103 protein-coding genes and 2 pseudogenes (2 of these 105 only partly in view) are annotated in these 114,294 nt (G+C 72.9%); 50 read left to right on the top strand and 55 right to left on the bottom strand.

Translation table 11 applies throughout. The features are described from left to right. The 3 genes from pknB to OIE51_RS21995 all read left to right on the top strand — a co-directional run. Nucleotides 1-1,740, top strand: the 3' portion of a protein-coding gene (pknB, locus tag OIE51_RS22005) for a Stk1 family PASTA domain-containing Ser/Thr kinase (RefSeq protein WP_326599477.1). It extends 189 nt beyond the left edge of the window; only the last 1,740 of its 1,929 coding nucleotides appear in the window; the start codon falls outside the window, past its left edge; its stop codon occupies nt 1,738-1,740. Nucleotides 1,741-2,018: 278 nt separating this feature from the next. Further along, nucleotides 2,019-2,882, top strand: a complete 864-nt coding sequence (locus OIE51_RS22000) for a transglycosylase SLT domain-containing protein (RefSeq protein WP_326599476.1) — start codon at nt 2,019-2,021, stop codon at nt 2,880-2,882. A 50-nt stretch (nt 2,883-2,932) separates the two neighbouring features. Next, complete coding sequence (locus tag OIE51_RS21995) at nt 2,933-3,820, top strand: deoxyribonuclease IV (RefSeq protein WP_326599475.1); 888 nt, start codon at nt 2,933-2,935, stop codon at nt 3,818-3,820. Between the two features lie 21 nt (nt 3,821-3,841). Here the strand turns inward: OIE51_RS21995 and OIE51_RS21990 are convergent, their stop codons facing one another. After that, the gene (locus tag OIE51_RS21990) at nt 3,842-4,483 is read right to left on the bottom strand and encodes a sulfite oxidase-like oxidoreductase (protein ID WP_326599474.1); all 642 of its coding nucleotides are present in this window, start codon (nt 4,481-4,483) and stop codon (nt 3,842-3,844) included. A 191-nt stretch (nt 4,484-4,674) separates the two neighbouring features. Between OIE51_RS21990 and bfr the strand changes: the two genes are divergently transcribed. Continuing rightward, nucleotides 4,675-5,181 carry a bacterioferritin gene (gene bfr, locus OIE51_RS21985; RefSeq protein WP_326599472.1) on the top strand — a complete coding sequence of 169 codons (507 nt, stop codon included), beginning with the start codon at nt 4,675-4,677 and terminating at the stop codon, nt 5,179-5,181. On the opposite strand, the gene OIE51_RS21980 is transcribed toward bfr, so the two are convergent. Continuing rightward, entirely contained in the window at nt 5,158-5,379 is a 222-nt protein-coding gene (locus tag OIE51_RS21980; RefSeq protein ID WP_326599470.1) for a (2Fe-2S)-binding protein, read from the bottom strand. The two genes, bfr and OIE51_RS21980, sit on opposite strands and share 24 nt — an antisense overlap. 127 nt (nt 5,380-5,506) lie before the next feature. Continuing rightward, nucleotides 5,507-6,856, bottom strand: coding sequence for a class II 3-deoxy-7-phosphoheptulonate synthase (locus OIE51_RS21975; protein ID WP_326599469.1), 1,350 nt, complete (start codon nt 6,854-6,856; stop codon nt 5,507-5,509). Between OIE51_RS21975 and OIE51_RS27030 the strand changes: the two genes are divergently transcribed. Both OIE51_RS27030 and OIE51_RS21970 read left to right on the top strand, forming a co-directional pair. Next, nucleotides 6,829-7,002 (top strand): trp operon leader peptide, encoded by a 174-nt coding sequence (locus OIE51_RS27030; protein WP_442811989.1) that lies wholly within the window; start codon nt 6,829-6,831, stop codon nt 7,000-7,002. The two genes, OIE51_RS21975 and OIE51_RS27030, sit on opposite strands and share 28 nt — an antisense overlap. Nucleotides 7,003-7,105: 103 nt before the next feature. After that, nucleotides 7,106-9,028: an anthranilate synthase family protein gene (locus tag OIE51_RS21970; protein WP_326599468.1), complete on the top strand. Its 1,923-nt coding sequence runs from the start codon at nt 7,106-7,108 to the stop codon at nt 9,026-9,028. A gap of 82 nt (nt 9,029-9,110) precedes the next feature. Here OIE51_RS21970 and OIE51_RS21965 read toward each other — a convergent pair whose 3' ends face one another. Next, complete coding sequence (locus tag OIE51_RS21965; protein WP_326599467.1) at nt 9,111-9,821, bottom strand: lysophospholipid acyltransferase family protein; 711 nt, start codon at nt 9,819-9,821, stop codon at nt 9,111-9,113. A gap of 112 nt (nt 9,822-9,933) precedes the next feature. Between OIE51_RS21965 and OIE51_RS21960 the strand changes: the two genes are divergently transcribed. Both OIE51_RS21960 and OIE51_RS21955 read left to right on the top strand, forming a co-directional pair. Continuing rightward, nucleotides 9,934-10,707: an alpha/beta hydrolase gene (locus OIE51_RS21960; protein WP_326599465.1), complete on the top strand. Its 774-nt coding sequence runs from the start codon at nt 9,934-9,936 to the stop codon at nt 10,705-10,707. Next, nucleotides 10,688-11,161 carry a hypothetical protein gene (locus tag OIE51_RS21955; protein ID WP_442812072.1) on the top strand — a complete coding sequence of 158 codons (474 nt, stop codon included), beginning with the start codon at nt 10,688-10,690 and terminating at the stop codon, nt 11,159-11,161. Before OIE51_RS21960 ends, OIE51_RS21955 begins: the two co-directional genes overlap by 20 nt. 498 nt (nt 11,162-11,659) lie before the next feature. Here the strand turns inward: OIE51_RS21955 and OIE51_RS21950 are convergent, their stop codons facing one another. The 5 genes from OIE51_RS21950 to OIE51_RS21930 form a co-directional block, all read right to left on the bottom strand. Further along, nucleotides 11,660-12,403, bottom strand: a complete 744-nt coding sequence (locus OIE51_RS21950; RefSeq protein ID WP_326599463.1) for an endonuclease/exonuclease/phosphatase family protein — start codon at nt 12,401-12,403, stop codon at nt 11,660-11,662. Next, nucleotides 12,403-13,344: an ROK family glucokinase gene (locus OIE51_RS21945; protein ID WP_326599462.1), complete on the bottom strand. Its 942-nt coding sequence runs from the start codon at nt 13,342-13,344 to the stop codon at nt 12,403-12,405. The genes OIE51_RS21950 and OIE51_RS21945 overlap by 1 nt, the downstream gene beginning before the upstream one ends. A gap of 75 nt (nt 13,345-13,419) precedes the next feature. After that, the gene (locus OIE51_RS21940; protein WP_326599461.1) at nt 13,420-13,884 is read right to left on the bottom strand and encodes a DUF5304 domain-containing protein; all 465 of its coding nucleotides are present in this window, start codon (nt 13,882-13,884) and stop codon (nt 13,420-13,422) included. Nucleotides 13,885-13,918: 34 nt separating this feature from the next. Beyond that, on the bottom strand, nt 13,919-15,160 hold the full coding sequence (locus tag OIE51_RS21935; protein WP_326599460.1) for an ArsA family ATPase: 1,242 nt from the start codon (nt 15,158-15,160) through the stop codon (nt 13,919-13,921). Next, nucleotides 15,157-15,609 (bottom strand): SRPBCC family protein, encoded by a 453-nt coding sequence (locus OIE51_RS21930; RefSeq protein WP_326599459.1) that lies wholly within the window; start codon nt 15,607-15,609, stop codon nt 15,157-15,159. Before OIE51_RS21930 ends, OIE51_RS21935 begins: the two co-directional genes overlap by 4 nt. Before the next feature lie 136 nt (nt 15,610-15,745). On the opposite strand from OIE51_RS21930, the gene OIE51_RS21925 reads away from it, so the two are divergent. Further along, nucleotides 15,746-17,551, top strand: a complete 1,806-nt coding sequence (locus OIE51_RS21925) for an AMP-dependent synthetase/ligase (protein ID WP_326599458.1) — start codon at nt 15,746-15,748, stop codon at nt 17,549-17,551. Nucleotides 17,552-17,859: 308 nt separating this feature from the next. On the opposite strand, the gene OIE51_RS21920 is transcribed toward OIE51_RS21925, so the two are convergent. The 3 genes from OIE51_RS21920 to OIE51_RS21910 all read right to left on the bottom strand — a co-directional run bounded on the left by OIE51_RS21920 (nt 17,860) and on the right by OIE51_RS21910 (nt 21,767). Beyond that, nucleotides 17,860-19,014 (bottom strand): glycosyltransferase family 4 protein, encoded by a 1,155-nt coding sequence (locus OIE51_RS21920; RefSeq protein ID WP_326599457.1) that lies wholly within the window; start codon nt 19,012-19,014, stop codon nt 17,860-17,862. Nucleotides 19,015-19,066: 52 nt separating this feature from the next. After that, nucleotides 19,067-20,119 (bottom strand): C40 family peptidase, encoded by a 1,053-nt coding sequence (locus OIE51_RS21915; protein ID WP_326599456.1) that lies wholly within the window; start codon nt 20,117-20,119, stop codon nt 19,067-19,069. A gap of 277 nt (nt 20,120-20,396) precedes the next feature. Continuing rightward, a complete protein-coding gene (locus tag OIE51_RS21910; protein ID WP_442812071.1) occupies nt 20,397-21,767 on the bottom strand; it encodes an NYN domain-containing protein in 1,371 nt (456 codons plus the stop codon). 132 nt (nt 21,768-21,899) lie between these two features. Between OIE51_RS21910 and OIE51_RS21905 the strand changes: the two genes are divergently transcribed. Then, nucleotides 21,900-22,181: an Lrp/AsnC family transcriptional regulator gene (locus tag OIE51_RS21905; protein ID WP_326599455.1), complete on the top strand. Its 282-nt coding sequence runs from the start codon at nt 21,900-21,902 to the stop codon at nt 22,179-22,181. Between the two features lie 105 nt (nt 22,182-22,286). Here OIE51_RS21905 and trpD read toward each other — a convergent pair whose 3' ends face one another. From trpD to ctaE, 5 genes are all read right to left on the bottom strand, one after another. Continuing rightward, on the bottom strand, nt 22,287-23,351 hold the full coding sequence (trpD, locus tag OIE51_RS21900) for an anthranilate phosphoribosyltransferase (RefSeq protein ID WP_326599454.1): 1,065 nt from the start codon (nt 23,349-23,351) through the stop codon (nt 22,287-22,289). Nucleotides 23,352-23,499: 148 nt separating this feature from the next. After that, nucleotides 23,500-25,137 carry a cytochrome bc1 complex cytochrome b subunit gene (qcrB, locus tag OIE51_RS21895; protein WP_326599453.1) on the bottom strand — a complete coding sequence of 546 codons (1,638 nt, stop codon included), beginning with the start codon at nt 25,135-25,137 and terminating at the stop codon, nt 23,500-23,502. Then, a complete protein-coding gene (gene qcrA, locus OIE51_RS21890; RefSeq protein WP_326599452.1) occupies nt 25,134-26,204 on the bottom strand; it encodes a cytochrome bc1 complex Rieske iron-sulfur subunit in 1,071 nt (356 codons plus the stop codon). Before qcrA ends, qcrB begins: the two co-directional genes overlap by 4 nt. After that, a complete protein-coding gene (gene qcrC, locus OIE51_RS21885) occupies nt 26,201-27,010 on the bottom strand; it encodes a cytochrome bc1 complex diheme cytochrome c subunit (RefSeq protein ID WP_326599451.1) in 810 nt (269 codons plus the stop codon). Before qcrC ends, qcrA begins: the two co-directional genes overlap by 4 nt. Nucleotides 27,011-27,078: 68 nt before the next feature. Continuing rightward, nucleotides 27,079-27,690 carry an aa3-type cytochrome oxidase subunit III gene (gene ctaE / locus OIE51_RS21880; RefSeq protein WP_326599450.1) on the bottom strand — a complete coding sequence of 204 codons (612 nt, stop codon included), beginning with the start codon at nt 27,688-27,690 and terminating at the stop codon, nt 27,079-27,081. A 154-nt stretch (nt 27,691-27,844) separates the two neighbouring features. Here ctaE and OIE51_RS21875 point away from each other — a divergent pair, with 154 nt between their 5' ends. Then, a complete protein-coding gene (locus OIE51_RS21875) occupies nt 27,845-28,246 on the top strand; it encodes a hypothetical protein (protein ID WP_326599449.1) in 402 nt (133 codons plus the stop codon). A gap of 16 nt (nt 28,247-28,262) precedes the next feature. Here the strand turns inward: OIE51_RS21875 and OIE51_RS21870 are convergent, their stop codons facing one another. From OIE51_RS21870 to ctaC, 4 genes and pseudogenes are all read right to left on the bottom strand, one after another. Next, nucleotides 28,263-29,513 (bottom strand): L,D-transpeptidase, encoded by a 1,251-nt coding sequence (locus OIE51_RS21870; RefSeq protein ID WP_326599448.1) that lies wholly within the window; start codon nt 29,511-29,513, stop codon nt 28,263-28,265. 125 nt (nt 29,514-29,638) lie between these two features. Beyond that, nucleotides 29,639-30,037 carry a cytochrome c oxidase subunit 4 gene (locus OIE51_RS21865; protein WP_326599447.1) on the bottom strand — a complete coding sequence of 133 codons (399 nt, stop codon included), beginning with the start codon at nt 30,035-30,037 and terminating at the stop codon, nt 29,639-29,641. Beyond that, nucleotides 30,034-31,701 (bottom strand): annotated as a pseudogene (gene ctaD / locus OIE51_RS21860) (aa3-type cytochrome oxidase subunit I); the annotation flags it as partial. The pseudogene ctaD and the gene OIE51_RS21865, both read right to left, overlap by 4 nt. A gap of 53 nt (nt 31,702-31,754) precedes the next feature. Further along, nucleotides 31,755-32,720, bottom strand: a complete 966-nt coding sequence (gene ctaC, locus OIE51_RS21855; protein ID WP_326599446.1) for an aa3-type cytochrome oxidase subunit II — start codon at nt 32,718-32,720, stop codon at nt 31,755-31,757. A 188-nt stretch (nt 32,721-32,908) separates the two neighbouring features. On the opposite strand from ctaC, the gene OIE51_RS21850 reads away from it, so the two are divergent. After that, nucleotides 32,909-34,306, top strand: coding sequence for a cysteine desulfurase/sulfurtransferase TusA family protein (locus OIE51_RS21850; RefSeq protein ID WP_326600737.1), 1,398 nt, complete (start codon nt 32,909-32,911; stop codon nt 34,304-34,306). 256 nt (nt 34,307-34,562) lie between these two features. On the opposite strand, the gene OIE51_RS21845 is transcribed toward OIE51_RS21850, so the two are convergent. Next, nucleotides 34,563-35,537 (bottom strand): carbohydrate kinase family protein, encoded by a 975-nt coding sequence (locus OIE51_RS21845; protein WP_326599445.1) that lies wholly within the window; start codon nt 35,535-35,537, stop codon nt 34,563-34,565. 144 nt (nt 35,538-35,681) lie between these two features. Between OIE51_RS21845 and OIE51_RS21840 the strand changes: the two genes are divergently transcribed. Beyond that, a complete protein-coding gene (locus OIE51_RS21840) occupies nt 35,682-37,265 on the top strand; it encodes a hypothetical protein (protein ID WP_326599444.1) in 1,584 nt (527 codons plus the stop codon). Between the two features lie 70 nt (nt 37,266-37,335). Here OIE51_RS21840 and OIE51_RS21835 read toward each other — a convergent pair whose 3' ends face one another. Continuing rightward, nucleotides 37,336-37,689: a HesB/IscA family protein gene (locus OIE51_RS21835; protein ID WP_326599443.1), complete on the bottom strand. Its 354-nt coding sequence runs from the start codon at nt 37,687-37,689 to the stop codon at nt 37,336-37,338. A 247-nt stretch (nt 37,690-37,936) separates the two neighbouring features. On the opposite strand from OIE51_RS21835, the gene nadA reads away from it, so the two are divergent. Together nadA and OIE51_RS21825 are read left to right on the top strand one after the other, a co-directional pair. Next, a complete protein-coding gene (nadA, locus tag OIE51_RS21830) occupies nt 37,937-39,154 on the top strand; it encodes a quinolinate synthase NadA (protein WP_326599442.1) in 1,218 nt (405 codons plus the stop codon). 34 nt (nt 39,155-39,188) lie between these two features. Further along, nucleotides 39,189-40,040 carry a GNAT family N-acetyltransferase gene (locus OIE51_RS21825; RefSeq protein ID WP_326599441.1) on the top strand — a complete coding sequence of 284 codons (852 nt, stop codon included), beginning with the start codon at nt 39,189-39,191 and terminating at the stop codon, nt 40,038-40,040. A gap of 398 nt (nt 40,041-40,438) precedes the next feature. On the opposite strand, the gene OIE51_RS21820 is transcribed toward OIE51_RS21825, so the two are convergent. Genes OIE51_RS21820 through OIE51_RS21805 form a run of 4 tightly spaced genes read right to left on the bottom strand, consistent with a single transcriptional unit; the run spans nt 40,439 to nt 43,616 of the window. Further along, entirely contained in the window at nt 40,439-41,116 is a 678-nt protein-coding gene (locus OIE51_RS21820; RefSeq protein ID WP_326599440.1) for a response regulator transcription factor, read from the bottom strand. After that, on the bottom strand, nt 41,107-42,468 hold the full coding sequence (locus OIE51_RS21815) for a sensor histidine kinase (protein WP_326599439.1): 1,362 nt from the start codon (nt 42,466-42,468) through the stop codon (nt 41,107-41,109). Before OIE51_RS21815 ends, OIE51_RS21820 begins: the two co-directional genes overlap by 10 nt. Before the next feature lie 10 nt (nt 42,469-42,478). Continuing rightward, complete coding sequence (pspAA, locus tag OIE51_RS21810; RefSeq protein ID WP_326599438.1) at nt 42,479-42,757, bottom strand: PspA-associated protein PspAA; 279 nt, start codon at nt 42,755-42,757, stop codon at nt 42,479-42,481. Between the two features lie 52 nt (nt 42,758-42,809). Beyond that, complete coding sequence (locus tag OIE51_RS21805) at nt 42,810-43,616, bottom strand: PspA/IM30 family protein (RefSeq protein WP_326599437.1); 807 nt, start codon at nt 43,614-43,616, stop codon at nt 42,810-42,812. Between the two features lie 251 nt (nt 43,617-43,867). Between OIE51_RS21805 and OIE51_RS21800 the strand changes: the two genes are divergently transcribed. Beyond that, complete coding sequence (locus tag OIE51_RS21800) at nt 43,868-44,464, top strand: DUF3043 domain-containing protein (RefSeq protein ID WP_326599436.1); 597 nt, start codon at nt 43,868-43,870, stop codon at nt 44,462-44,464. Between the two features lie 97 nt (nt 44,465-44,561). Beyond that, the gene (locus tag OIE51_RS21795) at nt 44,562-45,596 is read left to right on the top strand and encodes a S1C family serine protease (protein WP_326599435.1); all 1,035 of its coding nucleotides are present in this window, start codon (nt 44,562-44,564) and stop codon (nt 45,594-45,596) included. Between the two features lie 18 nt (nt 45,597-45,614). Here OIE51_RS21795 and OIE51_RS21790 read toward each other — a convergent pair whose 3' ends face one another. Beyond that, nucleotides 45,615-45,824 carry a hypothetical protein gene (locus OIE51_RS21790; protein WP_326599434.1) on the bottom strand — a complete coding sequence of 70 codons (210 nt, stop codon included), beginning with the start codon at nt 45,822-45,824 and terminating at the stop codon, nt 45,615-45,617. 109 nt (nt 45,825-45,933) lie between these two features. Between OIE51_RS21790 and OIE51_RS21785 the strand changes: the two genes are divergently transcribed. Further along, complete coding sequence (locus OIE51_RS21785; protein ID WP_326599433.1) at nt 45,934-47,133, top strand: bifunctional adenosylcobinamide kinase/adenosylcobinamide-phosphate guanylyltransferase; 1,200 nt, start codon at nt 45,934-45,936, stop codon at nt 47,131-47,133. A 21-nt stretch (nt 47,134-47,154) separates the two neighbouring features. Continuing rightward, nucleotides 47,155-48,276: a nicotinate-nucleotide--dimethylbenzimidazole phosphoribosyltransferase gene (locus OIE51_RS21780; RefSeq protein ID WP_326599432.1), complete on the top strand. Its 1,122-nt coding sequence runs from the start codon at nt 47,155-47,157 to the stop codon at nt 48,274-48,276. Between the two features lie 285 nt (nt 48,277-48,561). On the opposite strand, the gene OIE51_RS21775 is transcribed toward OIE51_RS21780, so the two are convergent. Next, nucleotides 48,562-49,326, bottom strand: a complete 765-nt coding sequence (locus tag OIE51_RS21775) for a hypothetical protein (protein WP_326599431.1) — start codon at nt 49,324-49,326, stop codon at nt 48,562-48,564. Nucleotides 49,327-49,360: 34 nt separating this feature from the next. On the opposite strand from OIE51_RS21775, the gene OIE51_RS21770 reads away from it, so the two are divergent. The 6 genes from OIE51_RS21770 (at nt 49,361) to OIE51_RS21745 (ending at nt 57,184) form a co-directional block, all read left to right on the top strand. Continuing rightward, nucleotides 49,361-50,191 carry an adenosylcobinamide-GDP ribazoletransferase gene (locus OIE51_RS21770; RefSeq protein ID WP_326599430.1) on the top strand — a complete coding sequence of 277 codons (831 nt, stop codon included), beginning with the start codon at nt 49,361-49,363 and terminating at the stop codon, nt 50,189-50,191. An 85-nt stretch (nt 50,192-50,276) separates the two neighbouring features. Next, nucleotides 50,277-51,809 carry a leucyl aminopeptidase gene (locus OIE51_RS21765; protein WP_326599429.1) on the top strand — a complete coding sequence of 511 codons (1,533 nt, stop codon included), beginning with the start codon at nt 50,277-50,279 and terminating at the stop codon, nt 51,807-51,809. A gap of 183 nt (nt 51,810-51,992) precedes the next feature. Then, nucleotides 51,993-53,381 (top strand): dihydrolipoyl dehydrogenase, encoded by a 1,389-nt coding sequence (lpdA, locus tag OIE51_RS21760; protein ID WP_326599428.1) that lies wholly within the window; start codon nt 51,993-51,995, stop codon nt 53,379-53,381. Nucleotides 53,382-53,443: 62 nt separating this feature from the next. Next, nucleotides 53,444-55,228 (top strand): 2-oxoglutarate dehydrogenase, E2 component, dihydrolipoamide succinyltransferase, encoded by a 1,785-nt coding sequence (gene sucB, locus OIE51_RS21755; protein ID WP_326599427.1) that lies wholly within the window; start codon nt 53,444-53,446, stop codon nt 55,226-55,228. A 114-nt stretch (nt 55,229-55,342) separates the two neighbouring features. Next, the gene (locus tag OIE51_RS21750; RefSeq protein WP_326599426.1) at nt 55,343-55,966 is read left to right on the top strand and encodes a GntR family transcriptional regulator; all 624 of its coding nucleotides are present in this window, start codon (nt 55,343-55,345) and stop codon (nt 55,964-55,966) included. 249 nt (nt 55,967-56,215) lie between these two features. Continuing rightward, on the top strand, nt 56,216-57,184 hold the full coding sequence (locus tag OIE51_RS21745; protein WP_326599425.1) for a helix-turn-helix transcriptional regulator: 969 nt from the start codon (nt 56,216-56,218) through the stop codon (nt 57,182-57,184). A 158-nt stretch (nt 57,185-57,342) separates the two neighbouring features. Here the strand turns inward: OIE51_RS21745 and OIE51_RS21740 are convergent, their stop codons facing one another. Then, complete coding sequence (locus tag OIE51_RS21740) at nt 57,343-58,293, bottom strand: SDR family oxidoreductase (protein ID WP_442811987.1); 951 nt, start codon at nt 58,291-58,293, stop codon at nt 57,343-57,345. A 94-nt stretch (nt 58,294-58,387) separates the two neighbouring features. Between OIE51_RS21740 and OIE51_RS21735 the strand changes: the two genes are divergently transcribed. The 3 genes from OIE51_RS21735 (at nt 58,388) to OIE51_RS21725 (ending at nt 61,449) form a co-directional block, all read left to right on the top strand. Further along, a complete protein-coding gene (locus OIE51_RS21735) occupies nt 58,388-58,939 on the top strand; it encodes a DUF4240 domain-containing protein (protein WP_326600736.1) in 552 nt (183 codons plus the stop codon). A 17-nt stretch (nt 58,940-58,956) separates the two neighbouring features. Further along, nucleotides 58,957-59,877, top strand: a complete 921-nt coding sequence (locus tag OIE51_RS21730; RefSeq protein ID WP_326599423.1) for a TIGR01777 family oxidoreductase — start codon at nt 58,957-58,959, stop codon at nt 59,875-59,877. A gap of 198 nt (nt 59,878-60,075) precedes the next feature. Further along, the gene (locus OIE51_RS21725; RefSeq protein WP_326599422.1) at nt 60,076-61,449 is read left to right on the top strand and encodes an FAD-dependent oxidoreductase; all 1,374 of its coding nucleotides are present in this window, start codon (nt 60,076-60,078) and stop codon (nt 61,447-61,449) included. 36 nt (nt 61,450-61,485) lie between these two features. Here the strand turns inward: OIE51_RS21725 and OIE51_RS21720 are convergent, their stop codons facing one another. After that, on the bottom strand, nt 61,486-63,144 hold the full coding sequence (locus OIE51_RS21720; RefSeq protein ID WP_326599421.1) for a regulator: 1,659 nt from the start codon (nt 63,142-63,144) through the stop codon (nt 61,486-61,488). A gap of 199 nt (nt 63,145-63,343) precedes the next feature. Here OIE51_RS21720 and lipB point away from each other — a divergent pair, with 199 nt between their 5' ends. From lipB to OIE51_RS21700, 4 genes are all read left to right on the top strand, one after another. After that, the gene (gene lipB, locus OIE51_RS21715; RefSeq protein WP_326599420.1) at nt 63,344-64,141 is read left to right on the top strand and encodes a lipoyl(octanoyl) transferase LipB; all 798 of its coding nucleotides are present in this window, start codon (nt 63,344-63,346) and stop codon (nt 64,139-64,141) included. A gap of 77 nt (nt 64,142-64,218) precedes the next feature. Continuing rightward, the gene (gene lipA, locus OIE51_RS21710; protein ID WP_326599419.1) at nt 64,219-65,166 is read left to right on the top strand and encodes a lipoyl synthase; all 948 of its coding nucleotides are present in this window, start codon (nt 64,219-64,221) and stop codon (nt 65,164-65,166) included. 169 nt (nt 65,167-65,335) lie between these two features. After that, on the top strand, nt 65,336-65,536 hold the full coding sequence (locus tag OIE51_RS21705; protein ID WP_442811986.1) for a hypothetical protein: 201 nt from the start codon (nt 65,336-65,338) through the stop codon (nt 65,534-65,536). Nucleotides 65,537-65,586: 50 nt separating this feature from the next. After that, nucleotides 65,587-66,288 (top strand): DUF4191 domain-containing protein, encoded by a 702-nt coding sequence (locus OIE51_RS21700; protein WP_326599417.1) that lies wholly within the window; start codon nt 65,587-65,589, stop codon nt 66,286-66,288. A 266-nt stretch (nt 66,289-66,554) separates the two neighbouring features. On the opposite strand, the gene OIE51_RS21695 is transcribed toward OIE51_RS21700, so the two are convergent. Further along, nucleotides 66,555-67,022: an RDD family protein gene (locus OIE51_RS21695; protein ID WP_326599416.1), complete on the bottom strand. Its 468-nt coding sequence runs from the start codon at nt 67,020-67,022 to the stop codon at nt 66,555-66,557. A 197-nt stretch (nt 67,023-67,219) separates the two neighbouring features. Between OIE51_RS21695 and glnA (OIE51_RS21690) the strand changes: the two genes are divergently transcribed. After that, entirely contained in the window at nt 67,220-68,635 is a 1,416-nt protein-coding gene (gene glnA, locus OIE51_RS21690) for a type I glutamate--ammonia ligase (protein ID WP_326599415.1), read from the top strand. Between the two features lie 623 nt (nt 68,636-69,258). On the opposite strand, the gene OIE51_RS21685 is transcribed toward glnA (OIE51_RS21690), so the two are convergent. Beyond that, nucleotides 69,259-70,041 (bottom strand): alpha/beta fold hydrolase, encoded by a 783-nt coding sequence (locus OIE51_RS21685; protein ID WP_326599414.1) that lies wholly within the window; start codon nt 70,039-70,041, stop codon nt 69,259-69,261. Between the two features lie 244 nt (nt 70,042-70,285). Beyond that, complete coding sequence (locus OIE51_RS21680) at nt 70,286-70,717, bottom strand: hypothetical protein (RefSeq protein WP_326599413.1); 432 nt, start codon at nt 70,715-70,717, stop codon at nt 70,286-70,288. Nucleotides 70,718-70,948: 231 nt separating this feature from the next. Between OIE51_RS21680 and OIE51_RS21675 the strand changes: the two genes are divergently transcribed. Further along, the gene (locus OIE51_RS21675; protein ID WP_326599412.1) at nt 70,949-71,440 is read left to right on the top strand and encodes a tetratricopeptide repeat protein; all 492 of its coding nucleotides are present in this window, start codon (nt 70,949-70,951) and stop codon (nt 71,438-71,440) included. Nucleotides 71,441-71,468: 28 nt separating this feature from the next. On the opposite strand, the gene OIE51_RS21670 is transcribed toward OIE51_RS21675, so the two are convergent. Continuing rightward, nucleotides 71,469-72,941, bottom strand: coding sequence for a carboxylesterase/lipase family protein (locus OIE51_RS21670; RefSeq protein ID WP_326599411.1), 1,473 nt, complete (start codon nt 72,939-72,941; stop codon nt 71,469-71,471). A gap of 400 nt (nt 72,942-73,341) precedes the next feature. On the opposite strand from OIE51_RS21670, the gene OIE51_RS21665 reads away from it, so the two are divergent. Next, nucleotides 73,342-74,247 carry a trypsin-like serine protease gene (locus OIE51_RS21665; RefSeq protein ID WP_326599410.1) on the top strand — a complete coding sequence of 302 codons (906 nt, stop codon included), beginning with the start codon at nt 73,342-73,344 and terminating at the stop codon, nt 74,245-74,247. Here OIE51_RS21665 and OIE51_RS27025 read toward each other — a convergent pair. Further along, nucleotides 74,150-74,608: a helix-turn-helix domain-containing protein gene (locus tag OIE51_RS27025; protein WP_442812070.1), complete on the bottom strand. Its 459-nt coding sequence runs from the start codon at nt 74,606-74,608 to the stop codon at nt 74,150-74,152. The two genes, OIE51_RS21665 and OIE51_RS27025, sit on opposite strands and share 98 nt — an antisense overlap. Nucleotides 74,609-74,881: 273 nt before the next feature. On the opposite strand from OIE51_RS27025, the gene rsgA reads away from it, so the two are divergent. Next, on the top strand, nt 74,882-75,958 hold the full coding sequence (rsgA, locus tag OIE51_RS21655) for a ribosome small subunit-dependent GTPase A (protein WP_326599409.1): 1,077 nt from the start codon (nt 74,882-74,884) through the stop codon (nt 75,956-75,958). Between the two features lie 78 nt (nt 75,959-76,036). Here the strand turns inward: rsgA and OIE51_RS21650 are convergent, their stop codons facing one another. Next, nucleotides 76,037-76,501: an SPW repeat protein gene (locus OIE51_RS21650; RefSeq protein WP_326599407.1), complete on the bottom strand. Its 465-nt coding sequence runs from the start codon at nt 76,499-76,501 to the stop codon at nt 76,037-76,039. A 110-nt stretch (nt 76,502-76,611) separates the two neighbouring features. On the opposite strand from OIE51_RS21650, the gene OIE51_RS21645 reads away from it, so the two are divergent. The 3 genes from OIE51_RS21645 (at nt 76,612) to OIE51_RS21635 (ending at nt 78,701) form a co-directional block, all read left to right on the top strand. Then, the gene (locus tag OIE51_RS21645) at nt 76,612-77,145 is read left to right on the top strand and encodes a hypothetical protein (RefSeq protein WP_326599405.1); all 534 of its coding nucleotides are present in this window, start codon (nt 76,612-76,614) and stop codon (nt 77,143-77,145) included. Nucleotides 77,146-77,164: 19 nt separating this feature from the next. Then, the gene (locus tag OIE51_RS21640) at nt 77,165-77,938 is read left to right on the top strand and encodes a group II truncated hemoglobin (protein WP_326599403.1); all 774 of its coding nucleotides are present in this window, start codon (nt 77,165-77,167) and stop codon (nt 77,936-77,938) included. Nucleotides 77,939-78,302: 364 nt separating this feature from the next. After that, nucleotides 78,303-78,701: a DUF2795 domain-containing protein gene (locus tag OIE51_RS21635; RefSeq protein ID WP_326599401.1), complete on the top strand. Its 399-nt coding sequence runs from the start codon at nt 78,303-78,305 to the stop codon at nt 78,699-78,701. A 379-nt stretch (nt 78,702-79,080) separates the two neighbouring features. On the opposite strand, the gene OIE51_RS21630 is transcribed toward OIE51_RS21635, so the two are convergent. Then, nucleotides 79,081-79,968: a Gfo/Idh/MocA family protein gene (locus OIE51_RS21630; protein ID WP_326599400.1), complete on the bottom strand. Its 888-nt coding sequence runs from the start codon at nt 79,966-79,968 to the stop codon at nt 79,081-79,083. Between the two features lie 194 nt (nt 79,969-80,162). Between OIE51_RS21630 and glnII the strand changes: the two genes are divergently transcribed. The 7 genes from glnII (at nt 80,163) to OIE51_RS21595 (ending at nt 87,264) form a co-directional block, all read left to right on the top strand. Continuing rightward, nucleotides 80,163-81,188: a glutamine synthetase gene (gene glnII / locus OIE51_RS21625; RefSeq protein ID WP_326599399.1), complete on the top strand. Its 1,026-nt coding sequence runs from the start codon at nt 80,163-80,165 to the stop codon at nt 81,186-81,188. A 263-nt stretch (nt 81,189-81,451) separates the two neighbouring features. Further along, entirely contained in the window at nt 81,452-82,747 is a 1,296-nt protein-coding gene (locus OIE51_RS21620) for a sensor histidine kinase (RefSeq protein ID WP_326599398.1), read from the top strand. Nucleotides 82,748-83,125: 378 nt separating this feature from the next. Continuing rightward, nucleotides 83,126-83,788, top strand: coding sequence for a response regulator transcription factor (locus OIE51_RS21615; RefSeq protein ID WP_326599397.1), 663 nt, complete (start codon nt 83,126-83,128; stop codon nt 83,786-83,788). Nucleotides 83,789-83,903: 115 nt separating this feature from the next. Then, on the top strand, nt 83,904-85,835 hold the full coding sequence (locus OIE51_RS21610) for a hypothetical protein (protein WP_326599396.1): 1,932 nt from the start codon (nt 83,904-83,906) through the stop codon (nt 85,833-85,835). A 206-nt stretch (nt 85,836-86,041) separates the two neighbouring features. Then, nucleotides 86,042-86,272, top strand: a complete 231-nt coding sequence (locus tag OIE51_RS21605; protein WP_326599395.1) for a hypothetical protein — start codon at nt 86,042-86,044, stop codon at nt 86,270-86,272. Further along, nucleotides 86,272-87,015 carry a peptidoglycan recognition protein family protein gene (locus OIE51_RS21600; RefSeq protein WP_326599394.1) on the top strand — a complete coding sequence of 248 codons (744 nt, stop codon included), beginning with the start codon at nt 86,272-86,274 and terminating at the stop codon, nt 87,013-87,015. The genes OIE51_RS21605 and OIE51_RS21600 overlap by 1 nt, the downstream gene beginning before the upstream one ends. Nucleotides 87,016-87,066: 51 nt before the next feature. After that, complete coding sequence (locus OIE51_RS21595) at nt 87,067-87,264, top strand: hypothetical protein (RefSeq protein WP_326599393.1); 198 nt, start codon at nt 87,067-87,069, stop codon at nt 87,262-87,264. On the opposite strand, the gene OIE51_RS21590 is transcribed toward OIE51_RS21595, so the two are convergent. From OIE51_RS21590 to OIE51_RS21570, 5 genes are all read right to left on the bottom strand, one after another. Beyond that, complete coding sequence (locus tag OIE51_RS21590; RefSeq protein ID WP_442811984.1) at nt 87,244-88,272, bottom strand: LacI family DNA-binding transcriptional regulator; 1,029 nt, start codon at nt 88,270-88,272, stop codon at nt 87,244-87,246. The two genes, OIE51_RS21595 and OIE51_RS21590, sit on opposite strands and share 21 nt — an antisense overlap. Then, a complete protein-coding gene (locus OIE51_RS21585) occupies nt 88,260-89,939 on the bottom strand; it encodes a glycoside hydrolase family 13 protein (RefSeq protein WP_326599391.1) in 1,680 nt (559 codons plus the stop codon). Before OIE51_RS21585 ends, OIE51_RS21590 begins: the two co-directional genes overlap by 13 nt. Before the next feature lie 49 nt (nt 89,940-89,988). Further along, a complete protein-coding gene (locus tag OIE51_RS21580; protein WP_326600735.1) occupies nt 89,989-90,852 on the bottom strand; it encodes a sugar ABC transporter permease in 864 nt (287 codons plus the stop codon). Nucleotides 90,853-90,935: 83 nt separating this feature from the next. Further along, entirely contained in the window at nt 90,936-91,982 is a 1,047-nt protein-coding gene (locus OIE51_RS21575) for a carbohydrate ABC transporter permease (protein WP_442811983.1), read from the bottom strand. A 34-nt stretch (nt 91,983-92,016) separates the two neighbouring features. Continuing rightward, the gene (locus OIE51_RS21570) at nt 92,017-93,276 is read right to left on the bottom strand and encodes an extracellular solute-binding protein (RefSeq protein ID WP_326599390.1); all 1,260 of its coding nucleotides are present in this window, start codon (nt 93,274-93,276) and stop codon (nt 92,017-92,019) included. A 282-nt stretch (nt 93,277-93,558) separates the two neighbouring features. On the opposite strand from OIE51_RS21570, the gene OIE51_RS21565 reads away from it, so the two are divergent. Together OIE51_RS21565 and OIE51_RS21560 are read left to right on the top strand one after the other, a co-directional pair. Further along, nucleotides 93,559-94,587, top strand: coding sequence for a LacI family DNA-binding transcriptional regulator (locus OIE51_RS21565; protein WP_326599389.1), 1,029 nt, complete (start codon nt 93,559-93,561; stop codon nt 94,585-94,587). A gap of 231 nt (nt 94,588-94,818) precedes the next feature. Next, entirely contained in the window at nt 94,819-95,703 is an 885-nt protein-coding gene (locus tag OIE51_RS21560) for a phosphatase PAP2 family protein (protein WP_442812069.1), read from the top strand. Here OIE51_RS21560 and OIE51_RS21555 read toward each other — a convergent pair. From OIE51_RS21555 to OIE51_RS21535, 5 genes and pseudogenes are all read right to left on the bottom strand, one after another. After that, complete coding sequence (locus OIE51_RS21555) at nt 95,691-98,750, bottom strand: bifunctional [glutamine synthetase] adenylyltransferase/[glutamine synthetase]-adenylyl-L-tyrosine phosphorylase (RefSeq protein WP_326599388.1); 3,060 nt, start codon at nt 98,748-98,750, stop codon at nt 95,691-95,693. The genes OIE51_RS21560 and OIE51_RS21555 overlap by 13 nt on opposite strands. Nucleotides 98,751-99,136: 386 nt before the next feature. Continuing rightward, a pseudogene (locus OIE51_RS21550) lies at nt 99,137-99,250 on the bottom strand (RidA family protein); the annotation flags it as partial. A 39-nt stretch (nt 99,251-99,289) separates the two neighbouring features. After that, entirely contained in the window at nt 99,290-102,010 is a 2,721-nt protein-coding gene (locus OIE51_RS21545; RefSeq protein ID WP_326599387.1) for an ATP-binding protein, read from the bottom strand. Next, on the bottom strand, nt 102,010-102,453 hold the full coding sequence (locus OIE51_RS21540) for a hypothetical protein (RefSeq protein ID WP_326599386.1): 444 nt from the start codon (nt 102,451-102,453) through the stop codon (nt 102,010-102,012). The genes OIE51_RS21545 and OIE51_RS21540 overlap by 1 nt, the downstream gene beginning before the upstream one ends. 402 nt (nt 102,454-102,855) lie before the next feature. Beyond that, the gene (locus OIE51_RS21535; protein ID WP_326599385.1) at nt 102,856-103,173 is read right to left on the bottom strand and encodes a MazG-like family protein; all 318 of its coding nucleotides are present in this window, start codon (nt 103,171-103,173) and stop codon (nt 102,856-102,858) included. A gap of 909 nt (nt 103,174-104,082) precedes the next feature. On the opposite strand from OIE51_RS21535, the gene OIE51_RS21530 reads away from it, so the two are divergent. Further along, nucleotides 104,083-105,225: a methyltransferase domain-containing protein gene (locus OIE51_RS21530; protein WP_326599384.1), complete on the top strand. Its 1,143-nt coding sequence runs from the start codon at nt 104,083-104,085 to the stop codon at nt 105,223-105,225. A gap of 241 nt (nt 105,226-105,466) precedes the next feature. On the opposite strand, the gene OIE51_RS21525 is transcribed toward OIE51_RS21530, so the two are convergent. From OIE51_RS21525 to OIE51_RS21510, 4 genes are all read right to left on the bottom strand, one after another. Continuing rightward, entirely contained in the window at nt 105,467-106,105 is a 639-nt protein-coding gene (locus OIE51_RS21525; protein WP_326599383.1) for a class I SAM-dependent methyltransferase, read from the bottom strand. A gap of 383 nt (nt 106,106-106,488) precedes the next feature. After that, nucleotides 106,489-107,649, bottom strand: a complete 1,161-nt coding sequence (locus tag OIE51_RS21520) for a metallophosphoesterase family protein (protein ID WP_326599382.1) — start codon at nt 107,647-107,649, stop codon at nt 106,489-106,491. 156 nt (nt 107,650-107,805) lie between these two features. Continuing rightward, nucleotides 107,806-109,167 carry a type I glutamate--ammonia ligase gene (gene glnA / locus OIE51_RS21515; RefSeq protein WP_326599381.1) on the bottom strand — a complete coding sequence of 454 codons (1,362 nt, stop codon included), beginning with the start codon at nt 109,165-109,167 and terminating at the stop codon, nt 107,806-107,808. Between the two features lie 549 nt (nt 109,168-109,716). Further along, nucleotides 109,717-110,778: a terpene synthase family protein gene (locus OIE51_RS21510; protein WP_326599380.1), complete on the bottom strand. Its 1,062-nt coding sequence runs from the start codon at nt 110,776-110,778 to the stop codon at nt 109,717-109,719. A 223-nt stretch (nt 110,779-111,001) separates the two neighbouring features. Here OIE51_RS21510 and OIE51_RS21505 point away from each other — a divergent pair, with 223 nt between their 5' ends. Further along, nucleotides 111,002-112,756 (top strand): NAD+ synthase, encoded by a 1,755-nt coding sequence (locus OIE51_RS21505; RefSeq protein ID WP_326599379.1) that lies wholly within the window; start codon nt 111,002-111,004, stop codon nt 112,754-112,756. Here the strand turns inward: OIE51_RS21505 and pspAB are convergent. The 3 genes in view from pspAB to OIE51_RS21490 are tightly spaced (at most 24 nt apart) and all read right to left on the bottom strand, a layout consistent with a single transcriptional unit that may run on beyond the window. Continuing rightward, a complete protein-coding gene (gene pspAB, locus OIE51_RS21500; protein WP_326600732.1) occupies nt 112,728-113,342 on the bottom strand; it encodes a PspA-associated protein PspAB in 615 nt (204 codons plus the stop codon). The two genes, OIE51_RS21505 and pspAB, sit on opposite strands and share 29 nt — an antisense overlap. An 8-nt stretch (nt 113,343-113,350) precedes the next feature. After that, nucleotides 113,351-114,250: a zinc metalloprotease HtpX gene (gene htpX / locus OIE51_RS21495; protein ID WP_326599378.1), complete on the bottom strand. Its 900-nt coding sequence runs from the start codon at nt 114,248-114,250 to the stop codon at nt 113,351-113,353. 24 nt (nt 114,251-114,274) lie between these two features. Next, nucleotides 114,275-114,294, bottom strand: the 3' portion of a protein-coding gene (locus OIE51_RS21490; RefSeq protein WP_326599377.1) for an endonuclease/exonuclease/phosphatase family protein. The gene runs 1,093 nt beyond the window's last position; the window shows 20 of its 1,113 coding nt (coding positions 1,094-1,113); its start codon lies beyond the right edge, outside the window; the stop codon is at nt 114,275-114,277.

The following is a 114,294-nucleotide window of genomic DNA, read 5'->3' as shown; positions in this document are numbered from 1 at the left end:
ATCCGCGAGGCCAAGTCGGCGGCCCGGCTGGGCCACCCGAACATCGTCGGCGTCCTGGACCAGGGCACCGACGGCCCCTACGTGTACCTCGCCATGGAGTACGTCGCCGGCTGCACCCTGCGGGACGTGCTCCGCGAGCGCGGCGCGCTGTCGCCCCGGGCGGCCCTGGACATCCTGGAGCCGATGCTCGCCGGGCTCGCCGCCGCGCACCTGGCGGGGCTGATCCACCGCGACATCAAGCCGGAGAACGTCCTGATCGGCGACGACGGCCGGGTGAAGGTCGCGGACTTCGGCCTGGTGCGCGGCGTGGACACGCACACCTCGGCCACCACCGGCTCACTGCTCGGCACCGTCTCCTACCTGGCGCCCGAGCAGATCGACGGCCGCGCCGTGGACGCCCGCACCGACGTGTACGCCTGCGGCGTGCTGCTGTACGAGACGCTGACGGGCGCGAAGCCGCACACCGGGGACTCCCCGGCCCGCGTGCTGTACGCGCACGTGAACGAGGACGTGCCACTGCCCTCGCTCGCCGTGCCGGAGCTGGCGGCCGAGCTGGACGGTCTGGTGGCGCGGGCCGCCGCGCGCGAGCCGATGCGCCGCCCGGCCGACGCCGCCGGGCTGTGGTCGCTGACGCGAGCGGTACGCGCCGCGCTGACCGACGGGCAGCTCGACATCGTGCCGCCCGCCCGCGCCGCCGCGACCGCCGGGCAGGCGGCCGTGGGCCCCGAGGACCGCACGAGCGTGGTGCCGCGCCCGCCGGACGTGGCCGCGCACCGCTCCGACGGCGTGAACGTCACCGCCCGCATCGAGCTGCCACCGCTGCCCCCGCCTCCCCTCCCCCCGGCGCCCGCGCGCGGTCGGCGGCTGCCGCGCCCCCGACCGGTACCGCTGATCATCGCGGTGCTGGTACTGCTCCTGGGCGGCGTGGGGATCTGGTACATCAACTCGGGCCAGTTCCTCCGCACCCCCGGCGTGTACGACCTGCCGCGGGCCGAGGCCGAGCGGGCGCTGCGGGACGCCGGGCTGCGCGTGCGGGTCGAGGAGGACTTCTCCGAGACGGTGGAGCCGGGCCACGTGATCTCGACCGACCCCGGGCGCGGCGAGCGGATCAGGAAGAACGCGACCGTCACCATCACGGTCTCCCAGGGCCCCGAGGTGACGGAGGTGCCCAACGTCCGTGGGCTGCCGCTGGAGGACGCCCAGCGGGAGCTGGAGGAGGCCGGGCTGAGCCCCGGCGACGAGAGCTGGCGGTACTCCACGGAGGTGCCGCGCGGCTCGGTGATCGAGACCGATCCGCCCGCGGGCGAGGAACGGCGGCCGAACCAGGCCGTCGACCTGGCCGTCAGCAGGGGCCGGGAGATCACCGTGCCGGACGTCACCGGTTTCGGCGAGGCCGCGGCGACCAGGGCGCTGGAGGCCCTGGGCCTGGAGGTGGAGGTCGAGTCCGAGCGCGTGTACGCCGAGGAGGAGGCGGGCACCGTCGCGGAGCAGTCCCTCCGGGCCGGGGAGAGCACCGGCGAGGGGGACACGATCCGGCTGACGCTCTCCAAGGGGCCGGAGATGATCGTGGTGCCCGACGTCCGCGGCATGGACGAGGGCGAGGCACGCGACGTCCTGGAGGCGGCGGGCTTCGAGGTGGACGTGAACCGGCTGTTCTTCACCGGCGAGGTGTTCAACCAGTCCGTACACAGCGGGGACAGCGCCCCGCGCGGCTCCACGATCACCATCTGGGTCCGCTGACGGCACCGGATCCGACCGCACCGTCGATTCCTTGTTTTCGCCGTCGCGAATCATCGACATTCTGTGAGCCCCGCCACAGGACCAAAGTCACTTACGAGGGCGGATAGTGCCGCCGCCGCTCCCTTTTCCGCCCCACGCGGCGGGGGAAAAGCGGCCTTTCCTTCTTCTCGCTCATCCGCCGGGCACTAGGCGCGGTAGTACCGGAGGTCTTTGCATTCGGTTTCGGAGTGCTGTTACCAAGGCCACCGAACCCCGCGCGAGAACAGAGGTCGCCCCGAATGCCCGCTCTTCGCAGCTTCCCCAAGCCCCGCACGTCCCGCATGCGCAGTACCGCCACCGCCGCGCTCGCCTCGGCGGGTGTGGCGGCCCTGGCCCTCACCGTCGTCCCGGCCGCCGCCGACTCCGGGCAGCCCGCGGCCGGCGCCCGGACCGACCGGGCCGTCTCCTTCGATCTGAAGGCCGCCGACATACCGGGCCAGCGTCCGGCGTCCGACGGCAACGCCCTGCGGACCGCCGAGCGCGCCGCGAACGCCACCGAGGTCGGATCCGTGCTGGCCGGCGCCGCCGAGCGGCAGCACACCGACGCCGCCCGCCGGGCCGGCGCCGACGCGGACGCAGCGCGCGAGGCCGCCGAGGCCGCGCACGAGGCCGAGCGGGCCGCCGACCGCGACGCCGAGCGCGCGGAGTCCTCGGTCACCGAGGTCGCCGAGGTCGCCGAGGTCGCCGAGGCCACCACCGAGCCGCCCGCCGCCGAACCCGCCGCCGAACCAGCCGCCGAACCCGCCGCCGAGCCCGCCGCCGAGCCCGCCGCCCCGGTCTACACCGACGACCTCGACGGCTGGATTCGCGAGGCGCTGGACGTCATGGCGGCGAACGGAATTCCGGGCACCTACGACGGCCTGCACCGGAACATCATGCGGGAATCGAGCGGCGACCCGAAAGCGATCAATCTCTGGGACATCAACGCGATCAACGGCACCCCGTCGATCGGTCTGCTCCAGGTGATCCAGCCCACGTTCGACGCCTATTACGTCGAGGGCACGCCGTACGACATTTACGACCCGGTCGCCAACCTCGTCGCCGCCGCGAATTACGCGGCCGACCGCTACGGCTCGATCGACAACGTCTTCGGCGCGTACTGAGCCGCGCCCGGACGAAGCGAGCCGATCGCGCCGGCTGGCATTCTGGACGGGTGAGCGTTTCCCCACCGCGGCGGCCCCGCCCCCGCGACCGCAATCCCATCGGCGGCCATGTCCCCGTAGCCGGGGGCCTGGCCGCCATCGGCGTTCCCTACGCCCGCGTGATGGGCGCCGAGGCCCTCCAGGTCTTCGTCGCCAATCCGCGCGGCTGGGCCACCCCGGCCGGGGACCCGCGCCAGGACGAGCTCTTCCGCGCCGCGTGCGCCGTCGAGGACCTGCCCGCGTACGTGCACGCGCCGTATCTGATCAACCTGGGGTCGGACAACGAGAACACCGCCCGGCTCTCCGTCGTCTCGCTCCGCCACTCGCTGCGCCGCGCCCGCGCGATCGGAGCGCGCGGCGTCGTCGTCCACACCGGTGCCGCGACCGGCGGCCGGAGCCGGGGAACGGCGCTGGCCCAGGTGCGGGAGCTGCTGCTGCCGCTGCTGGACGAGCTGACCGACGACGACCCTCCGCTGCTGCTGGAGCCCACGGCGGGCCAGGGTGCCTCGCTCTGCTCGCGCGTCGAGGACCTCGGACCGTATCTGGCGGCGCTCGACGGGCACCCAAGCCTGGGGATCTGCCTGGACACCTGCCACGCCTTCGCCGCCGGTCACGACCTCGCGGCGCCCGGCGGCGCCAAGGCGCTGCTGGACGAGCTGGTGGAGGTCGCCGGGCCCGGCCGGCTGCGGCTGATCCACGCCAATGACTCCAAGGACGTGGCGGGCGCCCACAAGGACCGGCACGAGAACGTCGGCGCCGGGCACATCGGCGCGGAGCCGTTCGCGGACCTGCTCCGGCACCCGGCGACGGCGGGCGTTCCGCTGATCATCGAGACCCCCGGCAGGGCGGCGGGACACGCCGCCGACGTGGCGCGGCTCAAGGAGCTGCGCGACGGCTGAGCCCGTCGCCGGCGCCCCGGATCACAGCTCGGGGCCGTCGCCCGGCTCCTCCTGGTAGGAGTACCGCTGCTCGCCCCACGGGTCGCCCACGTTGTGATAGCCGCGCTCCTCCCAGAAGCCGCGGCGGTCGGCCGTCATGTACTCCACGCCGCGCACCCACTTCGGGCCCTTCCAGGCATACAGGTGCGGCACCACCAGGCGCAGCGGGAAGCCGTGCTCGGCCGTCAGCAGCTCGCCCGCCCGGTGGGTGGCGAAGAGGGTGCGCCCGTCGGTGAAGTCCGCGAGCCGCAGATTGGCGCTGTAGCCGTACTCGGCCCACACCATCACATGGGTGACACCGGGCGCGGGCGGGGCCAGCGACATGACCGTGGCCGCGCGCACACCGCCCCATTCGACGTCCAGCATGCTGAACTTGGTCACGCAGTGCAGATCCCCGACAACCGTCTCGTACGGCAGCGCGGCGAACTCCTCGTGGGTCCAGCAGTGCTTGTCGCCATCCGCCGTCGCCCCGAAGACGCGGAACTCCCAGCGCTCGGCGCGGAACTTGGGGACCGGGCCGTAGTGCGTCACCGGCCAGCCACGCTGCGGGCGCTGGCCCGGCGGAAGCCGGTCGTCCCCGCGCCGCTGGGGCGCCTCCCCCGCGCGGCTGTCCGGCTGACCCATGACTCCATGGTGACAGACCCCCCGGACGCGCTCGCACCGCCACCCCGCCACCCCCGGAGCCGCCCCCCGGAAAACCCCGGCAATCTCCCGGAATCAGGGCGATTCGGTAAGCCTTCACTTACTGGACGCGCCGCCTCCGCGATGCCAGGATGCGCGGACAACGCCCCCGCCCAGGGAAGGAGCGCGCCGCCATGCAGGGCGACCCCGAAGTCATCGAGTTCCTGAACGAACAGCTCACGGCCGAACTGACCGCGATCAACCAGTACTTCCTGCACGCGAAGATGCAGGAGAACTTCGGCTGGACGAGACTGGCCAAGTACACCCGCGACGAGTCGTTCGACGAGATGCGGCACGCGGAGGTGCTCACCGACCGGATCCTCTTCCTGGAGGGGCTGCCGAACTACCAGCGGCTCTTCCACGTCCGGGTCGGGCAGACGGTCACCGAGATGTTCCAGGCGGACCGGCAGATCGAGGTCGAGGCCATCGACCGCCTGCGGCGCGGCGTGGAGGTGATGCGGGCCAAGGGCGACGTCACCTCGGCCAAGATCTTCGAGGCGATCCTCGCGGACGAGGAGCACCACATCGACTACCTGGACACCCAGCTGGAGCTCGTCGCGAAGCTGGGCGAGCCGCTCTACATCGCGCAGCAGATCGAGCAGCCCAGCGGGGACGGCTCAGATCACGGCGGAGACGGCTGAGACCGCCGGTACGGCGGCGTCCGCGCGGTCCCGCGCGACGGCGCCACGGCCCAGCAGCCCCTGGATGCGGCGCACGCAGGAACCGCAGTCCGTGCCGGCCTTGCACTCGGAGGCGATCTGCCGCGGGGTGCAAGCCCCGGCCGCGGCGTGGTCACGCACCTGCTGCTCCGTGATCCCGAAGCACGAGCAGACGAACACGCTTCACCCTCCGATGGCTTACTGAGGCATGCCTTACCTTACCCCGCCCCGGAGAGAACGGAACAGTGCCCCGGAATGTGGCTCGGACCACGTTCCGGGGCACCGCACCATCGGGTTCCGCGTCAGCTCAGGACCGGTACATCTCCGCCACCAGGAACGCCAGGTCCAGCGACTGGCTGCGGTTGAGCCGCGGGTCGCAGGCCGTCTCGTACCGCTGGTGCAGGTCGTCGACGAAGATCTCGTCGCCGCCGCCCACGCACTCCGTCACGTCGTCGCCGGTCAGCTCCACGTGGATGCCGCCCGGGTGCGTGCCCAGGCCCTTGTGCACCTCGAAGAAGCCCTTGACCTCGTCCAGCACGTCGTCGAAGCGCCGCGTCTTGTGGCCGGAGGCGGCCTCGAAGGTGTTGCCGTGCATCGGGTCGCAGACCCAGGCCACCTGCGCCCCGGCCGCGGTCACCTTCTCGATCAGGGCGGGCAGCCGGTCACGGACGCGGTCCGCGCCCATCCGCGTGATGAACGTCAGCCGGCCCGGCTCGCGCTCGGGGTCGAGGCGGTCGATCAGCGCGAGCGCCTCCTCCGCCGTGGTCGTCGGGCCGAGCTTGACGCCGATCGGGTTGCGGATCGAGGCGGCGAAGGCGACGTGCGCGCCGTCGAGCTGCCGGGTCCGCTCACCGATCCACACCATGTGGCCCGACACGTCGTACAGCGCGCCGCTGCGCGAGTCGACGCGCGTCAGCGCGCCCTCGTAGTCCAGCAGCAGCGCCTCGTGCGAGGCGTAGAACTCCACCGAGTGGAATTCGGCCGGATCCGCTCCACACGCCTTCATGAAGTTGAGCGCGCTGTCGATCTCCCGGGCCAGCGCCTCGTATCGCTGCCCCGACGCCGAGTTCCGCACGAAGTCCTGGTTCCAGGCGTGCACCTGGCGCAGGTCCGCGTAGCCGCCGGTGGTGAAGCCGCGCACCAGGTTCAGCGTGGAGGCCGAGGTGTGGTACATCCGGCGCAGCCGCTCCGGGTCGGGCCTCCGGGCCGCGGCGGTGAAGTCCGCGCCGTTGACCGAGTCGCCCCGGTAGGACGGCAGGGTGACGCCGTCCCGGGTCTCGATCGGCTTCGAACGGGGCTTGGAGTACTGTCCGGCGATCCGGCCGACCTTCACGACCGGCACCGCCGCCGCGTACGTGAGCACCGCGCTCATCTGCAGCAGCGTCTTCAGCTTGGCCCGGATCTGGTCCGCGCCGACCTGGTCGAACGCCTCGGCGCAGTCCCCGCCCTGCAGCAGGAACGCCTCGCCCCGGGCGACGGCCCCCAGCCGGGCGCGCAGCGCGTCGCACTCGCCGGCGAAGACGAGCGGCGGATAGGTCTCAAGGTCCGCGATCACACCGCGCAGAGCGTCGAGGTCCGGGTAATCGGGCTGCTGCGCCGCGGGGAGGTCTCGCCAGGAGGTGGCGATCGATGTGCTGCTGTCAGCGTTCACGGTCACGCCGACCAGATTACGTGGTACGGCTCGCAGCACTACCCCGCCGATCAGGGAATGAGACACCGCCGGACGGGTGCGATATGGTGCGCCCCATGATCGCGCAGCAGACCAGGAACTGGTGGTGGACCGCTCACTCGGCGGCCCACTGACTGCGCGTTCCACCAAGCGATCGACGCGAAGGCCGCCCGAGGGGCGGCCTTCGGCGCGTCGCGCGGGCTGTCCCTCCCTCCGACCAGGAAGGGACCCCCGCCCATGACACAGCCCCCGAAGACCCCCGAGCCCGCCGGACCGGCGGACGCCGCGATCCGCCGGCTCGTGACGAACGACACGCCGTTCGCCCTCCTCCGCCGTCGCACGCCCGGCCGCGATCACGGCCTGGTCGAGGTGCTGACCGGCCCGGTGGTGGAGCTCGAACGGCTCGCGGACATCCCCGACCACGACGGCGCGCTGGCCCTGGTGCCGTTCCGGCAGATCGCGGAGCGCGGCTTCGCGGCGGCCGACGACGGCACCCCGCTCGCGGTGCTGCTGCCCGACGAGATCCGCGAACTGCCGCTGGCCGACGTGCTCGCCGCGCTCCCCCGGCATCCGGTCGCGGTGCGCGACGGCGCGTTCGACGTGTCCGACGAGGCGTACGAACGGATCGTCGCCGACGTGGTGCGGGACGAGATCGGCGCCGGCCAGGGCGCCAACTTCGTGATCCGGCGCACCTTCACCGGCCGGATCGACGGCTTCGGCCGCGCGGACGCGCTCGCTCTCTTCCGCCGCCTGCTGGCCGCCGAGCGCGGCGCCTACTGGACGTTCGTCGTGCACACCGGGCGGCGGGTGCTGGTCGGCGCGAGCCCCGAGGCGCATGTGCGGATGAGCGGCGGGACGGTCGTGATGAACCCCATCAGCGGCACCTACCGCTATCCCGAGCGGGGCCCGGACGTGGCCGGGCTGCTGGCGTTCCTCGGCGACCGCAAGGAGACCGAGGAGCTGTCCATGGTCGTGGACGAGGAGCTGAAGATGATGTGCGCCGTGGGCGACCAGGGCGGCGTGGTCGTCGGGCCCCGGCTGCGCGAGATGGCGCACCTGGCGCACACCGAGTACGAGCTGCGGGGGCGCGGCACGCTCGATGTGCGGGAGGTGCTGCGCGAGACGATGTTCGCCGCCACGGTGACCGGCAGTCCGGTGGAGAACGCCTGCCGGGTGATCAGCCGCCACGAGCGCGGCGGGCGCGGCTACTACGCGGGCGCGCTGGCGCTGCTGGGCCACGACGCGGGGGGCGCCCGGACGCTGGACTCCCCGATCCTGATCCGCACCGCCGACATCGACGCGGCGGACGGCACGCTGCGCGTCCCGGTCGGGGCGACGCTGGTGCGGGCCTCGGACCCGGCGAGCGAGGTCGCCGAGACCCACGCCAAGGCGGCGGCCGTGCTGGCCGCGCTCGGCGTACGGCCCGGCGTGGCCCCCGCCGCGCGCACCGGCCCCCGGCTCGCGGACGACCCCCGGGTGCGGGCGGCGCTGGCGGAGCGCCGGTCGGGGCTGGCGCCGTTCTGGCTGCGGCTGCGGGAGCCCGTCCGGGCGGGCGGCGGTGCGGGCGAGGTGCTGGTGGTGGACGGCGAGGACACGTTCACCTCGATGCTCGCCCACCTGCTGCGGTCCACCGGCGCCCGGGTGGAGGTGGCGCGGTACGACGTGCCGGGCCTGCGGGAACGCGCTCTGGCCCACCCGGGCCCGGTGGTCATCGGCCCGGGACCGGGCGATCCGGGCGACGCCGCGGATCCGAAGATGCGGCTGCTGCGCGCGCTGACGGCGGATCTACTGGCGGGCCACGCGCACCCGGTGGTCGGCGTCTGCCTCGGCCACGAGCTGATCGCGGCGGAGCTGGGCCTGCCCGTGGTCCGCAAGGCACGGCCGTACCAGGGCGCCCAGGAACGGATCGACTTCCTCGGCCGCCCGGAGACGGTGGGCTTCTACAACTCGTACGCGGCCCGCTGCGACCCGGCGACGGCCGCCGCCCTGTCCGGCCGGGACATCGCGGTGAGCCGCGACCCGGCGACGGACGAAGTCCACGCCCTGCGCGGCCCCGCGTTCACGAGCGTCCAGTTCCACCCCGAATCGGTCCTGACCCTGAACGGCCCGAGGATCGTGAAGGACCTGCTGACCCCCCACGCGGCCCCGTCCCCCCGCTGAACGGCCCCCGCCCGCCCTCACCTTCCGGGGGCGGGCGGGAACAACCGATCGACCGGACGCGCGGCGCGGCCCGTGGGCCGGCTCATTCGGGCCGCGCGCGGTTCTTCGCCTCTTCCGCCAGCCGCCGCTTCGCCGCCGTCGCGTAGATGTCGACGTACTCCTGGCCGGACAGCCGCATGATCGCGTACATCACCTCGTCCGTCAGCGAGCGCAGGATGAAGCGGTCGCCCTCCATCCCCTGGTACCGGCTGAAGTCCAGCGGCTCGCCGATCCTGATGCCGGGGCGCATCAGCTTCGGCACGACCTTGCCCGGCGGCTGGATCTTCTCCGTGTCGATCATCGCCACCGGGATCACCGGCGCCCCCGTGGCCAGGGCCACCCGGGCCAGGCCGCCCGACTTGCCCCGGTACAGCCGGCCGTCCGGGGATCGCGTGCCCTCCGGGTAGATGCCGAACAGCTCGCCGCGCTCCAGCACCGCGATCGCGCTACGGACCGCCGCCTCGCCCGCGCCGCGCGCGCCCGAACGGTCGACCGGCAGCTGCCCGACTCCCTTGAAGAACGCGGCCGTCAGCTTTCCTTTGACGCCGGGCGAGGTGAAGTACTCGGCCTTGGCGATGAACGTGACCTTCCGGTCCAGCACCGCGGGCAGGAAGAAGGAGTCGGAGAACGACAGATGGTTGCTCGCGAGGATCGCGGGTCCCTCGGCCGGCACGTGCTCCAGGCCCTCGACCCACGGCCGGAAAGCGAGCTTCAGCCCGGCCCCCACGGAGACCTTCATCGCGCCGTACAGCACCGCGCCACCTCCCGTGTTCTCCCGCCGACCCTACTGGGCATCCGGGCATGGCGCGCCCACGAGCCACGCGCGTAGGGTGACAAGCGCGCCCACCATCGACGGAGGAGAGCCGATGCGACAGCTTCTTCCCGGGGCCGAGCCCTTCACACACGACGGTTCACCGACAGGCGTTCTCCTCTGTCACGGTTTCACCGGCTCCCCTCAGTCCCTCCGCCCCTGGGCCGAGCACCTCGCCGCCCAGGGCCTCACCGTGTCGCTGCCGCTCCTGCCGGGCCACGGCACGCGCTGGGAGGACCTGCAACGCACCGGCTGGCAGGACTGGTACGCCACCGTCGACCGGGAGGTGCGCGAGCTGTCGCTGCGCTGCGAACGGGTCTTCGTGTGCGGCATGTCCATGGGCGGCGCCCTGGCGCTGCGGCTCGCCGCCCGGCACGGGGCAGCCGTCAGCGGGCTCGGGCTGGTCAATCCGGCGATCACATTTCCACGGCTCCAGGGCTACGCGCTGCCGGTGGTCCGGCATCTGGTGCCCAGCACGCGGGGGCTGATCTCCGACATCGCCAAGGAGGGCGTCCAGGAGTCGGGGTACGAGCGGGTTCCGCTGCACGCCGCGTACTCCGTACGCGCCCTTTTCGCGCTGGTGCGGGGCGAACTGGCCCAGGTGACACAGCCGTTGCTGCTGATGCGCAGCCGGGTGGACCATATCGTGCCGCCCACCGACTCGGCGGCCGTGCTGGCGTCGGTGTCCTCGGCCGATGTGACCGAGCGGGTCCTCGAATCGAGCTATCACGTGGCCACCCTGGACCACGACGCGGAGCGTATCTTTCAGGAGACGGACGCCTTCATCACCCGCCTCGCGACAAGGAAGACTGCCCGTGACGGAACGTGACCAGGAGCGCGGCGACGGCCGCGATCCGATCGACGAGGAAGCCGCCTGGGCCGAGATCGTCGCCGGATACGGCGAGGAGCCCGCCGATCCGCCGGGCGTCTGGCCGCTGGGCGTGCCGTCGACCACCGACGAGCCGCCCGGCCGCCCGGCCGACGAGCCGCCGCCCGAGGGTCCCCGCGACTGGGAGGCGGAGGACGAGGACGAGGGGCACTTCGTCCCGCCGGAGCCGCCGCCGCTGCCGGCGGCGGACCTCGCCGCGAAGCTGGCCTGGATCGCGGTCCTCGGCGGACCGCTGCTGCTGATCGTGACCGTGCTGCTGCAACGGCAGATGACCTGGTGGATCGTCACCCTGGGTGTGGGCGGCTTTCTCGGCGGCTTCGCCACGCTGGTGACGCGGATGCGGGACGGCCGCGACGACGACTGGGCCGATCCGGGCAGCGGCGCCGTCGTCTGAGAGCCGTCCCGCAAACCGCCGGCCCCATTCCTTGACCCCGCCTCAGCGATCAACGCGACCCGACGCGCACAGGTTGTCGGTTGACGGCGGAAGCCGCGCGTGGCGGCAAGACGGGCGTCGGCAGGACGGGCCGAGAGCACGGGACAGCCTTCGAAGCCTGTCGCGCAACCGCCGGACGACGGTCGATCGTCCCTCGGGCGCCCCTGCGGGCAGCTCATAGGCAGCGCCCCATTCAGGGCACAGTCCCTCTGTCGTGACTGTCGATCACGGCCGGAATCGGGCGCTCTACGGCTTCCGCGACACGCTTGAGGGTCCGTCTTCAAAGGGGGCGTCCGGCCGCCCACGGCGTCTGGCGCGGGCGAGCGCGAGACGCCGGATCGTCCTCGGCGCATGGGGGTCCGCCCGGACGGAGTCTGGGGGAGCACGTGGGCGATTCGGCGACGCGCCGAGCATACGTGCCAGACGCCGTGAGCACGGCGGCCTCGTTGACGACGGGCCTTAGGGCCGGGGCGGGTCCGGGAGGCGCAGCCGGGCCAGCAGCGGCAGGTGGTCCGTGGCCCGCCGCACGTCCTCGGGGCCGATGCCGGGCAGTCCCTCCGGGACCCCGCAGCCCAGCACCTCGACGCCGGACGTGCCCAGCACGGCGTCGATCCTGCGGTCCGGCGCGGCGGACGGGAAGGTGAACTCCCCGCCCTCCGGGGCCTGCCGCCAGGCGTCCGTCAGCCGCCCGGCGAGCATCCGGAACGCGCCGCCGTGCGGACGGTCGTTGAGGTCCCCGGCCACCACACCCGGGATGCGGCCCCGGCCCCCGCGCGGCGCCGTCAGCCGGTCCAGCCGTTCGAGCAACAGCTCCGCCTGCCGGTACCGCTCCGCCGCCCGAAGGCTCAGATGGCAGCTCACGACCGCGAGCCGCGCGCCGGTGCCGAAGCGCAGCACCGCCAGGGCCAGGCCGCGCCGGTGCGTGCCGGGGGTGTGGGGCAGGGTGACGGACCCGGCGTACTCGACCACGGGCCCCAGCGCCGACATGATCATCGTGCCGCAGGAGGGCGCGCCGCCGCTGACATACCCCAGGCCCGTCGCCCGGCCCAGCCGGGCGGCCCGCCGGCGCCAGCCGACGAAGCGCGGCGCCTCCTGCACGCAGACGACATCGGGGGCGCCGGCCCGGATCACCCGGGCCAGCGCCCCCGCGTCGTCACGCAGGGATCGGACGTTGTAGCTCAGCAGCCGGATCTCGGCGGGCACTAGCCCTGGCGGGCCAGGTCGGCCGCGCCCACCAGGCCCGCGCGACCGCCCAGTTGAGCCGCCAGGACCTGCGCGTGCGGCCGGTATCTGCTGCCGACCAGCCAGCGCCGGAACGACTTGCGGATCGGGTCGAGCACGAGGTCGCCCTCGTCGGAGACGCCACCGCCGACGATGAAGGCGGACGGGTCGAACAGCGAGGCCAGGTCGGCCAGCCCGGCCCCGGCCCAGCGGGCCAGCTCGCGGAAGGAGTCGACGGCGACCTTGTCGCCCTGCCGGGCGGCGAGGCTCACGTGCTTGCCCTCGATGCCCTCGGGCGTGCCATCGCCCAGGCCCAGCAGGACCGACGCCGCGTCGGGGGTGGCGGTGGCGCGCTGCCGGGCGTAACGGACCAGGGCGCGCCCGGAGGCGTACTGCTCCCAGCAGCCCTGGCTGCCGCAGCCGCACAACAGGCCGTCCGGCACGACCCGGACGTGGCCGAACTCCCCGGCCACGCCGAACCGTCCACGGCGCAGCTTCCCGCCGATGATGATGCCGCCGCCCAGGCCGGTGCCGAGGGTGATGCAGATGACGTCGTCGTGGCCGGCGCCCGCGCCGAAGCGGTACTCGCCCCAGGCGGCGGCGTTCGCGTCGTTCTCCACGACGACGGACAGGCTGACCCGCTGCTCGATCTTGTCCTTCAGGGCCTCGTGGCGCCACAGGATGTTGGGCGCGAACAGGATGGTGGCGCGCTTGTCGTCCACATATCCGGCGGCCCCGATACCCACCGCCTCGGCCGAGACGCCCTTGCCGACGGTCTTGATCGCGTCGGCGATGGCCTCGACGACGCCCTCGGGAGTGGGCGGAGTCGGCACCTGGGAGATGTCGAGAATCGTGCCGTCCTCGTCGACCACCCCGGCCGCGATTTTCGTCCCGCCGATATCGACACCGATGGTCAGTCCCATATGTCCCTCAAGTGAAGTCAGTGAATCCCCGCCTGGCGACCACGGTACCGGAGGGTGACCGGCGCAACCCCCTGATCAGTCGAGGTCGACGCGCTCGGAGCCCGGAGTGTCCCCGGGTTCTCCCCCATCGTCCCGATTGGCCCCCGGGGGCTCGTCGGACGCCGGGCGCGACCAGCGCCGCTCGTGCCCCAGCACGGCGGCCCGGTAGGCGGCGAGCAGCTCCTGTCCGGCGTTGGCGAGGTGCTGGAAGGTGTCGGCGTTCCGCTCGATCACCGGGTCCAGCGCGGATCGCGCCTGGGCGGCCAGCGGCCCGGCCGCCATGCCGATCCCCGGACCGAGGGCCGCGCCGAGCCGGCCGATCTTCTCGGTCACGGCGTCGGCGAGCGCCCGCAGCTCGGCGGCGGCGTCGCCGGGCGGCGCGCCGTACCGCTCGCTCCTGCGGGCGCGCTCGGCGGTGAGGTCCTCCTCGCACGCCGTGGACCAGGCGTCGGGGTCCGGCGGCGGGGTGGGCCGACCGGTGTGTTCGGTGTTGTCGCTCATCGCGGCCTCCTGGGGCTCGACCGTACGGTCGACGTTACCCGAACGGGGGCTGACCGTTGAGGGTGCTCTCCGGCCAGCGGTCGGGATCGGGCGCGAAACGGACGGCGAGGCCGGCATGTCGTCCGAACGACGCGCCTTCGAACGACGCGCCCGCCACCGCGCACCGGCGCAGCGCGGCGGGCAGCGGCAGGACACGGCGGAACGGGCCGGCGTCCACGACCAGTTCGTCGCCCCGGCGGACCAGGCCGAGGTCCGCGCGCACCGCGCCCGGCAGCGACAGGCGCCAGACGAGGACGCCGTCGGCGGCCAGCCGGTCCTCGATCTCCGGCTCGCTCCGCGCCGCCCGGCCCGGCTCCCGGGGCGGCGGCACGAACAGCTCCGCCAGGTCCGCGAGGCCCGGTTCGCGGACCAGACGCGGCACGAGGTGCGGCGCGACCAGGCCGGTGGCGGCGGTGACGCCGTCCAGCGCGGCCCGTTGCCGCTCGGCGAGCGAGGCCAGCCACGGGTCGGGCGAGTGGGCGGGCAGCAGCCGGTTGGCGACCAGGGACTCGATGGCCAGGCCGTGCAGCGCGAGCCCGGCGCGGGCGGCGCGCAGCACTCCGGCGGAACGGTCGCCCGGGTCGAGGACGAGGCGGACGGCCGCGCCGGGCCCCTCGGTCAGCTCCCGCAGGGCCGCCAGAGCCGCGTCCCAGCGGTCCGCCGACTCGTACAGCCCCTCGGCGGGCAGCGGCACCCCGGCGAGCTGGGCGAGCAGCGGGCGCAGCGAGCCGGCGGCCTGGCGTTCGCGCGGCAGCAGGCGGCGCAGATAGCGGCGGAGTTGCGCGGGCAGGGCGAGCAGCCGGACCGCGTCGGCGGCGGGCGGGAGGTCCACCACGATCCACTGCCAGCGGCCGGTGGCGTGGGCCGCGCGCAGGGCCGTCAGCAGCGCGGCGGCGCCGGCCCCGGGCAGGTCGGTCAACTCGTCGTCGTCCAGGGTGACCGCGCCCAGCGCGTCCAGGGTCGGCCGGGCGTACCGCTGCGCGGCGAGCACCCCCGCCCGGAACCGGGCGGCCTGGTCGGTCGCGGCCACGTGCAGCCCGGGGGCGGGCTCATCGGGTTCGGCGGGCCACGCGGGCGGGGCGGCGCCGGTCAGGGCGGCGAGCCCGGCCGGGGACTCCCGGCTCAGCAGCAGCGTGGGGTGCCCGGCACGGGCGGCGGCGAGCGCGGTCGCGGCGGCGACCGTAGTGGTGCCGTCACCGCCGGGGCCGGTGACGAAGAGGACCCGGCCTGCGGTCATGGCCGCGCGGGGAAGCTCTCCACCCGCTTCTTCAGCCCGTCCAGCGCGCGGTCGATGATGACCTTCTCCGCCTTGCGCTTGATGGTGCCCAGCATGGGGATCTTGACGTCGACGGTGAGCTGGTAGGTGACCTCGGTCCGCTTGCCGTCGGAGACCGGCGCCAAGTGGTAGGAGCCGTCCAGGGCGCGCAGCATGCGGGACTTCACCAGCGACCAGCTCACCTCTTCCCCGCTCTGCCAGGTGTACGCGAGGGTGTGCTCGTCCTTGATGGCCCCGGCGTCCAGCAACAGCCGCACCTGCTCGGCCCGGCCCTGGGCGTCGGTCGCGAGCACCTCGGCCTCCTTGACCTCCCCGGTCCACTCCGGGTAGCGGCCGAAGTCGGCGATCACCGCCATGACATCGGCCGGCCTGGCTTCGATGGTGATACTGGACCTGGTGTGTTCCGCCATCGCCGTGGCTCCTCGCGCTTCTCTCCCCGTGTGCCGTCCGGGGGAAGGCTACCGCGAGCGGCCCGCCGGACCGCACGGGAGCGGCGGAGTAGGCTGCCGAAGGGGCCGGGAACACCACAGGCGAGGAGCAGCGGCAGTGCAGGAATTCAGCCTTCCGGCCCGGTACGAGGTGCCGGCCGACGGCAGTCTCGTCGATCTGCTCCGCGCCAACGCGGAGCGGCACCCGGACGTCGCGGTGATCGCGCGCCGGCGCGGTGACGTCTGGGAGGACGTGACGGCGACGGAGTTCCGCGCCGAGGTACGGGCGGTCGCCAAGGGGTTGCTCGCGCAGGGCGTGCGACCGGGCGAGCGGATCGGGCTGTTGTCGCGTACGCGGTACGAGTGGACGCTGCTGGACTTCGCGATCTGGTCGGTCGGCGCGGTCTCCGTCCCGGTGTACGAGACCAGCTCGCCCGAGCAGGTCGGCTGGAACCTGCGGGACTCCGGCGCGGTCGGCGTCGTCGTCGAGACCGAGGCGCACGTGGCGACGGTCGAGTCCGTCCGCGAGACGCTGCCGGAGCTGACCCGCGTGTGGTGTCTGGCGGCCTCCGGCGAGGGGAGCGCGGTCGCGCGGCTCACGGCGGCCGGGGCGGACGTCACCGACGAGGAGCTGGACGCGGCGACCGCGGACCTGACCGCCGACGCCACCGCCACCGTCATCTACACCTCCGGCACCACCGGGCGGCCCAAGGGATGTGTGCTCAGCCACCGGGCGTTCCTCGCCGAGTGCGGCAACATCATCGCGGCGCTCGGTCCGTTGTTCCGCACGGGCGAGAGCTCGGTGCTGCTGTTCCTGCCGCTGGCCCACGTCTTCGGCCGGGTGGTCGGGGTCGCGGCGCTACTCGGCCCGATCAAGCTCGGGCACGCGCCCGATGTCCGCGCGCTCACGGCCGACCTGGCCTCGTTCCGGCCGACGATCGTGCTCGGCGTGCCCCGGGTCTTCGAGAAGGTCTACAACTCGGCGCGGGCGAAGGCGCATGAGGCCGGCAAGGGCAAGATCTTCGACCGGGCCGCCGACACGGCGATCGCCTACAGCCGGGCGCTGGACACGCCGTCCGGCCCGTCGCTGGGCCTGCGGCTGCGGCACCGGGTCTTTGACCGGCTGGTGTTCGCCAAGCTGCGGGCCGCGCTGGGCGGCCGGGCCACGCACGCCATCTCCGGTGGCGCCCCGCTGGGCGAACGGCTCGGCCACTTCTACCGGGGCATCGGCTTCACGGTGCTGGAGGGCTACGGCCTGACGGAGTCGTGCGCGGCGACCACGTTCAACCCGTGGGACGCGCCCCGCATCGGCACGGTCGGCCGCCCGCTGCCGGGCTCCGCGGTGCGGATCGCGGAGAAGGACGGCGAGGTGCTGGTGCGCGGCGACCACCTGTTCACCGGGTACTGGCACGACGAGGAGGCCACCGCCCGCGCGATGGTGGACGGCTGGTACCACACGGGCGACGTCGGCTCCCTCGACGCGGACGGCTATCTGACCATCACCGGGCGGAAGAAGGAGATCCTGGTGACGGCGGGCGGCAAGAACGTGGCACCCGCCGTGATCGAGGACCGCGTCCGGGCGCACGCCCTGATCGCCGAGTGCATGGTCGTCGGCGAGGGGCGCCCGTTCGTGGGCGCGCTGATCACGCTGGACGACGAGTTCCTCCCCCGCTGGGCGGCCGACCACGGCCTGACCGAGCTGCCCCGCGAGGAGCTGCTGACCCACCCACTGCTGCTGGCGGCGGTCCAGGAGGCGATCGACGGCGGCAACGCGGCGGTCTCCCGCGGCGAGGCGGTCCGCGAATTCCGCGTCCTCCCCGGCCACTTCACGGAGGAGTCGGGCCACCTGACGCCGTCGTTGAAGCTGAGGCGGCACGTGGTGGCGAAGGACTTCGCGACAGAGATCGACGAGCTGTACCGCTGACAGGGGTTCTCCCCCGCCCGCCCCTCACCGGGAGGGCGGGCGGGCCGAGCCCGGGACCGCGCCGACATGGGTCCGGAGAACCGCCGGGGTCGCGGAGGGCGCGCGAGCCCCGGGGACTTCCGCCTCAGGAAAACCCCAGGAACCAGGAACTCAGGAACCCAGGAACGGCGAACGATCGCCGGGCCGCTCACCGGAAACAGGGCGGGCGGCCCCACCTCCGCCGCGGGCCCGGGCATCCCCGCGGCCCGAAACAGCCACCGCCCGGCGGTACCGGCCTCCCCACAAGGGGTGGGTGGGCGGAGACCCGGTCAGCCCAGCAGGGTGCGGAGGCGGTCGACCAGGAGGTCCCAGCGCCAGCGTTCTTCCACCCACGCGCGGCCACGTTCACCCATGCGGCGGCGGAGTTCGGTGTCCGACAGGAGGGCCAGGAGGCGGTCCGCCGTCTCCTCGGGGGCCGTTGACCCGGCCGCGCGGACCACCCAGCCCGTCTCGCCGTCCAGGACCGCGTCGGGGGCGCCACCGGAGTCGCCGGCGACGACCGGGAGGCCGGTCGCGGACGCCTCCAGGTAGACCATGCCCAGGCCCTCCACATCCAGGCCGCGCCGCCGCGTGCGGCAGGGCATCGCGAAGACGTCCCCGGCGCCGAAGTGCGCGGGCAGCTCATCCCACGGCACCGGGCCGGTGAACCGCACCGACGCGCTCACGCCCAGCCGGGAAGCCAGCTTCTCCAGGTCCGCCCGGTACGGGCCGCCACCGACGATCAGCAGCACCGTGTCCGGCTCCACCGCCAGCACCCGGGGCAGCGCCCGGATCAGCGTGTCCTGCCCCTTGCGCGGCACCAGCCGTGACACGCACACCACGACCGGCCGGTCGCTCAGGCCCAGCGCCGCCCGGACCGCCGCGCCGCCCGAGTCGGGGTGGAACGCCTTCTCGTCCACGCCCGGCGGCAGTTGAACCATCCGCGCCGCCGCCGTCGGGCTCAGCGCCCGCGCGATGCGGGAGCGGGTGTACTCGCCGAGGTACGTGAGGGTGTCGGTGTGTTCCCCGACCCGCCGCAACAGCCCGCGCGCGCCGGGGAGCTGGGCCCAGGCCGCCTCGTGGCCGTGCGTCGTGGCCACCACGCGCTCGGCGCCCGCCGCCCGCAGCGCGGGCGTCATCAGGCCGAGCGGGGCCGCCGCGCCGAACCACACGGCCGTGCAGCCGTGCTGGCGCAGCAGCCCGGCGGCGCGCCGGGTGGCGGCCGGTGTCGGCAGCAGCATCGTGGTGCGGTCCCGGACGACCGGGAACGGCTGCTCGGCGTCGAACTCGGCGGTGGACCGCAGCCCTTCGGCGTCCCGCTTCCAGGTGGAGGCGTACACCACCACCCGCCGCGGGTCGAGCCGCAGCGCCATGCTGTGCAGGAAAGCCTGGATTCCCCCGGGGCGTGGCGGGAAATCATTGGTCACGATCAACGTCTTACGCATCAGACGAGACGATACCGCCCGGGCGCGCGGTGGAACGGCGGGACCGCCCGCGTCAGCCGACCCGGACGCCGAACTGGAACGGCATGGACGTCACCGAGTCGTACCGGACGACAGAGCCGGACGACGGCGCGTGGATGATCTGGCCGTTGCCCGCGTACATGCCCACGTGGGACAGGCCGCTGTAGTAGAACACCAGGTCGCCGGGGGCGAGTTGGTCCAGGCCGACGCGGGTGCCGGCGCCGGCCTGGGACTGCGAGGTGCGCGGCAGGGAGACGCCGGCCTGGGCGTAGGCCCAGGAGGTCAGGCCCGAGCAGTCGAAGGAGCTGGGGCCGGTGGCGCCCCAGACGTAGGGCGAGCCGAGCTTGGTGGCGGCGGCGGAGAGCGCCGCCGAGCCGCGGGAGGAGCCGGGGACGTCGACGAAGTCGGCGCGTTCGTCGGAACGGTCGGCGCGCGCGGCCTCGGCGGCGCGATCGGCCTCCGCCTGCTCCTGGGCGGCGAGCCTGGCCTGCTCCTCCTCGGTGAGCTGATTGAGGAGCGACTGCGCCTCGTTCAGCTTGTCCTGGATCGTTTCCTTCTGGTCGCTGAGCCGGCCGCGCAGCTCCTCCAGCTCGGCGAGCCTGTCGGTGGCCTCCTGGCGCTGCTGGTCCAGGTTGCGCTGCCGGTCCTCGATCAGCCGCAGCGTCTCGGCCTGCTTGCCGCTCACCTGGTCCAGCGTGGACGCCTGGTCGAGATAGGCGTCGGGGTCGGCGGAGAGGAAGAGGTGCAGCGACGGGTCGATACCACCGTTGCGGTACTGGGCCGACGCCACCGAACCGACGCCCGAACGCAGCTCGTTCAGCTCCTCCTGGCCACGCGCGGTGGAATCCTGCAGATCGTCCACCTCGGCCTGGAGCTCCTCGGCGCGCTCCTTGGCGCCGTTGTACTCCTCGGTGATGACCTCCGCCTCGTGCCGGAGGTCGTCCACCTGCTCGCGGACCTCGTCGACGGTGGGGTCCGGCTCGGCCTGGGCGGTCTGCGAGGTGATCGCGACAGTGGCGGCTGCGGTGGCGCCGAAAAAGGTCACACGGGCCCGGCTCGGCGACTTGGGACGACGATGAGACGCCACTGGAGCGAACTCCCTTTTCCTCAGCCACCGCTCCACGCGAACTGCCGCGGAATCGGCGGGCATTTCGCGGCCACCCGGACTGGATGGGCTCCCGCGCGAAGGTTCGACGCCCGACCCTAGCGAGGGAGGTTTACCAGGTTCAAATCCTCGCGGGTATTTTTTACTCAGCTCACACCAGCCGCGATCGACCCGGCACGCTGTGTAGGGGGCGAGAGCGGCGGAACGGACGGAACGGACAGGCGCCCCGCGCGGCCCGCACGACGCGCGAGGACGGACCCTAGGTCCGGGCGAGCCGCTTCACCAACAGGGCCGAGGCGACCGGCCGGGCGCCCGCGCCGGCCACGCCGTCCGCGACCTCGCGGTCCGAGGAGACCACCACCAGCGGACGCCCACGCGGCTCGGCCCGCACCAGCTGTCGGATGAGCTCGTCCGCCGTCTGGCCCGGTCTGCTGAAGAGCACCCGAACGCCGCGCGGTGGGGTCAGCAGCACGGGCGCGGCCAGCTCGGCGCCGTCGAAGACACACGTCATCTCCGCGCCCGTCTGGGCCGCGAGAACCGCGAGCCCGCCCAGCAGCCGCAGCCGCTGCTTCTCCAACGGCAGCGCGGGATAGCCGGTCTTGGTCACGTTGTAGCCGTCCACGACCAGATGGGCCTGGGGCAGCGCCAGCAGCTGGTCCAGCAGCGCCGGATCGTCCTCCGCGAGCGCGCGCTGCGCCACGTCCTGCGGCGTCATACCGCCCGGCTCCACCGCCTCGATGGTCTGAGCCGGCCTCAACCCGACGGGTGGCAGAGCCAGTTCGCGGCGCAGTCCCTGGGACGCCTCCAATACCGTGTCGAGCAGCAGGCGCAGCCGCATGTCCTCGATGCCGCGCCCCTCACGGACCGCCTTGCGGCTGGTCTCCAGGGCCGCCTCGGCCTGCGCCAGCCGCGCCCGCAGCCGGCGCGCCTCGCCGTCGGCGGCGGCCCTGGCGCCGGCCGCCTCCGCCCGCGCTTCCTCCAGCTCGGCGCGCAGCTTGCGCGTGGCGGCCTCGCCGCGCCGCACGTCGCTGACCGCGCTGCGCAGCTTGCGGTGGACCGCGTCGGACTCCCTGCGGGCCGCGTCCAGCTCGGCGCGCAGCCGCTCGCCGTCGGTGTGGGCGGCCGACCGCACCTGGGCCAGCTCCTCCCGCAGCCGGCCGATCTCCCGCTCGCGCTCCTGTTCGGCGCGCTCCGCCTGGGCGCGCTGGGCCTCCTCGCCCGCGGCGGCGACGAGCTTCGCCCAGCCCGGCGGGCGCAGCACGAAGGCGGCGGCGGCCACCTCCACGGGGTCCGCGGCGGGCGGCGGGGTGCCCTCCTCGACGGCCTCGGCGAGCTCCGGCTCGGCGGCCCGCAGCCGAGCGGCGACGCGCTGCCGGAAAACGGTGTCGTTCTCCAGGGCGGCGGCCATGGCGCTGCCACCGAACTTCACTCGCCGGGAGGGGGTGAATCGGGCATACTGCCGCAGAGTGACGGGGAGCTCCGCGATGGTCATTCCGGCGAAGGAGTCGCCGGCGAGCAGGATGACGCGGTGGCGGACGCGCTCGGGCAGCGGTCGGTCAAGGCTCTCGGCGGGCTCCCCGGACTCGGGCTCGGGCCGCCCTGTCGCCTCGTCACCATCCGTGGGATCCACCACCGCTCACACCGTCCGTCAGCCCTGTCGTTATCCACTGTCACCCTACGCGCTACGCCGACGCCATGGCCCATGCGGCGGGCTAAGGTGAGCCCTAGGTACCGCGTCCGCCGCACAGGGAAGGGCCAAACCGTGATCACTTCGATCGTGCTCATCAAGACCAGCGTGGACCGCGTCCCTGAGGTCGCGGAGCGGATCGCGGCGTTGGAGGGGGTCAGCGAGGTCTACTCGGTGACCGGCCCCCACGACCTTATCGCCATGGTCCGCGTCCGCGGCCACGAGGACCTCGCGGAGGTGATCCCGGGCCGCATCAGCAAAGTACCGGGCGTGGAGTCGACCGAAACCCACATCGCCTTCCGCACGTACTCCCGACACGACCTCGAAGCGGCCTTCGCGATCGGTCTCGACGCCTGACGCGACACCCAAGACGTTCGGGATGTTCGGGATGTTTGGGACGCCCGACGCTCCGGCGGCGGCCCGGCCGCCCCGCTCGGCGTGGCCGGGCCGCCCGCGCGGCGGCTACGTGTGACTGGCGGCGATCCAGCGCTCCAGGGTGGTGCGCGCCGCGCCCGTGTCGATGGATTCGGCGGCCTTCGCCATGCCCGCCGCGAGTTGCTCCGCCAGCGGACCGTCCCCGGGGGTCAGGGCGACCAGGGCCGCCGCCGAGTTCAGCAGGACAGCGTCGCGCACCGGGCCGCGTTCGCCCGCGAGCAGGCGGCGCGCGACCTCCGCGTTGTAGGTGGCGTCCGCGCCGCGCAGGGCCTCGATGGGGACCAGCTCGATCCCCACGTCGCGGGGATCGAACTTCTCCTCCCGCACCTTCCCGTCGCGCACCACCCACACCGTGGAGGTGGAGGTGACGGTCAGCTCGTCCAAGCCGTCGTCGCCCCGGAACACCAGGGCGGAGGTGCCGCGTTCGGCCAGCACGCCCGCCATGATCGGCGCCATCCGCGCGTCGGCGACGCCCGTCGCCTGGGCGCGGACGCGGGCCGGGTTGCTGAGCGGGCCCAGGATGTTGAACGTGGTCGGGACGCCCAACTCCCGCCGGGCGGCGGCCACATGCCGCAGCGCCGGGTGGAAGTGGACCGCGAAGCAGAAGGTGATCCCGGCCTCCACCGCGACCTCGACCACTCGCCGCGGCGTCAGCTCCAGGTTGACGCCGAGCTTCTCCAGCACGTCGGACGCGCCGCTGGCGCTGGACGCCGCGCGGTTGCCGTGCTTGACGACCCGGGCGCCCGCGCCGGCCACCACGATCGCGGACATGGTGGAGATGTTGACCGTCTTGGCGCGGTCGCCGCCGGTGCCGACGATGTCCACGGTCGGCCCCGGCACCTCGATCAGATGCGCGTGCTCGTACATCGCCCGGACCAGGCCGGTGACCTCCTCGACCGTCTCGCCCTTGGCACGCAGGGCGATGGCGAAGCCGGCGATCTGGGCGTCCGTCGCCTCGCCGCTCATCACGCGGTCCATGGCCCAGGCCGTCTCGTCAGCGGTCAGGTCCTGGCCCGCGAGCAGTGACGCGAGCACATCGGGCCAGGTGCGCACGGCCGCTGGGTCGCCTCCGGCGGGGGTCACAACGCTCATGAAGCATCACTCCTGGCGGGAACGGACACCGCGGGACGGGGCCCGTCGTCGGATTCGTCGGAGCAGAGCCTAGGGCCAAACGCCGAGGGCCGTGGCCGCCGCCCGGGAACGGGCGGTGACCACGGCCCTCGGCCGCCTGACCGGTCGGTCAGTGGTGTCCCTCGCCGCTGGTGATGGCGCGGTACTCCTCGGCGGTCGGCTTGCTGATCTGCGCGTGCTCACCGAAGTAGCCGCGGCTGATCCGGGCGCGCAGCCGCTCCAGCGGGCTGACCTTGCGCCGCACGCCGTTCTCGTCGGTCTCCGCACCGATCTCGACCGGCTGCTGCTGGTCGTGCGCGACGAGCGCGTACCGCTGGTGCGGCGACAGCGGCTCGTGCACCTCGATGAACTCGCCGTGCGGCAGCCGCTTGATGATGCCGGTCTCCCGGCCGTGCAGGACCTTCTCCATGTCGCGGCGCTGGAGGCCGATGCAGATCCGCCGGGTCGCGATGAACGTGAGCACCGGCAGGATGAAGAAGGCGCCCCGGCAGAACCAGGTGATGGCGTTGATGGACAGGTTGAAGTTGACCGCCCACACGTCGTTGCCGCCCGCGATGAGGCTGACCACGTACGCGGTCAACCAGGCCACGCCGAACCCGGTCCTGGTCGGGCTGTTGCGCGGGCGCTCCGCGATGTGGTGCTCCCGCCGGTCCTTGGTGACCCAGGATTCGAAGAACGGGTAGAGGCCGATCAGCACCAGCATGCCCGGGAAGACGCCGAGCGGGATCATCAGGCCCAGGTTGAGCGTGTACCCGCCGGGGATCACCCACTCCCAGCCGGGCATCATGCGCACCAAGCCCTCGGAGAAGCCCAGATACCAGTCCGGCTGGGCGTTCGTGGAGACCTGATCGGGCCGGTATGGCCCCAGCACCCACACGGGGTTGATGGTGACGGTCGCCGCGATGGCCGTGATGACGCCGAAGACGAGGAAGAAGAAGCCGCCGGCCTTGGCCATGTAGACGGGCAGGAACGGCATGCCGACGACGTTGGTGTTCGTCTTTCCCGGCCCGGCGTACTGGGTGTGCTTGTGGTAGAAGACCAGGATCAGGTGGGCGGTGACCAGCCCCAGCATGATGCCCGGTAGCAACAGCACGTGGATGACGAAGAATCTCGGGATGATGTCGTGCCCGGGGAATTCCCCGCCGAACAGGAACATCTGTAGATAGGTGCCGATCACCGGTGTCGCCAGGATCGCGCCCTCCATGAACCGGATACCGGTGCCGGAGAGCAGGTCGTCCGGCAGCGAGTAGCCGGTGAGGCCGGTGAAGATGGCGAGGATCAGCAGCGTCCAGCCGAACAGCCAGTTGAGCTCGCGCGGCTTGCGGAAAGCGCCGGTGAAGAACACCCGCATCATGTGGAAGAGCAGGCCGACGACGAAGATCAGCGCGGCCCAGTGGTGGATCTGCCGGACCAGCAGACCGCCGCGGACCTCGAAGCTGATGTCGAGCGTCGAGGCGTACGCCTCGGTCATCATCACGCCCTGCATCGGCACATAGGGACCGTCGTACTCGACCTCGGCCATGCTCGGCACGAAGAAGAGGGTCAGGTAGGTGCCGGTGAGGATCAGGATGGTGAAGCTGTAGAGGCAGATCTCGCCCAGCAGGAACGACCAGTGGTCGGGGAAGATCTTCCGCATGTTGGCCTTGGCCAGGGTGTAGAGCCCCAGCCGGCCGTCGGTCCAGTCGGCGAGGCGCTCGCCCGGGCCGGCCGTGCCCCTCGTCTTCGGGGCGTCAGTTGTCGTACTCATCCGCGCTCCCAGAAGCTCGGGCCGGGCGGCTCCTCGAAGTCGCCGAGCGCTTGGAGATAACCTTCGTCGTTCACCGCGATGCGAAGCTGCGGCAGGGGGTGGCCTGCCGGGCCGAAGAGCACCCGGGCCCCGTCCGCGAGGTCGAACGTCGACTGGTGGCAGGGGCAGAGCGCGTGGTGGGTCTGCTGCTCGTAGAGCGTCGCCGGACAGCCGATGTGGGTGCAGATCTTGGAGTAGCAGAGGATGCCCTCGTGGCCCCACTCGGCCGAACGCTGGTCCTTGATCTCCTCGGGCTCCAGCCGCACCAGCATGACCGCGGCCTTGGCGATCTCCGCGTGGAAGTCCTCGGCGTGCGGGTCGAGTCCCTCGGGCATGGCCTGGGTGAGGGAGCCGACCACGATGTCCTCGGGGCGCAGCGGCTGCATGGTGGACTCGTTGATGATCAGCGAGCCCTCCTTCCACGCCGTGTGCCGCAGTCGGCTGTAGGGCAGCGGGCCCAGGTCGCGCAGCAGCACGACGCCGGTGAGGGGAACGAGGGTCAGCGCGCCGAGCATGGTGTTGCGCACCATCTTGCGGCGGGTCCACTGGGACTCGGCGACGCCCTGCTTCCAGTCGTCGAAGACCTTGGCCTTGACCTCGGGCGTGGCCTCGACGGCGTGCCGCTCGTCGGCGGTCTCCAGATCGGACATCAGCGTGCGGGCCCAGTGGATGGCGCCGGCGCCGGTGGCGAACAGCGCCACGGCCAGCGTCAGTCCGAGCCCGAAGTTCGTGGCGCTGACGTGCCCGAACGGGAAGATGTAAACGATCTTCTCGACGCTGACGGTCGAGTAGACGGCGATGAAGCCGACCGTGGCCAGCATGGCCAGCGTGAACAGCAGCGAGATCGTGCGCTCGGAGCGCTTGGCGGCCCGCTCGTCCACGTCCTGGCGGCGCGGCTCGTGCGGGGGCAGGCCCGGGTCGGCGAACGGGTCGTCCGCGACGGCGACCTGGCCCCTTCCCTCCGGGCTCTGGGGCAGGTGGTCGTCGGACAGCACCTTGTCGTTTCGTTCGTTGTCGTGGCTACTCATGACTTCCTGGCCTTCGCGGTCCTGGCGCCGACCCACACGGAGACGGCGATCAGGGCGCCGATGCCGAAGGTAAAGGCGAAGAGACCCTCGCTGACGGGGCCGAAGCCGCCGAGCGTGAACCCTCCCGGGGTCGCCGACTCGGAGGTGTTGACCTCCTGGAGGAACGCGATGATGTCCTGCTTCTGCTCCTCGGGGAGGGTGGAGTCCGGGAAGGAGGGCATGTTCTGCGGGCCGGTGAGGAGGGCCTCGTAGATGTACCGGGGGTCGACGTCGTCCAGCCCCGGGGCTTCCTTGCCGTGCGTCAGGGCGCCGCCCTGACCGGTGAAGTTGTGGCATCCGGAGCAGTTGGTCCGGAACAGCTCGCCACCCTCGGCCGAGTTGCCCTCGGCGGGGTCGTAGGCGCTGGTGTTCGGCTGGGCGGGACCGGGGCCGAGCGAGGCGATGTACGCGGCGAGCTGATCGATCTCGGCCTGCGTGTACACCGCGGGCTTGTCCGGGGCCTGCGGACCCGGCTGCTGCATCGGCATCCGGCCGGTGCCGACCTGGAAGTCGACAGCGGCGGCGCCCACGCCCACCAGGCTGGGACCGTCACTGCCACCCTGGCCGCCAGCGCCGTGGCAGCTGGAGCAGCCGACGTCGTAGAGCCTTTTGCCCTCCTCGATGGCGAGGGACTGGGCCCCGTCGTCGGCCTTGGCCTCGTCCGCGGGGGCGAACGCGGCGTACAGCCCCCCTGTGGCCGCCAGCGCGAGGAGCAGGACGACGAGGGCCGCCATGGGATGGCGTCGTCGTGCGGAGAGCTTTTTCACGGATTACCCCGGTGTCAGGATCTTCTGCGTCGGTGCTGGATAAGGACGTACAGTGCGTCGACCGGCCGCTACTGGATCAGGTAGATGGTGGCGAAGAGGCCGATCCAGACGACGTCGACGAAGTGCCAGTAGTACGACACGACGATGGCCGTGGTGGCCTGTTCGTGGGTGAAGCGCCGCGCGGCGTAGGTCCGCCCGAGGACGAACAGGAACGCGATCAGCCCGCCCAGCACGTGCATCCCGTGGAAGCCCGTGGTCAGGTAGAACGCCGAACCGTAGGGGCCGGAGGAGAGGGAGATGCCCTCGTGCTCGACCAGTTCGACGTACTCGGTGACCTGTCCGCCGATGAAGACGGCTCCCATGACGAAGGTGACCACGAACCAACCGCGGAGCTTCTTCACATCGCCCCGCTCGGCGGCGAACACACCGAGCTGGCAGGTGAGGGAGGAAAGCACCAGGATCGTCGTATTGGTCGCGGAGAAAGGCAGATTGAGCGCTTCCGCGCTCTCCTGCCAGTAGTCCGCGCCCATCACCGACCGCAGGGTGAAGTACATCGCGAAGAGGGCCGCGAAGAACATCAACTCGGAACTCAGCCAGATGACGGTCCCGACACTGGTGACGTTCGGCCTGTTGACCGAGGGGATCGCGTGCCCGGTATCTACTGCTGTTGCTGTCGCCACGCCGTCATTATGTCGGGCGGTATTCCGGCGCTTGCCCCGGGGGTCCGGTTCGGAGTGTCCGTAGGACCGGATGCCTCGTCGACGGCCTGCCCAGGGGGCCCGGGAGGGAGTAGCATCCGCCGCGACGACACCCGCTCCACCCCGCGGAGGAACGATGCAGAGCACCGCCACGGTGCTGGTCTACAGCGACGACGCCAACACCCGCGAGCAGGTGCGCCTGGCGGCGGGCCGGCGTCCGGCGGCGGACGTCCCGGAGATCGAGTACCTGGAGTGCGCGACGCTGCCCGCCGTGCTGTCCGAGCTGGAGAAGGGCGGCATCGACGTCTGCGTGCTGGACGGCGAGGCCGTGCCGGCCGGGGGCATGGGCGTGTGCCGCCAGATCAAGGACGAGATCTTCGAGTGCCCGCCGGTGCTGCTGCTGATCGGTCGCCCGCAGGACGCCTGGCTGGCCACGTGGAGCCGCGCGGAGGCCGCTGTGGCCCACCCGGTGGACCCGTCGGAACTGGCCTCCTCCCTGGCCTCTCTGCTGCGCCGGCGGCTGCCGACCGCCGCCTGACGGCGGGACCGGCCGGTCAGACGCGCGGTGCCAGCCGGCCTTCCGGCCGGTCCGCCGCCGGCTGGTCCTCGGCGCCCAGCGCGCTGCCCTCCAGCCACGCCTCCCAGGAGAGGTTCCAGTCGCCGAAGCCGTTGCCGAACGGCGCCATGTCCTCGCCGAAACCGTTGACGTGTTCGACGATATCGCCGGGCTTGACCAGCTCGTAGAACCAGCGGGCGTTCTCGGTGCTGAGGCCGGTGCAGCCGTGGCTGACGTTGTCCACGCCCTGGGAGCCGACCGACCAGGGCGCGCCGTGCACGTACTCGCCGCTCCAGGTGAGACGGGCGGCCCATTCGACGTTCAGGTCGTAGGAGTCGGCGCTCCCGGCCGGGATGCCGATGCTCGTGCCCGTCATCCGCACCTGCGCCTCGCGGCCGAGGACGACCTTCTTGCCGCTGCGGGTGCGGAAGCCCTCCTTGCCGGTGGTGATCGGCAGGGTGCGCAGCTCCTCGCCGTTGCGGGAGACGGTCATGGTGTGGGCGCTGATGTCGGCGACGGCCTCGACCCGGTCCCCGGTCTTGAGCTCCAGGGACTTGCCGCTGCCGCCGCGCAGGTCGTCCCGGATGGCCAGGCCCTCCAGGTTGGACACGACGGAGATCCGGGCGTGCGCGGGCCAGTACTCCTCGGGGCGGTAGTGCAGTTCCTTGTCGTCCACCCAGTGCCAGGCGCCTTCCACGGCGGGCTCGGAGCGGACTGTCAGGGCGGCCTCCACGAGGGCCCGTTCGCGCTCGTCCGGGACCGCGCGGCTGAGGGTCGCCGTGATGGGCTGCCCGACGCCGTAGGTGCCCGCCTCCGGGCCGAAGGCGACGTCCAGGCGCTTGGTGTCCGAGGCGCGGGTGGTGAAGCTGTGGATGCCTCGCCCGGGGGTGCCACCGCCGTCCTCGGTGCTGACCCGGACGGTGTACGTGGCGTCGGCGGCCAGTGGTGAGGTGCTGCGCCAGCCCCGGCCGTCGGCGGCCAGCTCGCCCGCCAGGGGGCGGCCGGTGGTGTCGGTGGCGACCACGTCGGTGATGCGGGTGTCCGAGCCCTTGGCGCTGATCTTCAGGGGCGAGTCGGGATCGACGGCGGTGGCCTCCTCGCCCTCCGCGGTGCCGAAGGAAAGCTGCTCCATGGCGTCGTACGGGTCGGCGGCCAGCGGGTGGTCGCTCTCGCCGCAGGCGGTGAGCCCGGCCAGCAACGGAGCGGCCAGCAGCGCGGCGCTGAGCGTTGTCCGAGATATGTGACTCATAGCCACAACGTATGAAGGTTGGCCCGAAAGGGCGCGCTGGCTTGCTGCGAATGGGGTGGCCCCCCGGAGGTCTCGCCTCCGGGGGGCCACGGGTCACGCGGGCGCGTCGCGCCCGGCGTGGGGTGTCACTGGTTCTGGTTCTCGCCGCGGTAGTACTCGAAGACCCACAGCCACAGGCCGACGCCCACCAGGGGCGCGGTGAAGTACAGGAACCACCAGCCGAAGACCGGTCCCATGAACGCCGCCGCGCCGCCCGCGCCGAGGACCAGGGGGGCCCAGCTGTGCGGGCTGTAGAAGCCCAGCTCGCCGGCGTCGTCGGCGACGTCGGCCTCCTTGTTGTCCTGCGCGCCCGTGTCGACCCGCCGGGCGGTGAAGATCAGGTAGAACCCGATCATCGCCGACAGGGCGAACGAGAGGAACAGCGCCGTGGTGCCGACCGGCTCCTTGGACCACAGTCCGTAGACGACGGCCACGGACAGCATGAAGACCGAGATCCAGGCGAACAAGTGCCCTTGGATCCTCACTGGCCGGCCTCCTTTCCGGTGAGCGCCTCGGCCTCGTGGCGGGCGTCGTTCTCAAGCTGGTCGAGTGCCGCGACCTCGGGGTGGTGCAGGTCGAAGGCCGGCGACTCGGAGCGGATCTTGGGCAGGGTGGTGAAGTTGTGCCGCGGCGGTGGGCACGAGGTCGCCCATTCGAGCGAACGGCCGTAGCCCCACGGGTCGTCGGTGTCGACCTTCTCGCCGTACTTCCAGGTCTTCCAGACGTTGTAGAAGAACGGCAGCATCGACAGGCCGAGCAGGAACGACCCGATGGTGGACACGGTGTTCAGCGCGGTGAAGCCGTCCGCCGCCAGGTAGTCCGGGATGCGGCGCGGCATGCCCTCGGCGCCCAGCCAGTGCTGGACGAGGAAGGTGGTGTGGAAGCCGACGAACAGCGTCCAGAAGGTGATCTTGCCCAGCCGCTCGTCCAGCATCTTGCCCGTCCACTTGGGCCACCAGAAGTGGAAGCCGGCGAACATGGCGAAGACGACCGTGCCGAAGACCACGTAGTGGAAGTGGGCCACCACGAAGTAGCTGTCGGAGATGGCGAAGTCCAATGGCGGCGAGGCCAGGATCACACCGGTGAGACCACCGAAGAGGAAGGTGATCAGGAAGCCGACCGACCAGAGCATGGGGGTCTCGAAGCTGAGTGAGCCCTTCCACATGGTGCCGAGCCAGTTGAAGAACTTCACGCCCGTCGGCACCGCGATCAGGAAGGTCATGAAGGAGAAGAACGGCAGCAGCACCGCGCCCGTGACGTACATGTGGTGCGCCCACACCGTCACCGACAGACCCGCGATCATGATCGTCGCGGAGACCAGGCCGATGTAGCCGAAGATCGGCTTGCGGCTGAAGACCGGGATGATCTCGGAGACGATGCCGAAGAACGGCAGCGCGATGATGTACACCTCTGGATGGCCGAAGAACCAGAACAGGTGCTGCCACAGGATCGCGCCGCCGTTGGCCGCGTCGAAGATATGGGCGCCGAAGACCCGGTCCGCCGCGAGGGCGAAGAGGGCGGCGGCGAGCACCGGGAAGGCCAGCAGCACCAGCACACCGGTCAGCAGCACGTTCCAGGTGAAGATCGGCATCCGGAACATCGTCATGCCCGGGGCGCGCATGCAGATGATCGTGGTGATGAAGTTGACCGCGCCGAGGATGGTGCCGAAGCCGCCGAGGGCCAGGCCCATCACCCACATGTCGGAGCCGAGGCCCGGCGAGCGCACGGCGTCGGACAGCGGCGAGTAGGCGAACCAGCCGAAGCCGGCCGCGCCCTGGGGGGTGAGGAAGCCGGCGACGACCAGCAGACCGCCGAAGAGGTACAGCCAGTAGGCCAGCATGTTCAGGCGCGGGAACGCCACGTCGGGGGCGCCGATCTGGAGCGGCATGATCCAGTTGGCGAAGCCGGCGAACAGGGGGGTCGCGAACAGCAGCAGCATCACCGTGCCGTGCATGGTGAAGAGCTGGTTGAACTGCTCGTTGCTCAGGTACTGGTTGCCGGGCCGACCGAGCTCGGCGCGCATCAGCAGCGCGAGGACGCCGCCGACGATGAAGAAGAGGAACGACGTCGCGAGGTACATCGTGCCGATCGTCTTGTGGTCGGTGGTGGTGAGCCACTTGACCACGACGGACCCCGGCTGCGGGCGGCGCGCGGCGCGGATCGCGGGCGCGACGTCCGACTCCTGATTTTTTTCGAGGATACTCACGACTGCCCCTCGTTGGTCTCGGCGTTCCGTGCGGCGTCCGACTGCTCGATGCCGGCCGGGATGTAACCCGTCTGACCCTGGTCCGCGAGCTCCCGCAGGTACGCGTCGTACTCCTCGGGCGACACGACCTTGACGTTGAAGAGCATGCGGGAGTGGTCCACGCCGCAGAGCTCGGCGCACTTGCCGAGGAAGGTGCCCTGACGGCTGGGGGTCACCTCGAAGGTGTTGGTGTGCCCGGGGATGACGTCCTGCTTCATCAGGAACGGCACCACCCAGAAGGAGTGGATGACGTCCCGCGAGGTGAGGACGAACTGCACGGTCTCACCCACGGGCAGCACCAGGGTGGGGCCCGGGTTGCCCGTGTCGGGGTTGCGGTCGGCGGGGGTGCCGACCTCGTAGACGCCATCCGCCCCCGCGGGGAAGCGGTCCTGAACGCGGTCCGGGATGGCCGCCAGCTCGGGCGCCTCCCTGGCGTCGCCGTCGGAGGCGCCCACCGGCTCGATGTAGTTGAAACCCCAGCTCCACTGGAAGCCGACCACGTTGATGATGTGGTCCGGCTCGTCCGAGGTCTCCAGCAGCTCGGTCTGGTCACGGGCCGTGAAGTAGAAGAGGACCGAGACGATGATCAGCGGGACGAGCGTGTACAGGGCCTCGATGGGGAGGTTGTACCGGTTCTGCGGGGGAACCTCGACCTTCGTCCTGGAGCGGCGGTGGAAGAACACGCTCCACAGGATGAGGCCCCAGACCAGCACCCCCGTGACGAGCGCGGTGGCCCACGAGCCCTGCCACAGGGACAGGATGCGGGGCGCCTCCTCCGTCACCGGGGTGGGCATGCCGAGGCGGGGGAAGTCCTCCGATGTGCAACCTGTCGCGGTTGCCAGGACCAGGCCCGCGATGAGCGCCTGCGGCAGGATCCGCCGCATCGGGCGCCGCGACGAGCGGTCGGAGCCGTTGGGACTCACGTAGCGCCTTCCCGAGAGTCTCGCCCATGGTCCGGGCTGCCTTCGCGCGGAGCGGGGCCGGCCCTGACAGGGCAGGGGTTTGGATGTTTATGCGGACCAAACCCTACTGGACGCTACCCGGGCCCACGCGGGGAGGGTGGCCCAACGCGCTGGGGTGGGGGAACGAAGGGATTGTTAGCGTGGCGAACGTGCCCTACTTCGACGCCGCGTCCTCGCTTCCCCTCCATCCCGTGGCCCGGCAGGCGCTGGTCGCCGCCCTGGAAGACGGCTGGGCCGACCCCGCCCGCCCGCACCGGGAGGGACGCCGGGCCCGGATGCTGCTGGACGCCGCGCGGGAGACGGCGGCCGAGGCCGTGGGCTGCCGCCCGGACGAATTGACGTTCACCTCCTCGGGGACGCGCGCGCTGCACACCGGCATCGCGGGCGCGCTCGCCGGGCGGGCCCGGGCCGGGCGGCGGCTGGTGGTGTCGGCCGTCGAGCACTCGGCGGTGCTGCACGCCGCCGAGGCCCACCGGGACGCGGGCGGCGAGGTCACCGAGATCGGCGTGGACCGGGGCGGCCGGGTCGCGCCGGGGGATGTCGCGGCGGCGCTGGACGGCACGGCCGTCGCGCTGGTGTGCGTGCAGTCGGCCAACCACGAGGTGGGGACCCGTCAGCCGGTGGGCGCCGTCGCGGAGGTGTGCCGTTCGGCGGGGGTGCCGCTGCTGGTGGACGCGGCGCAGTCGCTGGCCTGGGGGCCGGTGGAAGGGGACTGGTCGCTGCTGGCGGCGAGCGCGCACAAGTGGGGCGGCCCGCCCGGGGTGGGACTGCTCGCGGTGCGCAAGGGAGTGCGGTTCGCGCCCGCGCGGCCGGTGGACGAACGGGAGTCGGGGCGGGCGGCGGGCTTCGAGAACATCCCGGCCGTGGTCGCGGCGGCGGCCTCGCTGCGGGCGGTGCGGCAGGAGGCGGACGCGGAGGCGACGCGCCTGCGGGAGCTGGTGGACCGGGTACGCGCCCAGGTGCCGCGCCTGGTGCCGGACGTCGAGGTGGTCGGCGACCCGGTGCGCCGACTGCCGCACATCGTGACGTTCTCCTGTCTCTACGCCGACGGGGAGGCGCTGCTGTACGCGCTCGACCGGGAGGGGTTCGGCGTGTCCTCCGGCTCCTCGTGCACCTCCAGCACGCTGACGCCGAGCCACGTGCTGCGGGCGATGGGTGTGTTGTCGGAGGGGAACGTCCGGCTGTCGCTGCCGCCGGGAACGGCGGAGGAGGACGTGGAACGCTTCCTCGCGGCACTGCCCGACGCCGTCGCCTCGGTCCGCGCGGCGCTGGCCCCTCCCCCGGCCGCCGCGCCGGTGGTGGCGGCCGGGGAGGAGGGTCGGCTGACCGTGGACTCGCTGGGCAAGCGGTGCCCGATCCCGGTGATCGAGCTGGCCAGGGCGATCGGCCGGGTGCCGGTGGGCGGAGTGATCACGGTCCTGTCGGACGACGCGGCGGCCCGCCTCGACATCCCGGCCTGGTGCGGGATGCGCGGCCAGGAGTACCTGGGCGAATCCGCCGACGCCCCCGCCTCCGGCACGGCCTACCGTGTCCGCCGTCTGTCCTGACCCCACCGGACCGCCGACCGCGCAGGAGCTGCGAGCCGCGGGGACGCCGGACGAACACCCGGGCCCCGCATGCCGACCCCGGCCGCATGGGCGAGTGAGCGTCACGCGGGGCGACGGATCGGCTCGGGCGCGTCCCGGTCCCCGACGGCCGCGAGGCTCCCCCGCGCATCCCGGGGAACCCGCTCGCGCGAGCGGTCCGCACCGCCGCGCGAGCGAACGTCACGCGCGTCGCGCGGTCCTCCGGCGGGGCCGCGGCTCAGCTCAGGTGGGGGCGGACCTCGTCCGCCGCGTCCGTGCCGTATGCCTTGGCGAAGCGTTCCAGGAAGGGCCCCCGGCGCAGCGTGTACTCCTGGGTGCCGACCGTCTCGATCACCAGGGTGGCGACCATGCAGCCGACCTGCGCGCTGCGTTCCAGGGAGGCGCCCCAGGCCAGGCCGGAGAGGAAGCCCGCGCGGAAGGCGTCGCCGACGCCGGTCGGGTCGGCCTTCGTCTCCTCCTCCGGGCAGCCGACCTCGATCGGCTCCTCGCCGGTCCGCTCGATCCGCACGCCGCGCGCGCCGAGCGTGGTGACGCGGGTGCCGACCTTGCCGAGCACCTCCTCGGCCCCCCAGCCGGTCTTGCTCTCGACGAGGGCCCTCTCGTACGCGTTGTGGAAGAGGTACGCCGCGCCCTCGGTCAGGGTCCGGATCTCCTCGCCGTCCATGCGGGCGAGTTGCTGGGAGAAGTCGGCGGCGAACGGGATGCCCCGGGTACGGCACTCCTCGGTGTGACGCAGCATCGCCTCGGGGTCGTCGGCGCCGATGTGCACCAGGTCCAGGCCGCCCACCCGGTCCGCGACGGCCTGGAGCTCGATCAGCCGGGCCTCGCTCATCGCGCCCGTGTAGAAGGAGCCGATCTGGTTGTGGTCGGCGTCGGTGGTGCACACGAAGCGCGCGGTGTGCAGTATTTCGGAGATGCGGACCGAGGCGGTGTCCACGCCGTGCCGGTCGAGCCAGGCCCGGTACTCGTCGAAGTCCGCGCCGGCCGAGCCGACGAGGATCGGGGCCGCGCCCAACTGGCCCATGCCGTAGCAGATGTTGGCGCCGACACCGCCCCGGCGTACTTCGAGGGAGTCGACCAGGAAGGAGAGCGAGACCGTGTGGAGCTGGTCACCGACCAGCTGGTCGGCGAACCGGCCGGGGAAGGTCATCAGATGGTCATGGGCGATGGAGCCTGAGACGGCGATACGCACGGCGGTTTCGCTCCCGAGGGCGACAGGCGACAGGGGGCACCAGGCTACCGGCCCGGCACCGGGCACGGGTGGGAGAGGGGAACCGGCTTCGCGGTCGCCCCGTCCAACGGGCGTACGTATCCGCCGGATCCGAGGAGCGATGACATGGCTGACGAGGAGACCCGCGAGGGCGCGGACACCCCCGAGGGCCAGGACGGGAACGGGCGCCGGGGGTGGCCCGTGATCACGGCCGTGGCGGTGGCCGTCGCGGTCATCGCGGGCGGCCTGTACGGAGTGAGCGGCCTGCTGGACGACGACGGAAGCGGGGACGACGCGGCGGGGGCGGGCGGTGCCGCGTCGGCGCCCCTGGTGCTGGACGGCACCGGGGCCTCCCGGGCCGATGTCCAGCGGGACCAGGACCTGGCCATGGAGCTGGCCGCGCCGGTCCCGCTGCGGCTGACCGGTGACACGCCGGCCGGCCCGGAGCGCGCGCCGGTGTACGGCTTCGAGGAGGTCACCGGGGAGCGGGTCGCCGAGGTGGCGGCCGTCTTCGGTCTGGAGAGCGAGGGCCTGACGGGGCCCAGCCCGTCCTGGGTGGTGGGGGGTTCCGAGGCCGACGGGATGTCCCTGACCGTGACGGGCGAGGCGCCGGGGTACTGGTCGTACGGCGCGGACGTGCACGACGTGATCACGGACAACGTCGAGCCGGACGGCCCGGACGCCTCCGTGTCGAGCCCGGAAATCCCCGTGGACGACGGCGGTTCGCCGCCGTCCACCGAGGAGGCGCTGCGCGTGGCCGAGCCGCTGCTGGCGGACCTGGGTCTGGCCGACGCCGATGTCGACGCGGAGCTCACCGCGGGGTCGCAGCGCGTCGTGCGGGCGTATCCCGTGGTGGACGGACTGCCGGTGAACGGCCTGCGGACCGAGCTGTACATCGGGGCCGACGGCGAGGTGGCCAGCGCCGCGGGCGCGCTGGCGGCCACCGAGGTGGGCGAGGAGCGCGCCGTCACGGCCGACGCGCCCAGGGCCGTCGAGAGCTACAACGGGACGCTGGCCGAGCTGCCCGTGCCCGAGATCGCCTGCGGTCCGACGGACTACGCCGAGCCGGTGCCGGACGACGTGCCCGAATCCAGGCGGGAGTCGGAGCCGGTCCCGCCGATCGAGCCGGGAACGGTGCCGGACTGCCCGTCCGGCACGGAGAAGCCGGCGCCGATGGACGTGACCGCCGAGTTCGGGCTGGCCCTGCACTACACCGAGCAGGAGGCGGTGCTGGTGCCGTCCTGGCTCTTCACCGGGACGCTGACCGGCGGCATACCGACCGTGCTGAGCCACCCGGCCGTGGCCTTCGAGTACGCGGCGGACGGCGGGGTGTCCGACGAGCCGGCCGAACCCGCCGAGCCCGGCTCGGAGCCCGGCTCCGGGCCGGACACCGGATCCGGCTCCGGTTCCGCGCCGGCCGACCCGGGAGCGGACGCGGACATTCCGGACACCGGCTGGTCGATCGCGCCCTACGAGGAGTCGGACACCACGCTGACCCTGCGCTTCTGGGGCGGGGTCTGCGACGACTACGTCGCCGTGCCGGACGAGTCGGGCGACGAGGTGACGGTGAGCCTGGAAACCGCCCACCCGGACGAGACCCGGGAGTGCATCATGCTCGCCGAGGAGCAGACGACCGAGATCGCGCTGGACGAGGCGATCGGGGACCGCGCGCTACTGGACGAGCGGGGCGAGACGATCCCGGTCCGCTGAGCGCGGACGTGCGAGGGCGGAGGCGGCGGACCCGGTCGATCGGTCCGCCGCCTCCGCCGTGCCGTGCCGCTCAGCTGAAGGAGTCGCCGCAGGCGCAGGAGCCCGTGGCGTTCGGGTTGTCGATGGTGAAGCCCTGCTTCTCGATGGTGTCGACGAAGTCGATCGACGCACCGCCGAGGTAGGGGGCGCTCATCCGGTCCGTGACGACCTTCACGCCGTCGTAGTCCTTGACCACGTCGCCGTCGAGCGAGCGCTCGTCGAAGAAGAGCTGGTAGCGCAGACCGGAGCATCCGCCGGGCTGGACCGCGACGCGGAGCGCGAGGTCGTCACGCCCTTCCTGCTCCAGCAGGCTCCTGACCTTCGCCACGGCCGTGTCGGAAACGATGATGCCGCCGCTGACAACGGTCTCTTCCGTTACGGACATCTGCGTATCTCCCAGGTAGTACGGAATGCACTGTGTAAGGAATGCTCTGCCGAGTGCGCCAACAGACGGCCCCCCGGTTTCATTCCGGCTCCGGCGCGTCTTTCTCTCGTTTCCCTCATGCTCGCACACCGGGCCCCATCGCGGAATGCGTCACAGTGACGCTATCGACATCGTCAAACTGACACGAAGCAGTTATGATCAATCGTGTCAATCCGACGAAAAGGCGTTGGACAGCACAGAAAGAAGGGTGGGAGCCGTGAACACCGCCCAGACCCTTGACGTCGAGCCGACCCCGCTCGCCCTCCTCCTGCTGGGCCGGGCCGCCGACCCGGCCAGCGAGCGCGGGGTGGACTGTCCCGGCGATCTGCCGGCGGCCTCCGACCCCGACCTGGTGGAACGGGCCCGCGCGGCCAAGGCCAGGCTCGGCGACCGGCTGTTCGTGCTCGGCCACCACTATCAGCGCGACGAGGTCATCCAGTTCGCGGACGTGACCGGGGACTCCTTCAAGCTGGCCCGCGACGCCGCCGCCCGCCCGCAGGCCGAGTACATCGTCTTCTGCGGCGTCCACTTCATGGCCGAATCCGCCGACATCCTCACCTCCGACGCGCAGGCGGTCGTCCTCCCCGACCTGGCCGCCGGCTGCTCGATGGCCGACATGGCCAGCGCCGAGCAGGTCGCCGAGGCGTGGGACGTGCTGACCGACGCGGGTGTGGCCGATGTCACCGTGCCCGTCACCTATATGAACTCCTCGGCCGACATCAAGGCGTTCACCGGCCGCAACGGCGGCACCGTCTGCACCTCCTCGAACGCCACCCGCGCCCTGGAGTGGGCCTTCGCCCAGGCCGGCGACGGCGACGGCCTGGGCGGCGGCAACGGGAAGGTCCTCTTCCTCCCCGACCAGCACCTCGGCCGCAACACCGCCGTGCGGGAGCTGGGCCTGTCACTGGACGACTGCGTCGTCTACAACCCGCACAAGCCGGGCGGCGGGCTGACCGCCGACCAGCTTCGCCGGGCCCGGATGATCCTGTGGCGCGGCCACTGCTCGGTGCACGGCCGCTTCTCGCTCGACTCGGTCAACGAGGTCCGCGCCCGCGTCCCCGGCGTCAATGTGCTGGTGCACCCCGAGTGCCGCCACGAGGTCGTCGCGGCGGCCGACCACGTCGGCTCCACCGAACACATCATCACGACCCTGGACGCCGCCCCGGCCGGCTCCAAGTGGGCCGTGGGCACCGAGCTGAACCTGGTCCGGCGGCTGGCGAATCGTTATGCCCCCGAGGACAAGGAGATCGTCTTCCTCGACCGGACGGTGTGCTTCTGCTCCACGATGAACCGCATCGACCTGCCGCACCTGGTGTGGGCCCTGGAGTCGCTGGCCGACGGGAAGATCGTGAACCGGATCACCGTCGACCCCGAGACGGAGCACTACGCCAAGCTCGCTCTCGACCGGATGCTCGCGTTGCCGTAGCACCCCGGCCGCGCGCCGGGCCACGATGGATCCCATGATCCTGCGCCGGGTACGAGACAGCCGAGCGGACGCCGAGGCCGTGCGTTCCGTGACCGCCGCCGCGTTCGGGGACGGCGAGTGGAACGAACGGCGGACCGTCCGCTTCCTGCGCAGAGTCCGGCACCTGGCCGAGACCGACCCGGCCGGCTGCTGGCTCGCCGAGGACGACGCGGGCCGCCCGGTCGGGGCGGCCCTGGCGTCCCTGCGCGAGGGCCTGTGGGGGCTGTCGCTGCTCGTGGTGGCGCCCGAGGCGCAGGGCAAGGGCGTGGGCAAGGAGCTGATGCGCCGAGCGGCGGCGTACGGCCGGGGCACCCTGCGCGGCATCATCTGCGCCCGGCCGCACTCCGGCGCCGCCCGCGTCTACCGGGGCGCCGGGTTTAGCCTGCACCCGTCGATGCGGCTGTCGGGGACGGTGGACGCCACCCGGCTCACCGTCCCCGACGGCCCGGCGATCGAGGGCGGGCCCGCGCAGCGCGATCTGATGGACTCCGTGGACCGGCGACTGCGCGGCGCCGCCCACGGGCCCGACCACGGCGAGCTGCTGCGGCACTGCCGGGTGGTCGTGGCCGACGACCTGGCCGGCAGCGGGTACTGCTATCTGACCGAGGACGGCAACGTCGAGCTGCTCGCGGCCACCTCGCGCCGGATCGCGGTACGGCTGCTGACCTCGGCCCTGCTCAGCCTGCCGCCCGGCTCCCCGGCGACCGTCCGGCACCTGACGGCCGAACAGGAGTGGGCGGTGGACGTCGGCTTCGCGGCCGGCCTGGAGCTGTCCGCCGACGGCTACCTGTGCCTGCGCGGCATGCGCCCGCCGGCGCCGTACCTGCCGTCGGTCCACTTCTTGTGATCCAGCGGGGGCCAGTGCGCCCGTAGGGCCAGTGCGCCGGTGGGACCGGCCGGCGGTGCTGGCCGCCCAACGAGCAGTGCCGCACCGCCGGGGGCACCACCTACGACGTGACGGGTATCCCGCCGGAGCACACCCACCGTGGCCCGCACCGAGCAGTGCCGCACCGCCGGGGGCACCACCTACGACGTGACGGGTATCCCGCCGGAGCACACCCACCGTGGCCCGCACCGAGCAGTGCCGCACCGCCGGGGGCACCACCTACGACGTGACGGGTATCCCGCCGGAGCACACCCACCGTGGCCCGCACCGAGGAGGAGCCTGCGCGGGGCCACGACAGCGCGCTGGCGACGGCGCTGCGGCTGGCTGGGCCGACCCCGGCGGGGAGGCGGGCCGGGCCGTCAGGTGGAGCGCGGGCGGACCAGGCCCGTCTCGTACGCCGTGACGACGAGCTGGGCGCGGTCGCGGGCGGAAAGCTTGGTCAGCAGCCGGTTGATGTGCGTCTTGACCGTCAGCGGGCTGACGGACAGGCGCCGGGCGATCTCGTCGTTGGACAGCCCGCTCGCCACCTCGACCAGCACCTCGCGCTCGCGGACGGTGAGCACGTCCAGCGCCGAGGAGTCCGGCGCGACGCGGTCGTGGTCCTTCTGGGCCAGGAAGCGCGCGATCAGCCCGCGCGTCGCCGACGGCGACAGCAGCGCCTCGCCGACGGCCGCCAGCCGGATCGCGTTGAGCAGCTCGGCGGGCTCGGCGCCCTTGCCGAGGAAGCCGGAGGCGCCGGCGCGCAGCGCCTCCACCACATAGTCGTCGGACTCGAAGGTGGTGAGGATGACCACCCGCACCCCGTCAAAGGCCGGGTCCGCGCCGATGGCCCGGGTCGCGGCCAGGCCGTCCAGACCCGGCATCCGGATGTCCATCAGCACCACGTCCGCGCCCTGGTCGCGGATCACCTTCAGTGCCTCGTCGCCGTCCGACGCCTCGCCGGTGACGGTCATGCCGGGGTCGGACTCGACCAGCACCCGGAAGGCGCTGCGCAGCAGTGCCTGGTCGTCCACCAGCACCACCCGGATCACGCGCACCACCCGCCGCCGTGCCGGGCCGCGCGCCGGGCCGGCTCCACTCCGGGCTCGGGCGGGCGCGTCGGGGACTGGAGGGGCAGGCTGACCCGCACCCGGAATCCGCCACCGTCCTTCGGACCCACCTCGCAGGTGCCGCTGAGCGCGGTCGCCCGCTCCCGCATCCCGGTCAGTCCGTGACCGCTGCCGCCGTGCCGCCGTTCCTCCCCGCCGTCGCCGTCGCCGTCCCCTTCGGCACCGGCACCGACGGTCTCGCCCGCCGGGCACGGGCCGTCGTCGTCCACGGTGATGTCCAGCGCGGCGTCGGCGGCACCGCCCGAGCGGACGATGCGGACGCGGGCGGTCGCCTCGGGGCCGGCGTGCTTGTGCACGTTGGTCAGCGCCTCCTGCACCACCCGGTAGGCGGCCAGGTCGACGGCGGAGGGCAGCGGGGCGGCGGCGGCCGGGGCGTCCACGGTCACCGCCATGCCCGCCTGCGCGAAGCCCTCGACGAGCTCGTCCAGCACCCCCAGGCCACGGACCGGCTCGGTGGGCGCGATCGGCTCGTCCTGGTGGCGCAGCAGCCCGACCGTCGTCTGGAGCTCGGCCAGGGCCCGGCGGCTGGCGTGGCGGATGTGGCCGAGCGCCTCCATCGCCTGGTCGGGGCGGGTGCTCATGACGTGGGAGGCGACGCCGGCCTGGACGTTGACCAGCGCGATGTGGTGGGCCACGACGTCGTGCAGCTCCCGGGCGATCCGCATCCGCTCCTCGGCGACCCGGCGGCGGGCCTCCTCCTCGCGGGTGCGCTCGGCCCGCTCGGCCCGCTCACGGATGGCGTCCACCATGGCCCGGCGGGTGCGCACCGCCTCGCCCATCGCGGAGGCCAGCGCGGTCCAGGCGAAGACGCCCAGGTTCTCCGGGTCGTACCAGGGCTGGACGCCCATCAGCATCGCCGCCGGCGTGAACACGGCGGTGGTGATCAGGCCCAGCCGCAGCGTCGTCGCGCGGTCGGTGGCCAGGGCGACGGTGAACAGCGCCACGACCACGAAGATCACGATCGAGGAGTGCCGCTCGGCGGCGGTGTAGGAACCGGTGCCGAGGAAGAGCTCCAGCATCGCCACCGCCCCGACGGTCACCAGGACCTTCCGGGGGAACCGGCGGCGCAGCGTCAGCGCGGCGGCGGCCAGCCCGTACAGCGCCAGGGTGTGCCCGGCCAGGTGCCGTTCGCCGAAGCCGGAGCCGCCGTCCGGCTGGCGGGACTCGGTCACGGAGACGCAGAGCGCGAAGCCGAGCACGGCGAGCGAGACCAGCGCGTCGAGCGCGAGCGGGTGGGCCCGGAGCCACTGCCGGGCGGGGACGACCTGCGGATGAGTCACGGCCGGGGCTTCAGTCCGGGATGAGTCCGTCTTCGGTGAGCATGACGCGCACCTCGGCGATGGACGCCTCGGGGGAGGGGAGGATCAGCTCCGAGGGCTCCAGCGAATCGTCGGGCAGCGGCGTGCCCATCGCGCGGACCGCTTCGAGCAGGGCGGCGAGGGTGCGATGGAATCCTTCGCTGTCGCCCGACTGCAGCTCGGTCATGAGCTCGTCGTCCAGCTGGTTCAGCGCGGGGAAGTGGCTGTCGTCCAGCCTGACCTGCCCCTCCCCCATGATCCGCACGATCATGTCGCCCTCCGAGCATCCTCCGAAAACCCCAGTGACCGTCACGGTGGCGCGATCACTGCTTGTCGAACTTGGGGGACTCCTGCCGCTGCTCCCGCCGCTCGCCCGCCTCGGCGGGACCGCCGCCACCCTCCAGCGCCTGCCGCCCGGCGGAGGGGCCGCCGGCCAGCTCGGCCTTCATCCGCTCCAGCTCGAACTCTACGTCCGCGTTGCCCGCGATGCGGTCCAGCTCGGCGGTCAGGTCGTCCTTGGACGTGCCGGTCGGGTCGTCCAGGGCGCCCGAGGCGAGCAGCTCGTCGATGGCGCCGGCGCGGGCCTGGAGCTGCGCGGTCTTGTCCTCCGCGCGCTGGATGGCCATGCCGACATCGCCCATCTCCTCGGAGATGCCGGAGAACGCCTCCCCGATCCGGGTCTGCGCCTGGGCGGCGGTGTAGGTGGCCTTGATCGTCTCCTTGCGGGTGCGGAACGCGTCCACCTTCGCCTGGAGCCGCTGCGCCGCCAGAGTGAGCTTGGTCTCCTCCGTCTGGAGGGTCTCGTGCTGCTGCTGGAGGTCGGTGATCTGCTGCGCGAGGCCGGCCCGCCGGGTCAGCGCCTCGCGGGCCAGGTCCTCGCGGCCGAGGGCGAGGGCCTTCTTGCCCTGGTCCTCCAGCTTGGCGGACTGGACGTTGAGCTGGTTGAGCTGGAGCTCCAGCCGCTTGCGCGAGGTGGCCACGTCGGCGACACCGCGCCGCACCTTCTGGAGCAGCTCCAGCTGCTTCTGATAGGAGTAGTCCAGCGTCTCCCGGGGATCCTCGGCCCGGTCCAGGGCTTTGTTCGCCTTAGCGCGGAAGATCATTCCCATCCGCTTCATGACACCGCTCATGGGCTTCGCGCGCCCCCTTCATGACGGACTCGAGCCTCTGGCCGTAACTGCTGCTGCTGATCCCCTACTACCCTACGGGGCCTGTATCCATTAGCGCACCGAGCGACCGCCTTCCGGCTCCTCCCTCAGGACGATCGCGGCCGGCGCGGCTCCCGCCTGAGGAGTACCCGCGGAGTGGGGGCCGGGGCCGTTGCCGGATCGTGCCCGGCGGGCGGGAGGGGGGCGGTGCGGCGAGAACGTAGGCTGGGGGTGTGTTCCGAAGCCGTTCGAAAGAAGCCCCCGAGAAGAATCCCGAGTCCGAGGCTGACCAGCCGCTGGGCCGGGATCCCCAGGCGCCCAAGGGCCGCCCCACGCCGAAGCGCAGCGAGGCCGAGGCGCAGCGGCGCTCGGCCGTCAAGCCCGCGACCAACCGGAAGGACGCGGCCCGCCGCGCCCGCGAGGCCCGGCGGGCGCAGCTGACCAAGCAGCGCGAGGCGCTGCTGTCCGGCGACGAGCGGCACCTCCCGGTCCGTGACCGCGGCCCGGTCCGGCGCTTCGCGCGGGACTTCGTGGACACCAGGTGGCACGTGGCGGAGTTCTTCCTGCCGACGGCGGTGCTCATCCTGATCCTGAGCATGTTGCCGTCCCTCCAGGCGCGGAACATCGCGCTGCTGCTGTGGCTCGTGGTCATCCTGGCGATCGTGGTCGACTCGGTGCTGATGACCCGCCGCCTCAAGAAGCAGCTCCGCACCCGCTTCCCGAACGAGAGCCTGCGCGGCGCCACGGCCTACGCCCTGATGCGCACGATGCAGATGCGCCGGATGCGCCTGCCCCGCCCCACCATCAAACGCGGCGACGCCCCCCGCTGAGACCCGGTCCCGCGCCGCGCCCGCCCGGGGATGACCTCTCGCCGGAACGGCCTAGCTCCGGGCCGGGTCGGGGGCCGGGTGCGCACAGAATGCCGTTATGGCCCTCACCACACCAGCTCCGGCCGTGCTGTGCGCGATGGCGCTGCTCGCCGGGGGCTCGGGATGCACCTCGGGCTCCCCCGCCGCCGAGGAGGGCACCCGGGCGCCGGCGCCCACGGTGTCCGACGACCTCCAGGAGACCTACGAGGAGGTGGTCAACGACGTGCTGCCGTCCGTCGTCCAGATCACCACCGAGGACGGCCTCGGCTCCGGCGTCGTCTACGACGAGGACGGGCACATCGTCACCAACGCCCATGTCGTCGGCGCGGGCGAGGAGTTCGACGTGCTGCTCGCCACCGGGCGGGAGCCGGCGCGGGCGGAGCTGGTGGCGTCCTATCCGGAGCAGGACCTCGCCGTCATCGAGCTGACCGACGTGCCGGACCAGCTGCGGCCGGCCACGTTCGGGGACTCCGCCAAGGTCGAGGTCGGCCAGATGGTGCTGGCCATGGGCAACCCCCTGGGCCTGTCCTCCAGCGTCACCCAGGGCATCGTCTCCGCGGTGGGCCGGGCGGTCAGCGAGGGCGAGGGGGAGGCGACGCTGGGCAACATGGTGCAGACCTCGGCCGACATCAACCCCGGCAACAGCGGCGGCGCGCTGGTGAACCTGTCCGGCCACGTCATCGGCATTCCCACGCTGGCCGCCCGCGATCCGGGCCTCAGCGGCGGCCAGGCCCCCGGCATCGGCTTCGCGATCCCCGCCTCGACCGTGACGTTCCTCGCGGACCAGATGATCGAGCACGGCCGGGTCGTGGACTCCGGGCGCGCCGCCCTCGGCGTCTCCGTGCGCACCGTCCTCGGCGACGGCTTCGAGCCCGCCGGGGCGGCGATCGTGGAGGCGACGGACGGCGGCCCGGCCGACAGCGCGGGGCTGCGGCCGGGCGACGTCGTGGTGGAGGTCGGCGCGGAGGAGGTCACCGACGTCGTCTCGCTCGCCGAGGCGCTGGCCACGCACCGTCCCGGCCGGCGGGTCGAGGTGGTGTACGAGCGGAACGAGGACCGGCGGACGGCGGAAGTCACCCTCGGGGAGGCGTGAGGGCTGGTGCGGGAAGGGCTACTCCTCGGCGGTGTGCAGGCTCATCGGCCCGTACACCTTGGTGCCGTCCTCCAGGAGCGACACCTGATCGATGCCGTCGGTCAGAAGTTCGGGCCACGCCTCGCCGATCCAGGACTCCGCGTCGCCCTGGGTCCCGAAGTCACCGGGCGCCTGCGACGGCTCGGTCGGAGAGCCATCAGCCTTCTCGAACCGCCACTCCCACGCCATACGAAACCTCCCGATCCCAGCCCGACTTGCCTGATCGCAGACTAAATCACGGCCGGGCCCGGAGCGCACCACCGCGCGCGCCGCCGAGGCGGGAGGAGAGGATCCCTCTGTGTACGTCACTCTGCTCGGCACCGGCGCCCCGGCCGGCCTCCCCCGACCCGGCTGTCCCTGCGCCGCGTGCGCCCGCTCGCTCGGCGGCCACGTCCGCACGGCGACCGCCGTGCTGGTCGACGGCGCGCTGCTGCTCGACCTGACCCCCGGCGCCGCGCTGTCGGCGGCCCGCGCCGGGGAGTCGCTGCAGGGCGTGCGGCAGGTGCTGCTCAGCCATCCGCACGACGGGCCCGCGCTCGAAGTCCCCTCCGAGCTGCCCGCGCCGATCCGGCTGCCCGACGGCCGGGAGCTGACCCTGCTCAGCGGCCACCGGGTGCGGGCGGTGCCGATGGACGCGCCCGGCACCGGCTACGCCGTCACCGGGCCCGACGGCGGGCGCGTGCTGTATCTGCCGCCGGGCGCGGCCCCAGCCGGGCCCGCCGACGGGCCGCCGTACGACCTGTGTCTGCTGGACGTCGCCGGCCGGCCCGACGCGCTGGCGCGGCTGCGCGCCTCCGGCGCGGTCGGCCTGACCACGGACGTGGTCGCCGTCCACCTCGACCACGACATGCCGCCGGGCGCCGAGCTGCGGCGCACGCTCGCGGCGGCGGGCGCGCGGGCCGAGGGGGACGGCGCGCGGCTGACGGTGGGCGACTTCCGGCGCGTTCCCGACCTGCCCCGCCGGACCCTGGTGCTGGGCGGCGCCCGCTCGGGGAAGTCGGCCGAGGCGGAACGGCGGCTGGCCGCGTTCCCCGGCGTCGTCTACGTGGCCACGGGCGGCCGGCGCGCGGACGACCCGGAGTGGACCGCCCGGATCGCGGCCCACCGCGAGCGGCGCCCGCCGGGCTGGTCCACGGTCGAGACGTGCGACCTGGTACCGCTGCTGGCCGAGGAGGACGGGCCGCCGCTGCTGATCGACTGTCTCGCGCTGTGGCTGACCGACGCGATGGACGCGGTCGGCGCCTGGGCCGACGAGCGGTGGCGGCGCGGCGGCGCCGGGGCGCTGGCCGGCCGGACCGCCGCGCTGACCGACGCGGTGCGCGCGACGCGCCGCAGGGTCGTCCTGGTGAGCAACGAGGTGGGCTCGGGCGTCGTCCCGGCGACGCCGGCCGGCCGCCGGTTCCGCGACGAACTCGGCCGCCTGAACGCGGCGGTGGCCGCCGAGTGCGAACAGGTCCTGCTGGCGGTGGCCGGGACCGTTCTGCCGTTGCGCCAGTAGCGCGGCGGTAGTCTCGTGCGCATGAGTGACGGCGGTCTCAACCTCGACGACTTCGGCGATCTCATCGAGCGCCCGAGCGCCCGGCTCCGGCGCCGGGCCGAGGAGCGGCGGGCGCGAACCGGCTTGCCCCCCAAGGCACTCGGGCGGCTGGACGAGCTGGGCACGTGGCTCGCCGCCGCGCAGGCGCGGGTGCCGGTGACGCCGATCGAACGGCCCCGGGCCGTGCTGTTCGCCGGGGACCACGGCGTCGCCTCGCTCGGTGTCTCGGCCCGCCCGGCGGGCGGCGCGAGCGCCCTGGTGCGGGCGGTGCTGGACGGGGCCAGCCCGGCCGCCGTGCTGGCGCGGCAGACCGGGGTGCCGGTGCGCGTGGTGGACATGGCGCTGGACTGTCCGCCGGACGAGCTGCCCGACGAGGTGGGCCGGCACCGGGTGCGCCGGGGGTCGGAACGGCTGGACGTGGCGGACACGCTCACGGCCGACGAGGCGGAGCGGGCGTTCCGGGCGGGCATGGCCGTCGCGGACGAGGAGGCCGACGCCGGGACCGATCTGCTGGTCCTCGGCGACGTCTCGGTGGGCGGCACCACGGCGGCCGGGGTGCTGATCGCGGCGCTGTGCGGCACCGACGCCTCCGTCGTCACCGGGCGCGGCGGGGTCCGCATCGACGACCTGACGTGGATGCGCAAGTGCGCGGCGATCCGGGACGGACTGCGCCGGGCCCGACCCGTGCTGGGCGACCAGCTCCAGCTGCTCGCCACCGTCGGCGGCGCGGACCTGACCGCGATGACCGGCTTCCTGCTCCAGTCGGCGGTGCGCCGCACGCCGGTCATCCTCGACGGCGTCGTCTCGGCGGCCTGCGCCCTGGTGGCCCAGCGGGTCGCGTTCCGCGCGCCGGACTGGTGGCTGGCGGGCCAGGCCAGCGGCGAGCCGGGCCAGGCCAAGGCGCTGGACCGGCTGGCGATGGACCCGCTGCTCGACCACGGCGTGACGACGGGCGAGGGAACGGGCGCCCTGCTGGCCCTCCCCCTCCTGCGCGCCGCCGCCGCCCTGGCGGCGGAGCTGCCCGAGCTCCCCGGGACCACCTCCGAGCCGGAGCCGGCCCAGGACACCCCCGAGCCGTCCACGGCGGTCGCGGACGCGACCTGACCGACCTGACCGCCCCGGCCGACCTGACCCGCCCCGGCCGCGCGCCGTGGGAACGATCGGTTCCGGACGGCTCGGCGGCGACCTGACCGACGCGCCGACGCGCCGACGCGCCCAGCTGCCCGGCGGAGCCGGCGCTGGTCGGCGCTGCCCGGCGGAGTCGGCGCGAGTCGGCGCGAGTCGGCGCGACGCCGCCTCTCCAGGGACGACACGGACCGGGGCACCGCGTCGAGCTCGGCCCGGCCTCCCCTGGGCGGGCGCTGTCCCGGAGGCCCGGCGGCACCATCCTCAGCCGCCCGGGCGCGGGGGCTCGCGCTGGTCGTCCGGGGTGCCGCCGAGGAGGTCACCCACGCGGCGCTCCAGCGCGCCCCAGTGGGCCTCGTGGCGGCGGGCGCGGCGTTCGGCGCGGGCCCTCGTGCGGGGGCGGCGGCGGTAGAGGCGGGTGGCCCAGGGCGAGCCGGGGCGGGCCAGGCGGACCGCGCCGATCAGGGCGACCACGGGGATCAGCGCGCCCAGGATCGCCACCCGGAACTTGCCCTTCAGCAGCGCGGTCAGCGCCAGCGCGAAGTTCCCCACCAGCGTGGCGAGCACGCTCGCGCGGTCCTGGCGCTCGTCCGCGCCGATGTCGTTGACGCCCAGCGGGGAGAAGCCGACCAGCATGATGACGAGCAGCGAGGCGGTGAGCACCACGGCCTCCACGCTCTTCTGGCCCTGCTCCGACCAGTAGACGTCCTGCAGGTACAGGATCAGCGCGAACTCGTCCATCACCAGCCCGGCGCCGAGCCCGAAGACCACCGCCGTCGCGCCGGCCACCCACCCCCGGCCGCCCGCCGCGACCCCGCCGAAGCCGCCGACGCACATCAGGATCACGCCGGGCACCGCGTGGTGGACATGGTGACCGCCCGCCGAGACGTCGTGGAACGGACCGTGCCCGGCCCGGATCATCCGGGTCACCGAGCGCGTGGTCAGGAAAGTGACGATGAACGCGGTCAGGGCCAGCAGCAGGGGCAGCTTCCCCGGCTCGACGATGTTGCGGTACCACCAGTGCTCCATGGCGACTCAGCGTCCGGCGCTAGGCTGCGGTCCGATGAACGCCACGCCGCCACCACCGCCGTCCGAGCCTCCTTCCGCCACCAAGACGGACGCGTTGCGGTTCGCCTTCGGCGCCCTGACCGTGCTTCCGGTCGGGACGCCGCGCTGGGACCGGGCCGCCGCGCGCGGCGGGATGCTGGCCGCGCCGCTGGCCGGGGCCGCGATCGGGCTGGCGGGCGCGCTGGTCTCGTGGATGCTCCTCGCCGTGAACAACGGGCGCCTGGTCGCGGCCGTCGTCGCCGTCGCCGTGATGGCCGTGCTCAGCCGGGGCCTGCACCTGGACGGGCTGGCCGACGTGGCGGACGGGCTCGGCAGCGGCCGGCCGGCCGACGAGGCGCTGGTCATCATGAAGCGGTCCGACATCGGCCCGTTCGGCGTCGTGACGCTGGTGTTCACGCTGCTCGCGCAGACCGCCGCCCTCGCCGAGCTGGCCGGGCACGGCCACGGGCACGCGGTGCTGGGCGCCCTGCTCGCCGGCCTGGTCTCGCGGACGGCCCTGACCTGGGCCTGCCGGGAGGGCGTGCCCGCCGCCCGGCCCGAGGGGCTGGGCGCCGCGGTGGCCGGAGTGGTGACCGTGCCGACCGCGCTCGCGGTGGCCGGGGCCGCCGCCGCGGTGGCCGGGGTGGCGGGGTCGCTGACCGGCGACCCGGCGGTCGGCGGCGTGGTCGTGGGCTGCTGCGCGGTCGTGCTGGCGCTGAGCGCGGCCGAACTGTTGATCCGTCACTGCCGGCGGCGCTTCGGGGGGATCACCGGCGACGTGCTCGGCGCGGTCGCGGAGACGGCGGCCACGGTGACACTGCTGGTCCTGACCGTCGGCGCCACCTGAGGTCGGCGGGCGTAGTCTGCTGCCGAATCGCCACGGCCCCGCACGACCCAGACGAGACACCGAAGACGAAACGGAACATTTCACCGTGACTGCACTGACCCTCAGCAACCTCCCCGCGACGTCTGTCCCCGCGGACGCCGTGGTGATCGGCATCGCCAAGGGCGAGTCCGGGCCGGTCCTGGCCCCCGGCTCCGCGTCCGCGGCGGCTGTCGACACGGCGTTCGGCGGCACGCTGGCCGCGACCCTCAGCACGCTCGGCGCCAAGGGCGACGCGGACGAGATCACCCGGGTTCCCGCCCCCAGCGGCTGGGCCGTGCCGCTGCTCGTCGCGGTCGGCCTCGGCCGCCTCACCGAGGGCGGCGGCGAGAGCTACGAGCCCGAGGCGCTGCGCCGCGCCGCCGGCTCGGCCGCCCGGGCGCTGGCCGGCTCCGAGCACGCCAGCTTCGCGCTGCCGGTGGTCGGCACCGAGGCCGTCGCGGCGATCGCGGAGGGCGCGCTGCTGGGCGCGTACGCGTTCACCGCCTTCCGGGGCCGGGCCGACGCGAGCGCGGGCAGTGCCCCGCTGGCCAGAATCACCATCCTGGACGCCGACGCGGGCAACGAGGAACACGCCGACGCCGCCGAGCGGGCGCTCGTGCTGGCCGAGGAAGTGGCCCGCGCCCGCGACCTGATCAACACCCCGCCCAACGCCCTCTCCCCCGCCGACTTCGCGGCCGTCGTGGAGGCCGCCGCCCCCGAGTACGGGGTGAGCGCCGAGATCCTGGACGAGCAGGCGCTCATCGACGGTGGCTACGGCGGCATCATGGGCGTCGGCCAGGGCTCCGCGACTCCGCCGCGGCTGGTCCGGCTCGGCTGGACACACCCCGAGGCGGACGCCACCCTCGCCCTGGTCGGCAAGGGCATCACCTACGACTCCGGCGGCCTGTCGCTGAAGCCGGTCGGCCACAACGAGACCATGAAGTGCGACATGAGCGGCGCCGCCGCCGTCTTCTCCGCCGTGCTGGCCGCCGCCCGGCTCGGCCTGAAGGTGAACGTCACCGGCTGGCTGGCCCTCGCCGAGAACATGCCCTCCGGTGCGGCCGTCCGCCCCGGCGACGTGCTGACCATGTACAGCGGCAAGACGGTCGAGGTGCTCAACACCGACGCCGAGGGCCGCCTGGTGATGGCCGACGCGCTGGCCCGCGCCTGCGAGGAGGAGCCGGACGCGCTGGTGGACGTGGCGACGCTGACCGGCGCGATGATGGTGGCGCTGGGCAAGCGCACGTTCGGCGTGCTGGGCAACGAGGATGCCTTCCGCGACCTGCTGCACGAGACGGCGGGCCAGGTCGGGGAACCGTCGTGGCCGCTGCCGATGCCCGCCGAGCTGGCCGAGGGCCTGAAGTCGTCGGTCGCCGACATCGCCAATGTGGGCGACCGCATGGGCGGCGGGCTGTCCGCGGGCCTGTTCCTCAAGGAGTTCGTCACCGAGGGCACCCGCTGGGCGCACCTGGACATCGCCGGCCCGGCGTTCAACGAGGGCTCACCGTTCGGTTACACCCCCAAGGGCGGCACCGGCTCCGCCGTCCGCACGCTGCTGCGGCTGGCCGAGCGCGCCGCGGACGGCGAGCTGGCCGACTGACCGTGACGGATTCGGCCCAGCGTCCCACGGGCGCCGCGCAAGTGCGAAGATGGGTTTCTGGCAGGACAGGGCCAGGCTCAACCACCAAGGCGAGCCACAGCAAGCCGCGACCAGCGGTGAACACAGAGCGCCGACCGGTCAGCGTCGACCCGGCCGGCGAACCCATCCTTGGAGGAACGTGACGTGGCGAACGACGCCAGCACCGTTTTCGACCTAGTGATCCTCGGTGGCGGCAGCGGTGGTTACGCAGCGGCCCTGCGCGCCTCGCAGCTCGGCCTTGACGTCGCCCTCATCGAGAAGAACAAGCTGGGCGGCACCTGTCTGCACAACGGTTGTATCCCCACCAAGGCCCTCCTGCACGCCGGGGAGATCGCCGACGCCGCCCGCGAGGGCGGCGAGTTCGGCGTGAAGACCACCTTCGAGGGCGTCGACATGGCGGGGGTGCACAAGTACAAGGACGGCGTGATCGCCGGCCTGTACAAGGGCCTCCAGGGCCTGGTGGCCTCCCGGAAGATCACCTACGTGGAGGGTGAGGGCCGGCTGTCCTCACCCACCTCCGTCGATGTCAACGGCCGCCGCTACACCGGCCGGCACATCGTTCTCGCCACCGGCTCGGTGCCCAGGTCACTGCCGGGCCTGACGATCGACGGCGACCGCATCATCTCCTCCGACCACGCGCTGGTCCTCGGCCGGGTGCCGAAGTCCGCGATCGTGCTGGGCGGCGGCGTCATCGGCGTGGAGTTCGCCTCCGCGTGGACCTCGTTCGGCTCCGAGGTCACGATCGTGGAGGGCCTGCCGCACCTCGTCCCCGCCGAGGACGAGAACAGCTCGAAGCTGCTGGAGCGGGCCTTCCGCAAGCGCGGCATAAAGTTCAACCTCGGCACCTTCTTCCAAGGCGCCGAGTACACCGCGGACGGGGTGCGGGTCACCCTGGCGGACGGCAAGACGTTCGAGGCGGAGGTGCTGCTCGTCGCGATCGGCCGCGGCCCGGTCTCCCAGGGCCTGGGGTACGAGGAGGCCGGGGTCGTCATGGACCGCGGCTACGTGGTGGTCGACGAGTACTGCCGGACGAACGTGCCGACCATCTCGGCCGTCGGTGACCTCATTCCGACCCTCCAGCTCGCGCACGTCGGCTTCGCGGAGGGCATCCTCGTCGCGGAGCGGCTGGCGGGCCTCACGCCGGTGCCGATCGACTACGACGGCGTGCCCCGCGTCACGTACTGCCACCCCGAGGTCGCCTCGGTGGGGGTCAGCGAGGCGAAGGCCAAGGAGCTGTACGGTGCGGACCAGGTGGTCACACTGAAGTACAACCTCGCCGGAAACGGCAAGAGCAAGATCCTGAAGACGGCGGGCGAGATCAAGCTCGTGCGGATCAGGGACGGCGCCGTGGTCGGCGTCCACATGGTCGGGGACCGGATGGGTGAGCAGGTCGGGGAAGCCCAGCTCATCTACAACTGGGAGGCGCTGCCATCCGAGGTGGCGCAGCTCATCCACGCGCATCCGACGCAGAACGAGGCGCTCGGCGAGGCTCACCTGGCCCTCGCCGGCAAACCGCTGCACTCCCACGACTGACCGGCCGCGTGATCCCAGAGCGCGACCCCATCCGCCACTTTTCGTAAGGAGCAACAGAAACCATGGCGGTTTCCGTAACCCTTCCGGCGCTCGGCGAGAGCGTGACCGAGGGCACCATCACCCGCTGGCTCAAGGCCGAGGGTGAGCACGTGGAGGCCGACGAGCCACTGCTCGAGGTCTCCACCGACAAGGTCGACACCGAGATCCCGGCCCCCGCGGCGGGTGTCCTGTCGTCCATCAAGGTCGGCGAGGACGAGACCGTCGAGGTCGGCGCGGAGCTCGCCGTCATCGACGACGGCGCCGAGGCCGGCGCCCCGGCGGCGGCCTCCGCACCCGCCGCCGAGGCCGCTCCGGCTCCGGCCCCGGCCCCGGCCCCCGCGCAGCCGCAGGCCCAGGCCCAGGCTCAGCCGGAGCCCGCTCCGGCTCCCGCGCCCACGCCCGCCGCATCGGCTCCGGCCGGTGGCGCGGAGGGCACCGACGTGGTGCTGCCCGCGCTGGGCGAGTCGGTCACCGAGGGCACCGTCACCCGCTGGCTGAAGTCGGTCGGCGAGGAGGTGGAGGCCGACGAGCCGCTGCTCGAGGTGTCCACCGACAAGGTGGACACCGAGATCCCGGCCCCCGTCGCCGGGACGCTGCTGGAGATCACGGTGGGCGAGGACGAGACCGCCGAGGTCGGCGCGAAGCTCGCCGTCATCGGCGCTCCCGGCTCCGCGCCCGCCCCGGCACCGGCACCCGCCGCGCCGGCCCCGCAGGCCGCGCCCGCGCCCACGCCCACCCCGGCTCCTCCGGCCCCGGCTCCGGCGCCCGCCCCCGTGGCTCAGGCGCCCGCTCCGGCACCGGCACCGGCTCCGACTCCCGCTCCCGCACCGGCCCCGGCGCCCGCGCCGAAGGCCGCCGCGCCCGCCCCGGCTCCGGCCACGGACGGCGCGTACGTCACCCCGCTGGTGCGCAAGCTCGCCAGCGAGAACGGCGTGGACCTGGCCGCCGTCAAGGGCTCCGGCGTCGGTGGCCGGATCCGCAAGCAGGACGTGCTGACCGCCGCCGAGGCGGCCAAGGCCGCCGCCGCGGCGCCCGCTCCGGCCGCCGCCGCCCCGGCGAGGACGGCCGCGCCCGCGCAGCCGTCGCCGCTGCGCGGCCAGACGGTCAAGATGACCCGGATCCGCAAGCTCATCGGCGAGAACATGCTGAAGGCCCTGCACAGCCAGGCGCAGCTCTCGTCCGTGGTCGAGGTCGACGTGACCCGGATCATGCGGCTGCGGACGCGGGCCAAGGAAGCCTTCCTGGCCCGTGAGGGCGTCAAGCTCTCGCCGATGCCGTTCTTCGTGAAGGCCGCCGCCGAGGCGCTGAAGGCCCACCCGGTCATCAACGCGCGGATCAACGACGACGGCACCGTCACGTACCACGACACGGAGAACGTCGGCATCGCCGTGGACTCCGAGAAGGGCCTGATGGTCCCGGTCATCAAGGGGGCCGGCGACCTGAACATCGCGGGCGTCGCCAAGAAGACCGCGGAGCTGGCGCAGAAGGTCCGCAGCGGCGGGCTGGCGCCCGACGACATGACCGGCGGCACATTCACGATCAGCAACACCGGCTCGCGCGGCGCGCTGTTCGACACGATCATCGTGAACTACCCGCAGGTCGCGGAGCTGGGCATCGGCGCCACCGTGCGCCGACCGGTCGTCGTGGACCACCCGGAGCTGGGCGAGACCATCGCCATCCGGGACATGGTCTACCTGACCCTGTCCTACGACCACCAGCTGGTGGACGGCGCGGACGCCGCCCGCTATCTGGCGGACGTCAAGGCCCGTCTCGAAGCCGGGGAGTTCGAGGGCGAGCTCGGCCTGTAGGCCGCGCCGTCCCGAGGAGCAGCGCATCCCGAAACCGGCCGTGCGCCCCGCCCGGACCCCTTCCGGGCGGGGCGTCGGCCTGTCGCCACCATCAGACAGGAGGGTGAGGGTGCGATGAACACACCCGTCATCCACTCACTGCGTCAGCAGATCCGCGAGCACATCGTGGAGGGCATCGTCAGCGGGCGCTGGCAGCCCGGCGAGCGGATCGTCGAGCGCCGTATCGCGGCGGAGCTCAAGGTCAGCCAGACGCCGGTGCGCGAGGCGCTGCGCGAGCTGGAGGCGCTGCGGCTGATCGAGTCGGTGCCGAACAAGGGCGTCCGGGTCCGGGCGCTGACCGCCGCCGATCTGGAGGAGATCTACCCCGTGCGGGCGGGTCTGGAGCAGATCGCCGCCGAGCTGGCCGCCGACAGGCTGGCCAAGGACGTCTCCGCGCTGGAGCCGGAGGTCGCGGCGCTCCAGGAGGCCGACCGGAGCGGCGACGCGGAGGGCCAGGTCGGGCACACGGTCGCCTTCCACCGCGAGCTGGTGAAGGCGTCCGGGAACAGCGTGCTGCTGCACACCTGGGAGTCGCTGGGCATCGAGGTCTGGACGTCGCTGTCGATCCGCTGGCTCGGCACCCGACAGCGGTCGTACGCGGAAGAGCACCAAGAGCTGATCGACGCCTTCACGCGACACGACCCGCGAATCGGCGAGCTGGTGAAGGCGCACGTGCTGAACTGTGCACCAAGTGCCTGATCTCCGGGGTTATAGCCCGATATGCCCTGGCACCCGATGCCAACTTTCGCGGTTCGGCGATTTTCTCCGTCCGAGGCTTTGATCGATCATCGATCAGGGGCTTACAGTCTCAGACGTAAGTGAACCGCGCCGCACAGCCCCTGTCCTGCCCTGCGGCGCGGTTCCCACCCGAGGCCCGGGTCCCGAATGTCGCGCCAACGACGGGACCCGGCCCTCAACGGGTGCTCCTATCGTAGTAATCATGAAGGCATGCGCGCTGCCCGGCTGATCAAGATGGTGCTGCTGTTGCAGACGAGGCGGACGATGACGGCCGCCGAGCTGGCGGCGGAGCTCGAAGTCACGGAACGGACGGTCGCGCGCGACGTCCTCGCCCTCTCCGAAGCCGGCATCCCGGTCTACGCGGACCGCGGCCGGACCGGCGGCTACCGGCTGATCGGCGGCTACCGCACCCGGCTGACCGGCCTGGGCCGGAGCGAGGCCGAGGCCCTGTTCCTTTCCGGTGTGCCGTCCGCACTGCGCGACATGGGCCTGGCGGACGCGGCCTCGGCGGCCCGCCTGAAGGTCTCCGCCGCGCTCGTTCCCGAGCTGCGGGACGCCCACGAGAGCGCGGCGCAGCGCTTCCACCTGGACGCGCCGGGGTGGTGGCAGCCGCCGGAGACGCCGGACCTGCTGCCCGTGATCGCCGAGGCGGTGTGGGACGACCTGCTCCTGCGCGTCCGCTACCGGCGCGGGGACGGCACGACGGTGGAACGCCGACTGGAGCCGTACGGGCTGGTCCTGAAGGCGGGCACCTGGTATCTGGCGGCGCGGACGGCGAACGAACACCGGGTCTACCGGGTGGGGCGCTTCCAGACGGCCGGCACGGACGGAACCCGCTTCGACCGCGACGAGACGTTCGACCTCCCGGCCTTCTGGGCCGACCACGCGGCGGCGTTCGCCCGCTCGATCCTGCACGCGGAGGTCCACCTCCGCCTGACCCTGGCGGGCACCCGCGCCCTGCGCCACGTGACGGACCGCGCGGCGGCCGAGGAGGCCCTGACGACGGCCTCCCCGCCGGACGAGTCGGGGTGGGTGACGGTGACGCTGGCGGTGGAATCCGTGGACGTGGCGTACACCCAGCTCCTGGCCCTGGGCCCCGAGGCGGAAGTCCTCTCCCCGCCGCCCCTGCGCGCACGCCTGGCCGCGGCGGCGGAGGGGATGGCGGCGCGGTACCGCTGACGCGGCTTTCGCCCACCCACCCCACCCTTTCCGGGGGTGACGGTGGTGGGGAGTTGAGGGCCGCGGACCGCCCGCCACCACCGCGGACCGGGGCCGGGGCCGGGGCCGGGGCCGGGAAAGGGTGGGTGGGTGGGTGGTGGGCGGGCGGGCGGGCGGGGTCAGCGGTAGTCCTCCGCGTTCACCGTGTGTCCCTCCGCCGCCGCGTCGGCGAGGTAGCGCCAGGCGTCCGGTTGGGAGCCGTCGGTGTCCGTGAAGCCGTACTCCTTCGCGAGGTGGCCGCTCGACAAGGAGCGGCCGTTCCAGCGGGAGACCTCCGGGTCGGTGGCCAGGGCCGCCGCCGCGCGGCCCACGTAGGCCGGGGATTCGGAGATCGCGAAGTGCGGGTCCTGGGCGATCCCCTCCCGCCAGTTCTCCTCCGTCACCTTGAAGTACGTGTCGAGCATCGCCTCCGACCGAAGCCAGCCCGGCGTGAGGGCGACCGCCGTGCAGCCGTGTTCCCGCAGTTCCTCGCCCAGCGCGTACGCCATCCGGATCGGCGCGGTCTTCGCGAGGTCGTAGTAGAACTGCTCGCGGTACTTCCGGTTCGACTCGGCCGTGCCATCCGTCACCTCGATCACCAGGCCGCCCGGCCGGCGTACCAGCAGCGGCAGCGCGAAGTGGCTGGTCACGATGTGCGTCTCGACGCCGAGCCGCAGCATCCGCAGCCCCTTGTCCAGGCCGTACTCCCACATCGAGCCGCTGAACGGGAACTCCAGCAGGTGGTCCCCGCCCCATACGTCGTTGATCAACACGTCCAGCCGCCCGTGGTCGCGGTCGACGCGCTCGGTCAGGGCCCTGACCTGTTCCGGCTCCAGGTGGTCCGTCGGCACCGCGATGCCCTCGCCGCCCGCCGCCGTGACCAGTTCGGCCGTCTCCTCGATCGTCTCGGTGCTCCGGCCGACCTCGCTCACGACGGACCGGGTCGTCCGGCCCGTCACGTACACCGTCGCCCCGGCCTCGCCGAGGGCGACCGCCATCGCCCGGCCGGCGCCCCGTGTCGCGCCCGCGACCAGGGCGATCCTTCCGCTCAGCTCTTTTCGTGTGCTCACACCGTCGACCCTGCCAGCCATACCCGACATCCTCTGTCCGGTTTTCCGGCCTCCGGCCCTCCGGCGCGCGTCTCCGCGTGCGAGCGGGCCGCGCAGCGCGGATGCTGTTGCCGTGATGGACGAGACGGAGTTCTGGGAGATCGTCGACGGCACCCGGGAGGCCGCGGGCGGCGATCCCGACGCGCACGCCGACCTCATGGTCGAACGGCTCACCGCCCTCGACCCCGAGGCCGTCACCGACTTCGCGCGCCACTTCGAGGCCCGGTTCAACCGTGCCTACCGGTGGGACGTGTGGGCCGCCGCCTGGGTGCTGCTGGACGGCGCGGGTGACGACACGTTCGAGAACTTCCGGTGCTGGCTGATCAGCCAGGGCCGCCCCGTCTTCGAGGGCACGCTGCACGAGCCGGACGCGCTCGCCGACCTGCTGCCCCCGGACTTCGACGCGCGAACGGACGGCGAGGCCGAGGAGCTCGGCTACGCGGCGTACGACGCCTACGAGCAGCTCACCGGGAACGAGCTGCCCACTCTCGGCCTGCCCGAGCCGCCGGCCGAGCCGGACGGCGACCCGGTCGACTTCGAGGACCCGGCCGTCCTGGCGGAGCTCTGCCCGCGGCTGTGGGCGCGGTTCCGGCTGCCGGGGACCCCGGCGGACCGGGCGGTGTCCTGATCCACGAGGATGGCGTCATGGAGCCTCGTCCGCACCGCGTCGCCGTCACTGGAACCAACGGCCTCATCGGCGGCGCGCTCGTCGCCGCCCTGCGCGCCGAGGGCCGCGATGTCGTGCGGCTCGTGCGCCGACCGCCCGGCGCCCCGGACGAGGCGCGCTGGGATCCGACCGGCAAGGACCGCGAGCTGACCGCGGCGGCCGTCCGGGGCTGCGACGCGGTCGTCCACATGGCGGGCGCGGGCATCGCGGACCACCGCTGGACCGAGCGTTACAAGCGGGAGCTGCGCGACAGCCGCGTGCTGGGCACGGCCGCCCTCGCCACGGCGCTCGCCTCGCAGCCCGAGCCGCCCCGGGTGTTCCTGTCCGGCAGCGCGATCGGCTTCTACGGCGACACCGGCGACCGGGCCGTGGACGAGGACGCGCCGGCCGGCGAGGGCTTCCTCGCGGACCTGGCCCGGGAGTGGGAGGCGGCGGCGGAGCCGGCCCGGCGGGCGGGCGTGCGGACGGCGTTCATCCGCACCGGTCTGGTGGTGGCCCGTTCCGGCGGCGCCTGGGGCAAGCTCTTCCCGATCTTCAGGGCCGGGCTCGGCGGGCGGCTCGGCGACGGCCGGCAGTTCTGGAGCGCCATCTCCCTGCACGACCACTTGGCCGCGCTGCGTTTTCTCCTCGACACGAGCGATCTGTCCGGGCCGGTCAACTTCACCGGTCCCGAGCCCGTGACCAACCGCGAGGTGACCCGGCTGATGGGCCGCGCGCTGCGCCGGCCGGCGTTCTTCGCCGTCCCGGCGCCGGTGCTGCGGCTGGTGCTCGGGGAGTTCTCCCAGGATGTGCTGGGCAGCCAACGGGTCCTGCCCGCACGGCTGTTGGCGGCCGGTTTCACCTTCGCCCACCCCACCGTCGACGACGCGGTGCGGGCGGCGCTCACCGACGACGCCTGAGCCCACCGGGCGCGCCGAAGTGCGACCTGTGTGTGCGCCCATGCCCGGGTCCGTGCGCTCTGTCGCATTCCGCCCCGCGTGAGAAGGTCGGCTCCGGTCGGGCATTGTCCCGCCGCAAGTGGGCATCAGCACTCAAGGCCAACCCTTAGCCAACGATCCCGCCGCTCCGACGCACCGACCACCTCACCAGGAGGCCACGTGCTCAGCAGCCGGACGCATCGCGCGTCCTCTGATTCGGATTCCGACATCGTCGTCATCGGGGGCGGACCGGCGGGGCTCGCCGCCGCCCACCACCTGAGCACCGCCGGGCTCACCGTGACCGTTCTGGAGGCCGAGGACCGGATCGGCGGCCGGATGGCCACCGAGCACCGCGACGGCTTCCGCCTCGACCGCGCCGCCCAGCTCCCCCTTCCCGACTCCCCGGACCTGCGTCGGCTGCCGCGCCCGTTGCCCGTGCGGCGCCTGACGGGCGGCGTGCTGCTGCGCGGCGACCGGCACACCCAGCGGATCGGCGAGGACCCCGGACACCGGGACGAGGCGCGCGCCGCCGGGGGCGCCGGCTCCCGTTCGCGCGCCCTCGCCCTCGCCGCCGACCAGAGCTGGCTGCGGGCCAACCTGACCGGCCTCGGCCGCTGCCCCGACGCGCGCCTGCGGGCCAGGCCCGAGCTGACGGCGGCCGAGGCGCTGGCCGCCCGCCCCATCCCGCGCCGCATAGCCGAGGAGGCCCTGCGCCCCCTCCTGTCCGCGCTGCTCCACGACGCCGAGTTGGCCACGTCCAGCCATGTCGGCGACCTCGCGCTGCGCGCGTTCGCCCGGCGCGGGCTCAGCATGCCGGCCGGTGGCGCCGCCGCGCTGCCCGAGTCGCTGGCGGCCGGGCTGCCGCCCGGCTCGGTGCGCACCGGCGTGCGGGCCGTGTCGGTGGCCACGACGGCCGTGGAGACGCGGGCGCACGGCACGTTCCGCTGCCGGGCCGTGGTCGTGGCCACCGGCGCCGAGGCCGCCGCGCGGCTGCTGCCGGGACTGCGCGTGCCCGCCTTCCACCCCGTCACGGTCCTGCACCACGCCGCCGAGGGCACGCTGCCGCCGGGAGCCACGTTGATCGTGGACGCCGCCGGGCGCGGACCCGTCTCGCACACCCTGGCGGTCTCGGCGGCCGACCCGTCGCGGGCCCCGGCCGGGCGGACGCTGGTCACCTCGGTGGTGCTCGGCGTGCGGGCCGGTGAGCCGACCGAGCTGCTGGACAAGGCGGCCCGGCCCCAGTTGAGCGAGATGTACGGCACGGCGGCCGACGACTGGGAGCTGCTGGCCGCGCGCCACGACCCGCGCGCGGTGCCGGTCGTGCCGCCCCCGTACGCGGGGGTCCGGCCGGTCCGCCTGCTGGACGGGCTCTACATCTGCGGCGACCACCGGGACACCCCCGGGCCGGCCGGTGACCTGGCGTCGGCCCGGCGCGCGGCGGCGGCGCTGCTGGCCGACGCGCGGGTGTGCCCGGCGGCGACCGGACCGGACCCGGCCGCACCGGACCCGGCCCCGGCCGTTCCGGACGCGGCGGCCGTTCCGGCGGCCCGGTAGCCGGGGGCGTCGGCCGGGAGCCGGCGGGGAAGGTCGTCACGCGAGCGCGGCGACCTTCTCCCGGTACGCCCGCACGGCCGCCGCGTCGCGGAACGGCTCCAGGCGCCGTTCGAAGTCCTGGAGATACTCGTGGGCGCGCACCGAGCGCATCTCGGTGGCCTGCTGCGCGGCCTCGGCGGCCAGCGCGCACGCCTGGTCCACGTCGCCGAGGCCGAGCCTGGCACAGGCCAGCACGACCCGGCAGAACAGCCTGCTGCGGGCGTGCGCCGGGCCGCGGAGCTGGAGCGAGCGCTCCGCGTGCCGGGCCGCCGCACGGTACTGCTGGAGATCGCGGTGACAGTGCCCGAACTCGTCGGCGAGCTGCGCCTCGTCGAAGAACCGCGCCCAGGTGGGCGCGTCCTCGCCGGGCCGCGCCGACTCCAGGGCGCGCTCGGCCCTGGCGAGCGCCGCGGTACAGGAGCGGACCTCCCCCAGCAGTCCGTGGCCCCGCGCCTCGACGGCGTGCAGCAGGGCCTGGACGACGGGCGCGACCGAGCTCGCCATGCCCTGCTGGGCGACGCGGGCGAGCTGCACGGCCTCCCTGCCGTGGCCCAGGTAGACCGCCTGCCTGCTCATCGAGACCAGCACATAGCTGCCGTAGCTGCGGTCACCGGCCGCCTGGGTCAGCCGCAGCGCCTGCACGAAATACCGCTGGGCCAGGCCGTGCGCGGCGATGTCGTACGCCGTCCACCCGGCGAGCCGGGTGAGGTCGGCGGCGGCGGAGAACAGCCGCCGGCCGGTCTGCTCGCCGTAGCTGCCGCGCAGCATCGGCTCCAGCTCGTGCTCCAGATACCGCACCAGCGCCTGGCGGGCGTGGCCGCCGCCATACGCCTGGTCCAGGGTGCGGAAGAGGTCGGCGACCGAGCGGAGCGCGGCGATGTCGCTGGCCGTGACGCGCTGGCCGGGGCCGCGTTCGACGCGGTCGAGCTGGCCCGCCCTGGCGGGCACCGGGCCGGGGCGCGCGCCACCCGGCGATCCGGGCGGACCCGTCGGACCGGGCGGGCGGCCGAGGCCACGTGCCTGCTCAGGCACGCGCACGGTGGGCCGCGGCGGGTGGAGGGTGGGCGGGGGGTGGTGCGGCACGTGGTGGGCCGGGTAGTGGGTGGCCGGGTGGCCCGGCCCCGGTGGGCCGTCGCCGCCCGGGGTGGCGCCGCCCTCGGCGGGGTCGCCGCGCGCCACGCGCTCGTCGGGGCGCCCGATGAGCCAGTCCCGGCTGGGGACGACGAGCCCGGCCGGGGTGAAGGCGATCTTCCGCAGCTCCGCGTAGCTGCCGGAGTCCTTGCGCCACAGCCCGGCCACGATGTCCACCGCCTCGGACGGGCTGGCGGCGAACTCCAGCCCCGCGTAGACCGGGGCGCACGCCTCAAGGCCGAGGTCCTGGGCGGAGAGCCGGCGGCCGAGGCGCCGGGTGAACACTTCCGCGATGAGAGCCGGGGTGGTGCCGCGCGGTCGCTGGCCGCGCAGCCAGCGGGTGACCGACGTCTTGTCGTAGCGGAGATCGAGGCCGTGTTCGAGGCCGAGCTGGTCGACACGTCTGGCCAGCCCGGCGTGGGAGAAACCGGCCTCGGCGATGAGCGCGGCGAGCTGGCGATTCGGCGTACGCGGTGGGCTGGGTTGCGTGGCGGAGGCCGGGCCTCCGGGTCGTTCCGTGGACATCGGCGATGCGGTCTCCTGCCTTACGGCTGTGCGGCTGGAACGGCGCGAATGTAACGGTCCTGCCCGGTTTCATCGGCTCTTGGCCGGAGGATTCATCCATATGTGTGAGGTCGGGGGCACCGGAGGATTGGCGGCCCACGGGCTTAGAGTGGGGTCGACACTCGAACAGAGCGTTTGTGCGAGACGAAGGAGCAGTCGCGTGAGCGAGCTGCGGTTTGTCCATCTCGGGTTCGGCCCGGAGGCCGTGGAGTACCACGCGGCGTGGCAGGAGCAGCGACGGGTCCACACCGCCCGGTTCGCCGACGAGATCCCGGACACCTGCCTGCTGCTGGAGCACCAGCCGGTCTACACGGCCGGGCGGCGGACCGAGGACAGCGAACGGCCCCTGGACGGCACCCCGGTCATCGACGTCGACCGGGGCGGGAAGATCACCTGGCACGGCCCGGGGCAGCTCGTCGGCTATCCGATCGTCAAGCTGCCGCGCCCGGTCGACGTGGTGGCGCACGTGCGGCGGCTGGAGGACGCGATCATCCGCGTCTGCGCCGACTTCGGCCTGGAGACGACCCGGGTGGAGGGCCGCAGCGGGGTGTGGGTGCTGGGCGACGCCGTGGACGACGGCCGGGAGCGGGGGCGCGGCGGGCTGGGCGGCCTGTCGCTGGACTTCGACCCCAGGCTGCACGACGAGGAGTTCGACCCCCGGCTCAGCGGCCCCGAGTACGCCCCGTCGAACGCCGGGCAGCGCGGCGAGGACCGCAAGCTGTGCGCGATCGGCATCCGGGTGGCCAAGGGCGTCACCATGCACGGCTTCTCGCTGAACTGCGACCCGGACAACACCTGGTTCGACCGCATCGTCCCGTGCGGGATCAGGGACGCGGGCGTCACCTCGCTCTCCCAGGAGCTGGGCCGGACGGTCACGGTCACCGAGGTGCTGCCGGTGGTCGAGAAGCATCTGGGCGCGGTGCTCGGAGCGGCGGTCCCGCTGCCCCGCGCGGGATGAAGCGGCAGGAAACAAAGGCGTACGCTGGAGTTCGCCGAGGAATCGTAAGTGGCGTGAGTGCCAGGTAGGAGCCGGACGTGTCCGCTGTCGCACCCGACGGTCGCAAGATGCTTCGCCTTGAGGCCAGGAACAGTCAGACCCCGATCGAGCGCAAGCCCGAGTGGATCAAGACGCGGGCGAAGATGGGCCCGGAGTATCAGGCGCTGCAGGGCCTGGTGAAGCGGGAGGGCCTGCACACCGTCTGCCAGGAGGCCGGCTGTCCCAACATCTTCGAGTGCTGGGAGGACCGGGAGGCCACGTTCCTCATCGGCGGTGAGCAGTGCACCCGGCGCTGCGACTTCTGCCAGATCGACACGGGCAAGCCGGCCGCGTTCGACCGTGACGAGCCGCGCCGGGTCGCGGAGTCGGTGCGGCAGATGGAGCTGCGGTACGCCACGATCACCGGCGTGGCGCGCGACGACCTCCCGGACGGCGGCGCGTGGCTGTACGCGGAGACGGTCCGCCAGATCCACGGCCTGATGCCGGACACCGGCGTCGAGCTGCTGATCCCCGACTTCAACGCGGTGCCCGAGCAGCTCGCGGAGGTCTTCTCGGCCCGCCCCGAGGTGCTGGCGCACAACGTGGAGACCGTCCCCCGGATCTTCAAGCGGATCCGCCCGGCCTTCCGGTACGACCGGTCGCTGCGGGTGCTGACGCTGGCCCGCGAGGAGGGCCTGGTCACCAAGTCCAACCTGATCCTCGGCCTGGGCGAGACCCGCGAGGAGGTCAGCGAGGCGCTGCGCGACCTGCACGAGGCCGGCTGCGAGCTGATCACCATCACGCAGTACCTGCGGCCCACGCCCCGGCACCACCCGGTGGAGCGGTGGGTGAAGCCGGAGGAGTTCGTGGAGCTGCGGGAGGAGGCCGAGGAGATCGGTTTCGCGGGCGTGCTGTCGGGGCCGCTGGTCCGATCGTCGTACCGGGCCGGGCGGCTGTATCAGCGGGCGATGGAGCAGCGGGCGGCGGACTCGTCGCGGGTGGCGTGACCGGGCGTGACGGAAGTGGTCTTGTTTTTCATCGGTTTTGACCCTCAGGTCATCGGCCGGTAATACCGTTCGATAACGATAAGGGCACGTTGTTCGATCGCGTTCGACCTCGTTCGACCGCCCGGGGAAGGGACTGACCATGCGGTTCGTCAGTCCGGCACGTCCGACCGTGACCGGCACACTGCGGGCTCTGGAAGAGATGCTGCTGCGCCGGGGCCGGCGCACCGCCGTGCGGAACGCCTGGGCGGGGGTCCAGGAGGACCGGGCCCGCGCGGAGCTCCGCGCGGAGGCGGAGCGGGCGCTGCTGGCGGTGACCGAGCGCGGCGCGCGGCCCACCGCCGTGCCCTCGTCGGGCTCCGCCCGCCCCTGACCTCCTGACACCCGTGCGTGGCGGGCTCCGTCGCCCCGTAGACTTGCCGCATGGCGAGGAAGGAAAAGGAACAGGATTCCGAGAACCCGGGGCGACTGAAGCAGATCGCCCTGACCTACAAGATGACCAAGCGGGGCGACCGCTGGATCGGGTGGGTCCTCTCGGCGGTCGGCCTGGGCACGTTCGGTGTGGTCCTCGCCATCGGTTTCGTGCTGGGTCACCCGGTCTATCTGGGCATCCTGGGCGTCCTGGTCGCCCTCCTGACGACGGCGATCATCTTCGGCCGCCGGGCGGAGCGCGCGGCGTTCACCCAGATGGAGGGCCAGCCGGGCGCGGCGGCGGCGGTGCTGGAGAACATGCGCCGGGGCGTCGCCTTCACCCCGGCGGTGGCGATCAACCGCAACCAGGACGTGGTGCACCGCGCGGTCGGCAAGTACGGCGTGGTGCTGATCGGCGAGGGCAACCCGAACCGGCTGAAGACGATGATGGCCGCCGAGAAGCGGCGGATGAACCGGGTGGTGTCGGACGTCCCGGTGCACGATGTGATCATCGGGAACGACGAGGGCCAGGTGGAGCTGAAGAAGCTCCGCTCGAAGATCCTGAAGCTCCCCCGCGTCCTCCCGGGCGCGCGCGTGACGGAGGTCAACGACCGCCTGCGGGCGATGGGCGACCTGATGAACAACCTGCCGCTCCCGAAGGGCCCGATGCCGAAGGGCCTGAAGATGCCGAAGGCCCAGCGTCGAGGCCGCTGACCCGCTGCCGAGTCTCGCGCCTCCCCGCCGCTCTCCTCGTCCGGCCCACCCCTTCCGGGAGGGCCGGACGGGGCTTTCTCGGTGCGGTGACCGAGTCGGCGTCGGTACCGGCGGTCCGACCCGGCGCTTCACCCGCTGAGGCCGCGTGACCCATCAGCGGCACCACGAAACCGTGCGGCGGGAACCCGGCCGGTACGCCGACCAGGCCGCCGAGCACACCGATCCCGGATCCCGGCCACCGAGGTGGGCGGGCGGGTGGGGGAACCTCAGGCGCGGATCTGGATCGCGCCGGAGAAGCGGTCGTGCAGGCCCCGTGTGTCGCGGTCCCAGACCAGGGGCGGGATGGCCAGAGCCAGCAGCAGCGTCCGCAGCACCGCGCGCGGGAAGCTCAGGCGCCGGCCGCTGAGGTGCACGACCCGCACCCCGAAGAGCCGCTTCCCGGGCGTCATGCCCACCGTTCCGACGGTGAGCACGGTCATGACCACGAAGACCGGCAGCGTCAGGCTGGGAACGTCGGCCCCCCGACCCTGAGCGAGCAGACCGTATGCGATCAGCGCGCACATCCCCCAGTCGAGGAAGATCGCGCCGACCCGTCGCCCGATCGGCGCCACGGAACCCGGACCCTCCTCCGGGAGACCGAGGCGCTCGCCCCGATAGCCGAAGTCGACGCCCATTTCCTCGGCCGCCGCACGGGGTCCCGAGAGCCACGAACCAATTGCCTGCCGCTTGTCCACACGTCAACGGTATCGCGGTCACCCGGCTGGCCCTCCCCCGGTATCAGATGAGAAGTCCGGTTAACATCAGCGAAACAAGTGGGTCACGCTTGAGAAATGGCACCTCTTTAGGGTCGGCCCCGGCAGGCCCACGCACTGGGCCATTCCCGAGCTGCGCTTCCCGCCCCCGCACGGGTCGGGACTAGGAGGACGATCGGATGTTCCAGAACGCCGACGAGATCAATCAGTACATCGCGGACAACGACGTCAAGTTCATCGACGTTCGTTTCTGCGACCTGCCGGGCATCATGCAGCACGTCACCGTGCCGGTCGAGAGTTTCGACCCGGGCGAGAGCCTGATGTTCGACGGCTCGTCGATCCGTGGGTTCCAGGCCATCCACGAGTCCGACATGGCGCTCGTCCCGGACCTGTCCACCTCCCGGTTGGACCCGTTCCGCAAGGACAAGACCATCAACATCAACTTCTTCATCCACGACCCGATCACGGGCGAGGCGTACAGCCGCGACCCACGGAACGTGGCGAAGAAGGCCGAGGCGTACCTCGCCTCCTCCGGTATCGCGGACACGGCGTACTTCGGCCCCGAGGCCGAGTTCTATGTCTTCGACGACGTGCGGTTCGAGACCAAGTCCAACGCCGGGTACTACTACATCGACTCCGTCGCCGGCGCGTGGAACACGGGCGCGATCGAGGAGGGCGGTAACCGCGGCTACAAGGTCCGTTACAAGGGGGGCTACTTCCCGGCCCCGCCGGTGGACCACTTCGCGGACCTGCGCGCCGAGATGTCCCTGGAGCTGACCGCGGCCGGCATGCACGTCGAGCGCCAGCACCACGAGGTCGGCACGGCCGGCCAAGCGGAGATCAACTACCGCTACAACACGCTGCTGGCCGCCGCCGACGACCTGATGCTGTTCAAGTACATCATCAAGAACGTCGCCTGGCGCAACGGCAAGACCGCCACGTTCATGCCCAAGCCGATCTTCGGTGACAACGGCTCCGGCATGCATGTCCACCAGTCGCTCTGGCAGGGCGGCACCCCGCTGTTCTACGACGAGCAGGGCTACGCCGGCCTGTCGGACATCGCCCGCTTCTACATCGGCGGCATCCTCAAGCACGCCCCGTCGCTGCTGGCGTTCACCAACCCGACGGTGAACTCGTACCACCGTCTGGTCCCCGGCTTCGAGGCCCCGGTCAACCTGGTCTACTCGCAGCGGAACCGTTCGGCGGCCATGCGTATCCCGATCACCGGCTCGAACCCGAAGGCCAAGCGCGTCGAGTTCCGCGCCCCGGACCCGTCCTCGAACCCGTACCTGGCCTTCTCGGCGCTGATGATGGCCGGCCTGGACGGCATCAAGAACAAGATCGAGCCGGCCGAGCCGATCGACAAGGACCTCTACGAGCTCGCTCCCGAGGAGCACGCCGAGCTCCCCCAGGTCCCGACCTCCCTCCCGGCCGTCCTGGAGGCGCTGGAGGCCGACAACGAGTACCTCCAGGCGGGCGGCGTCTTCACGTCCGACCTGATCGAGACGTGGGTCGACTTCAAGCGCGAGAAGGAGATCGCCCCGATGCAGCTCCGGCCGCACCCGCACGAGTTCGAGCTGTACTTCGACGTGTGAGCGGCATGTGAGCGACGGGTGAGCCCGCACGCCGAGCCCCGCGGCTCTCTGGGAGGAGAGCGGCGGGGCTTCGTGCTGCCACCGCTCCCCGTCGGGCGGGCGGTGGCCAGCGGTGAGGTCGACCTCGATGCCGAAGTCCTCGCCGGTGGCGGCGGCACTGATGAGGGGGGTCAGCAGGCCGCAGTTCTCCAGGGGGGCGATGTCGTACTCGCCGACCAGGTGGCCGCCGGTCGCCGGATCGAAGGGCCGGCCTTCGGGAGACCACAGCTCGATGAGGGACGGCTCCGACGCCCGGCAGTCCGCGCCACCGCCGACCGGGAGACCCCGGATCTCGATCGAGGGGCGGGTGCCGCGGGAGCCGCGGGACGAGCTCGTCCCGATGTCCCGCGACCTCCAGCAGCGGTGCGCCGGAGTCTCCTCCCGTGTGCTCACCGACCGCCTCGATGAGCTGCGCGAGGCGGGCGTCGTGGAGCGTGGACCCGGGGGTTACGGCCTGACGGACCAGGGCGGGAAATACTGGCCGTCATGCTCCCGTTGGCGCGGTGGGCCACCCGGTGGGCGGACCGTTCTCCCGCTTCGGGCGGCGCATGACCGGCGTCAGGACCGGCGTTCAGGACCGGCGTTCAGGACCGGGTTGCGGCGAGGAAGTCGCGGATCTGGGTGAGCCATTCCGCCGGGCGTTCCAGGAACGGGAGGTGGCCGGTGGGGAGTTCGGCCAGGCGGGCGTTCGGGATCGCGTCGGCCAGGGCGTGGTGGTGGATGGGGGTGACCAGGGCGTCGTGAGTCGTGGAGATCACCAGGGTCGGGACGGTGACGCCGGGGAGGTCGGCGCGGACGTCGATGGCGGGGACCAGCGCGATGTGATCCGCCGTGCCGGGCGGCAGCGTCAGCGCCGTGGCCTTCACGGCGATGTCGAGGTCGGCCTGAGCCGTCGCGTCCAGGGCGGGGGCGCCGAAGCAGATCAGGGTGAGAAACGCGGCGAGCCGGGCGCGGTCCCCCGACTCCAGGAGCTCGCGCCACAGGCGGATCGCCAGCAGGAAACGGGGGTTGGGGTGGGCGAAGCTCGCGGTGAGGATCAGGGCCGTGACGCGGGCGGGGTGCCGGGTGGCGGCGCGGATGGCCACGGGGCCGCCGAGGGAGTAGCCGGCGATGGCGAACGTGTCCAGGCCCTCTTCGACGGCGGCGGCGACCAGGTCGTCCGCCAGGCCGTCCAGAGTCAGCGGCGCGGTGGCGCGGGGGGTGCGGCCGGTGCCCGGGTAGTCGGGGCCGACCACGGTGTGGTGCTCGGCCAGACCGTCCAGGATCGGGCCGAAGTTGGGCTGAACGCCGCCGCCCGCGCCATGGGCCAGGAGCAGGCCGGGACCGGTGCCGCGCACGATGCGTCCGAGAGGGGAATCCGCTGTCATGGGGCCGACGTTAAGGTCTGACATCGATGTGGAGTCGTCACACGCGGCCCGGCACACCTCCACGGCCGACCGCTCGTCCCGAGGAGCGGGAAGAGCCGCGTCCGGGCCCGAGGTCGCCGACGGTGACGGTGACGGCCCGCAGCGACCGCGGCGTCATCGCCCCGGCGCGCGGCCCGCTCACGGAACAGAGCGCCGGTGTCGGCCGTCGCACGGGGAGAGACCCCCCTCACCTCACGCCGAACTCTCAGGCGGAGAAGGGCATTTCCCGGTCGCCGCCCACCGCCTCCGGCTCCGGCTCCGGGGCGGCATGGGTGCGGGCGTCGGCGGCGCAGGGGTCGCACAGCGCGGTGATCCAGGTGCCGTGCTGGCCGCCGCGGAAGCGGGGGCGGCCCGGTGCCCCGCATATCTCGCAGGTCCGGCCGGAGGCGATCTCCGCCGCGTCGGTGAGCTCGGCGGCGGCGTCCGCCCAGTGCCCGTCGAAGTACCCGTGCTCGTCGAAGCGGTCGGCGGCGCGGATCCGCAGCCCGCCGAGATTCCTCTCGCACGACTCGATGCGGTAATCCGGCGCGAGGGCGAGGAGCCGCTGATGGAGCCGTTCCAGCAGGGTGGCCCAGCCGGGGCCCACGGTGTGGGTCCAGGCGGGGAGCTGCCGATCATCCGGGGGCGTGCCAGTCATGGTCACATCTTCCCCGGAGGGTCTGACAGTCGCGCCCGCGGTACCGGTGCGGCGGTGCGTCTCGTTCACGCGGGCCCGCTGGCGGGATGTCGCCGGCGCCGCCGCCGCTCTGGGTGCCCTGCTCGCCGATTGTGAACGGATATTCGGCGCGAGCCACACGCAGACGCCGGCGGTCCTCCAGACCTCGCCGACTGGCAGGGCCGCGCCGGAGACACGGCAACGGCCGCCGCGGTGGAACAGTGCACCGGCACGTTCGGCGCCGATCACCCGCGCACCCTCGACGCCCGGCAGCTCCTGGCCTACTGGAAGGGCGAATACGGCGATGTGGCCGGCGCCGTCCGTGAACTCACCGCGGTCCTGGCACACGCCCGACGGGTCATGGGCTCCAACGACCCACTTACCCTGGTCACCCGGCAGCACCTTACCTACTGGCAGGGCAAGGACGGTGACCGGAGCGCGGCCGTCGTGACCGCCGCCGAGATCCTGCGCGACTTCGTCCGCGTCCTCGGCCCCGATGACCAGGCGACGCTGATGGCGCGCAGCATCCTGGTCTTCTGGCAGGGCAAGGCGGGAAACGCCGCGAGCGCGGCGGTGACCGCCAGGGCCGTACTCCGCGACTACGAGCGCGTGTTCGGGCCACAGCACCCACGCACGCGCGGTGCCAGGGAGGATCTGGCCTACTGGCAGCTTCAGGCTGGCCGCAGGCATCAGATCAGCGGCTGAGAAACCGCTTCGCCGTCTTCCGGCCCGATCAGTCCATGCCGTCGAAGTGCCACCACGTACCCGAGGGCCAGTGGCGGCCGGTCCACGCTTCGCGTTGGCGGTGGGTGGGGTCGGCGGCGGGGTGGGGGGTGGTGGGGGTGAGGAGCATCGTGGTGCGGGTGTCCGTCGTGTAGCGGGGCCAGCGCGGAAGGCCGACGGCCGTAGGGGGGTGGCCGGTGGCGAAGGTGCCGAAGGCTTCGTGGAGTTGAGCGGCAAGGCCGTCGCCGCCGTGCCAGATCGCCGTGGCGTCGGAGGCGTGGGCCGCGTGCAGGTGGTCGGCGAGGAAGGCGAAGCCGGGGGTCAGGCCGGTGAACGGGCCGTCGTAGCGGGAGCGCCAGACCGGGGCATGGGCGGACTGGGCGTCGGCCAGGCGGGTGGTGGGGATGCCGTAGCGCTCGTCCGACATCACCGCCAGGCGGTCCCCGCCGTAGGCGGCGAGGATCTGCTCGCGGCCGTCGGGGCCGAAGTGCTCGGTCAGGACGCGGTCGGTCTGGTCGGCCGCGTCGGGGACGGCGAGTTGGTACAGGGCGGCCTCGTGGGCGCAGGACTGCGCGAGGAGGGGGACGCCCGCCGCGGCACCCGCCGCGATGGCGCGCAGGGGATGCGTGGTCAGGGCCAGGCCGTCGATGGCCGGGCGCCACACCCAAGTGGTGCGCAGGCCGCTGCCGATGGCCGTCTGGGCGGCGAGGAGGTCGGCGGCGGGCACCGCGCGGACGCGGTCGGGTGTGGTGCCCAGCTCGCGCAGGAATCGGCGGGCCACGCCGGCGGCCTGGGCCGGGGTGGCGACGTGGTCGGCGCCACCGCTGGAGGAGGCGGCGCGGTGGATCATGCCCATCGTGAGGGGCGAGGCGAGCAGGTTGGCGACGGCCTTGGCGCCGGCCGACATGCCGTAGAGGGTGATGCGGTCGGGGTCGCCGCCGAAGCCCGCGATGTTCTCCCGCACCCACGCCAGCGCGGCGATCTGGTCGTGCAGGCCGTGCGCGCCGCTGTGCTCCTCGCCCGCCACGGCCAGGTGACCGAGCGCGCCCAGCCGGTAGTTGAAGGTGACCACGACCAGGCCGTGGTCACGGGCGAACTCCGCGCCGTCACCCGCCATGTCGGTGCCGCTGCCGCTCTGGTAGCCGCCGCCGTGCACCCACAGCAGCACCGGGCTGGCCGAAGCCCCCGCCGGAGCCGTGACGTTGAGCCGCAGACAGTCCTCGGACGGCGGGGGCAGCTCGATCGCCGTGCCGAACACGGAGACCTCGGGCGGTGGTTGGAGGGCAGGCGGCCCGTACGCCGTCGTGTCGCGCACTCCGCTCCACGGCTCGGGGGGCCGCGGTGGGCGCAGGCGCAGCGGTCCGACCGGCGCGGCGGCGTAGGGGATGCCGCGCCAGCCGAACACGCCGTCGGCCACCTCCGCGCCGCGCACCTTCCCGGCCGCCGTGGCCACGATGGGGGTCGTCATCTCGGTTTCCGGCACAGGGACATGGTGCACACCCGCCCGGCGGGGTCGAGGAGGTGGGGTCGGGTGCGGGCGCCGCACGGCGTGGGACCGGGATGGCCGGAACGGGCAGCCGGGGGCGGGCGCGGCGCGCCGACCACCCGACGCCGGTGGCCGAGAGCCGCGCCAGCAGCGGGGCCAACACGCTGCGCTGGCTGACGGGCATGCGGCACCAGCGAACGCCGCCTGGCACGCGACGGGCGTCCGGGTCCGTGAACTGCCGCTGCCCCTCGACACGTTCCCGCGCTGAGGCGTCGGCCATTCCTTGAGGTCCCAGAATGATAACGGCGTCCGGCGCGGGCTGGAGCGGCGGCGACCCGAGCACTTGAATGCCTGGGCGAAGCCGCCGACCGGGCGGCTGCCGAAAATGGAGTGTGAAGTGCAGCCCACACGCCGCGACTTCCTCGCGCCCGCCACCTGGCGGCGTGCCGCCGTCCTCACCTCGACGGTCGGCGCGCTCGCCCTGGCCACCTCCCTGCCCGCCGCCGCGATCAACTCGTACAACGCCGCACCCGCGCCGGAGAGAACCGAAGTCGGCGCGCTGATCGCCGTCTGGGACAACGACGCCGACCCCACGACCCCGGACCGGGTCGACTGGATCTGCTCGGGGACGATGATCGACGCCGACACGTTCCTCACCGCCGCGCACTGCACGGGCGGCTGGACCGAGAGCGAGGACCCGGACTTCTCCGTGTCGCTCGACGAGGACGTGCAGGGCGCGCTGGACGCCGCCGCCGTCGCGCACCCGGCCGACCCGGACGCCGTCGCGGCGGCGGCGGGCGTCGGGGGCACGGCCCACACCCACCCCGCCTACCCGGGCGACTCCAGTGACTCCAAGGACATCGCGGTGGTCGAGCTGCCGGCCGAAGACGTCGCCGCGCGCTGGTCGTTCACCCCGGCCACGCTGCCCACCGCCGGTCTCTTCGACGCGCTGGGCCCGCGTGGCCTGGACGCGGCGGACTGGTCGGTGGCCGGGTACGGCACCCAGGAGGGCACGACCGGCGCCAACGGCCACCCCGGCGGCGGCGTACGGCTCCAGGCGCCGCTGACGTTCAGCGCGCTGAACGCCACCTGGCTGCGGCTGGGCATGATCGAGGCACAGGGCAGCGGCGGCGCCTGCTACGGCGACTCCGGCGGCCCCAACTTCGCGCTGGTGGACGGCGAACGCGTCCTGGCCGGCACCACCATCACCGGTGACGTGCCGTGCTACGCCACCAACGTCGCCTACCGTCTGGACACCCCGGTGGCCCGGGAGTTCCTGGCACCGTTCGTCGCACTGCCCTGATCCGGCGGTCCACGGACCGCCGCTCCGCCGCTCCAGCGGTCCGTGGCACCCGGTCCGTGGCACCTGATACCTGACCCGTGGCTCGGGCCGGGTCCAGCTTCTCGGCGAACGTGCCCAGCGCGCGGACGAGTTCGACGCGGGAGCGGACGCCGAGCGCGGTGTAGACGTCGCGCAGGTGGTGGACGACCGTGCGGGGGCTGAGGGAGAGCCGGGCCGCGACCTCGCGGTTGGTCCGCCCCTCGGCCACCGCGCGCGCCACCCGCCACTGCCGCGCGGTCAGCGCGGCCGTGGCCCGGGAGCCCGGCCCGGCCGCGTCGTCGGCCTCGCCCCCGGCGCGCGGCTCGGGACGGGCCCGGGTCACCCGCACCTTGGCGCCGCAGGACTCGAACAGCACCAGGTCCCCCGCGGAACCGGTCGCGGGGGGGGGGCGAGGCCGACGGCGCCCGGCGGCGTGCGTGCTAAAGTGAGCCCAACGTGTGGTATTCCGCCGCCGGTTGAGACCCAGGAGGTGAGTTCGATGGCTGTCGAGAAGACCGCTGCCCCGCGCAGCGCCCGGACCATCCTCACGTCCCGGGCCCCGGTCTGACACTCACGTCCTGCTCTCGGGGCCCCTTTTCCCAAAGGGTCTCTCACCTTGCGTTCTCCGCGATCCTCCTCTTCTCCCTCTCCCTCTCCCCTGTCCGTCTACGGCTGGGACGACGCCCTGGAAGCCGCGTTCGCCGACCACCGCGCCACCGGCCTGGTGCCGGCCCGGATCGCGGGAGTCGACCGCGGCCTGTGCGACGCGGTCACCGACGACGGTCCGCTGCGCGCCGCGACCGCCGGCCACGCGCCGTGCACGGGCGACTGGGCCGCCCTCGACCCCGGCACGGAGCAGCGCGAGCCACGGCTGGCCGCTCTGCTGCCGCGCCGCACGGCGATCGTCCGTTCCTCCGCCGCCCGTGACTCCCACGGTCAGGTGCTCGCCGCCAACGTGGACACCGTCGTGATCGCCGTCTCGCTGGCGGTGCCGCTCGACGCCGGACGGCTGGAACGCCTGCTCGCCCTCGGCTGGGAGAGCGGCGCCCGGCCCGTCGTGGTGCTGACCAAGACCGACCGGGCCGCCGACCCGGCGGAGGCGGTCGACGAGGCCGCCGCCGCGGCCCCCGGCGTGGACACCGTGGCCACCAGCGCGGTCACCGGCGAGGGCATGGCCGAGCTCGCCGCCCTGCTCACGGGCACGGTCGTCCTGCTCGGCGCGTCCGGCGCCGGGAAGTCCACCCTGGGCAACGCGCTGCTCGGCGGCGACGTCCTCGCCACCGGCGAGGTGCGCGCCCAGGACGGCAAGGGCCGGCACACCACCGTGCGGCGCGAGCTGCTCCCGCTGCCGGGCGGCGGCGTCCTCATCGACACCCCGGGGCTGCGCGGGGTCGGCCTGCACGACGCGGCGGAGGGCCTGGAGCAGGTCTTCGCCGAGATCGAGGAGCTGGCCGCGGACTGCCGGTTCGCGGACTGCGCCCACGAGTCCGAGCCCGGCTGCGCGGTCCGGGCGGCGATCGAGGCGGGCGAGCTGCCCGAACGCCGGCTGGCGAGCTACCGGAAGCTGCTGCGCGAGAACGCCTGGGCGGCGTCCAGGACCGACGCCCGGCTGCGCGCGGAACGCACGGAACGGTGGAAGGCCATCCACCGCCACCAGCGGGCCACGTACCGCTTCCGTGAACGCCAGCGGTAGGCGCCGGCCCAGGTAGGCAACGGTGAGGGGGCGCCCGGTCGGACCGGGCGCCCCCTCACTCCATGCGAGATCCACTGTTTACGGCTTGTGGGCGGCTCCCGTCGTCTTCTTGGTCGCCTTCATCGCCGCCGCCGCTCCCACGAGACCGAGCAGGAAGATGATGGCACCGGTGATGATGTTGCTGGCGATCAGGCCGCCGCCCGGATCGTCTCCGACGAGCCAGGGCGAGATGATGAGCCAGGCCCCCATCGCCCACAGCGCGTGGCTCATGCCGTACATGCGCTCCGGAGCCCTGGTGAAGCCCAGGGCCAGCAGCGCCACGGCGATGCCCACGATCAGATTGTTGATGGAAAGGTCCGGGTGGTTGTCGTTGAAGTGCACCGCCCACGGCGAGAGAGCCGCGTACAGGCCGGCCAGGAACAGCGGTCCGTCGACGAACACCACGTCGCGCCCACCCAGGACGCGCGAGTAACGCTCACGCATCTCCCTTTCATCGGGGTGACCAGCGAGGTCCGCCCGCCGGCGGTGTGAGACGTCGGTCATTGCGACTTGCCTCCTTCGATCTGTTCATGGGCATCTTCCACTATGCACCCTTATGCCCCATTTGGGTAATTCGCCGGAGGTAATTCAGATAGACTGGTAATCTGAATTACATGCTTACAGATAAAGAACGAGACGAGCTGCGCGGCTGGTTCGCCGGGCGACTGCCCGAGGGGCTCTTCACCGAGCTGGTCGACGTGACGGCCGACCGCGAGGAGATCACCGTCGTCGGCCGGATTCCCGAGCCCCGGCTCGACCCCGACGCCTCCGCCGTCGAGCGCGAGGCGGCCCGCGAGGGCCGGGTCGCCGAGTTCCGGTCGCGCACCCGCGACGACCGCGTGCGCGTGGCCCGCTCCGCCGAGCGTCGCTTCCGGCGGAAGGTGTCCTGGGGCGTGGAGTGCGGTGGCGAGCGGACGCTGTTCACCCATGTCGCCGCCCCGGTGATGACCCGGCTGCGGCAGCCGGAGCGCCAGGTCCTGGACACCCTCATCGCGAGCGGCGTGGCGCGCAGCCGCAGCGACGCGCTCGCCTGGTGCGTCCGCCTCGTGCGGCGGAACGCCGACGACTGGCTGTCCGAGCTGCGCGAATCCCTCGCGCAGGTCCAACGGGTACGCTCCCAGGGGCCGGACGCCGACAGCGACGACTGAACAGCGGGGGACGCCGACGATGACCACCGTCGAATACATCAGATACCGGATTCCGGCGGGCGGCGGGCCCGCGTTCGAGGAGGCGTACGGCCGGGCCGCCGCCTCGCTCGCGGCGGCGCCCGAGTGCGTGGACTACGAGCTGACGCGCTGTCACGAGGAGCCGGACAGCTACATCCTGCGCATCCGCTGGAGCTCCCTGGCCGACCACCTGGAGGGCTTTGGGACCGGCGCGCACGTCGGGCCGTTCTTCGCCGAGATCAAGCCGTACGTCACGGCGATCGAGGAGATGCGGCACTACGAGCCCACCGGCGTGGCCGGGAAGGGATCGCGGTATCCGACCGTCTACGCCTGGGCCGGCGGCGAGGCCGCGTTCCTGCGGCTGACCGACCTCTTCTACACCGAAGTCCTCAAGGACCCGCTGCTGGAGCCGGTGTTCGCGGGCATGAGCCCGGACCACACGCGCAACGTCGCGCTGTGGCTGGGCGAGGTGTTCGGCGGCCCGGCGCGGTACTCGGCGGAGCGCGGCGGACACGCCGGGATGGCCGCCCACCACATCGGTAAGGGCATCACCGAGGAGCAGCGCCGCCGTTGGGCCGGGCTGCTGCTGGATGCCGCCGACGAGGCGGAGTTGCCCGCCGACCCGGAGTTCCGCGCGGTGTTCGCGTACTACGTGGAGTGGGGGACGCGGATGGCACTGATCTACGCCGGGGACGACCCGCCACCGCTGGACCCGGCGCCCATGCCGCGCTGGGAGTGGGGCGTCACTCCCCCGTGGCAGCCGCAGGGGAGCTGACCGGAGACCGGCCGCCACCGGAGCGGCGGCCCGACTACGGACCGTGCGCGCGGACGCTCTCCGGACTCGGGCACTCGACTCGCCGCTCGGCGCGCTCGGGGGTGGACATGCGGCGGAGAGGCCGGAGCCGGCACGGACGCCGGCTCCGGTTCCGGCTCCGGTTCCGGGAAAGGACTGGCCCCGGGGCGGGACCCCTGATTTCCCGCGCCCGGAGCCTTCGCGTCCCCACGAGGCCGCTCGCTCGGCCGAAAAGGCGGGTGCCCCGGGCCATGGTGGCGAAACAAGATGACCACGAACGAGTCGTGTCGGCCCGGCCCGGGCGGGTACCCGAGATCTTCCCTGCTCCCGAAGCGAGGAGGAAGTCATGCAACAGCGGGGCAGCGACCGTCTCAACGTCCACCGCGACGACGTGATGAAGCACGAACTGCAGGGCATGCTGCGCGGCGAGCACCCGACGAGGGCGGAGGAATGGCGCGATCAGGAGCCTCCCGCCGAGGACGACCCCGCGCTGGTCGACGGCCCGGTCCCGCCGCGCGGCGCGGCCACCACCGAGGAGGCCGAGAACGAGGCGCTCCGCTTCGAGCTCGCCCGCCATCTGCGGCGCAGCATCTTCCCGGCGGAACGGCAGGAGCTGCTGGGCGTCCTGTCCGACACCCACGCCCCCGACGACCTGGTCGAAACGGTCCAGGAGCTGCCGACCGACCGCGCCTACGCCAACGTGCAGGAGATCGTCGCCGTGCTCGGCCGCAAGCCGAGCGCGTGACCTCCGTCACCCCGGCGGAAGAACGAGGGCGGCGACCGTTCGCACACGGTCGCCGCCCTCGCCGCGCCGATCGTTGACATGCTCAAGCCGTATACGTTTGCGACGGGCCCCCGGCCCATGGCGGACCGGCCCCGGGCCCCTGATGGATCGCCCACCGGTCGACAGGACCGAGCGGGCAACGGCTCCGGCCCGACCACACCCACCCGTGCGATGGCCCCCCACCTACCGGCCGGCACCCGGACCGCGCCCGGGACCGACCGGACAGTCGGCCCGGTCACACCGCCGCACCGGACGGGCCGACCGCCGCGTGCCGACCGCCTGGCGAGGCGGCCGGCGGCGTCGGTCCCGTCGCGTTGGCGGGCGGGCCGGTGTGTCGCGGTCAGTCCGCCGGGGGGAGGGCCGCTTCCGCCGTTGCCAGGATTTCTGTCACGCGGGCGCCGAAGTGCGCGTCGCACGGGTGGGGTTCGCCCGTGCGGGCCGCCGTGAGCAGGGCGTCCAGCGCGCGGAGGAGGGAGGTGACCGCGCCGCCCTCGCCGCGTTCGGGGAGGGTGGTGATGCCCGCGGCGCCGCGCAGTTCCGCCGTCACCGACGCCGCTTGCGGCGGCACCGTGTGCGTCAGCGTCATCGTGCTGGACGCGCCCGAGACGTGGCGCAGCGCGATGTGCACCATGTCGCCCGGACCCCGGGCGGCCGTCACGGAGGCGACGTCGCCCAGGGGCGGCAGCAGCAGCGACAGCGTGTGCGGGCCGATGTCCCACAGGGCGCCGCGCTCCGCGCGCCACGGCGAGTCCGCGTACGGGCTGTCGGAGCCGCCGAAGACCGGGGAGAACCAGTCCGCGCGGCCGGTCACCCAGCCGTTCGTGGCGCTCTGCGCCGCCACCCACGCGGCCGACTCGGGGGCGAAGCGCAGGGTGAAGAAGACCACCGACGCCACCCCCGACGCCTTCGCCGCAGCCGCCAGCTCGCGGGCCGCCGCCCCCGACGTCGCCACCGGCTTGTCCAGCAGCAGATGACACCCGGCCGCCGCCGCCCGCACCGCCAGCGGCGCCTGCACGTCCGGCGGCAGCGCGAACGCCACCGCCTCGCAGTCCGCGAAGAGCGCGTCCGCGTCGTCGTACGCCCGGGTGTTCAGCCGTTCCGCCAGCTCCGCCGCCGCCTCGGGGCGCCGGCCCCAGACGCCGACGAGCTCCGTCTCCGGGTGCTCCACCAGGGCCGGGCCGTGGGTGAGCCGGGCCCACGGGCCGGTTCCGAGCAGGCCGATTCTCATGGCCGGTCGCCTCTCTGCCGCCGCCTCACAACACACGTCGATCCTCGCCGACGTTTCCGCGCCAACCCTACGACCCCGCCCCAAACGCGGTTCACGACGCTTTAACAGAAGGGCAACGACAGGGAAACCGCTGGTCGCGAGGCTGACGACAGCGTATGCAGGCACCCGCGATGACCTCCTGGAGGAGCACGACCGTGACGTACAAGAAGGCCGAGTACATCTGGATCGACGGCACCGAGCCGACCGCCAAGCTGCGCTCGAAGACCAAGATCCTCGCGGATGGCGAAGCTCCCCCCATGTGGGGCTTCGACGGCTCCAGCACCAACCAGGCCGAGGGGCACGCCTCCGACTGCGTGCTCAAGCCGGTCGCCTCCTTCCCGGACCCGATCCGCGGCGGGGACCACATCCTGGTCCTCAACGAGGTCTACAACGTCGCCGACGACACCCCGCACGTCTCCAACACCCGCGCGCTGCTGCGCCCGATCGCCGAGCGGTTCGCCGCCCAGGAGCCGATCTTCGGCATCGAGCAGGAGTACACCTTCTTCAAGGGCTCCCGCCCCCTCGGCTTTCCGGAGAACGGCTTCCCGGCCCCCCAGGGCGGCTACTACTGCGGAGTCGGCGCCGACGAGATCTACGGCCGCGACGTCGTCGAGGCCCACCTGGAGAACTGTCTGAAGGCCGGTCTCGGCATCTCCGGCATCAACGCCGAGGTCATGCCGGGCCAGTGGGAGTTCCAGGTCGGCCCGCTGTCCCCGCTGGAGGTCTCGGACCAGCTCTGGATCGCCCGCTGGCTGCTCTACCGCACCGCCGAGGACTTCGGCATCTCCGCCACCCTCGACCCCAAGCCCGCCAAGGGCGACTGGAACGGCGCCGGCGCGCACACCAACTTCTCCACCAAGGCGATGCGCGAGGGCTACGACGCGATCATCACCGCCTGCGACGCGCTCGGTGACGAGGGCAAGCCGCTGGAGCACATCAAGAACTACGGCATCGGCGTCGAGGACCGCCTCACCGGTGCCCACGAGACCGCGCCCTGGGACCAATACAGCTACGGCGTCTCCAACCGCGGCGCCTCCGTCCGCATCCCGTGGCAGGTCGAGCGGGAGAAGAAGGGCTACATCGAGGACCGCCGCCCCAACGCCAACTGCGACCCGTACGTGGTGACCCGCCTGATGGTGGACACCTGCTGCGCCAAGCTGGCAGAGGCCGGTCTCGTCTGACCGCCCCGTCCCGCCTTCGCTCCTTGCTTTCCGCCCTTTCTTCCCTCTCTCCCTGATCGTCTCCCCGGCTCACGGCCGGTGCAGCTCGGGCGCTGTTCCGGGGAGACACCGCGGGCGCCCGCCTCACCGGGCGGGCGCTCGCGGTGTTTCTGGGTACACCATCCGACCGGGTGGCCCACCCCCGTGACTCCCGCCCCGCTCGCGCAGCAGACTGTGAGCACCACAGCACGAACAAGCGGACAGCGGACAGCGGACAGGCGGAAATGAACGGCATCATCGGTCGACGTGTACGGGACGCCCTGCTGGCGGCTGCCCGGGGGATGCTGCTGTCCCTGCTCTCGCTCGGCATCTCGCTCCTCCTCTTCATCCTCTTCCTGGTCTCGCTCTCCCTCGTCCTCATCGGCATCGGCCTGTTCACCACCCCCGTCGTCATGGACGCCGTCCGGACCCACGCCAACCAGCGCAGGTTCCTCGCCGGGGTCTGGGCCGGGCTGACCATCCCGGCCGGCTACCGGCCGTACCCCGGACGCGCCGCGCGCCCCGGCATCGCGGGCCAGGTGGAGCACTGCGTGCACCTCCTCAAGGACCCGACGACCTGGCGCGACTTCCAGTGGCTCTTCGTGGACGCCGTCGCCGGCTTGGTCCTCGCGCTGCTGCCGTGGGCGTTGATCGGCTACTTCCTCTTCGGGCTGGTCCTGGTGGCCGGCGTGTGGCAGGCGATCGTGGACGCGGGCGGGACGTACTGGTTCGCCTTCGTCCCGGTTCACGACTGGACCACCGCGTTCCTGGCCGCCCTGACCGGCGTCGGCTTCGCCCTCCTCGCGCTCTTCGTCAACCCGCCGCTGATCCGCCTCCACTTCCTGCTGGCCCGGGTCCTCATCGGCGCCTCGGAGAAGGAGCTGCTGGCCCAGCGCGTGGCCCGGCTGACCGAGACCCGGCACGACGCGCTGGACGACTCCGCGGCCGAACTGCGCCGTATCGAACGCGACCTGCACGACGGCGCACAGGCCAGGCTGGTCGCGATGGGCATGAGCCTGGGCGCCGTCGAGGCGCTGATGGAGAAGGACCCGGCGCAGGCCAGGCGGCTGCTCGCCCAGGCCCGGGCGAACTCGGCGGAGGCCCTGGCCGAGCTGCGCGACCTGGTGCGCGGCATCCACCCGCCGGTGCTGGCCGAACGTGGCCTCGGCGACGCGGCCCGCGCGCTGGCGTTGCGGACGCGGCTGCCGGTCGAGGTGGACGTCGATCTGCCCGGACGGCTGGACGAGGCGGTGGAGACCGCGGCCTACTTCGCGATCAGCGAGGTCCTCACCAACGCCGCGAAGCACTCAAGCGCCGAACGCGCCTGGCTGGACGTCTACTACAGCCGCGGCGACCGGTCGCTGCGCATCGCGATCACCGACAACGGACGCGGCGGCGCGAATCCCGGGGCCGGCAGCGGACTGCGCGGACTGGAGCGCAGGCTCGGCTCGTTCGACGGCGTGCTCGCCGTCAGCAGCCCGGTCGGCGGGCCCACTCTCGTCACCATCGAGATTCCCTGCTCGCTCACCCCCGCGCGCTGAGCCCGCGCGCCGACGCCGACGCCCTCGACCGGGCCGCCGCCTACCCGGCCGTGCACGGGGGCCGCGGCCGGCGACCCGCACGTCGCCCGGTACGCCGACGCCTCGCCGCGCCCGTGGTTCGTGGTCTTCGACGGCGACCCCGCCGCCCACCCGGCCGACGGCATGGGCCCCGGCTGGTACGCCGCCCGCCCGTGCCTGCTGGTGATGACCGACGCCCACGCGATCGCCCGTCCTGGACCCCCGGCCCCCGCCGAGTCCGACGCCCTGGCCGCGTCGCGGAGCCGGCCGCCGCCGGGGCGAGCGTGGTCAGCACGGACTGGTCCGGCGTGCCCCCCGTGGTGGCCGCGATCGGGCCGCGCGGCTGACTACGCTTGCGCCATGACCGCACCCCCGCGTCCGAGAGTCCTGGTCGCCGAAGACCTGTTCCTGCTGCGTGAGGGACTGGTGCGGCTGTTGGAGGCGTACGACTTCGAGATCGCCGCCGCCGTGGACAACGGGCCCGAGCTGACCCGGGCGCTGGCCGAGGTGCGGCCGGACGTCGCCGTCGTCGATGTCCGGCTGCCGCCGTCGTTCACCGACGAGGGTCTGCAGTGCGCCCTGGCGGCGCGGCGCGAACGTCCGGGCCTGCCCGTCCTGGTGCTGTCCCAGCATGTCGAACACCTCTACGCGCGCGAGCTGTTGGCGGACGGCACCGGCGGGGTCGGCTATCTGCTGAAGGACCGGGTGTTCGACGCGGGGCAGTTCATCGACGCGGTGCGGCGCGTGGCGGCGGGCGGCACGGCCATGGACCCGCAGGTCATCCAGCAGCTCCTGGCCCGCCGCACCCAGGACTCGCCGCTGGAGCGGCTCACTCCGCGCGAGCTGGAGGTGATCGAGCTGATGGCGCAGGGCCGTTCGAACGCGGCCATCGCGGAGCGGCTCGTCGTCACCGAACGGGCCGTCGCCAAGCACACGTCCAACATCTTCATCAAGCTCGGCCTCCCCCCGTCCGACGACGACAACCGCCGCGTCCTGGCCGTGCTGGCCTACCTCGAACACTGAAGTCCCGCCCGCACCGGACATTCCGCCCCGAAAGTGGCCCCGGGCTCGCGCGTAACCGAGGCGACGGGGGCTCGTTTTGCCGGATGTGTCTCCCAGCGAAGTCTCCTCCCGTCATGTGAAGCCGGCCACGGAGCCGCGCGTTCCGGGGCTCGAGCAGGCCGAGGCGGCGCTCGTCGAGCACTACGCGCGGCTGGTCCGGCTCGGTTACCTGGTGCTTCCCCCCGCCCTCGGCCGCCACCGCCGCGTCCTCGCCGCGCACGCCGTCGCCCAACGGGCCCTGCCCGGCCGGAAGCCGTCGGGCAAGGGCGCCGGGCTGCCCACGCAACGCCGCGACCGGCGCTCCGGCGGCGAGGGCGCCGACCCCGGCTACGCCTATCTGCGGCGGCGGGTGCTGACCGGCGCCCTGGAGGCGGGCCGGCCGGTCCGCGTGGCCGGCCGGGAGGTGCGGTGGCTGCCGCGAACGCCGCCGCCGCTGCCGCGCGTGGTCGGTCTGCGGCTGTTCCCGAAGGTCGGTGAGTCCGATGAACTCGCCCTGGAGCAGGAGCTGTCCGGGCTCACCGCGGCGGCCCGCGCCGCGTACGCGCTGCGTCGGCTCGACGGGCTGGAGGACTCCGCTGTCCGCGACGCGCTCGCCGAGGCGGGGGTGCCCGAGCGGCACCTGCGGGCCGCGCTGCGGGCCGCCGACACGGTGACCGGCTCGGCCGCCCTGCCCGACCCGTGCTCGCTCCAGGCCCGGCCGACCGACCTGCTGCGCCGCCGCCAGTACGGCAGGACCGCGCTGTTCGGCGGCGCGGCGCTGGTGGTGTCCGCCGGAGCGCTGGCGTTCCTGCCCGTCGGCCGGGGACCGGACGGCGCCGCCGCCCCACCCTACGCGGAGAACGCCGCCGTCGAGGCGGCCCTCGACCCGCAGGGGCTGCGGCGGATTCCCGCCGACGTGTGGCGGCAGTCCTCGCGCACCGACTTCTCGGTCTGGCCCGCGCGCGGCTCCGCCATGGACGACACCGGGCTGCTGCGCCGGGCGCTGGCGGTGTGGGCGAGGCCGGGCGAGGAGGTGACCGTCTCGGCGACCCCGGGCACCCAGAGCGGACCTCCGCCGGGTCCCGCGCAGTTGCTGTACGCCGGGGAGGCGGGCGGCGCGTCGGTGGTGCTGCTGTACGACGGTCTGCGGCTGGTGCGTTACGCCGAGCCCGCCGGGGCCGGCGGGGGCGGCGTGGTGCTGGACCTCGCCCGCGTGGACGGCGCCGACCTGATCGGCGCCTCGGCGGTGGTGATCAGCCGGGATGACGGCAACACCCGTTATCTGACCGCCCCGTGGGTGAGCGACGCGGCGACCTCCGATCTGGCCGACGCGGACGGGGCGTCGACCACGCTCCGGACGGACGAGGACGGTGTGACCGATCCGGTGCGCACCCCGGCCGGCACCGAGGAGTGCGTCGAGTTCCGGGTGCTGGAGATCACCGCGCAGGGCGCGGACCGGCCGTATCTGCTGGCCGATCTCGGCGAGTTGGCGCCGGCGCTGCTGACGCACGGCGAGCCGGGCGACCGGGCGGGCATCGCGGGGGCGACCGAGGCCCGCGACCAGTGGGCGCGGATCGCCTGCCATCTGCCCTCGGTCGGCGGCGGCGGGGTGCGGGCGGTCAACGCCTGGGACTTCGCCGCGCAGAACCTGCCGGACGGCGCGGGCAGAGCGGAGTGGGTGTGCACCCGCACCGAGACCTGGCGCGGGGCGGGCAGCCGCACGCTGACGCAGTTCCTGCCGCCGCCGACGACGCCGGGCGAGCCGGGCGTCGTGACGGCGACCGCCGAGGACAGCCCGTCGTGCGGGCACCGCTTCCCCTCGGTGCTCACCGGTGTGCTGTGGCGGTCCCCGGCCGAGTCCTGGTATCTGGTGGCGGCCGGCAGCGAGGACGTCAGCGCCATCACCGCGAGCGGCGGCGTCACCGGAAAGGCGGCGGGCAGCACGGCCGCCCTGCCCGCCGAGGAGGGGGCCGAGGCCGAGCTGACGGCTGAGCTGGCGGACGGCGGCGAGCTGGCCATGCTGGGCTGAGGCCGCGGCGGGCAGCCCGGCCGGACGGTCAACGGCCGGACACCTGCCCCCCCTTGGGGTGACGCGCGTAGTTTGGGGCCGCGTCCGGCCGGGGAGCCTGCTGGGGCAGCACCCGAGGTGTGGCCCGAACTCCCCACGCGCTTCAGGCACTTGGTGTGGCGGACGGCGAGCGCGCCTCTCCCCCACAGGTGAACGCAGGAGGAGCCTTGTCCCACTCGTCAGCGAACTCCCCGTCCAGACGCGGCTTTCTGGCGGTGGCGGCCGGCGGCGCCGCCGCGCTGCCCGTCATCTGCTCCGGCCGGGCCACCGCGGCCTCGCCCCGTGAGCTTCCCGTCGTGACCTTCCCCGAGCACCCGGCCGCCGTCTTCGGCACCGGGCCGTCCGCCGAGCCGCTCAACGCCAGCGTGGCGTGCGGCCTGCGGCGGGGAGCGGCCTGATGGCCATATTCGTCTCCAGATCGCAGTGGGGCGCCCGCGCGCCCAGAGCCCGCAGCACCAACATCACGCCGGAGAACGGCGGGGTGACGATCCACTACGTGGACGGCGTCCCGGTGGCCAGGGCCAACCACGCGGACTGCGCGGGCCAGGTGCGCGGCATCCAGAACCACCACATGGACACCAACGGCTGGGACGACATCGCCTACACGTATCTGACATGCGTGCACGGCTACGTCTTCGAGGGCCGGGGTCCCGGCTACCGCACGGCCGCCAACGGCACCACCGCCGGCAACCAGAACTGGTACGCCGTGTGCGGCCTGGTCGGCGGCGTGTCCGGCACGTACGACACGGTGACGGCCCAGCTCCTCGACGCCATCCGCTGGTCCATATACAACCTCCGCCAGGTGGGCGGCGCGGCCACCGGCATCAACCGGCACATGGACCACCTGTCCACCTCCTGCCCGGGGCAGCTCTCCTCGTACGTCACCAGCGGCTCGCTGGAACCGGCCAAGAACAACGCGCCCGCGTGGCCCGGCGTCACCTTCACCTATCCGCCCGTCACCACGCACTCCAGCGTGACCACCTGGCAGCAGCGGATGCGCGCCATCGGCTGGACGATCGGCGTGGACGGGCAGTACGGCCCGCAGTCGAAGGCCGTGTGCCAGGAGTTCCAGCGGATCAGGAGCCTGACCGTGGACGGCGTCGTCGGCCCGGCCACCTGGCGCGAGTCCTGGGACGTCTGAGCGCGGGAACGGCGGCGGGGACCCGCCGTCGCCAGGTCCCGTCCAAGCGGCATGAGGCGACTCCGGTCGGCCGTCCTGCCGGTCATCGTGCCGGTCCTCCTGCTGCTCGCCGCCCGCGGCGACCCGGGCGACCCCGGGGACGCGACCGGCGGCGAGCACGGCGGCCGGGCGGTGGCGGGCCGGGGAGAGGCGATGTGCCCGGTCGGCCGGGGCGGGTTCCCCGACTTCTCAGCGGGCCGCGGCCGTTGAGCCGCGCACCACCAGCTCGGGCTGGAAGACGAACTCGGTGCGCTGGACCAGGTCCCCGCCGATCTCCTCCAGCAGGGCGCCCACCGCGGCCCGCGCCATGGCCTGGACCGGCTGGCGCAGCGTGGTCAGCGGCGGGTCGGTGAACGCGAACAGGTCCGAGTCGTCGTAGCCGATCACGGACACGTCCCCGGGCACGGAACGGCCGCGCTCGCGGACCGCCCGGATCGCGCCCAGCGCCATCATGTCGCTACCGCAGACGATGCCGGTGCAGCCCGCGTCCAGCAGCTCACCGGCGGCGGCCTGGCCGCCCTCCAGGCTGAACAGCGAGTGCCGCACGACCCCTTGGCCCTCGTCCCCCATCTCGGCCAGGAACCCGGCCACCTTGCGCCGCACCGGCACGAACCGGTTCGGCCCGACGGCCAGCCCGATCCGCGAGTGACCCAGCGCCCGCAGGTGCCGCACCGCGATCCGCGACGCCGCCGCGTCGTCGGGCGAGACGAAGGGCGCGCTGACCCCTGGGTTGAAGCCGTTGATCAGCACGAACGGCACGCCCTGCCCGGCCAGCCGCGTGTAGCGCGCCGGATCGGCCGTCGTGTCGGCGTGCAGCCCGGACAGGAACACGATGCCGGTGACGCCCCGTTCGACGAGCTGGTCCACCAGCTCGTCCTCGGTCGCGCCGCCCGGGCTCTGTGTGCACAGCACGGGCGTGTAGCCGTGCCCGGCCAGCACCTGCTCGATGACCTGCGCGAACGCCGGGAAGATGGGGTTCGTCAGCTCGGGGATGACCAGGCCGACGAGCCCCACGCTACGCTGCCGCAGCCGCAGCGGGCGCTCGTAGCCCAGCACGTCCAGGGCCGCGAGCACCCGCTGTCGGGTGGCCGCCGCCACGCCCGGCTTGCCGTTGAGCACCCTGCTCACCGTGGCCTCGCTGACCTCGGCCTGGAGGGCGATGTCGGCGAGCCGGGCGGGCTGCGGGAGCACCGCCCGGGGGTCGTTCACTCCGCCCACCACACCGTGGTGTCGGCGGGCAGGACGCCACCGCCGGGGTACCGGCCGCTGGCGAGCAGCAGTCGGCCGGCCGGGGTCAGCAGGTCGGCGGCGCCGACCACCATGTCGGTGGTGTTGACCGCGCAGACCATGGTGGAGCCGTCCGAGGCGCGGCGGCGGAAGGCGAGCACACCCTCGGGCGCCGCCAGCCACTCCACGCGGTCCCCCGCGCCGAGCGCCGGATGCGTGCGGCGGATGGCCAGCGCGGCCCGGTACAGCTCCAGCGTGGAGGAGGGATCGCCGGTCTGCTCCTCGACCGACAGCTTGCCCCATTGCGCTGGCTGCGGCAGCCAGCTCCCGCCGTCGCCGAAGCCGAAGGAGTCGCCCTGCGCGGTCCACGGGATCGGCACCCGGCAGCCGTCGCGCAGCCCGTCCTGGCCGTCGGACGAGGCGTCCGGGTCCGAGCCGCGCCGGAAGAACGCCGGGTCCTGGCGCACGTCGTCGGGCAGATCGGTGACCTCGGGCAGGCCCAGCTCCTCACCCTGGTAGACATACGCGGAGCCGGGCAGCGCCAGCATCAGCAGCGTGGCGGCGCGGGCCCGTTCCAGGCCACCGCCGAGCCGGGTGAGGTGGCGGACCACGTCGTGGTTGGAGAGCACCCAGGTGGTGGGAGCGCCGACCGGGCGCATCGAGTCCAGCGAGGAGTCGATGACGCGACGCAGTGCCTCGGCCTCCCACGGGGTGTTCAGATAATGGAAGTTGAACGCCTGGTGCAGCTCATCGGGGCGCACGTAGAGCGCGGTGCGGGCCGCGTTGGGCGTCCACGCCTCGGCGACGCCGATGCGCTGGTGCGGGTACTCGTCGAGGATCTTGCGCCACGAGCGGTAGATCTCGTGCACGCCGTCCTGGTCGAAGAAGGGCAGCACCTCGGTGCCCAGCAGCCTCAACTGCCCGTGGGAGCCCGTGTCGGGCAGGCCGGCGGCCTTGACCAGACCGTGCGCGACGTCGATGCGGAAGCCGTCGACGCCCATGTCGAGCCAGAAGCGCAGCAGCGAGCGGAACTCGTCCTGGACCGCCCGGTTGTCCCAGTTGAGGTCGGGCTGCTCCGGCGCGAAGAGGTGCAGATACCACTCGCCGGGCGTGCCGTCCGGGTTGGGCGTGCGGGTCCAGGCCGGGCCGCCGAAGATGGACTCCCAGTCGTTCGGCGGCAGTTCACCGCTCACGCCCTTGCCGGGCCGGAAGTGGTAACGATCGCGCAGCGGCGATCCCGGCCCCTGGCGCAGCGCGCGCTGGAACCACTCGTGCTGGTCGGAGGAGTGGTTGGGCACCAGGTCCACGATGATCCGCAGGCCCAGGTCGTGGGCGTCGCGGATCAGGGCGTCGGCGTCGTGCAGATCGCCGAACATCGGGTCGATGGCCCGGTAGTCGGCGACGTCGTAACCGGCGTCCGCCTGCGGCGAGGCGTAGAACGGGCTCAGCCAGACGGCGTCGACGCCGAGGCCGGCCAGGTACGGGAGCCGGCGGCGGATGCCGACGAGGTCGCCCATGCCGTCGCCGTCGCCGTCGGCGAACGAGCGCGGATAGACCTGGTAGATGACCGCGTGGCGCCACCACTCCGGCTGGCTGATGGTGACCGTCTCCGTGGGGTCGCCGTTCGGCTGAGCGCGGCCGGCGAGATGCTGGGTCATGTCGTCCCTGATTCGAGGCGTGAGGCGGATAGGCGGTGTGGTCCGTCGGTCAGGCTTTGGTCGCGCCGGCCGTGAGTCCGGACTGCAGGTGTCGTTGGGCATATCCGAAGACCAGCATCGCGGGCACGGCGATGAGCACCGCGGCGGCGGTCATGATGTGCCAGTCCTGGGTGTGCTGGTTGACGAACGTCTGCAGACCGCCGGCCAGGGTGAGGTTCTCCTCGCCGGTCATGAACGCGGTGGCGTACGCGACTTCGGCCCAGGCGGTGACGAAGGTGTAGAACCCGGTCACCGCGATGCCCGGTCTGGCGAGCGGCATGATCAGCCGCCAGAACGCGCCGAAGGGGTTCAGGCCGTCCACCCGCCCGGACTCGTCGATCGACACCGGTATCGTGTCGAAGAAGCCCTTCATCATCCAGGCGCAGAACGGCACCGCGATCGTCAGGTAGGTGACGATCAGCGAGACCGGCTGGTTGAGCAGCCCGTAGCGCGACATGAGGTTGTACAGCGGCACGATCAGCACGGCCATCGGGAACATCTGCGTGATCAGCAGGGTCCACATCAGCGGGCGCATGCCGGGGAACCGGAAGCGGCTGATCGCGTATCCGGTGGTGGAGGAGATGAACACGCCGATGATGGTCGTCGCCACCACGATCAGCACGGAGTTGCCGAACCACGTCAGGAACTCGGTCTCGTTGAGCACGTGGTCGTAGTTGTCCAGCGTGAAGTTCGAGACGAGCGACCGGGTGAAGGTGTCGGTCTTCGGCTTGAACGAGGTGACCAGCAGCCAGAGCGGCGGGAACACCGCGATGACGGCGGCCAGCAGCAGCGTCCCGTGCAGGCCGATGGAGGCGGCCCGGCCGCGTTCACCGCGCCGGCGCGGCCTCTTCCCCGGCCGGGCGGTCGCGGACATGCCCGCGCCGGGCACGGAGGCCGGCACCGGGCGCGGGGCCGGCTCGGCGGCTCCGCTCGCCTGGGTCGTGTCGGTAGCCATCGTCACCACACCTCTCCCTGCTTGCGCAGCACCCTGCGGTAGGCGATCGCGAAGAGGACCAGCAGCAGCAGGATCAGCACGCCCCAGGCCGCGGAGTTCGCGAAATCACGGGGACTGCTGATGAACGCCAGCCGGAACGCCTCGGTCACCAGGATGTCGGTCGATCCCGCCGGCCCGCCGCGAGTGAGCAGGAAGATCACCGGGAACATGTTGAAGGTCCAGATCGTGCTGAGCAGCACCACCGTCATGGACACGGACCTGACCCCGGGCAGCGTGATGTTCCAGAACCGCTGCCAGGCGTTGGCGCCGTCCATCTCGGCGGCCTCGTACTGCTCGGGGGGAATGGACTGGAGGGCGCCGAGCATCGCGATCAGCATGAACGGCACGCCGAGCCAGACGTTGACGGCGATGACGGAGACCTTGGCCCAGGTCGGGTCGGACAGCCAGGAGATCCCGCCGACGCCGCCGCCCTCCAGCAGGCTGTTGAGGAGGCCGTTGCGCTCGTTGTAGAGCATCCGCCAGGCGAAGACCGACACGAACGCCGGGATCGCCCAGGGCAGGATCAGCGCCGTGCGGTAGACGGCGCGCCCGCGGAACGTGCGGTTGAGCATGTTCGCCAGGCCCAGGCCGATGAGGAACGTGACGCTCACACAGCCCACGGTCCACAGCACGGTCCAGCCCAGACGGTCCCAGAAGACGTCGTCCTTGAGGATGGCGGTGTAGTTGTCCAGGCCGACGAAATCGTAGGTGGCCGGGATCTTGTTCACACCGATCTGCCGCTCGACGTTCGCCTCGTCGGCGTCGGTCAGCGACAGGTAGACGCCGCGCACCAGCGGCCAGCCGATGATCGCGGTGATCACGGTGACCACCGGCGCGATCATGGCCCAGGCGTACCAGTGCGTGGACGCGGTCCGGCGCAGCCGCCCGGGGGAGCCCGGCGCGCGGCGCGGGCCGCGGGCGCGTCCGGCGCCCGCGACCCGTACCGTCGGCCGGCCGTTCCCCGGCACGGCCGTGGCGGCCGTTCCGTGGGGGTTCACAGCGTCAGCCATGGTTTCGGCCCTTCATGCCCGCGGTCAGCGCCGCTCACTGCCAGTCTTCGAGGAGCTCGCGGTAGGCGTCTCCGGTGTCGGACGCCGCCTGCTCGGGGGAGGCGGAGCCGGTCAGCATGGCCTCCAGGGAGGTCAGCAGCGGGTCGAAGAGCGACTGCGCCTGGGGAATCCAGGGGCGCTCGTGGGCGACCTCGACGGCCGGCTTGAAGAACTGCACCATCTCGTTGTCCGCGACGGCCGGGACCTCGTAGACGGACTGCCTGGTGGGGAGGAGGCTCAGCTCCTCGGTGATCCGCTGCTGGGTCTGCGCGGAGCTCATGTACTTGACGAACTCGAAGGAGGCGTCGGCGTCCGGGGTGCCCGCGTAGACGCCGTAGTTCCAGCCGCCCAGCGGCGCGCCCTGCGCCTGCGAGCCGGCCGGGACGGGGGCGACACCCAGGTCGTCGCCGAGGGCGGCGGTGGCGTCCGCGATGGCCCACGGGCCGTTGATCATCATGGCGACGTCGCCGTTGCCGAAGGAGGACATCATGTTCTCCCAGCCGTCGCTGGTGTCCGTGGTGGCGGCGCCGGAGTCGATCAGGTCCTGAAGCTGCGCGAAGGCCGCGACACCGGATTCGTCGTCGACAGTGACCTCCTGGGCCTCGGCGTCGACCAGGTCGCCGCCCTCGCCGTAGAGGTAGGGCAGGAACCAGTAGGCGTCGTCGCCCCGCGCGTACAGCGGGGTGGTGCCGATCTCGTCGAAGGCTTCCTGGGACTCGCGTATCTCGTCCAGCGACGCGGGCACCTCGACGCCGGCCTCCTCCAGGAGGGACTTGTTGTAGAAGAGCGCCAGGGTGTCGGTCACCTGCGGAACGGCGTAGGTCTGACCCTCGAACTGGGTACTGGCCCAGGATTCCGGCAGGAAGTCCTCCTGGTTGTCCAGCGCGGCGGTGCCGTCGAGCGGGTAGAGGTACCCGAGGTTCGCGAAGTCGGCGACCCAGGCGACCTCGGTGCGCATGACATCCGGTGCCTCGTTGGCGCCCGCCGCGTTCTTGAACCGGTTCTGCGCGTCGTCGAAGCCGATGTTCACGTACTCGACCGTGACGCCGGGGTGCTGGTCCTCGAACTCCGTGGCGACGGTCTCGAAGACCGCGGCCTCGGTCTCGTTCGAGGTGTCCCAGAAGGTGACCGTGCCGGAGAGCTCCCCGTCCGCACCCCCGCCCCCGCCGCCGTCCTCGTCGCCGCCACTGCCGCAAGCCGTTGCCGCAAGAGCCAGAGCCGCGATGACGGCTGTCGTCCCTATGCTGCGCCGCATGTGAACTCCTTCAAGCGTTACGCCCGGGTTTAGGGGGCTGTATCCACCCTATGCGCCGCGCCTCTGCGGCGCCGGGCCGAGCAGGAACGTAACAGCGGCGCAAAAGTTTGGAAAGAGCTTGCGGCAAATTTCAGCAAGGAAATGGTGCGGGGCCGTCCGGGTGACTCCGGGGACCTCCGAAACACGTCCCCATCAGAACGCAAGCATCCAAAGTCACACATTCCGGTCCAGTTTCCCTTCCACAGTGGGCAGGGGAATCCCCGGCCGGTAAGGTCCCGGACTGTGACCGCACGGCTAGCTGACATCGCAGTCCAGGCGGGGGTCAGCGAGGCGACGGTCAGCCGGGTCCTGAACGGCAAGCCGGGCGTCGCGACCACTACCCGCGAATCCGTTCTCGCCGCCCTCGACCTGCTGGGGTACGAACGGCCGGTGCGGCTGCAGAAGCGCAGCGAGGGCCTGGTCGGGCTGATCACGCCCGAGCTGGAGAACCCGATATTCCCGGCCTTCGCCCAGGTGATCTGCCAGGCGCTCACCCGCCAGGGCTACACGCCGGTGCTCGCCACCCAGACCCCCGGCGGGTCCACGGAGGACGAGCTCACCGGCATGCTGGTCGAGCGCGGGGTGGCGGGCATCATCTTCATCTCGGGACTGCACGCCGACACCAGCGCCGACATGGAGCGCTACGAGCGGCTGCGCGGGGGCGGCGTGCCGTTCGTGCTGATCAACGGCTTCTCGCCGAAGGTGCGGGCACCGTTCGTCTCCCCCGACGACCGCGCGGCGATGCGGCTGGCCGTCACCCACCTCGTCTCGCTCGGCCACCGGCGGATCGGCCTGGCCCTGGGGCCCGAGCGCTTCGTGCCCGTGCAGCGGAAGATCGAGGGCTTCCTGCGCGCGATGGAGGAGGAGCTCGGCATGGTCACCGCGGACGCGCGGCGGCTGATCGAGCACTCGCTGTACACGCTGGAGGGCGGCCAGGCGGCGGCCCTCGCGCTGCTGGCCCGGGACTGCACGGCGGTGGTCTGCGCCAGCGACATGATGGCCCTCGGCGCGATCCGCGCGGCCCGGCAGCACGGCCTGTCCGTGCCGGAGCACTGCTCGGTGATCGGCTACGACGACTCGCCCCTGATCGCCTTCACCGACCCGCCCTTGACGACGATCCGCCAGCCGGTCTTCGCCATGGGCCAGGCCGCGGTCCGCGCCCTGCTGGAAGAGGTCGGCGGCACACCGGCCCCGCACAGCGAGTTCGTCTTCATGCCCGAGCTGGTGGTGCGGGGCTCGACCGCGACCGCGCCCGTCATACAGCAGGCGTGACGGCGCCACGCGGACCGGGGGTACGGGGGTCGCCCCCGGAAGACCGCGGCACAGCGGGCGTGACGGCGCCACGCGGACCGGGAGTACGGGCGTCGCCCCCCGGAAGACCGCGGCACAGCGGGCATGACAGCGCCACGCGGACCGGGGGGTGCGCGACGGTCGTGGGAGGTCGTAGGGGAGAATTCCGGAGTGAAGACCAGACCGGAGGATGATCGGGCCGGCGTCAGTCCTCTGGCAGACTGTGGGCCCATGGGGGCAACAAGTGTCAGGCCGCAGGACGAGCGAGTGGATACGGCAGGGCTCGTGACCGAGCTGGATCAGGAGACAGCCGCCCCTGTCAGGCGCCTGAGCTCGATGCGGACCCCCCGAAGCCCACGGATCTGGTTCGAGCTGCTGCTCATCGCCGTCAGCTACGGCACGTACTCGGTGATCCGCAACGCCGCCCCCACCCGCGTCGAGCAGGCCCAGAGCCACGCCCGCTGGATCTGGGACCTCCAGGACTCCCTCGGACTCGCCTTCGAACGGTCCGTCAATCACACCGTGGGGGGCGTGACCTGGCTGATCGTCTCGATGAACTACTACTACGCCACCTTGCACTTCCTGGTGACCATCGCCGTCCTGGTCTGGCTCTTCCGCAGCCACCCCGGCCGGTACGGGGCCACCCGCACGGTGCTGTTCGCCACCACCGCCATCGCGCTGCTCGGGTACTACTTCTATCCCCTCGCGCCGCCCCGGCTGATGGAGGGCATGGACTTCATCGACACCGCGACCGTGCACCACACCTGGGGTTCGCTGTCCGCCGAGGGCACCACGATGGCCTCGGTGTCGAACCAGTACGCCGCGATGCCCTCCATGCACATCGGCTGGTCCCTGTGGTGCGGGCTCACCGTGGTGGTGCTGGCCAGCCCGTGGTGGCTGAAGCTGCTCGGCGCGCTCTACCCGGCCGTCACGCTGCTGGTCATCGTCGCCACCGCCAACCACTTCTGGCTCGACGCCGTCGGCGGCATGATCTGCCTCGCCTTCGGCTATGTCGTCGCCCGCCTCTGGTATGGGCGCCTGTGCTACCACCTGCCCCAGCGGGTCCCCGCCGCCGGGGCGCGGTCTCAGCCCTCGTAGAACAACCGCTCCACCACGGCCCTGGCCCGCCGCGTCGTACGCCGGTAGTCGTCCAGCATCCGCCCGACCTCGGCCGGCCCGTAGCCGAGGAAACGGGCCACCGCCGCCGTCTCGCGCGGGTCCGTGGGGAACGTGTCCAGCGGCCGACCGCGCACCAGCATCACCGCGTTGCGCACCCGCGAGGCCAGCACCCACGCCTCGTCCAGCACCGCCGCGTCCACCGCGTCGAGCAGGCCGATGCCGGCGGCGGCGGCCAGCGCCCGCCGGGTGCGGGTCGTGCGCAGGGCCGGCTCGATCCCGGCGTGCCGGAGCTGGAGGAGCTGCACGGTCCACTCGATATCGGACAGGCCGCCCCGGCCCAGCTTGGTGTGCGTGGTGCGGTCAGCGCCGCGCGGCAGCCGTTCGGCCTCCATCCGGGCCTTCAGCCGCCGGATCTCGCGCACCGACTTCTCAGGCAGTCCGTCGGCCGGATAGCGCAGCGGGTCGATCAGCTCCACGAACCGCTCCCCCAGGCCCGGGTCGCCGACGACCGGCTCGGCGCGCAGCAGCGCCTGGCTCTCCCAGACCAGCGACCAGCGGCGGTAGTACGCGGCGAAGCTGCTGAGCGAGCGGACCAGCGGGCCGTTCCTGCCCTCGGGCCGCAAGTCGGCGTCGACGAGCAGGGGCGGGTCGACGCTGGGGAGCTGGAGCAGCCGGATCATCTCGTTGGCCACCGCGTGCGCGGCCCGGGCCGCCTCCTGTTCGTCGGCGCCCTCCATCGGCTCGTGCACGAAGATCACGTCGGCGTCCGAGCCGTAGCTCAGCTCGTGGCCGCCGAAGCGGCCCATGGCGATGACGGCGAGCCGGGTGGGCAGGCCGTCCGCGCCGTAGGACGCGGTGGCGGCGTGCAGCGCGCCCGCGATGGTGGCGGCGTTGATGTCGGTGAGCGCGTTCCCGACCCGGTCCAGCACGGGTCCCGGCGCCTCCAGCGGCTCGGGCGTACCCGCCCCCTCGGGCGTCGCGTAGGCGCCGACGATATCGGCCGCCGCCGTGCGGAACAGCTCGCGCCGCCGCACGCCGCGCGCCGCCGTGACGGCCGCCTCGGGCGAGTCGGCCCGGCCGACGGCGGCCTGCACCTCCTGGGTGAGGGCGCGCCGGGTGCTGGGGCGCAGGCCGGCCGGGTCGCCGAGCAGGGCGACGGCCTCGGGGGCGCGCAGCAGCAGGTCGGGGGCGAGGCGCCCGGCGGACAGCACCCGGGCGAGATTCTCGGCGGCGGCGCCCTCGTCGCGCAGCAGCCGCAGGTACCAGGGGCTGGTGCCCAGGGCGTCGGAGACCTTGCGGAAGCCGAGCAGCCCGGCGTCGGGGTCGGCGGAGTCCGCGAAACGGGCCAGCATCACCGGCAGCAGGGTGCGCTGGATGGCGGCCTTGCGCGTGACGCCGGAGGCCAGCGCGGACAGGTGGCGCAGGGCGGCGGTGGGGTCGGCGTAACCGAGGGCTTCCAGGCGCTCCTTCGCGGCGGCCTCGCCCAGCCGGACCTGCCCGGCGTCGAGCCGGGCCACGGCGTCCAGCAGCGGCCGGTAGAACAGCTTCTCGTGCAGGCGGCGGACGCCGGCGGTGTGGCGGCGCCAGGCAGCGGTCAGCTCCTGGACGGGCTCGCCCAGGAAGCCGAGGGAGCGGCCGAGCCGGCGCAGCTCGGCCTCCTCGGTCGGCATCAGGTGGGTGCGGCGCAGGCGGTGGAGCTGGATACGGTGCTCGGCGGTGCGCAGGAAGCGGTAGGAGTCGCGGAGCGAGGCGGCGTCCTGGCGGCCGACATAGCCTCCGGCGGCGAGCGCGGCCAGCGCGTCGAGGGTGGTGGCGTGGCGCAGCTCCGGGTCGGTGCGGCCGTGGACGAGCTGGAGGAGCTGGACGGCGAACTCGACGTCGCGCAGCCCGCCGGGCCCGAGCTTCAGCTCGCGCTCCGCCTGGGCGGCCGGCAGCGACTCCTCGACGCGGCGGCGCATCTGCTGCACGTCGGGCACGAAGTTCTCCCGCTCGGCCGCCTGCCACACCAGCGGCGCGACGGCGGCGCAGTAGTCGCCGCCGAGGGTGAGGTCGCCGGCCACCGGGCGGGCCTTGAGCAGCGCTTGGAACTCCCAGGTCTTGGCCCAGCGCCGGTAGTAGGCGAGGTGGCTGCTGAGGGTGCGGACCAGGGGGCCGTTGCGGCCTTCGGGGCGGAGGTTGGCGTCGACCGGCCAGATCGTGCCCTCGGCGGTGGTGTCGGAGCAGACGCGGATCATCCGGGCGGCGAGCCGGGTCGCGGCCTGGACGGCGGGCCCCTCCGCGACGCCCTCGGCGGGCTCGGCGACGAAGATCACGTCCACGTCCGAGACGTAGTTCAGCTCCCGGCCGCCGCACTTGCCCATGCCGATGACCGCGAGCCGGCACCGCGCCGCGTCCTCGGGGGTCTCGCGCCCCGCGATCCGCAGGGCGGCCCGCAGGGTGGCGGTGGCCAGGTCCGCGAGCTCGGCGGCGGTCTGGGCGAAGCCGGTGGCGCCGGTGATGTCGCGGGCCGCGATGGTCAGCAGCGCCCGGTGGTAGTGGACGCGCAGCCCGTCGGGGTCGGTGGCCGGGGCGAGCGCCGCCTCGAACTCCTCGACGCCCGGGTGCAGATCGGCGCTCTCGAAGGCGACCAGGGCCTGCCACTCGTCGGGGTGCCGGGCGAGCTGGTCACCGAGCCCCTCGGAGGCGCCGAGCACACCGAGCAGCCGGTCGCGCAGCGGCTTGGCGGCCAGCAGGGTGTCCAGCAGCCGGGCCCTCCCCCAGCCTTGGCGGCTGGGAGGTGCCCCCGTCCAGCCCTGGCGGCCGGGAGATGCCCCTGTCGTCTCGGGCTGGGCCTCCGCGAGCCGGACCAGGGCGCGCAGCGCGAGGTCGGGGTCGGCGGTGGCGCCGAGGGCGTCGAGGAGCACCGGGTCGCCGCCCACCGGGCGCAGGGCGGGAGCGTCGAGCAGCCGCTCGGCGGCTCGGGGATCGGTGAAGCCCCGGCGCAGCAGTTGTCCGAAACGGCTGTCACGTCGCCCGCCCACCGGCACGGCTCGTCCCCTCTGCGCTGCTGGTCCCGCTCGTCAGGGGACCCGGACGCGCCGGGGCCCCCGAGAAGCGTAACCACTTCCGGGCGCGAAGGATCGCCCGGTATACGTGATCCTGACGGCATCGTTCCGCTTCTCCCGCCGGGAGCCGTTCCGCCTCAGCCGGCTCCGCGCGCGACGCGCGGGCCAGAGGACGCCGTCCGCCGCGCGGTCGCCTGCCCACGCCGCGGCTCGGCGGACACCCGTGCCGTGGCGGAACGGGCGGCCGATCGACCTCGGCCTGCCGGAGGGCTGTACGCGGGGTCGGGCGCAACACGTGTCGGACGGTAGGGCTGAGGGCTGAGGGCTGAGGGCTGAGGGCTGCCGATGATGCCGGTCGGGTTTCCCTCTCAGGAGTCGCGTACGGCGGCGACGGCTTCGATCGCCACCAACTGGTCGTCGTATCCGAGCACGGTGACCCCGAGCAGCGTGCTCGGAACGTCGTGGTCACCGAACGAGTCGCGGTGGCGCCACTCGCCATCCATGGGTCCGCCGTGCCGATTTCAGCTCAGGTATCGCTCGACGAAAGCGGTGACGTTCTCGGTCATCCGCTCACGGTCGGCCGACCGCATGCCCGCCCTCTCGCCGTCCTGGGCCAGGAAGTAGGTCAGGCTGGCCACGCACATGTCGGCGTCCGGAAGCGAGCAGGCGATGGACCGCCCATGTCCCTGCTCGGACTCGGCCAGGACGGTGTAGAGATACAGCTCGACTGTGCTTCCCTCATCCGGCCCCAGAGTCGGGTCACCGGCCGGAACGTGCACCAGCGCCGCGTGGTAGTCCGGAGTGCCGGTCGACACCTGCTCGACGTCATGACCGAGCGGACGCGCGCAATCGGTGCCCCTGTCCGGGTACACGGTCACCGCGTACGCCTCGGCGGGATCGACGTACTCGCAGCCATAGAGGGTCGCCGGGACCACTCCCCCGGCGTTCAGCAAGGAGGAGACACGGCCCGCGTCCGATCCCATTTCCAGGTACCGCAGGCCGGTGGCCCCACCCGTGACGAAGCAGGAGCTTCCCTCGGGGCCGACGAAGAACAGCGGTTCGGGCTCGTCCCAGACCCCCACGACCGCCGTGCCCGAGGGGAGATACCGGGAGTCGGACAGCCGGACCGTCTCCGGTATCTCCTCCTCCTCGACCGGATAGGCCGAATCCTCCGGACAACGCCCGACATCGGCCACCACTTCGGCGGGAGCCCTGTCACGGGGGGCGGGAGAGCCGGTGACATCGGCGCAGGCTTGCCGGGCGGCCTCGTCGTCGGGACTGGTGGTCGTGACGCAGACGCTTCTTTCCCTGTCGGCCAGCACGGTGCAGGACGCGGCCTCGGGACCCTCGTCGCACCCCCAATAGAGAACGCTGACGCCCTCGGGCAGCGGTCCGGCCGGATCCACGGTCACCGGGCCCCGCTCGCCCTCCTCGGAGATGACGACGGTGGTGCAGTCGGTCGCTCCCGCCTCGATCCGGCAGTCGGGCTCGGGCTCGCCGGGCATGGTCACCTCGATGACGCCGGTGGCCACGGTCACGTGAACGGGGACCGTATCGGGGCTCGCGGACTGCTGGTTGAGCACGGTTCCGCCCGCGACGGCGGCGGTCAGGCCGGCTCCGATGACGAGTTTGGCCGTGAGGCCGATGCCCGCGCTCTGGCCGGCCGCCGTGGAGGCGGCGGCGACCGCCGACGCGGGGTCCGGCGGCGGCAGTGAGCCGAGGACCGAGGAGGCGTCGGGCGTAACTCCAGCGAGGTCGCCCGCCGTCGGGTCGGGGGTGGTGAGGCCGGCGTCGGGCGGCGGCGCCACGCCGGGCCCGCACAGGCTCTGCGCGTGCTGGGAGACCGCCACGTTGCCGCTGTCGCCCAGTTGTTGCCACAGGGCTCCGGCGGTGGCGAACGCGGCACCGGCCGCCGCGCGCTTGCCGGAAACGAGATCGCGGACCCCGTTCTCGTGTGTGAAATACGCCAAGGCGTGCTGGTCGCGGGCCCGCTGAGCGGCCGCGATACCGCGATCGAGTACGGTGCCCCACACACCCAGCCGGAGCGAGCAGGCGACCGTCGGTGCCGCCGCCCGGGCCAGGCGGACCGCGGCCGGCGCGGCGCCCGCCTCGACGGCCGCCTCGATGACCGCGGTGATGAGCCCGCCGTCCCGGGCCACTTGCGCCGGGGAGCGGCCCGGCGCGTCGACCCACCGCGACAACCGGTCCGCCAGTGCCGCCGCGTCCACCTCGCGGTCCGCGGACCGTACCGCGGCCAGGTCGTGGGAGATCCGGAAGCCGTCGCCGGTCGGCTCGGCCAGGCCCAGCGTGGTCAACCGCGCGGACAGTTCGGCACCGGAACCCACCAGCTCCGAGAGGAGTCCGTCGCTCACCCCGCCGGCACCGCCAAGTCGCAGTAGCACGAGGGCCACACGTTCAGGCGTCGTCAGCGCGGCCAGTAGGCCCGTCAGCAGCTCCGCCAACGCGGCCGGGCGGGCCAGACCGCCGGTCGTCGCGGCACGCAGCAGCCACTGCGGGGACCCCGCCGTCACGTCCCACAGCGCCTCGGCGACCGGCACCTCCTCGCCTCGCAACGGCCGGGCGAGCGCTTGAGTCAGCAGCGTCACGGCGTCGTCGCGGGGCAGCCCGGACAAGGCCAGCGTCCGCCCCTCCCCCCACAGGGTCCGCTCAGCGCCCGAGAACAGCACCGCCGCCTCTGGGAGGGTGTCCAGTGCCTCGGCCAACTCCTGCGGGCCGCATTCCAGATCGTCCAGGATCAGCCTGATGCCGACCCGCGCCATCAGCCGCCGTAACTCGGCCTGGCCCGGCCGGTAACCGGGGGCGTCATAGCAGGCTTCGAAGACGTCCTGCAGAACGTCGCCGGGCTCCCGCCCCCCGGCGTCGATGAACACGGTCCCACCCGCGGCCGTGTCCACGGCCCGCTCATCGACCAGCCGGTGAGCGGCCATGCGCAGCAGCGTGCTCTTGCCGATGCCCGACGGGCCGTGCACCTGGACGGCGTCATCGGCGGCCATCCCCTCAAGGATGAACGCCAGTTCGCTCTCCCGGCCCACCGCCCTCCGAGCGCGACGAGGCAGTAACTCGATCTCCTCGCGCGGCCGGGGGCTCGGCCGCTGTCCCTGCCCCACGACCGTGACCACCGACTGGCCGGTGGCCGACACGACGATGTTGTGGTCGCCGACGACGACTTGCCCTCGCACATCCCCGGCGACGTGGACCCGTGCGGCGTCGGACTCCTCCATCAGCCCCCCGACGGCTCGCCCGAGGATCCGTCCCCGCCGAAGTGCCGCTCGTATTCCGCGGCGAGTCCCGCACCGGCCTGCTGCACCAGCAAGCCGGCGACCGGGTTGACGATCAGGCTCGTCACCACCCCCGCCAGAGCCGGCAGTTTCTCGGCGAACCAGTCACGCACATACACCATGACCGACACCTTCGGCTCGGGCCCGGTGACAGCTTCCTCCAACTCGTCCAAACGCTCCCCGGCCGAACGCCGATCCCCGTCCTCCAGCTCACCGAGCCGGTCACGGACGCGGGCGAACGCCTCGCGCAGCACGGCCACTTCGGCAACGGACGGCGGCGCCGCCGATCCGCCGGGCTCCACCCGCGTGACGCGGTTGCCCCTTCCCACCACGACCTGCCCCGAGACGTCCCCCACGCGCACCGAATAGCGGTCAGCGTCCGCCATCTCGTTCCCCCTCGCCATCGAATCCCTCCGGACAGAATCGGGGGCACTCATTATTCACCAACCGCTCCCCGGGGAGAAGCAACTCCGCAATAAGCGCGGACAGTTCGTCCCACACAGACCAAACCCGGCCCGGGAATTCGTCGCTGCCCAGAAGCGAGGAGCCCGGCCACCACCCCAGCCCCCGCACGGGCGGGACGCACCGTCAGCCATCCGGCCCTCGTCCCCGCACGGGCGGGGCGCTTACGGTACCGCCGTCCCCCTGCCCGGATCCTCGCCTCTGACCGGCGGTCGTATCCCCCCGGCCATCCGGAGCGCCCGCCCGGCAGCCTCAGAAGAGACCAGCCCGGCGGGACGGGCCCGTTGGTGGTCGGTACGGGTGCCGTGGCCGGAAGGCCGCGTCGTTTATGTGCTGAGGGACCGTCGGGCGACGTGGGCCAGGTGGTCCGTGAAGAGCTTCCGGGCGTCGGGGGTCAGGGTGTTGAGGGCGACCATGCCGGTGAGGATGACGTCGCACAGCTCCCGTTGGACGTCTTCCCAGGTGTGACTGTCGCCCTTGCGCGGATTGTGGCCGGTCGCGCCGATGACCGCTTCGGCGACCTCGCCGACTTCCTCCGAGAGTTTCAGGACGCGCATGAGCCGCGTCGTCGCCGGGGGGTCGGGGCTTTCGGCATCGAGCCATTTCACGAGCTGTTCGACGGTGTCCCAGGCGGTGTTGTCCATGCGCGCGGTACTCCACGGGTGTCGGTCCGGATGGCCGGAAGAGGGCCCGGCCACCAGCGCGGCATCAGCGATCGGTAACCGTATCGCTCTGACGGGTGACGATACCTGCCGGGCTCGTAGGCGTGACCCCATGGCGGAAACAACGATGCCTCTTGGCACCGCGTATCGGCCCAAGGCGTTGTAACTGCCGGACCGACACGGTGCGTTGGACGCAGTCACCCATCCGTGTCGGGCACAGTACCTCCTCGCCCGCGCCCCGACAGGGCGCGAGTCGGAGCTCTGGCACGGCTTCAAGGAGGTGCTCGGGATGCGAGGCTGGCTCGGTCCGGGAGTCGGAGCGACCGCCCCGTACGTCTCCGACGCCTTCCGCCCCGTCCGCGACTGGGGTAATGAGGTCGACCTGGGACTGTGGGAACTTCCGCCCACCGTCCTGAGCCTGCGACGGGAGGACACCACCGTGGCGATCATCTGCGGCAGCGTCCACCTCGCCTGCCGCGCACTCGAATCGGTACGGCGCCGTCGGCCACGACCACACCGTTCGAGAACTGGCTCTGATCGGTGGCGACTTCGGCTTCGACCCCAACCCCGACGACGTGAACGGGGCCGTCCCGCACCTGCCCTTGTCCGGGGCCTGCCCCACCGCCGCCCGGGCCCCGGCCGGCGGGTCATCGACGCCGCGCCGACCAGAACCCACGCCCCGCCGCCCTCGCCCCCGCCACCGAGAACGGTGAAGTCATCGACACGACCGGCCTGTCACCTGGCCCGGTCGAACACGCCGCAGCCAAACGCACCGCGCTGAACCCCCAAGCCCCAAGCCCCAGACCCAAAACCCCGAGCCCCGAGCCCCGAGCCCCGAGCCCACGTTCGGAGCCCCAGCCCATCCCGCGCCGCACGCCACGGAGATGACCCATGAAGCCGGACCCGGACCACGGCGACGACGAGGCCCTGCGCTCGGAACTGACCGACACCCTCGCCGCCGCCGGACACCTGCGCACGGAACCCTGGCGCCGCGCCATGCGAGAGGTCCCCCGGCGCACGTTCCTCCGCGACGGCCTCTTCCGCCGCAACGGCACCGGCTGGGAACCCCTCACCGCCACCCACCCCGACTGGCTCGCCCTCTGCCACCGCGACGAACCCGTCGTCACCCGCGTCGCCGGCATCCGCCCCGACGAACTCGGCAGCGTGATCTACCGCGAACCCACCCACACCAGCCCGGCACCGAGCCTGGCCGCACGCATTCTGGAGGAAGCCCGTATCGAGGACGGCATGAGCGTCCTCCACATCGGCACCGGCACCGGCTACCTCGCCGCGCTACTGACCCACCGGCTCGGCGACCACCTCGTCACCACCGTCGAACTCGACCGCGACGTGGCCCGCCGCGCCCGCGAGGCCCTGTCCCTCGCCGGATACAACCCCCACCTCGTCAACGGCAACGCCGTCACCGGATGGGAAGAGGCCACCGGCCCCTGGGACCGCATCATCTCCACCTGCGCCGTCATCACCGTCCCCCGCCTCTGGTTCACCCTCACCCGCCCCGGAGGCCAGATCATCACCCCCGTCAGCGGGGGGATGAACGCCGGCGCCCTCGCCCGCCTCACCGTCGGGGAAGGCGGACTGCTGGCCGACCCCGACGTGGCCCTCGGCCGCCTCATCACCCCCGGCGGCGCCGAACTCGGCCTCGCCCACCCACAAGAGCCACACCCCTCGGGCCCCCTCCCGGACATCACCACCAGCGAGCGCCCCGCCGTCATCACCCCGGACGACCTGGCCGAACCGACCACCCGCTTCGTCGCCCAGGCCGCCGCCCCCTGGCTGCGGGACTTACGCCTTCCCGACGGCCACCTCTACTGGGACCCCGAGGCCAAGGTCTGGGCCGCGCTGCGCCAGGACGGGGACAAGTGGACGGTACGCCAGTCCGGTTACCCCGTCTGGAACCGCATCGAGGAACAGGTCAACCGATGGCGAGCCGACGGCTCCCCCGGCCTCCACGAATTCACCGTCGCCGCCACCGCCGACGGACACCTGCTCACCTTCTGGGACGACGCCCGGTGAACCACCGACGGGGCCCGGGCCGAGAGAACGATCGTCCCGGCCCCGGGCGCCACGCCGGGCGGCGCCGACCGCCCGGCACACCGGAACCACGGCAGTGCGGGTGGGAGGAACCACGGTCCGGCCGATCGAGGACGGCGTGGTGCCGGTGGTCCACCGGAAAACCGACCGCCCCCTGGCCGCGCGCGCCGTGCCGCCTCCTTCCGGCCCCGACTCGTCATCGGGTGAGCCGCTGCTGCCGAAGCTACCCCGCGCGCGTCAGCAGATGGCCCCGGCGGAACCGCTCGTCCTCGCGGGGCTCGCGCAGCATCCGGCCGACCTCGACGAACCCGGCCTCGCGGGCCAGCCCGGCGAGGTCGTCAATCGGCCATCGGTAGGCCGTCGTCACCTTGTGGTCGAACGCCGACACCGGCCCGCCCTCGGACTCGAAGAAGGCGAACAGGAGGGTGCCACCCGGGGCCAGAACCCGGCGGAACTCAGCGAAGTACGACGGTATTTCCCGCGGTGGAGTATGGATGACCGAATACCAGGACACGATGCCGCCCAGTGTGCCGTCGGCCAGGTCCAGGGCATCCATCGAGCCGACCTCGAACCGCGAGTCCGGGTAAGCCTCGCGGGCGAGGTCGATCATCACCGGCGACAGGTCGACGCCGAAAGCGTCCAGTCCCAGGCCCCGCAGGTGCGCCGTCACATATCCAGGGCCACATCCCAGCTCGGCGACGGGCCCGGCGTCAGCGGCTCCCGCGAGCTCGGCGAACGCGGCGAGAACCGCGCGATCCAGCGGAAGATGGTCGAGCCCATCACGGACGGCTTCGGCGTAGCGAACGGCCATGGCGTCGTAGGCATCCGCTGTCGCACGGAGGTACGAGGGGAGTCCGGTCACAAGGGACGACACTAGCGTTCGCGCGATCGGGTCCGGCGCCGACCCATCGGACGGGGCCTGATACCGCGGCCGTGGTCCGTGGCTGTCATGTCCAACAGACCGCGTGCGGTGCGAAGTCCGTCGACGCGACGGCGGTCGCGGCGCGGAGTTCAGACCTCGCGATGGGCGAACCGCCGAACGTCTCGCCCTTCTCCCGCGGGCATCGGGAGCCATGGTCGGGAGTCGTGGATCAAGCGGGCCATGCCCGGCAGTGCCAGCCACGGCCGTTCAGGAGCGCGAGGCTGAGGGCCGGTGGACGGGCGCGAGGCCGGTGCGGATGCCGCGCCGCCGCGCTGGGCGGGTGGTGGCGCCCAGCGCGGCGGCCCGGGGCTCGGTCCCTGTGCTCAGTCCACCGGAACGCGCTGCCAGCTGAACAGCTGCTCCGCTGTCGGGTTCACGGTCAGGCGCAGCCACTCCGACACCGTTTCGCCTTCGACCACGATCCGGGTGAGGTTGGTGACCGGCTCGCTGATCCCGTAACCCTCGTGTCCTTCGGCCAACGGCCGGTCCACCAGGTAGCGGTGGGTGTCGCCCTGAAGCAGCAGCACTTCCCCGTCGAACGCCCGCGATCGGTCCGCCAGACGCCGGACGATCTCCGTGTAACCGGCCGAGCCGCCCCCGGCGAACGTGTCCGCCTGCATGCTGATCACCACGCCCCGCAGGCCGCGTTCCTCCGCGGCGTCGAAGGTGTCGTCGATCCAGGACAGCGCCGCATCGGTACGCGCCCGCACCTCGGCCTCCCGGAGCCGGGTCTGCTCGGGCGTCTCGTTCCCGCCGAACCACGGGGCCAGCCCATTGTCCGAACCCACCGCGTGCACCGTGGCGAAAGCCACCTGTGCCGATGCCCAGCGGGTGTTCTCAACGAACGCGGCGTGTGCCGGGTCGACGGCCTGCGTCTCCAGCACCATCGGGCGCACACCCAGCGCGGCTCCCGGCTCCGCGAAGAACTGGGAGCGCAGGACTTCGAGCCGCTCCAGCGGGTCGTAGCCACCGGCGGCCGGCCGGTGGCAGTCCGTCCACTCATTGTCGCCCGGCGTGTAGATCAGCGGATCGCGAAACCGCTCGAACTCCGTCGCGATGTGCCGGAAGTACTCATCCGTGCAAGAGCTGCTGCCCGTCTTGATATCCCCCAGGTGAATGACCTGATGGACGCGCGGATCGCCGTTGACGTCGGCGATCAGATCGGGGAACGCGGCGACCTGCTCCGCACCGTACGGCGCGTCTCCCAAGACGGCCAGGGTCAGGGGCAACGAGGCCCCCCAGGCAGGGGTGACGGACTCCGGATCAGCCGACGAACTGGCCGACGAACTACCGGCGGACACGGAAGCGGAAACAGCGAGGGCCGCGGCAAGCGGCAGGCTGACAAGGAAACGACGGTTCATGACCGAAAGTCTGAGCGGCCCACGTGTCGCCCCGGTGTCGCGCCGCCAAGCCCACGCGGGCACGAGGCCAAAGACCAAGGTACCGTCCCGCCCCCGGAGGCAAGCCGGAACCAGCTCGTACACGGGTCGCCCCGGGCGGGTGACCGCTCCGCACGGCCATCTGTCGACAGCCGAGGCGCGACGGCTTCCCGGCGCCGGAGGCGGCGGTCAGCGGCTGGCCGCCCCCGGGTTGTCGAGCGGCGGCGGACCGGCCGCCACCGACACCGTCCCGACCAGCGGCTACAGCACCGGCAGGTTCTTGCGCAGCTCGAACGCCGTGACCTCCGAGCGGTACTCCTCCCACTCCTGCCGCTTGTTGCGGAGGAAGAAGTCGAAGACGTGTTCGCCGAGAGTTTCCGCGACCAGCTCGCTGTGCTGCATCAAGTGGATCGCCTCGCCCAGGTTCTGCGGGAGGGGCTCGATGCCGAGTGCGCGGCGTTCGCGGTCGGTGAGGGCCCAGACGTCGTCCTCCGCGCCCGCCGGGAACTCGTAGCCCTCCTCGACGCCCTTGAGGCCGGCGGCCAGCAGCACCGCGTAGGCGAGGTAGGGGTTGGCGCCCGAGTCGAGGGAACGGACCTCGATGCGGGTGGAGCCGGTCTTGCCGGGCTTGTACATGGGCACGCGGATCAGCGCGGAACGGTTGTTGTGGCCCCAGCAGATGTACGAGGGGGCCTCGCCGCCGGCGCCGGCCGGGCGCTGGGCGCCGCCCCAGATGCGCTTGTAGGAGTTGACCCACTGGTTGGTGACGGCCGAGATCTCGCCCGCGTGCCGGAGCAGCCCGGCGATGAAGGAGCGGCCGATCTTGGAGAGCTGGAACTCGGCGCCGGTCTCGTGGAAGGCGTTGCGGTCGCCCTCGAAGAGCGAGAGGTGGGTGTGCATGCCGGAGCCGGGGTATTCCGAGAACGGCTTGGGCATGAACGTGGCCTGCACGCCCTGTTCCAGCGCGACCTGCTTCATGACGAGGCGGAACGTCATGATGTTGTCCGCCGTGGAGAGCGCGTCGGCGTAGCGCAGGTCGATCTCCTGCTGACCGGGGGCGCCCTCGTGGTGGGAGAACTCGACGGAGATCCCCATGGACTCCAGCATCGTGATGGCCTGGCGTCTGAAGTCCATGCCGATGTTCTGCGGGGTGTGGTCAAAGTACCCCGAGGTGTCGGCGGGGGTGGGCCGGGTGCCGTCCACCGGCTTCTCGTCGAGCAGGAAGAACTCGATCTCGGGGTGCGTGTAGAAGGTGAAGCCGAGGTCGGAGCTCTTGGCCAGGGCCCGCTTGAGGACGTAGCGCGGGTCGGCGTACGACGGGGAGCCGTCGGGCATCAGGATGTCGCAGAACATCCGGGCCGTGCCCGGGGATTCCGCGCGCCAGGGCAGGATCTGGAACGTGCTCGGGGCGGGCTTCGCGATCATGTCGGACTCGTGCACACGCGCGAATCCTTCGATGGCCGAGCCGTCGAAGCCGATGCCCTCCTCGAACGCCTGCTCAAGCTCGGCGGGGGCGACGGCCACGGATTTGAGGAAGCCGAGCACATCCGTGAACCACAGCCGCACAAACCGGATGTCCCGCTCCTCCAGCGTCCGGAGCACGAACTCCTGCTGCTTCTCCATCTCCACCCATCCTCGCTGGTCCGACGGCTCTGTCCCCGGCCGCGGGGCGCTCGGGGGCCCCCGAGCATCCCATCACAGGATTTCCGCGGCGTTGCGCACGCGCGACCGGACGGCCCGGCCCCATTGTGGAACACCGCAGATGGGGCGAACGGACCAATCATTGGCCACGACTATACGGTGCGACTTTCACCTGAGCCATGGTCATAAACCCCAGGTCACGGGCCTTTCACCCGTCCGACCGAGCGGGTCCGCGCGGCGGCATGCTGCCCGTTCGGGGGACCTTTCCGCAACGGCGCGGGAACGGCCGTACCCGCCGTCCGTTCACCGTGTCACCTCATGGGGCGGAAGCGCTACGCCCGGTCGCCGTCGCGCGCTCCCGGGACGGCCGGACGGCCGTCCGTTCCGCGTCCGCTCCGTGCCCGTTCCACGCCCGTTCCACGCCCGTTCCGCGCCCGCCCCGTGTCCGTTCGCCGCCGGGCCGCCGGGGACGCCCGTGCCGTACGCCGATTCTTCACAGCGAATTCGCCCTCCGGGAACCGGCATCGTCCGTCATGCCTGAGCGACAGGCGCGGGCGCCGGGACCACGCTGGAAGGCCGCACCGGCGGCGCCGGACCCGTCCCGTGGCCGGTGATCCCGCCCGGGTCCGGGGCCGCCGGGTCCGCGTACCGGGCGGACGCCGCCCCCCACCGGAGGACGGCGGCCATCCAGCAGCGCAGGCCGTCGAGATAGCGCGCGGTGCCCGCCGCGCCGCGCGCGTCGACCCGCCAGCGGGCGCACAGCTCGGGCACCCGTCCGCTCACCGCCTGGAAGAGCGCGACCCGGTCCGTCACCTCGGCGCCCACCTGCGCCGCCGCCTCCGGTCGCGTGAGGCCCCGATCGCGCCGGCGGATGAGCACGAGGTTGTACGGGTCGCCGCGCGCCTCGTCGCGCTCCGCCGCGCGCAGGTCGTCGCAGAGCAGGACCACGTCCCCGGCGCAGCGGGTCAGCGTCCGCACCTCGCGACTCCAGTAGACCCCGGCCGGGACCTCGAAGTGGCCGGCGCGCTCGATCAGGTCGAAGCGGGGCGCGGTGCCGGCCGCGTGCCCGCGCAGCGTGCGATACGCCTCCTCGTCGAGCCGGGCGCCCACGGACCGGTACTGCGCCTCCTGCACGAACGAGCGGAAGAAGCGCGTCAGGTTTCCCGCCGCGCGCTCCCGCCAGGCGGGGGAGGTCCCGGCCGCACCGCGCCGCCACAGGTCCGCGTAGGCGCGGGTCACCGGCAGGTCGAGCTTCGGGCGGGTGCCGGGCGCGCGGTAGGGGATGGCGGCCAGCTCGGTGCTCAGCCACGCCACCCGCTCCGGCTGGCGGCCGGCCGGGCCGTCGAACTGGTCGTCCAGCGCAAGGCCCAGGCAGACCGCGTCGGTGACCAGGTCCAGATCCGCGCCCCTGGCGTCCGGGAAGGCCCAGGCGGCGAGGTCCGTCAGCATCCAGGCGCGGTAGCGGCGCAACGCCTCGGCGCCGCGGACCAGCCCGTGGTCCACCGCCCAGTCGAGGTGACGCTCCCGCGCCCGGCCGGCGTCGGGATTGCTTCTGGACTCGAAGGGTAGAAAGACATCAGCGTCTTGCGGCATGCCACCCCCCAATTCGGGCGCGGGTCAGCTCTGCCGCGTCCGCGGCGTGGGGTAGCTCTGCCCTGGCACATGTCTCCGCAATCGGACAGCGGCACATCGTGACCGAATCTGGCGGTCCTTTTCATATCGGTGCCGCTCGGGGCCACGCGCCGCGGCGTACTCCGGCCTGATCGAAGGCGACCCCCACCCCCATAACGTCAATCGGACGATTAGACTCGGTCCCGTGCCACAGCTACGTATCGCCCTGAACCAGATCGACTCCACCGTCGGCGACCTGTCCGGCAACGCCGACGCCGTGCTGCGCTGGACGCGACACGGCGTCGAGTGCGGCGCGCACCTGGTCGTGTTCCCCGAGATGATGCTGACCGGCTATCCGGTCGAGGACCTGGCGCTGCGCGGCTCCTTCGTCGCCGCCAGCCGGTCCGCGCTGCGCGAGCTGGCCGCCCGGCTGGCCGCCGAGGGCCTGGGCGAGGTGCCCGTCGTCGTCGGCCACCTGGACCGGGCCGAGCACGTGCGGCAGAGCCTCGGCCAGCCGGTGGGCGCGCCGCGCAACGCCGCCGCCGTGCTGTACCGCGGCGAGGTGGTCCTCACCTTCTCCAAGCACCACCTGCCGAACTACGGCGTCTTCGACGAGTTCCGGTATTTCGTGCCCGGCGAGACGCTGCCCGTCATCCGGGTCGGCGGCGTCGACGTGGCGCTGGCCATCTGCGAGGACCTGTGGCAGGACGGCGGCCGGGTGCCGGCCGCCCGCGCGGCGGGTGCCGGCCTGCTGCTGTCGATCAACGCCTCGCCGTACGAGGTGAACAAGGAGGACACCCGCCTGGAGCTGGTCCGCAAGCGCGCCCAGGAGGCCGGCTGCGCGCTGGCGTATCTGGCGATGGTCGGCGGCCAGGACGAGCTGGTCTTCGACGGCGACTCGATCGTGGTGGACCGGGACGGCTCGGTGATCGCGCGCGGGCCGCAGTTCGCCGAGAAGTGCCTGCTGCTCGACCTCGACCTGCCCGCCGCGCGGGGCCCGGTGCCGGCCGGGGTCGCCGACGACGGGCTGCGGATCGAGCACGTGACGCTGTCGGCCGACCCGGTCGCGCCGTACGAGCCGCGCTACCCCGGCGGCGAGGCGGAGCGGCTGGACGACGCCGAGCAGATGTACCAGGCGCTGGTGACCGGCGTCCGGGCGTATGTGCGGAAGAACGGCTTCCGCTCGGTGCTCATCGGTCTGTCCGGCGGCATCGACTCGGCGCTGTGCGCGGCCATCGCCTGCGACGCGATCGGCGCGGAGAACGTGTACGGGCTGTCGATGCCGTCGCGGTATTCCTCGGAGCACTCCCGCGACGACGCGACCGAGCTGGCCCGCCGCACCGGGCTGCGGCTGCGGCCGGTGCCGGTCGGCCCGATGTTCGACGCCTACATGTCCGCGGTGGAGCTGACCGGCCTCGCCGAGGAGAACCTCCAGTCCCGGCTGCGCGGCACGCTGCTGATGGCGGTGTCCAACCAGGAGGGCCACATCGTGCTGGCGCCGGGCAACAAGAGCGAGCTGGCCGTCGGGTATTCCACGCTGTACGGCGACTCGGTCGGCGCCTACGGGCCGATCAAGGACCTCTACAAGACCGGCGTCTACCGCCTGGCGCGGTGGCGCAACGAGGCGGCCGAGCGGCGCGGCGAGACCCCGCCCATCCCGGAGAGCTCGATCAGCAAGCCCCCGAGCGCCGAGCTGCGCCCGGGGCAGGTGGACACGGACTCGCTGCCCGACTACGACGTGCTGGACGGGGTGCTGGAGCTGTACGTGGACCGCGACCAGGGCCGGGAGGCGATCGTCGCGGCGGGGTACGACCCGGAGCTGGTCACCCGCATTCTGCGCCTGGTCGACACCGCCGAGTACAAGCGCCGCCAGTACCCGCCGGGCACGAAGATCTCGCCCAAGGGCTTCGGCAAGGACCGCCGCCTGCCGATCACGAACCGCTGGCGGGAGGGGGGTTAGGGCCGGGTTGGGGCGGGTGAGGGCCGGTCAGGCCCGGCGCTCCCCACACGGGGAACCAGCGGGTCAGGTCCTTCTCCAGGCGGAGGTCGTCCGTCAGCAGGGCGCGGGTCTGGAGCTCCAGGGCGTTGTCCCGGCGCTCCCCCGCGCCCGGCAGCGGCGCGAAGGGGTAGAACGCGCCGCGTTTGTAGAGGTAGACCAGCGCCAGAGGCCGGGCCTCGGCGTCGCGGAACGCGGTCAGCGAGCACAGCAGCTGAGGGCCGAAGCCGGCGTCCGTCAGCAGGGTGTTGACCGCGTGCAGGTCGTTGACCAGGCCGGGCAGGTCGTCGGGGGTGTGGCGGAGCACGAGCCAGGTGTAGCCGTAGGAGTCCTCGCGGGACTCGACTTCCCCGAGCAGCTCCGCCACCTCCCGCCTGGCCCGCGCGAACGCGCCGCCCTCCACGCTGGCGAAGCAGACCGAGCCCAGCCCGGTGGGCGCGAAGCCGGCGCCCGCCTGGAGGGTGACGGCGGCGGCCGGGAGGCCGAAGAGCTGGTCGAGGTCGGGGCGGGCCGGCCGGGAGCGGCCGAGGATCGCGTCGAGGAAGCCCACGGCGGCCGTCACCCGCCGAGCCGGGCGGAGAGCCGGGCCAGCCGGTCGAGGCGCTGTTCCAGCGTGGGGTGCGAGGACAGCAGCCGGCCCAGGCTCGCCCCGGGCGACAGCGCGGGCGCGAAGAAGAAGGCGTTGAACGGCTCGGCCTGCCGCAGGTCCCGGGTGGGGATGCGGGCCATCTGCCCGGAGACCTTGGTCAGCGCCGAGGCCAGCGCGGACGGCCGACCGGTGAGCAGGGCGCCCGCGCGGTCGGCGGACAGCTCGCGGTAGCGGGACAGCAGCCGGGTGAGCAGGAAGCTGATCACGTAGACCACGGCGCTGATGAGCGGGATGAGGAGCAGGGCGACGTTCTGGTTGTCCCGCCCGCCCCGGCCGAAGAGGCCGGTCCACAGGGCGATCCGGGTGATCAGTCCGGCGAGCACGCCGAGGAAGGCGGCGATGGTCATCACGGCCACGTCCCGGTGCGCGACGTGCGACAGCTCGTGCGCGAGGACGCCCTCCAGTTCCTCCGGCTCCAGGCGGCGCAGCAGTCCGGTGGTGGCGCAGACCAGCGCTTTCTTCCGGCTGCGGCCGGTGGCGAAGGCGTTCGGTACGTCGGTGTCGGCGACGGCCACGCGCGGCTTGGGCATGTCGGCCAGCGCGCACAGCCGGTCCACCGCGCCGTGCAGCTCGGGTGCCTGCGCCGGGGTCACCTCGCGGGCGCCCATGCTGAACGCGGCGATCCGGTCGCTGAACCAGAACTGCGCCACGAACAGCCCGCCCACCAGCAGCACGATCAGCGGCCACGCCTTGCCCAGCGCCGCGATCAGGAAGCCGGTGAAGATCACATAGAGCAGCCCGATCAGGAACATGGTGAGAACCATGCGCCGGGTCAGGCCCCTATCGGGGACATATCGGGTACGGGCCACATATCCAACGTAAGAACCGATGGCTCAGGGGTCCAGTCGGGCGG

It is taken from the genome of Streptomyces sp. NBC_01803, assembly GCF_035917415.1.
In the GTDB taxonomy this organism is placed as follows: domain Bacteria; phylum Actinomycetota; class Actinomycetes; order Streptomycetales; family Streptomycetaceae; genus Streptomyces.
This window is presented reverse-complemented; position numbering and strand designations above follow the sequence as displayed.

Coding starts and splice junctions, on each gene's coding strand:
- OIE51_RS21740 (WP_442811987.1), bottom strand. CDS start 58,293: ATGGCTGGCAGGGTCGACGGTGTGAGCACACGAAAAGAGCTGAGCGGA.
- OIE51_RS21835 (WP_326599443.1), bottom strand. CDS start 37,689: ATGTCCGTAACGGAAGAGACCGTTGTCAGCGGCGGCATCATCGTTTCC.
- qcrA (WP_326599452.1), bottom strand. CDS start 26,204: ATGAGTAGCCACGACAACGAACGAAACGACAAGGTGCTGTCCGACGAC.
- OIE51_RS27030 (WP_442811989.1), top strand. CDS start 6,829: ATGTGCTGCTGTCAGCGTTCACGGTCACGCCGACCAGATTACGTGGTA.
- OIE51_RS21575 (WP_442811983.1), bottom strand. CDS start 91,982: ATGGCTGACGCTGTGAACCCCCACGGAACGGCCGCCACGGCCGTGCCG.
- pspAA (WP_326599438.1), bottom strand. CDS start 42,757: ATGATCGTGCGGATCATGGGGGAGGGGCAGGTCAGGCTGGACGACAGC.
- OIE51_RS21700 (WP_326599417.1), top strand. CDS start 65,587: ATGGCGAGGAAGGAAAAGGAACAGGATTCCGAGAACCCGGGGCGACTG.
- OIE51_RS21600 (WP_326599394.1), top strand. CDS start 86,272: ATGGCCATATTCGTCTCCAGATCGCAGTGGGGCGCCCGCGCGCCCAGA.
- sucB (WP_326599427.1), top strand. CDS start 53,444: ATGGCGGTTTCCGTAACCCTTCCGGCGCTCGGCGAGAGCGTGACCGAG.
- OIE51_RS21750 (WP_326599426.1), top strand. CDS start 55,343: ATGAACACACCCGTCATCCACTCACTGCGTCAGCAGATCCGCGAGCAC.
- OIE51_RS21825 (WP_326599441.1), top strand. CDS start 39,189: ATGATCCTGCGCCGGGTACGAGACAGCCGAGCGGACGCCGAGGCCGTG.
- OIE51_RS21780 (WP_326599432.1), top strand. CDS start 47,155: ATGAGTGACGGCGGTCTCAACCTCGACGACTTCGGCGATCTCATCGAG.
- OIE51_RS21970 (WP_326599468.1), top strand. CDS start 7,106: ATGACACAGCCCCCGAAGACCCCCGAGCCCGCCGGACCGGCGGACGCC.
- OIE51_RS21935 (WP_326599460.1), bottom strand. CDS start 15,160: ATGACCGCAGGCCGGGTCCTCTTCGTCACCGGCCCCGGCGGTGACGGC.
- qcrB (WP_326599453.1), bottom strand. CDS start 25,137: ATGAGTACGACAACTGACGCCCCGAAGACGAGGGGCACGGCCGGCCCG.
- OIE51_RS21720 (WP_326599421.1), bottom strand. CDS start 63,144: ATGTCCACGGAACGACCCGGAGGCCCGGCCTCCGCCACGCAACCCAGC.
- OIE51_RS21530 (WP_326599384.1), top strand. CDS start 104,083: ATGAAGCCGGACCCGGACCACGGCGACGACGAGGCCCTGCGCTCGGAA.
- OIE51_RS21730 (WP_326599423.1), top strand. CDS start 58,957: ATGGAGCCTCGTCCGCACCGCGTCGCCGTCACTGGAACCAACGGCCTC.
- OIE51_RS21840 (WP_326599444.1), top strand. CDS start 35,682: ATGGCTGACGAGGAGACCCGCGAGGGCGCGGACACCCCCGAGGGCCAG.
- OIE51_RS21545 (WP_326599387.1), bottom strand. CDS start 102,010: ATGGAGGAGTCCGACGCCGCACGGGTCCACGTCGCCGGGGATGTGCGA.
- bfr (WP_326599472.1), top strand. CDS start 4,675: ATGCAGGGCGACCCCGAAGTCATCGAGTTCCTGAACGAACAGCTCACG.
- OIE51_RS21790 (WP_326599434.1), bottom strand. CDS start 45,824: ATGGCGTGGGAGTGGCGGTTCGAGAAGGCTGATGGCTCTCCGACCGAG.
- OIE51_RS21770 (WP_326599430.1), top strand. CDS start 49,361: ATGAACGCCACGCCGCCACCACCGCCGTCCGAGCCTCCTTCCGCCACC.
- OIE51_RS21685 (WP_326599414.1), bottom strand. CDS start 70,041: ATGACAGCGGATTCCCCTCTCGGACGCATCGTGCGCGGCACCGGTCCC.
- OIE51_RS21930 (WP_326599459.1), bottom strand. CDS start 15,609: ATGGCGGAACACACCAGGTCCAGTATCACCATCGAAGCCAGGCCGGCC.
- OIE51_RS21580 (WP_326600735.1), bottom strand. CDS start 90,852: ATGTCCGCGACCGCCCGGCCGGGGAAGAGGCCGCGCCGGCGCGGTGAA.
- OIE51_RS21870 (WP_326599448.1), bottom strand. CDS start 29,513: ATGAGTCACATATCTCGGACAACGCTCAGCGCCGCGCTGCTGGCCGCT.
- OIE51_RS21570 (WP_326599390.1), bottom strand. CDS start 93,276: ATGCGGCGCAGCATAGGGACGACAGCCGTCATCGCGGCTCTGGCTCTT.
- OIE51_RS21585 (WP_326599391.1), bottom strand. CDS start 89,939: ATGACCCAGCATCTCGCCGGCCGCGCTCAGCCGAACGGCGACCCCACG.
- trpD (WP_326599454.1), bottom strand. CDS start 23,351: ATGAGCGTTGTGACCCCCGCCGGAGGCGACCCAGCGGCCGTGCGCACC.
- OIE51_RS21540 (WP_326599386.1), bottom strand. CDS start 102,453: ATGGCGGACGCTGACCGCTATTCGGTGCGCGTGGGGGACGTCTCGGGG.
- OIE51_RS21745 (WP_326599425.1), top strand. CDS start 56,216: ATGCGCGCTGCCCGGCTGATCAAGATGGTGCTGCTGTTGCAGACGAGG.
- OIE51_RS21650 (WP_326599407.1), bottom strand. CDS start 76,501: ATGACCGACGTCTCACACCGCCGGCGGGCGGACCTCGCTGGTCACCCC.
- OIE51_RS21645 (WP_326599405.1), top strand. CDS start 76,612: ATGCTTACAGATAAAGAACGAGACGAGCTGCGCGGCTGGTTCGCCGGG.
- OIE51_RS21775 (WP_326599431.1), bottom strand. CDS start 49,326: ATGGAGCACTGGTGGTACCGCAACATCGTCGAGCCGGGGAAGCTGCCC.
- OIE51_RS21920 (WP_326599457.1), bottom strand. CDS start 19,014: ATGCGTAAGACGTTGATCGTGACCAATGATTTCCCGCCACGCCCCGGG.
- OIE51_RS21875 (WP_326599449.1), top strand. CDS start 27,845: ATGCAGAGCACCGCCACGGTGCTGGTCTACAGCGACGACGCCAACACC.
- OIE51_RS21945 (WP_326599462.1), bottom strand. CDS start 13,344: ATGGGACTGACCATCGGTGTCGATATCGGCGGGACGAAAATCGCGGCC.
- OIE51_RS21990 (WP_326599474.1), bottom strand. CDS start 4,483: ATGGGTCAGCCGGACAGCCGCGCGGGGGAGGCGCCCCAGCGGCGCGGG.
- OIE51_RS21620 (WP_326599398.1), top strand. CDS start 81,452: ATGAACGGCATCATCGGTCGACGTGTACGGGACGCCCTGCTGGCGGCT.
- OIE51_RS21805 (WP_326599437.1), bottom strand. CDS start 43,616: ATGAGCGGTGTCATGAAGCGGATGGGAATGATCTTCCGCGCTAAGGCG.
- OIE51_RS21795 (WP_326599435.1), top strand. CDS start 44,562: ATGGCCCTCACCACACCAGCTCCGGCCGTGCTGTGCGCGATGGCGCTG.
- OIE51_RS21635 (WP_326599401.1), top strand. CDS start 78,303: ATGCAACAGCGGGGCAGCGACCGTCTCAACGTCCACCGCGACGACGTG.
- OIE51_RS21630 (WP_326599400.1), bottom strand. CDS start 79,968: ATGAGAATCGGCCTGCTCGGAACCGGCCCGTGGGCCCGGCTCACCCAC.
- glnA (WP_326599415.1), top strand. CDS start 67,220: ATGTTCCAGAACGCCGACGAGATCAATCAGTACATCGCGGACAACGAC.
- OIE51_RS21535 (WP_326599385.1), bottom strand. CDS start 103,173: ATGGACAACACCGCCTGGGACACCGTCGAACAGCTCGTGAAATGGCTC.
- OIE51_RS21960 (WP_326599465.1), top strand. CDS start 9,934: ATGCGACAGCTTCTTCCCGGGGCCGAGCCCTTCACACACGACGGTTCA.
- OIE51_RS21595 (WP_326599393.1), top strand. CDS start 87,067: ATGAGGCGACTCCGGTCGGCCGTCCTGCCGGTCATCGTGCCGGTCCTC.
- OIE51_RS22000 (WP_326599476.1), top strand. CDS start 2,019: ATGCCCGCTCTTCGCAGCTTCCCCAAGCCCCGCACGTCCCGCATGCGC.
- OIE51_RS21640 (WP_326599403.1), top strand. CDS start 77,165: ATGACCACCGTCGAATACATCAGATACCGGATTCCGGCGGGCGGCGGG.
- OIE51_RS21940 (WP_326599461.1), bottom strand. CDS start 13,884: ATGAGCGACAACACCGAACACACCGGTCGGCCCACCCCGCCGCCGGAC.
- OIE51_RS21615 (WP_326599397.1), top strand. CDS start 83,126: ATGACCGCACCCCCGCGTCCGAGAGTCCTGGTCGCCGAAGACCTGTTC.
- glnA (WP_326599381.1), bottom strand. CDS start 109,167: ATGGAGAAGCAGCAGGAGTTCGTGCTCCGGACGCTGGAGGAGCGGGAC.
- OIE51_RS21735 (WP_326600736.1), top strand. CDS start 58,388: ATGGACGAGACGGAGTTCTGGGAGATCGTCGACGGCACCCGGGAGGCC.
- OIE51_RS21680 (WP_326599413.1), bottom strand. CDS start 70,717: ATGACTGGCACGCCCCCGGATGATCGGCAGCTCCCCGCCTGGACCCAC.
- OIE51_RS21510 (WP_326599380.1), bottom strand. CDS start 110,778: ATGCCGCAAGACGCTGATGTCTTTCTACCCTTCGAGTCCAGAAGCAAT.